Annotated in this window: 106 protein-coding genes (2 of these 106 cut by a window edge); 38 read left to right on the forward strand and 68 right to left on the reverse strand. The window is 75.0% G+C overall.

Features of this window, described 5'->3' with window-relative positions:
* From glnD to A2CP1_RS11380, 12 genes are all read left to right on the forward strand, one after another.
* Nucleotides 1–685, forward strand: partial view of a [protein-PII] uridylyltransferase gene (glnD, locus tag A2CP1_RS11325; protein ID WP_012633428.1) — the final stretch only. It extends 2,108 nt beyond the left edge of the window; the window shows 685 of its 2,793 coding nt (coding positions 2,109–2,793); the start codon falls outside the window, past its left edge; it ends in the stop codon at nucleotides 683–685.
* Nucleotides 686–899: 214 nt separating this feature from the next.
* Complete coding sequence (locus A2CP1_RS11330) at nucleotides 900–1,844, forward strand: ATP-grasp domain-containing protein (protein WP_012633429.1); 945 nt, start codon at nucleotides 900–902, stop codon at nucleotides 1,842–1,844.
* A complete protein-coding gene (locus A2CP1_RS11335) occupies nucleotides 1,837–2,232 on the forward strand; it encodes a general stress protein (protein ID WP_012633430.1) in 396 nt (131 codons plus the stop codon). Before A2CP1_RS11330 ends, A2CP1_RS11335 begins: the two co-directional genes overlap by 8 nt.
* A 24-nt stretch (nucleotides 2,233–2,256) precedes the next feature.
* Nucleotides 2,257–2,451: a hypothetical protein gene (locus A2CP1_RS11340; protein WP_012526194.1), complete on the forward strand. Its 195-nt coding sequence runs from the start codon at nucleotides 2,257–2,259 to the stop codon at nucleotides 2,449–2,451.
* A 114-nt stretch (nucleotides 2,452–2,565) separates the two neighbouring features.
* A complete protein-coding gene (locus A2CP1_RS11345) occupies nucleotides 2,566–3,189 on the forward strand; it encodes an L-threonylcarbamoyladenylate synthase (protein WP_012526195.1) in 624 nt (207 codons plus the stop codon).
* Between the two features lie 55 nt (nucleotides 3,190–3,244).
* A complete protein-coding gene (gene xerD, locus A2CP1_RS11350; RefSeq protein ID WP_012633431.1) occupies nucleotides 3,245–4,141 on the forward strand; it encodes a site-specific tyrosine recombinase XerD in 897 nt (298 codons plus the stop codon).
* A gap of 179 nt (nucleotides 4,142–4,320) precedes the next feature.
* Nucleotides 4,321–4,938 (forward strand): site-2 protease family protein, encoded by a 618-nt coding sequence (locus tag A2CP1_RS11355; protein WP_150106341.1) that lies wholly within the window; start codon nucleotides 4,321–4,323, stop codon nucleotides 4,936–4,938.
* Nucleotides 4,939–4,955: 17 nt separating this feature from the next.
* Nucleotides 4,956–5,948, forward strand: a complete 993-nt coding sequence (gene trpS / locus A2CP1_RS11360) for a tryptophan--tRNA ligase (protein WP_012633433.1) — start codon at nucleotides 4,956–4,958, stop codon at nucleotides 5,946–5,948.
* Nucleotides 5,949–5,976: 28 nt separating this feature from the next.
* On the forward strand, nucleotides 5,977–6,876 hold the full coding sequence (locus A2CP1_RS11365; RefSeq protein ID WP_012526199.1) for a segregation and condensation protein A: 900 nt from the start codon (nucleotides 5,977–5,979) through the stop codon (nucleotides 6,874–6,876).
* Nucleotides 6,873–8,036 carry an SMC-Scp complex subunit ScpB gene (gene scpB, locus A2CP1_RS11370; protein ID WP_012633434.1) on the forward strand — a complete coding sequence of 388 codons (1,164 nt, stop codon included), beginning with the start codon at nucleotides 6,873–6,875 and terminating at the stop codon, nucleotides 8,034–8,036. Before A2CP1_RS11365 ends, scpB begins: the two co-directional genes overlap by 4 nt.
* Before the next feature lie 2 nt (nucleotides 8,037–8,038).
* Nucleotides 8,039–9,013, forward strand: a complete 975-nt coding sequence (locus A2CP1_RS11375) for a pseudouridine synthase (RefSeq protein ID WP_012633435.1) — start codon at nucleotides 8,039–8,041, stop codon at nucleotides 9,011–9,013.
* A gap of 69 nt (nucleotides 9,014–9,082) precedes the next feature.
* A complete protein-coding gene (locus A2CP1_RS11380) occupies nucleotides 9,083–11,104 on the forward strand; it encodes a HEAT repeat domain-containing protein (RefSeq protein WP_081444544.1) in 2,022 nt (673 codons plus the stop codon).
* Nucleotides 11,105–11,111: 7 nt separating this feature from the next.
* Here the strand turns inward: A2CP1_RS11380 and A2CP1_RS11385 are convergent, their stop codons facing one another.
* The 4 genes from A2CP1_RS11385 to A2CP1_RS11400 all read right to left on the reverse strand — a co-directional run bounded on the left by A2CP1_RS11385 (nucleotide 11,112) and on the right by A2CP1_RS11400 (nucleotide 15,486).
* A complete protein-coding gene (locus tag A2CP1_RS11385; RefSeq protein WP_012633437.1) occupies nucleotides 11,112–12,872 on the reverse strand; it encodes an STN domain-containing protein in 1,761 nt (586 codons plus the stop codon).
* Nucleotides 12,873–12,883: 11 nt separating this feature from the next.
* Nucleotides 12,884–13,417: an anti-sigma factor family protein gene (locus tag A2CP1_RS11390; RefSeq protein ID WP_012633438.1), complete on the reverse strand. Its 534-nt coding sequence runs from the start codon at nucleotides 13,415–13,417 to the stop codon at nucleotides 12,884–12,886.
* Nucleotides 13,414–14,004, reverse strand: coding sequence for an RNA polymerase sigma factor (locus A2CP1_RS11395; RefSeq protein WP_012633439.1), 591 nt, complete (start codon nucleotides 14,002–14,004; stop codon nucleotides 13,414–13,416). The genes A2CP1_RS11390 and A2CP1_RS11395 overlap by 4 nt, the downstream gene beginning before the upstream one ends.
* 192 nt (nucleotides 14,005–14,196) lie before the next feature.
* On the reverse strand, nucleotides 14,197–15,486 hold the full coding sequence (locus tag A2CP1_RS11400) for an ArsB/NhaD family transporter (RefSeq protein WP_012633440.1): 1,290 nt from the start codon (nucleotides 15,484–15,486) through the stop codon (nucleotides 14,197–14,199).
* A gap of 42 nt (nucleotides 15,487–15,528) precedes the next feature.
* On the opposite strand from A2CP1_RS11400, the gene rtcA reads away from it, so the two are divergent.
* Nucleotides 15,529–16,644, forward strand: coding sequence for an RNA 3'-terminal phosphate cyclase (rtcA, locus tag A2CP1_RS11405; protein WP_012633441.1), 1,116 nt, complete (start codon nucleotides 15,529–15,531; stop codon nucleotides 16,642–16,644).
* A 4-nt stretch (nucleotides 16,645–16,648) separates the two neighbouring features.
* On the opposite strand, the gene A2CP1_RS11410 is transcribed toward rtcA, so the two are convergent.
* The gene (locus A2CP1_RS11410) at nucleotides 16,649–17,593 is read right to left on the reverse strand and encodes a magnesium transporter CorA family protein (protein WP_012633442.1); all 945 of its coding nucleotides are present in this window, start codon (nucleotides 17,591–17,593) and stop codon (nucleotides 16,649–16,651) included.
* Nucleotides 17,594–17,660: 67 nt separating this feature from the next.
* On the opposite strand from A2CP1_RS11410, the gene A2CP1_RS11415 reads away from it, so the two are divergent.
* The 7 genes from A2CP1_RS11415 to A2CP1_RS11445 all read left to right on the forward strand — a co-directional run bounded on the left by A2CP1_RS11415 (nucleotide 17,661) and on the right by A2CP1_RS11445 (nucleotide 23,222).
* Entirely contained in the window at nucleotides 17,661–18,062 is a 402-nt protein-coding gene (locus tag A2CP1_RS11415; protein ID WP_012633443.1) for a hypothetical protein, read from the forward strand.
* A 53-nt stretch (nucleotides 18,063–18,115) separates the two neighbouring features.
* Complete coding sequence (locus tag A2CP1_RS11420) at nucleotides 18,116–19,201, forward strand: Mrp/NBP35 family ATP-binding protein (protein WP_012633444.1); 1,086 nt, start codon at nucleotides 18,116–18,118, stop codon at nucleotides 19,199–19,201.
* 14 nt (nucleotides 19,202–19,215) lie between these two features.
* Nucleotides 19,216–19,704 (forward strand): hypothetical protein, encoded by a 489-nt coding sequence (locus tag A2CP1_RS11425; RefSeq protein WP_012633445.1) that lies wholly within the window; start codon nucleotides 19,216–19,218, stop codon nucleotides 19,702–19,704.
* Nucleotides 19,701–20,045 carry a hypothetical protein gene (locus A2CP1_RS11430; RefSeq protein WP_012633446.1) on the forward strand — a complete coding sequence of 115 codons (345 nt, stop codon included), beginning with the start codon at nucleotides 19,701–19,703 and terminating at the stop codon, nucleotides 20,043–20,045. Before A2CP1_RS11425 ends, A2CP1_RS11430 begins: the two co-directional genes overlap by 4 nt.
* Before the next feature lie 77 nt (nucleotides 20,046–20,122).
* Complete coding sequence (locus tag A2CP1_RS11435; RefSeq protein ID WP_012633447.1) at nucleotides 20,123–20,692, forward strand: protein-tyrosine phosphatase family protein; 570 nt, start codon at nucleotides 20,123–20,125, stop codon at nucleotides 20,690–20,692.
* Entirely contained in the window at nucleotides 20,689–22,455 is a 1,767-nt protein-coding gene (locus tag A2CP1_RS11440) for a hypothetical protein (protein ID WP_012633448.1), read from the forward strand. Before A2CP1_RS11435 ends, A2CP1_RS11440 begins: the two co-directional genes overlap by 4 nt.
* Nucleotides 22,456–22,658: 203 nt before the next feature.
* Nucleotides 22,659–23,222 (forward strand): outer membrane beta-barrel protein, encoded by a 564-nt coding sequence (locus A2CP1_RS11445; protein ID WP_012633449.1) that lies wholly within the window; start codon nucleotides 22,659–22,661, stop codon nucleotides 23,220–23,222.
* A gap of 105 nt (nucleotides 23,223–23,327) precedes the next feature.
* Here the strand turns inward: A2CP1_RS11445 and A2CP1_RS11450 are convergent, their stop codons facing one another.
* The gene (locus tag A2CP1_RS11450; RefSeq protein ID WP_245529763.1) at nucleotides 23,328–25,448 is read right to left on the reverse strand and encodes a PAS domain-containing sensor histidine kinase; all 2,121 of its coding nucleotides are present in this window, start codon (nucleotides 25,446–25,448) and stop codon (nucleotides 23,328–23,330) included.
* A 207-nt stretch (nucleotides 25,449–25,655) separates the two neighbouring features.
* On the opposite strand from A2CP1_RS11450, the gene A2CP1_RS11455 reads away from it, so the two are divergent.
* From A2CP1_RS11455 to A2CP1_RS11470, 4 genes are all read left to right on the forward strand, one after another.
* On the forward strand, nucleotides 25,656–26,513 hold the full coding sequence (locus tag A2CP1_RS11455) for a 3-hydroxyacyl-CoA dehydrogenase family protein (protein ID WP_012633451.1): 858 nt from the start codon (nucleotides 25,656–25,658) through the stop codon (nucleotides 26,511–26,513).
* 12 nt (nucleotides 26,514–26,525) lie between these two features.
* Nucleotides 26,526–27,308, forward strand: a complete 783-nt coding sequence (locus A2CP1_RS11460; protein WP_012633452.1) for an enoyl-CoA hydratase-related protein — start codon at nucleotides 26,526–26,528, stop codon at nucleotides 27,306–27,308.
* Nucleotides 27,309–27,381: 73 nt separating this feature from the next.
* Entirely contained in the window at nucleotides 27,382–28,524 is a 1,143-nt protein-coding gene (locus tag A2CP1_RS11465) for an acyl-CoA dehydrogenase (RefSeq protein WP_012633453.1), read from the forward strand.
* Nucleotides 28,525–28,607: 83 nt separating this feature from the next.
* The gene (locus A2CP1_RS11470) at nucleotides 28,608–29,777 is read left to right on the forward strand and encodes an acyl-CoA dehydrogenase family protein (RefSeq protein ID WP_012633454.1); all 1,170 of its coding nucleotides are present in this window, start codon (nucleotides 28,608–28,610) and stop codon (nucleotides 29,775–29,777) included.
* 20 nt (nucleotides 29,778–29,797) lie between these two features.
* On the opposite strand, the gene ribA is transcribed toward A2CP1_RS11470, so the two are convergent.
* A complete protein-coding gene (gene ribA, locus A2CP1_RS11475; protein WP_012633455.1) occupies nucleotides 29,798–30,472 on the reverse strand; it encodes a GTP cyclohydrolase II in 675 nt (224 codons plus the stop codon).
* A gap of 168 nt (nucleotides 30,473–30,640) precedes the next feature.
* On the opposite strand from ribA, the gene A2CP1_RS11480 reads away from it, so the two are divergent.
* From A2CP1_RS11480 to A2CP1_RS11500, 4 genes are all read left to right on the forward strand, one after another.
* The gene (locus tag A2CP1_RS11480; RefSeq protein ID WP_012633456.1) at nucleotides 30,641–31,288 is read left to right on the forward strand and encodes a helix-turn-helix domain-containing protein; all 648 of its coding nucleotides are present in this window, start codon (nucleotides 30,641–30,643) and stop codon (nucleotides 31,286–31,288) included.
* 306 nt (nucleotides 31,289–31,594) lie between these two features.
* Entirely contained in the window at nucleotides 31,595–31,831 is a 237-nt protein-coding gene (locus A2CP1_RS11485; protein ID WP_012633457.1) for a hypothetical protein, read from the forward strand.
* 401 nt (nucleotides 31,832–32,232) lie between these two features.
* Nucleotides 32,233–33,639: a cytochrome c3 family protein gene (locus tag A2CP1_RS11495; protein ID WP_012633459.1), complete on the forward strand. Its 1,407-nt coding sequence runs from the start codon at nucleotides 32,233–32,235 to the stop codon at nucleotides 33,637–33,639.
* A 78-nt stretch (nucleotides 33,640–33,717) separates the two neighbouring features.
* Nucleotides 33,718–34,365, forward strand: coding sequence for a hypothetical protein (locus tag A2CP1_RS11500; RefSeq protein ID WP_012633460.1), 648 nt, complete (start codon nucleotides 33,718–33,720; stop codon nucleotides 34,363–34,365).
* A gap of 8 nt (nucleotides 34,366–34,373) precedes the next feature.
* Here A2CP1_RS11500 and A2CP1_RS11505 read toward each other — a convergent pair whose 3' ends face one another.
* From A2CP1_RS11505 to A2CP1_RS11570, 14 genes are all read right to left on the reverse strand, one after another.
* Nucleotides 34,374–34,772 carry a (deoxy)nucleoside triphosphate pyrophosphohydrolase gene (locus tag A2CP1_RS11505; protein WP_012633461.1) on the reverse strand — a complete coding sequence of 133 codons (399 nt, stop codon included), beginning with the start codon at nucleotides 34,770–34,772 and terminating at the stop codon, nucleotides 34,374–34,376.
* Complete coding sequence (locus tag A2CP1_RS11510) at nucleotides 34,769–35,860, reverse strand: outer membrane protein assembly factor BamB family protein (protein ID WP_012633462.1); 1,092 nt, start codon at nucleotides 35,858–35,860, stop codon at nucleotides 34,769–34,771. Before A2CP1_RS11510 ends, A2CP1_RS11505 begins: the two co-directional genes overlap by 4 nt.
* A complete protein-coding gene (locus A2CP1_RS11515) occupies nucleotides 35,857–36,588 on the reverse strand; it encodes a tetratricopeptide repeat protein (protein ID WP_012633463.1) in 732 nt (243 codons plus the stop codon). Before A2CP1_RS11515 ends, A2CP1_RS11510 begins: the two co-directional genes overlap by 4 nt.
* Nucleotides 36,589–36,700: 112 nt before the next feature.
* Complete coding sequence (der, locus tag A2CP1_RS11520; RefSeq protein ID WP_012633464.1) at nucleotides 36,701–38,098, reverse strand: ribosome biogenesis GTPase Der; 1,398 nt, start codon at nucleotides 38,096–38,098, stop codon at nucleotides 36,701–36,703.
* A complete protein-coding gene (gene era, locus A2CP1_RS11525) occupies nucleotides 38,095–39,027 on the reverse strand; it encodes a GTPase Era (protein ID WP_012633465.1) in 933 nt (310 codons plus the stop codon). Before era ends, der begins: the two co-directional genes overlap by 4 nt.
* A gap of 79 nt (nucleotides 39,028–39,106) precedes the next feature.
* Nucleotides 39,107–39,613 (reverse strand): peptidylprolyl isomerase, encoded by a 507-nt coding sequence (locus tag A2CP1_RS11530; RefSeq protein WP_012633466.1) that lies wholly within the window; start codon nucleotides 39,611–39,613, stop codon nucleotides 39,107–39,109.
* A gap of 59 nt (nucleotides 39,614–39,672) precedes the next feature.
* On the reverse strand, nucleotides 39,673–40,365 hold the full coding sequence (locus A2CP1_RS11535) for a peptidylprolyl isomerase (RefSeq protein WP_012633467.1): 693 nt from the start codon (nucleotides 40,363–40,365) through the stop codon (nucleotides 39,673–39,675).
* Between the two features lie 55 nt (nucleotides 40,366–40,420).
* Nucleotides 40,421–41,572 (reverse strand): ribonuclease III, encoded by a 1,152-nt coding sequence (rnc, locus tag A2CP1_RS11540; protein WP_012633468.1) that lies wholly within the window; start codon nucleotides 41,570–41,572, stop codon nucleotides 40,421–40,423.
* 15 nt (nucleotides 41,573–41,587) lie between these two features.
* Complete coding sequence (gene meaB / locus A2CP1_RS11545) at nucleotides 41,588–42,622, reverse strand: methylmalonyl Co-A mutase-associated GTPase MeaB (RefSeq protein ID WP_012633469.1); 1,035 nt, start codon at nucleotides 42,620–42,622, stop codon at nucleotides 41,588–41,590.
* Complete coding sequence (locus A2CP1_RS11550) at nucleotides 42,622–43,932, reverse strand: hypothetical protein (protein ID WP_012633470.1); 1,311 nt, start codon at nucleotides 43,930–43,932, stop codon at nucleotides 42,622–42,624. The genes meaB and A2CP1_RS11550 overlap by 1 nt, the downstream gene beginning before the upstream one ends.
* A 66-nt stretch (nucleotides 43,933–43,998) precedes the next feature.
* A complete protein-coding gene (locus A2CP1_RS11555; RefSeq protein ID WP_012633471.1) occupies nucleotides 43,999–45,138 on the reverse strand; it encodes an acyl-CoA dehydrogenase family protein in 1,140 nt (379 codons plus the stop codon).
* An 8-nt stretch (nucleotides 45,139–45,146) separates the two neighbouring features.
* Nucleotides 45,147–46,721 carry an acyl-CoA carboxylase subunit beta gene (locus tag A2CP1_RS11560; protein WP_049771365.1) on the reverse strand — a complete coding sequence of 525 codons (1,575 nt, stop codon included), beginning with the start codon at nucleotides 46,719–46,721 and terminating at the stop codon, nucleotides 45,147–45,149.
* Between the two features lie 46 nt (nucleotides 46,722–46,767).
* Nucleotides 46,768–47,541, reverse strand: coding sequence for an enoyl-CoA hydratase-related protein (locus A2CP1_RS11565; RefSeq protein WP_012633473.1), 774 nt, complete (start codon nucleotides 47,539–47,541; stop codon nucleotides 46,768–46,770).
* Between the two features lies 1 nt (nucleotide 47,542).
* Nucleotides 47,543–48,478: a hydroxymethylglutaryl-CoA lyase gene (locus A2CP1_RS11570; RefSeq protein WP_012633474.1), complete on the reverse strand. Its 936-nt coding sequence runs from the start codon at nucleotides 48,476–48,478 to the stop codon at nucleotides 47,543–47,545.
* Nucleotides 48,479–48,607: 129 nt separating this feature from the next.
* On the opposite strand from A2CP1_RS11570, the gene A2CP1_RS11575 reads away from it, so the two are divergent.
* On the forward strand, nucleotides 48,608–48,889 hold the full coding sequence (locus A2CP1_RS11575; RefSeq protein ID WP_012633475.1) for a rhodanese-like domain-containing protein: 282 nt from the start codon (nucleotides 48,608–48,610) through the stop codon (nucleotides 48,887–48,889).
* A gap of 151 nt (nucleotides 48,890–49,040) precedes the next feature.
* Here the strand turns inward: A2CP1_RS11575 and thiC are convergent, their stop codons facing one another.
* From thiC to A2CP1_RS11625, 10 genes are all read right to left on the reverse strand, one after another.
* Nucleotides 49,041–50,432, reverse strand: coding sequence for a phosphomethylpyrimidine synthase ThiC (gene thiC / locus A2CP1_RS11580; protein WP_012633476.1), 1,392 nt, complete (start codon nucleotides 50,430–50,432; stop codon nucleotides 49,041–49,043).
* Nucleotides 50,433–50,631: 199 nt separating this feature from the next.
* Nucleotides 50,632–51,921 carry a phosphopyruvate hydratase gene (gene eno / locus A2CP1_RS11585; protein WP_012633477.1) on the reverse strand — a complete coding sequence of 430 codons (1,290 nt, stop codon included), beginning with the start codon at nucleotides 51,919–51,921 and terminating at the stop codon, nucleotides 50,632–50,634.
* A 217-nt stretch (nucleotides 51,922–52,138) separates the two neighbouring features.
* A complete protein-coding gene (locus tag A2CP1_RS11590; RefSeq protein ID WP_012633478.1) occupies nucleotides 52,139–52,324 on the reverse strand; it encodes a hypothetical protein in 186 nt (61 codons plus the stop codon).
* 265 nt (nucleotides 52,325–52,589) lie between these two features.
* A complete protein-coding gene (locus A2CP1_RS11595; RefSeq protein ID WP_012633479.1) occupies nucleotides 52,590–53,033 on the reverse strand; it encodes a type II toxin-antitoxin system RatA family toxin in 444 nt (147 codons plus the stop codon).
* A gap of 16 nt (nucleotides 53,034–53,049) precedes the next feature.
* Nucleotides 53,050–54,015, reverse strand: a complete 966-nt coding sequence (glpX, locus tag A2CP1_RS11600; RefSeq protein ID WP_012633480.1) for a class II fructose-bisphosphatase — start codon at nucleotides 54,013–54,015, stop codon at nucleotides 53,050–53,052.
* 2 nt (nucleotides 54,016–54,017) lie between these two features.
* Nucleotides 54,018–54,440, reverse strand: coding sequence for an acyl-CoA thioesterase (locus A2CP1_RS11605; protein WP_012633481.1), 423 nt, complete (start codon nucleotides 54,438–54,440; stop codon nucleotides 54,018–54,020).
* Between the two features lie 69 nt (nucleotides 54,441–54,509).
* A complete protein-coding gene (locus tag A2CP1_RS11610) occupies nucleotides 54,510–55,835 on the reverse strand; it encodes a homoserine dehydrogenase (RefSeq protein WP_012633482.1) in 1,326 nt (441 codons plus the stop codon).
* Nucleotides 55,835–56,416 carry a hypothetical protein gene (locus tag A2CP1_RS11615; protein WP_012633483.1) on the reverse strand — a complete coding sequence of 194 codons (582 nt, stop codon included), beginning with the start codon at nucleotides 56,414–56,416 and terminating at the stop codon, nucleotides 55,835–55,837. The genes A2CP1_RS11610 and A2CP1_RS11615 overlap by 1 nt, the downstream gene beginning before the upstream one ends.
* Before the next feature lie 52 nt (nucleotides 56,417–56,468).
* Nucleotides 56,469–57,329, reverse strand: a complete 861-nt coding sequence (locus A2CP1_RS11620; RefSeq protein ID WP_012633484.1) for a HEAT repeat domain-containing protein — start codon at nucleotides 57,327–57,329, stop codon at nucleotides 56,469–56,471.
* Nucleotides 57,330–57,375: 46 nt separating this feature from the next.
* Entirely contained in the window at nucleotides 57,376–59,250 is a 1,875-nt protein-coding gene (locus tag A2CP1_RS11625) for an HTH domain-containing protein (protein ID WP_012633485.1), read from the reverse strand.
* A 138-nt stretch (nucleotides 59,251–59,388) separates the two neighbouring features.
* On the opposite strand from A2CP1_RS11625, the gene A2CP1_RS11630 reads away from it, so the two are divergent.
* Nucleotides 59,389–61,623, forward strand: coding sequence for an outer membrane protein assembly factor BamB family protein (locus A2CP1_RS11630; protein ID WP_012633486.1), 2,235 nt, complete (start codon nucleotides 59,389–59,391; stop codon nucleotides 61,621–61,623).
* Between the two features lie 12 nt (nucleotides 61,624–61,635).
* Here A2CP1_RS11630 and A2CP1_RS11635 read toward each other — a convergent pair whose 3' ends face one another.
* The 11 genes from A2CP1_RS11635 to A2CP1_RS11685 form a co-directional block, all read right to left on the reverse strand.
* Nucleotides 61,636–62,370 (reverse strand): metallophosphoesterase family protein, encoded by a 735-nt coding sequence (locus A2CP1_RS11635; RefSeq protein ID WP_012633487.1) that lies wholly within the window; start codon nucleotides 62,368–62,370, stop codon nucleotides 61,636–61,638.
* Between the two features lie 49 nt (nucleotides 62,371–62,419).
* Nucleotides 62,420–63,364, reverse strand: a complete 945-nt coding sequence (locus A2CP1_RS11640) for a PfkB family carbohydrate kinase (protein ID WP_012633488.1) — start codon at nucleotides 63,362–63,364, stop codon at nucleotides 62,420–62,422.
* Nucleotides 63,365–63,411: 47 nt separating this feature from the next.
* Nucleotides 63,412–64,530 carry a dual-specificity RNA methyltransferase RlmN gene (rlmN, locus tag A2CP1_RS11645; RefSeq protein ID WP_012633489.1) on the reverse strand — a complete coding sequence of 373 codons (1,119 nt, stop codon included), beginning with the start codon at nucleotides 64,528–64,530 and terminating at the stop codon, nucleotides 63,412–63,414.
* Nucleotides 64,531–64,542: 12 nt separating this feature from the next.
* A complete protein-coding gene (locus A2CP1_RS11650) occupies nucleotides 64,543–65,901 on the reverse strand; it encodes a hemolysin family protein (RefSeq protein WP_245529764.1) in 1,359 nt (452 codons plus the stop codon).
* A gap of 177 nt (nucleotides 65,902–66,078) precedes the next feature.
* Nucleotides 66,079–66,522: a nucleoside-diphosphate kinase gene (gene ndk / locus A2CP1_RS11655; protein ID WP_012633491.1), complete on the reverse strand. Its 444-nt coding sequence runs from the start codon at nucleotides 66,520–66,522 to the stop codon at nucleotides 66,079–66,081.
* Between the two features lie 106 nt (nucleotides 66,523–66,628).
* The gene (gene sucD / locus A2CP1_RS11660; protein ID WP_012633492.1) at nucleotides 66,629–67,654 is read right to left on the reverse strand and encodes a succinate--CoA ligase subunit alpha; all 1,026 of its coding nucleotides are present in this window, start codon (nucleotides 67,652–67,654) and stop codon (nucleotides 66,629–66,631) included.
* Between the two features lie 42 nt (nucleotides 67,655–67,696).
* Nucleotides 67,697–68,863, reverse strand: coding sequence for an ADP-forming succinate--CoA ligase subunit beta (gene sucC / locus A2CP1_RS11665; protein ID WP_012526259.1), 1,167 nt, complete (start codon nucleotides 68,861–68,863; stop codon nucleotides 67,697–67,699).
* A 75-nt stretch (nucleotides 68,864–68,938) separates the two neighbouring features.
* Nucleotides 68,939–69,877, reverse strand: coding sequence for a malate dehydrogenase (mdh, locus tag A2CP1_RS11670; protein ID WP_012526260.1), 939 nt, complete (start codon nucleotides 69,875–69,877; stop codon nucleotides 68,939–68,941).
* A gap of 31 nt (nucleotides 69,878–69,908) precedes the next feature.
* Nucleotides 69,909–71,222 (reverse strand): NADP-dependent isocitrate dehydrogenase, encoded by a 1,314-nt coding sequence (gene icd / locus A2CP1_RS11675; RefSeq protein ID WP_012526261.1) that lies wholly within the window; start codon nucleotides 71,220–71,222, stop codon nucleotides 69,909–69,911.
* 143 nt (nucleotides 71,223–71,365) lie between these two features.
* The gene (locus A2CP1_RS11680) at nucleotides 71,366–72,040 is read right to left on the reverse strand and encodes a ChbG/HpnK family deacetylase (RefSeq protein ID WP_012633493.1); all 675 of its coding nucleotides are present in this window, start codon (nucleotides 72,038–72,040) and stop codon (nucleotides 71,366–71,368) included.
* 65 nt (nucleotides 72,041–72,105) lie between these two features.
* The gene (locus tag A2CP1_RS11685) at nucleotides 72,106–73,251 is read right to left on the reverse strand and encodes a PAS domain-containing sensor histidine kinase (RefSeq protein WP_012633494.1); all 1,146 of its coding nucleotides are present in this window, start codon (nucleotides 73,249–73,251) and stop codon (nucleotides 72,106–72,108) included.
* Between the two features lie 144 nt (nucleotides 73,252–73,395).
* On the opposite strand from A2CP1_RS11685, the gene A2CP1_RS11690 reads away from it, so the two are divergent.
* Nucleotides 73,396–73,932, forward strand: a complete 537-nt coding sequence (locus tag A2CP1_RS11690) for a bifunctional nuclease family protein (RefSeq protein WP_012526264.1) — start codon at nucleotides 73,396–73,398, stop codon at nucleotides 73,930–73,932.
* 5 nt (nucleotides 73,933–73,937) lie between these two features.
* On the opposite strand, the gene A2CP1_RS11695 is transcribed toward A2CP1_RS11690, so the two are convergent.
* Genes A2CP1_RS11695 through lepA form a run of 8 tightly spaced genes read right to left on the reverse strand, consistent with a single transcriptional unit; the run spans nucleotide 73,938 to nucleotide 81,893 of the window.
* Nucleotides 73,938–74,639, reverse strand: a complete 702-nt coding sequence (locus tag A2CP1_RS11695; protein WP_012526265.1) for a DUF7986 domain-containing protein — start codon at nucleotides 74,637–74,639, stop codon at nucleotides 73,938–73,940.
* Entirely contained in the window at nucleotides 74,636–75,757 is a 1,122-nt protein-coding gene (carA, locus tag A2CP1_RS11700; RefSeq protein WP_012633495.1) for a glutamine-hydrolyzing carbamoyl-phosphate synthase small subunit, read from the reverse strand. The genes A2CP1_RS11695 and carA overlap by 4 nt, the downstream gene beginning before the upstream one ends.
* On the reverse strand, nucleotides 75,754–77,055 hold the full coding sequence (locus A2CP1_RS11705; RefSeq protein ID WP_012633496.1) for a dihydroorotase: 1,302 nt from the start codon (nucleotides 77,053–77,055) through the stop codon (nucleotides 75,754–75,756). Before A2CP1_RS11705 ends, carA begins: the two co-directional genes overlap by 4 nt.
* A gap of 30 nt (nucleotides 77,056–77,085) precedes the next feature.
* Complete coding sequence (locus A2CP1_RS11710) at nucleotides 77,086–78,027, reverse strand: aspartate carbamoyltransferase catalytic subunit (RefSeq protein ID WP_012633497.1); 942 nt, start codon at nucleotides 78,025–78,027, stop codon at nucleotides 77,086–77,088.
* On the reverse strand, nucleotides 78,024–78,560 hold the full coding sequence (gene pyrR / locus A2CP1_RS11715) for a bifunctional pyr operon transcriptional regulator/uracil phosphoribosyltransferase PyrR (RefSeq protein ID WP_012526269.1): 537 nt from the start codon (nucleotides 78,558–78,560) through the stop codon (nucleotides 78,024–78,026). Before pyrR ends, A2CP1_RS11710 begins: the two co-directional genes overlap by 4 nt.
* An 8-nt stretch (nucleotides 78,561–78,568) precedes the next feature.
* Entirely contained in the window at nucleotides 78,569–79,042 is a 474-nt protein-coding gene (locus A2CP1_RS11720) for a hypothetical protein (RefSeq protein ID WP_012633498.1), read from the reverse strand.
* An 18-nt stretch (nucleotides 79,043–79,060) separates the two neighbouring features.
* Entirely contained in the window at nucleotides 79,061–80,080 is a 1,020-nt protein-coding gene (gene lepB / locus A2CP1_RS11725; protein WP_012526271.1) for a signal peptidase I, read from the reverse strand.
* Between the two features lie 7 nt (nucleotides 80,081–80,087).
* On the reverse strand, nucleotides 80,088–81,893 hold the full coding sequence (lepA, locus tag A2CP1_RS11730; protein ID WP_012633499.1) for a translation elongation factor 4: 1,806 nt from the start codon (nucleotides 81,891–81,893) through the stop codon (nucleotides 80,088–80,090).
* A gap of 480 nt (nucleotides 81,894–82,373) precedes the next feature.
* Between lepA and A2CP1_RS11735 the strand changes: the two genes are divergently transcribed.
* Nucleotides 82,374–85,160 (forward strand): vitamin B12-dependent ribonucleotide reductase, encoded by a 2,787-nt coding sequence (locus A2CP1_RS11735; RefSeq protein WP_012633500.1) that lies wholly within the window; start codon nucleotides 82,374–82,376, stop codon nucleotides 85,158–85,160.
* 210 nt (nucleotides 85,161–85,370) lie between these two features.
* Here A2CP1_RS11735 and A2CP1_RS11740 read toward each other — a convergent pair whose 3' ends face one another.
* The 9 genes from A2CP1_RS11740 to A2CP1_RS11780 form a co-directional block, all read right to left on the reverse strand.
* Nucleotides 85,371–88,799 (reverse strand): error-prone DNA polymerase, encoded by a 3,429-nt coding sequence (locus A2CP1_RS11740; RefSeq protein WP_012633501.1) that lies wholly within the window; start codon nucleotides 88,797–88,799, stop codon nucleotides 85,371–85,373.
* A gap of 15 nt (nucleotides 88,800–88,814) precedes the next feature.
* Nucleotides 88,815–90,434, reverse strand: coding sequence for a Y-family DNA polymerase (locus A2CP1_RS11745; protein WP_012633502.1), 1,620 nt, complete (start codon nucleotides 90,432–90,434; stop codon nucleotides 88,815–88,817).
* Nucleotides 90,424–91,110, reverse strand: coding sequence for a hypothetical protein (locus A2CP1_RS11750; RefSeq protein WP_012633503.1), 687 nt, complete (start codon nucleotides 91,108–91,110; stop codon nucleotides 90,424–90,426). The genes A2CP1_RS11745 and A2CP1_RS11750 overlap by 11 nt, the downstream gene beginning before the upstream one ends.
* A gap of 187 nt (nucleotides 91,111–91,297) precedes the next feature.
* A complete protein-coding gene (locus A2CP1_RS11755) occupies nucleotides 91,298–91,615 on the reverse strand; it encodes a hypothetical protein (protein WP_012633504.1) in 318 nt (105 codons plus the stop codon).
* Between the two features lie 12 nt (nucleotides 91,616–91,627).
* Nucleotides 91,628–91,825 carry a hypothetical protein gene (locus tag A2CP1_RS11760; RefSeq protein WP_245529765.1) on the reverse strand — a complete coding sequence of 66 codons (198 nt, stop codon included), beginning with the start codon at nucleotides 91,823–91,825 and terminating at the stop codon, nucleotides 91,628–91,630.
* A gap of 24 nt (nucleotides 91,826–91,849) precedes the next feature.
* On the reverse strand, nucleotides 91,850–92,128 hold the full coding sequence (locus A2CP1_RS11765) for a hypothetical protein (RefSeq protein ID WP_245529766.1): 279 nt from the start codon (nucleotides 92,126–92,128) through the stop codon (nucleotides 91,850–91,852).
* Nucleotides 92,129–92,227: 99 nt separating this feature from the next.
* Nucleotides 92,228–92,626 (reverse strand): thioredoxin, encoded by a 399-nt coding sequence (gene trxA, locus A2CP1_RS11770; RefSeq protein ID WP_012526280.1) that lies wholly within the window; start codon nucleotides 92,624–92,626, stop codon nucleotides 92,228–92,230.
* A 145-nt stretch (nucleotides 92,627–92,771) separates the two neighbouring features.
* Nucleotides 92,772–93,329 (reverse strand): response regulator transcription factor, encoded by a 558-nt coding sequence (locus A2CP1_RS11775; protein ID WP_011420663.1) that lies wholly within the window; start codon nucleotides 93,327–93,329, stop codon nucleotides 92,772–92,774.
* The gene (locus A2CP1_RS11780; RefSeq protein ID WP_012633506.1) at nucleotides 93,326–94,684 is read right to left on the reverse strand and encodes an ATP-binding protein; all 1,359 of its coding nucleotides are present in this window, start codon (nucleotides 94,682–94,684) and stop codon (nucleotides 93,326–93,328) included. Before A2CP1_RS11780 ends, A2CP1_RS11775 begins: the two co-directional genes overlap by 4 nt.
* A gap of 131 nt (nucleotides 94,685–94,815) precedes the next feature.
* On the opposite strand from A2CP1_RS11780, the gene A2CP1_RS11785 reads away from it, so the two are divergent.
* Together A2CP1_RS11785 and A2CP1_RS11790 are read left to right on the forward strand one after the other, a co-directional pair.
* Nucleotides 94,816–95,112 (forward strand): DciA family protein, encoded by a 297-nt coding sequence (locus A2CP1_RS11785; RefSeq protein WP_012633507.1) that lies wholly within the window; start codon nucleotides 94,816–94,818, stop codon nucleotides 95,110–95,112.
* 119 nt (nucleotides 95,113–95,231) lie between these two features.
* Nucleotides 95,232–96,782 carry a CAP domain-containing protein gene (locus A2CP1_RS11790; RefSeq protein WP_245529767.1) on the forward strand — a complete coding sequence of 517 codons (1,551 nt, stop codon included), beginning with the start codon at nucleotides 95,232–95,234 and terminating at the stop codon, nucleotides 96,780–96,782.
* A 4-nt stretch (nucleotides 96,783–96,786) separates the two neighbouring features.
* On the opposite strand, the gene A2CP1_RS11795 is transcribed toward A2CP1_RS11790, so the two are convergent.
* Nucleotides 96,787–97,011 (reverse strand): hypothetical protein, encoded by a 225-nt coding sequence (locus A2CP1_RS11795; protein ID WP_012526284.1) that lies wholly within the window; start codon nucleotides 97,009–97,011, stop codon nucleotides 96,787–96,789.
* 184 nt (nucleotides 97,012–97,195) lie between these two features.
* Here A2CP1_RS11795 and A2CP1_RS11800 point away from each other — a divergent pair, with 184 nt between their 5' ends.
* On the forward strand, nucleotides 97,196–99,487 hold the full coding sequence (locus A2CP1_RS11800) for a lytic transglycosylase domain-containing protein (protein WP_012633509.1): 2,292 nt from the start codon (nucleotides 97,196–97,198) through the stop codon (nucleotides 99,485–99,487).
* A 9-nt stretch (nucleotides 99,488–99,496) separates the two neighbouring features.
* Here the strand turns inward: A2CP1_RS11800 and A2CP1_RS11805 are convergent, their stop codons facing one another.
* The gene (locus A2CP1_RS11805; protein ID WP_012633510.1) at nucleotides 99,497–100,363 is read right to left on the reverse strand and encodes a ribonuclease D; all 867 of its coding nucleotides are present in this window, start codon (nucleotides 100,361–100,363) and stop codon (nucleotides 99,497–99,499) included.
* Nucleotides 100,364–100,443: 80 nt separating this feature from the next.
* The gene (locus A2CP1_RS11810) at nucleotides 100,444–101,376 is read right to left on the reverse strand and encodes a pseudouridine-5'-phosphate glycosidase (RefSeq protein ID WP_012633511.1); all 933 of its coding nucleotides are present in this window, start codon (nucleotides 101,374–101,376) and stop codon (nucleotides 100,444–100,446) included.
* A gap of 96 nt (nucleotides 101,377–101,472) precedes the next feature.
* Here A2CP1_RS11810 and A2CP1_RS11815 point away from each other — a divergent pair, with 96 nt between their 5' ends.
* The 3 genes from A2CP1_RS11815 (at nucleotide 101,473) to A2CP1_RS11825 (ending at nucleotide 103,143) form a co-directional block, all read left to right on the forward strand.
* Entirely contained in the window at nucleotides 101,473–102,237 is a 765-nt protein-coding gene (locus A2CP1_RS11815) for a lysophospholipid acyltransferase family protein (protein ID WP_012633512.1), read from the forward strand.
* 64 nt (nucleotides 102,238–102,301) lie between these two features.
* Nucleotides 102,302–102,775: a hypothetical protein gene (locus A2CP1_RS11820; protein ID WP_012633513.1), complete on the forward strand. Its 474-nt coding sequence runs from the start codon at nucleotides 102,302–102,304 to the stop codon at nucleotides 102,773–102,775.
* Nucleotides 102,776–102,780: 5 nt separating this feature from the next.
* Nucleotides 102,781–103,143, forward strand: a complete 363-nt coding sequence (locus A2CP1_RS11825; protein ID WP_012633514.1) for a response regulator transcription factor — start codon at nucleotides 102,781–102,783, stop codon at nucleotides 103,141–103,143.
* A 10-nt stretch (nucleotides 103,144–103,153) separates the two neighbouring features.
* Here A2CP1_RS11825 and A2CP1_RS11830 read toward each other — a convergent pair whose 3' ends face one another.
* The 6 genes from A2CP1_RS11830 to rpoB form a co-directional block, all read right to left on the reverse strand.
* A complete protein-coding gene (locus A2CP1_RS11830) occupies nucleotides 103,154–103,630 on the reverse strand; it encodes a hypothetical protein (RefSeq protein WP_012633515.1) in 477 nt (158 codons plus the stop codon).
* Nucleotides 103,627–104,934 (reverse strand): FliI/YscN family ATPase, encoded by a 1,308-nt coding sequence (locus A2CP1_RS11835; protein ID WP_012633516.1) that lies wholly within the window; start codon nucleotides 104,932–104,934, stop codon nucleotides 103,627–103,629. The genes A2CP1_RS11830 and A2CP1_RS11835 overlap by 4 nt, the downstream gene beginning before the upstream one ends.
* Nucleotides 104,931–105,533 (reverse strand): FliH/SctL family protein, encoded by a 603-nt coding sequence (locus tag A2CP1_RS11840; protein WP_012633517.1) that lies wholly within the window; start codon nucleotides 105,531–105,533, stop codon nucleotides 104,931–104,933. Before A2CP1_RS11840 ends, A2CP1_RS11835 begins: the two co-directional genes overlap by 4 nt.
* A gap of 191 nt (nucleotides 105,534–105,724) precedes the next feature.
* Nucleotides 105,725–106,450, reverse strand: a complete 726-nt coding sequence (locus tag A2CP1_RS11845; protein ID WP_011420650.1) for a sigma-70 family RNA polymerase sigma factor — start codon at nucleotides 106,448–106,450, stop codon at nucleotides 105,725–105,727.
* A 430-nt stretch (nucleotides 106,451–106,880) separates the two neighbouring features.
* Nucleotides 106,881–111,065, reverse strand: a complete 4,185-nt coding sequence (gene rpoC / locus A2CP1_RS11850; protein WP_012633518.1) for a DNA-directed RNA polymerase subunit beta' — start codon at nucleotides 111,063–111,065, stop codon at nucleotides 106,881–106,883.
* A gap of 100 nt (nucleotides 111,066–111,165) precedes the next feature.
* A protein-coding gene (gene rpoB / locus A2CP1_RS11855; RefSeq protein WP_012526295.1) for a DNA-directed RNA polymerase subunit beta crosses the window boundary here: on the reverse strand, nucleotides 111,166–111,492 show its 3' end. The gene runs 3,942 nt beyond the window's last position; 327 of the gene's 4,269 nt are visible here — the last part of the coding sequence; its start codon lies beyond the right edge, outside the window; the stop codon is at nucleotides 111,166–111,168.

Below are 111,492 nucleotides of genomic sequence, written 5' to 3' on the forward strand. Positions count from 1 at the left end.
CGCGCCCGGGGAGGCGCCGCACCACCTGCGACTGCTCCAGCTCGGGCGCGACCGGGTGCTCGCCGGAGCGCTGCGCCACCGGCGCGACCTGGGGCTGACCGAGCTGGCGCTCACCGCCCGGGACCGCCCCGGCCTGCTCGCCATCGTGGCGGGCGTGCTGGCGGCCCACCGCATCGACATCCAGCACGCCGAGGTGTTCTCCAGCTCGCCCGACCCCGCGGCGGCCGGCTGGCTGGCCGGCCGGGCGCTCGACGTGTTCGAGCTGCGGGGCCCCGACGACGGTCCGGTCGAGCCGGCGCGCTGGCGCGCCGCGCGGCGGGATCTGGTCCGCGTGCTCGCGGGCGAGGAGCCGCTCGCCGCCCTGATGACCCGGCGCCTGCGCGCCTCCTCGGTCGCGGCGAAGCCGCTCCCGCGGGTGCCCACCAAGATCGTGATCGACAACCACAGCGCCCGCGCCCACAGCGTGGTGGACGTCTTCACCGCGGATCGCGTGGGCCTGCTGCACACCGTCGCGCGCACGTTCTTCGAGCTGGGCGTGTCGGTGGACCTGGCGCGCATCGCGACCGAGGGCCACCGGGCGGCCGACGCGTTCTACGTCCGCACGTCGGACGGGCGGCCGCTCGAGGGCGAGCAGGCCGGGCGCGTGGTGGCTGCGCTCGAGGCGGCGCTCGCCCGCGCCGATTGACCGGCGCACTTCACGGTCCGTTCCTCCGTCCCCCGCCGCCCGCGCGCGCGCGACGGCCGCCGACGCACGCCCGGCGGCCGCCCGGGCCGCGCCGCGGGCCGGACCCGGCGGGACCTCCGAGAAAGGTTCGGGATGGCGCGCCCTTGTCCAGCCAGCCGGGCATGGTCACCATGTTGCGCGGCGGTCGGGGTGGGGGAAGGGAAGCAAGCCTCGCATGGAACGCTTCATCCGGATCGGGGTGGTGACCGCCTGGCCGGAGGAGGACTGGCACAGCAAGCGCCTGCTCGCTGCGTGTGCCCGGCGGGGCGAGGCGGTGGTGATCGATCCGTCGGCGATGGCGGCCGGCGTGGGGGCGGAGGGCGTGGGCGTCTCGCTCGGCACCATGCGGATGGAGGAGGTCGATGCGTTCGTGCTCGCGCGCGGCCTCGGCCGGGAGGGCGACCCCGACGCGCAGTTCGAGATCTACCGCGCGATGGAGGGAGCCGGCGCGGTGGTGGTGAACCGGATCGAGCCGCTGCTCGCGGCCCAGGACAAGTTCCGCAGCTCGTGGCTCCTGGTCCGCGCCGGCGTGCCGACCCCGCCGGCGGCGGTGGCCCAGGCGCCGGTCGGCGCCGAGCACGCGCTGGAGCGGCTCGGCGAGTCCGTCGTGAAGCCACTGGCGGGCTCGCTCGGCGAGGGCGTGGAGCGCGTCCGCCCGGATCGGGCGGGGCGAGACCGCGTCCGGGAGCGGGCGGGAAGGGACGGCGCGGTGTACCTGCAGGCGTACGTCCCGCACCCGGGGCGAGACCTGCGCGTGTTCGTGGTCGGGGGCACGACTCGGGCCGCGATGGTGCGGCACGCGCCGCCGGGCGAGTGGCGCACCAACGTGGGCGGCGGCGGGCGCGTGGAGGCGGTGGAGTGCCCCGCCGCGGTGCGCGCGGTGGCGGAGGCGGCGGCGGCGGCGCTCGAGCTGGACTACGCCGGCGTGGACCTCGTGCTGGGCGACGAGGGCCCGACGGTGATCGAGGTGAACGGGAACCCGAGCTGGCAGGGGATCCTCGAGGCCACCGGCCTGGACATGGCGGAGGCCATCGCCGAGCACGTGCTCGCCCGGGCCCTGCGCCGGCGGAAGACCAGCGACCACATTGTGCGTGAACGGACGGGGGCGACACATGGCTGAAGAGAAGAAGGGCGGCAGCAAGGGGGCGATGACGGTCTCGGAGGCCGGTCGCAAGGGCGGGGTGCGGGTCCGTGAGACGCGCGGCCGCAAGTTCTACGAGGAGATCGGCAAGAAGGGCGGCGAGACCGTGAAGGCCGAGCGCGGCCGCAAGTTCTACGAGGAGATCGGCAAGAAGGGCGGCGACACCGTCAAGGCCGAGCGCGGGCCGCGCTTCTACGAGGAGATCGGCAAGAAGGGCGGCGAGACCATCAAGGCCGAGCGCGGGACGCCCTTCTACGAGGAGATCGGCCGGAAGGGCGGGCACAAGGTCCGCGAGCTGATCGAGAAGGGGAAGGCTGGCGCCGAGGAGGAGGCGGGGAAGGGCGAGGGATTGGGGGACGATCGCTAGCACGCGGACGGGAGGGGGACGGGAATGGCGGACAACGAGGAGAAGGTCGGGCGGGGCGAGCCGGACGAGGGCCGGCGCGGGATGACGGTCTCGGAGGCGGGCCGCAAGGGCGGCATCGCGGTGCGCGACGAGCGCGGGCACGCCTTCTACGAGGAGATCGGCAAGAAGGGCGGCCAGAAGGTCCGCGAGCTGATCGAGCGCGGGAAGAGCCGCAGCTGACGGAGGGTCGCCCGCGCCGCGGACGCCCGCCCGGTGTGCCGGGAGGGCGCCCGCGGTGCGCGCCTCCGCCGCGGCGCTTGGGGAGCCGGCGGAAAGCTGCTAGATCGCGGGCTCATGCCGGCCGCGCCCATCGTCGAGATCGACCCCCTCCACCCGCAGCCGCGCGTCGTCGAGCGCGCCGTCTCGGCGCTCTCGTCCGGGGGCGTGATCGCGTACCCGACCGACACGTTCTACGGGATCGGCTGCGACCTGTTCGACAAGCGCGCCATCGAGCGCATCTACCAGCTGAAGCAGCTCCCGCGCACCCACGAGCTGGCGTTCATCTGCCAGGATCTGGCGGAGATCTCGCGCTACGCCATCGTGGACAACGCCGCCTACCGGGTGCTGCGTCGCAAGGTGCCCGGGCCGTTCACGTTCATCCTGCCGGCCACCCGGCTCGTCCCGGAGCTGGTGCTGCGGCGGCAGAAGACGGTCGGCATCCGCATCCCCGACAGCCCCATCGCGCTCGAGCTGGTGCGCCGGCTCGGCCACCCGCTCATCTCCACGTCAGCGGCGAAGCCGGAGGGCGAGATCCTCATCGACGCGCACGACATCAAGGACGAGCTGGGCCACGGGCTCGACCTCATCCTGGACGGCGGGTTCCGCCCGGCCGAGCCGTCGTCGGTCATCGACCTCTCCGGCCCGGAGCCGGTGGTGGTCCGCGCCGGCAAGGGCGACGTCTCCGACCTGCTCGCCTGAGCGGCGCGCCGGCCGCGAACTGGACGGGCGCGGGCCCGGCGCTATCGTCGCCGCGATGTCCGCGCTGGAGCCCGCCCTCGACCTGTTCCTCGCCCACGTGCGCGTGGAGAAGGGGCTCGCCGAGAACAGCGTCGAGGCCTACGGGCGCGACCTGCGCCGCTACCTCGAGCACCTGGACGAGCTGGGGGTGGACGCCTGGGAGCGGGTGGGCCGCGGCGAGATCCAGGCCCACCTCGCCGAGCTGGTGCGCCGCGGTCTCTCGCCGCGCTCGCAGGCGCGGGCGCTCTCCGCCATCCGCTCGCTGCACCGGCTCCTCGCGGCCGAGCGCGTCACTCCCGCCGATCCGTCGGACGAGATCGAGTCGCCGCGGCCCGGGCGCCGCCTCCCGGGGCTGCTCTCGCACGACGAGGTGGACCGCCTGCTGGCCGCGCCGGACGTGCGCAGCGCCGCCGGCATCCGCGACCGCGCCATGCTGGAGCTGCTCTACGCGACCGGGCTGCGCGTCTCGGAGCTGGTCTCGCTGCAGCTCAACGACGTGAACCTCGAGACGCGGGTGCTCGTCGCCCGCGGCAAGGGGAACAAGGAGCGGATCGTGCCGGTGGGCGCGCCCGCCGCCGCGGCGGTGAAGGCGTACCTGGCGGTCGCGCGGGAGCGGCTGCTCCACGGCCGCCGCTCGAAGGACCTGTTCGTCACGCCGCGGGGCGGCCGGATGACGCGGCAGGGGTTCGCGAAGATCCTGGACCGCTGCGCCCGGCGCGCGGGCATCCGCCGGCGCATCTCACCGCACAAGCTGCGCCACTCGTTCGCCACCCACCTGCTGGAGGGGGGCGCCGACCTGCGCGCGGTCCAGGAGATGCTGGGCCACGCCGACGTCTCCACCACGCAGATCTACACCCACGTGGATCGCACCCACGTGAAGCGGCTGTACGACCGCTTCCACCCCCGCGCCTGAGCCGCGCCGCGATCCCGGGCGGAATCGGCGCGCCCCGGCTGTTCGGAGGGGGGAGCGGGCCGCGGTCCCGGCGCGTCCGGCGGCCGCCGAGCGCGTTGACCGCCCGGCCCCACGCTGCTAAAGAACCGCTTTTCCCGACGAGGCTTTAGGCAATGGGGTTCGACCTCCAACGCGGGCTGATGATGCTCATCCCGCTCGTGCTCTCGCTTTCCGTGCACGAGTTCGCGCACGCGTGGAGCGCCTGGAAGCTGGGCGACGACACGGCGTCCCGCATGGGGCGTCTCACGCTCAACCCCATCGCCCACGTGGACCCCATCGGAACGGTGCTGCTGCCGCTGCTCGGCATCCCGTTCGGCTGGGCGCGCCCCGTGCCGGTGAACCCGGCGCGATTCCGGCAAAACGTGAACATGAGCACGGGGATGGCGCTCACCGCGGCGGCCGGGCCCATCTCCAACATCCTGCTCGCGGTGCTCTCGACGGTGGCGCTCGCGCTGTGCTGGCGGTGGGCGCCGACCGCCATCGCGCCGGGGCAGGGCGTGGGCGAGCTCCTGCAGATCATGGTCCTGCTGAACGTGAACCTGGCGCTGTTCAACCTCATCCCCGTGCCGCCGCTCGACGGCAGCCGGGTGGTGGACGGGTTCATGCCGGCGCGGCTGCGGCCGCAGTGGGAGCGCGTCACCGCGCTGTCGCCGTTCCTGCTCCTCGCCGTCTTCGTCTTCGCCGGCCGCATCATCTCGGGCCCGTCGAGCTTCGTGGTCGGCCTGCTCGCCCAGCTCGCCGGCGCCATCACCGCCTGACCCGCACCCGGAGATCCATGTCCTCGAAGCGCCCCATCATCGTCAGCGGCATGCGGCCCACCGGCCGCCTCCACCTCGGCCACCTGCACGGCGCGCTCGCGAACTGGGTCAAGCTCCAGGACGACAACGAGTGCTTCTACTTCAGCGCGGACTGGCACGCGCTCACCACGAACTACCACGACACCTCGGTCATCAAGCAGGCCGAGCGCGAGATGTTCGTGGACTTCATCGCCGCGGGCATCGACCCCTCGCGGTCGACGCTGTTCATCCAGAGCCGGGTGAAGCAGCACGCCGAGCTGAACCTGCTGCTCGGCATGATCACGCCGCTCGGGTGGCTGGAGCGCTCGCCGACGTACAAGGAGCAGCGCGAGAACATCACCGACCGCGACCTCGCCCTGTACGGCTTCCTCGGCTACCCGGTGCTGATGACCGCGGACATCATCCTGTACAAGGCCACCCGCGTGCCGGTGGGCGTCGACCAGGTGCCGCACCTGGAGCTGTCGCGCGAGATCGTCCGCAAGTTCAACTTCCACTACGGCGAGGTGTTCCCCGAGCCGCAGCCGCTGCTCACCGCCGCTCCCAAGATCCTGGGCACCGACGGCCGGAAGATGTCGAAGAGCTACGGCAACACCATCGACCTGGGCGAGAGCGCCGAGTCCACGCAGAAGAAGATCATGGGCATGGTCACCGACCCGGCCCGCAAGCGGCGGCAGGACCCGGGCAACCCGGACGTCTGCGGCGTGTTCTACCTGCACAAGGTGACGAGCGACGCCGAGACCGTCGCCTGGGTGGACCAGAACTGCCGCACCGCCGGGATCGGCTGCGTGGACTGCAAGAAGAAGCTGCTCGAGCGGCTCCTGCCGCAGCAGGAGGAGATGCGCGCGCGGCGCGAGGCGCTGCTCGCGAAGCCGAAGGACCTCGACGACATCGTGCAGCTCGGGAACGAGAAGGCGCGCGCCGCGGCGGAGGCCAACATGGTCCAGGTCCGCGCCGCGATGAAGCTCGAGTAGGACCCACCACGGGGGGCGGTCCGCCGGGATGGCCAGGAACAGCGACACGGACGCCGGGCTCGGCGCGGACTCGCCGCGCGCCGACGACGCCGACGCGCGCGCCGCGGCGGACGCGTTCCGGGTCACGCTCCCCCCGCTCCGCGAGGGCCAGCCGCCGTTCGAGGGGCCGCTCGACCTCATCCTTCACCTGGTGAAGGAGCACGAGGTCGATCTCTTCGACATCCCCATCGCGCGGATCACCGAGAGCTACCTCGCCACGCTCGAGGCGATGCGCGACCTCGACATCGACATCGCCGGCGAGTTCCTGCACATGGCGGCGCAGCTCCTGCTCATGAAGAGCAAGCTGCTGCTCCCGCGCACCGAGGTGGCCGAGGACGCGGCCGGTCCCGAGGACGCCGGGGTGGACCCGCGCGCCGAGCTGGTGCGGCGGCTGCTCGAGTACCAGAAGTACAAGGCCGCCGGCGAGGAGCTGGGCGGGCGCGACATCCTCGACCGCACCGTGTTCACGCGGCGCGTCCGGGCCGAGCGCCCCGCCGCGCCGGACGGGCCGGAGGGGCTCGCCGACGTCTCGGTGTTCAAGCTCATCGAGGCGCTCGATCGCGCCATCGCGCACGCGCGCCCGGAGCACACGCACGACGTGATCACCGACCGGCTCACCATCAGCGACGCCATCTCCCGCGTCGCCGACGTGCTCCGGCTGCGGCGGCGCGCCACGTTCGAGGAGCTGCTCGCCGGCCCGGCCGAGAACCGGAACACCAAGGCGAACGTGATCTCCACGTTCCTCGCCATCCTGGAGATGGCGAAGCTGAAGCTCATCCGCATCTACCAGGCCGCGCTGGACGACGCCGGCCCCGGGGCCGAGATCCTCGTCGAGGCGAAGGACACCCTCGGCGACGACGTCCCCGTCGGACAGGAGGACTACCGATGACCGAGCCCACCGACCGGCCGACCGCCGCGGAGGACGTGCCCGCGCCGGACGGCGCGGGGCCGGAGGGCTCCGCCGCGCAGCCCGAGGCCGCGCCCGCTGCCGCGACGCCGGCTGCCGACGCGCCGGGTACCGAAGCGCCGGGTACCGAAGCGCCGGGTACCGACGCGCCGGCTGCCGACGCGCCGCCCGCGGCGTCGGTGTCCGCGGCCGAGCTGGACGCGCTCCAGGCCGCCGAGGAGGCGAAGCAGGGCGACCCGGCGCTCGACGAGGTGGATCCGGCCGACATCGACGTGGCCGACGACAAGGAGCTCCCGTTCGAGAAGCTGGCCGCGGCGGCCCGGCGGCTCAGCGCCGACCGGGTCCGCACCGTGGTCGAGACGCTGCTGTTCCTGGCCGAGCGCCCGCTGAGCGTGGAGGAGATGCGCGCCGCGAGCGGCGTCGAGGTGGAGCGGCTGGAGAAGGCGCTCGACAAGCTCTCCGGCCACTACCGCGAGGGCCCCTGCGGCATCGTGCTGCACGAGGTGGCCGGCGGCTGGCAGCTCCGCACCTCGCCGGACAACTCCGACTTCGCGCGCCGCTTCCTCAAGGTGAAGCCGCAGCGGCTGACCCGCGCCGCGCTCGAGACGCTCGCCATCATCGCGTACCGGCAGCCGGTGACCCGCCCCGAGATCGAGGACATCCGCGGCGTGGACTGCGGCGCGGTGGTGAAGGCGCTGCTCGAGCGCAAGCTGGTCAAGATCCTCGGCAAGAAGGAGGAGCCGGGGCGGCCCATCCTGTACGGCACCACCCGCGAGTTCCTGGAGTTCTTCGCGCTGAAGGACCTCGCCTCCCTCCCCACGCTGCGCGAGTTCCACGAGCTCTCCGAGGAGCACCGCGACATCGTGGAGAAGGAGGCGCCGGCGGAGCAGGCGCCCGGGATCGAGGGCATCGTGGCCGAGCTCTCCGACGAGAAGCTCCGCGCCGAGCTGGAGGCGAAGCGCGCCGAGAGCGACGCGGCGCTCGACGAGCTCGAGCAGGCGATGGCCGCGGCGGACGAGAAGGCGCGCGCGGCCGAGGCCGCGCTCGCCGACAAGAAGCGGGCCGACGAGGCCGAGGCGCAGGCCGACGCGGAGCCCGGCGCCGGCGCCGGGCCCGGTGGACCGCCGGCGGCGGGGAGCTAGCGATGGCCGAGGAGCGGCTGCAGAAGTTCCTGGCGGGGGCGGGCATCGCCTCGCGGCGCAAGGCGGAGGCGCTCATCAGCGCCGGCCGCGTGCGCGTCAACCAGCGCACGGTGACCGAGCTGGGCACCAAGGTGGACCCGGGGCGCGACCTCGTCACGGTGGACGGCGCGCTCGTCTCGCAGCCGGAGCAGCGCAGCTACTACCTGCTCTACAAGCCGTCCGGCTGCGTCACCACCGCGTCGGATCCGCAGGGTCGCCCCACCGCGATGGAGTACCTGCGCGGCGTGCCGGGGCGGCCGTTCCCGGTGGGCCGGCTCGACTACGACGCGGAGGGCGCGCTGCTGCTCACCGACGATGGCGAGCTGGCGAACCGCCTGGCCCACCCGCGCTACGGCCATCAGCGCGTGTACCTGGTGAAGGTGAAGGGCGATCCGCCGGCGGAGGCGCTGGAGCGGATGAAGGCCGGGGTCCGGCTGGAGGACGGCCCGGCGCGCGCGCTGGAGGTGGCCGTCCACGAGCACGCCGACCGGAACGTGTGGATCCGCGTGGTGGTGGGCGAGGGCCGCTTCCACCTGGTGAAGCGGCTCTGCGAGGCGGTGGGGCTGCAGGTCCAGCGCCTGTTCCGGCCGGAGTTCGGCGGCATCGGCGTCGGCGGGCTGCGGCCCGGCAGGTTCCGCCGGCTGGAGCCGGAGGAGGTGCGCGCGCTGCGGCAGCGGGTCGGGCTCGAGTCCGGCACGCCGGCCCGGGGACCGTCGGTGCGCGAGCTCCCGAAGGCGGCCCGCCGCCACGGCCACGGGCCGCCGGCGGCGCCCGGCGCGGCCCCGCCGCCGGCCGAGCCGGACGCGGACGAGGTCGGGCCGCGGGCTCGCGGCGCGAGCCGCGCCGGTCCGAGGGCCGCCGCCCCCGGCCCCGGCGGCCGCGCGTCCCGGCCGTCGCGCCCGTCGCGCCCGGGCCGCGCCGGCACCCGCCGCCGCTGACCAAGGGCGCTGGCCGCCGCGGGCGCCCGCGCTTGCGCGCGGCGGGGTTCGCGGCGAGCATGGCGGCCCGTGTCCCGCGTTCCCGCAGCCGCCACCTTCGCAGCCCGTCCATGCCGTGCAGGCCTCGCGGCCCTCCTCGCCGCGTGCCTCGCCTGCGGCGGCGGCGACCTCGGGTCGCCGGACCCGGCGCGGCGCGCCGCGGCGGTGCGCGCGGCGGGCGCGCGCGGCGGCGCGGACGCGCTCGCCACGCTGCTGGTCGCGCAGCGCGACGGCAGCGCCGAGGTGCGCCGGGCGGCGGCCGAGGCGTTCGCGGCGCGCGGCGGCGCCGAGGGGGCCGAGGCGCTCGGGGCGCTCCTGGCGGATCCCGACGCGACGGTGGCGGCCGCGGCGGCGCGCGGGCTCGCCGGCATGCCGGACCAGCCGCGCGCGCGCGGCGCGCTGCGCGTCGCCTACGCGGACGCGTCGCCCGAGGGCCGCGCGGCCATCGCCGACGCGCTCGACGCGGTCGGCGTCTCGCTGCGCGAGGCGGTCGAGCAGGAGGCGCGCACGCTGTGGGAGCGCAACCTGGCGGCCCTGGGCGGGCGCGGGCCGGCCCGCGCGGGCGCGGCCGAGGAGCTCGGCGCGAGCGGCCGGGCCGAGGTGGTGGCGCGGCTCGTGCCGCTGCTCGATCCGGCGCGCAACGCGGATCGCGCGCTCGCGGCGGGCGCGGCGCGCGGGCTGGGCGAGGCCGGGGACTGGGCGGCGCGGCCGGCGCTCGAGGGGCTCCTGCGCTCGCCGGATCCGGAGCTGATCGAGGCCGGGGCCGGCGGGCTGGGCCGGCTCGGCGATCCCGGGGCGACCGCCGCGCTCGAGGCCGTCGCGCTCGCGTCCTCCGGCCGGATCGCGGCCGCGGCGGCGGACGCGCTCGCCGCGCTGCCGGAGGCGCTCGAGGTCGGGGCGGCGCTCTGCGAGGTGGCGGTGCGGAGCGCCGATCCCGCCGTGGCGGCGCGGGCCGCGCGCGAGGTCCGGCTGCGCGAGGCGGACTGCCCGGCGCGCCCGTTCCTGGCGCGGCTGGGCCGGCCCGGGGCCGAGGCCGCCCTGGCCGCGCTCGGCGAGCTGGGCCTCACCGGCGCCGCGGCGGAGGCGGCCGCCGCGCGCCTGCTCCCGCTGCTCGACCCTGCGCGCGGCGACCCCGGGCTGCGCGCCGCCGCCGCGCGCGCGCTCGCCAGGCTCGGCGCGCCGGGCTCGGCCGGCCCGCTCCGCGACCGCGCCGCGACGCTCTCCGCGCGCCGGGCGGCCGCGCTCGGGCGGCCGGCGCCGGAGGCGCTGCCCGCAGGGGCGGGGACCGCCGCGGCGCGGGCCGGGGCGCGCCCGCCCACCGGCGACGGCGACGCGCGCGAGCTGGGCGCGCTGCTCGCCGCCGCTGGCGGGCTCCGCGCGCCGGGCGCGGAGCCGCTCCTGCTCGAGGCGGTGCGCGATCCGCACGCGGCGGTGCGCACCGGCGCCATCGCCGGCCTGGCGGGGCTGGGCACCGACGCGGCGCTGCGGGCGGTGGCCGCCGCGCTCGACGACGGCGCGCCCGAGGTGCGCCTCTCGGCCGCCGCGGCGCTGGGCCGGGCCGGGCCGCGAGCGGTGCCGGCGCTGGCGCGCGCGGCGGGGCAGGCGGCGCCCGACGACGGCAGCTGGCGCTCCGCGCTCGCGGTGGCGCTGGGCGACGCCGGCGGCGCGAGCGCGGTGGCGCCGCTCACCGCGCTGCTCGAGGGGGCCTCCGCCCCGGCGGCGGCGTTCGCGCTCGGCAAGACCGGCGCGCCCGCCGCGGTGAAGCCGCTGGTGGACTGGCTGGCGCGCCCGGGCTCGCTCGCGGACGCCGAGGCCATCGAGGCGCTCGCGCAGCTCGCCGCCCGCGACGCCGGGCCGGCCATCGCCGCGCAGCTCACCGCCGATCGCGCCGAGGTGCGGGCGGTGGCGGCGCGCGCCATCGGCCGGCTGCGTCACGAGGCGGCCGCGCCGCGGCTGGAGGCGCTGCGGAGCGACTACCACGGTCGCGTCCGACGCGCGGCGGTGGAGGCGCTCTCGCGCCTGCCGGCGGGCGCGCCGCGGATGCGCCGCTGACCGCGGCCTAGAACGCGGCGGGCGGCGGCACGGGCGTGGTGGGCAGGACCGGCGGCGACTGCTGGCCGAACCGCGAGCGGAGCACCGCGCCGAAGGTGATGAGCCAGGTCGCGATCCAGACCAGCGCCCCGACGAACGGGATGTGCGCGAGCACCACGAAGATCGCCGTCCCGAGCGCGAGCTGCAGGACCACGGTGCGGCGCCGCTCCGGCACCGGCAGCGCGCGCCCCACGTGGAAGGTGAGGGCGGTGACGCCGAGGACCCCGGCCGCGATCATCCCCAGGATCTGCACCGGGATGAGCAGGATGCCGACGACCGTGACGGCGAGCAGCACGAGCAGCACCGGCATGGCCACCGTGCCGAGCGTGCCGGCGAGCAGCGACTTGCCCGGGCTCGCGACCATGTAGCTCGCCACCGCCTCCAGCCGCCGGGGGAACAGCGCCAGCACCAGCAGGCCGAGCACGAACAGCACCGCGAAGGAGATGAGCGCCTCGAGCACGGCGACGATGGGCGAGGCCTCGCGGAAGAAGTTGGAGGCGGTGCGGCCGAACACGCCCGGGAGGCTGGGGAACGGGATGGACTTGGTGTCCCCGCCCACGGTGGCGCTCGGGTCCACGATGACGCGCCCGCCGACGCTCACCACGTCCTGCTCCACCGCGGCGCCGGGGCCGATCTCGACGTCCCCGCCCACCGCCACGACGTTGCGCGTGACCGCGCCGCCGGCCAGCCGGACACCGCCGAACACCGAGGAGACGTCGCGCGCCGCGGCCCCGCGGTCGAGCTGCACCGAGCCGAACACCGACGAGACGTCGCGCGCCGCGGCGCCACCCTGCACCTGCACGCTCCCGCGCACCACGTTCACGTCGCGCACGACCTCGCCGGACCGGACCACCACGTCCTGCCCGGTGGACTGCCGATCGCGCCCGCCGCTCTCGTCCACCTCGCGCCCGGCGCGGCGCAGCTCGCGCTCGGCCTGGCGCAGCGCCTCCTCGGCGGAGCGGCGCGCCTCGTCGGCGATGCCCTGGGGGATCCGCAGGCCGAAGCCGCGGCCGGCGCGGATCGTGATGAGCGAGCCGGCCCGCTCCGCGGAGAGCCCCGCCTGCACCAGCACCGCCTGCAGCGCCTCCTCGACCGGGATGTCCACGAAGTGGCCGCTCACGGTCCCGGCCGCCTCGTCGGGGATGACCACGGAGAGCCCGGCGGACTTGCAGATGACCCGGATGGCCTCGGCCACGGGCGTGTGGTCGAAGTCGCCGGTGAAGCGCTTGCCGCTGGGCTTGTCGAACCCCGAGAGCGCCCCGGGCGCCGCGCCGGTCCGCTCGCCGGTCGGCGCGACCACCACCATGTCGCCGGTGCGGGTGGCGACCAGCTCGGTCCCGGCCAGCGCCGCCTTGAGCGCGTCCTCCACCGGCACGTTCCGGAGCTTCAGCACCAGCAGCTTGTTCCCGGTGCGCCCGGTGTTGAGCACCACGTCCCAGCCGGCGGCGTTCGCGATCTCCTCGAGCGCGTCGTCGAGCGAGGTGGTGTCGTCGATCGTGACCCGCTTCCCGGACGGCGCCGGCCACTCACCCTGCAGCACCGACGGCGGGGCCTGGCGCTGGGGCGGCGCGGGCGGGGCCGGCGGCGCGGGGAGGGCCGCCTCGGGCCGGGCGCGCGGCGCGGGCTTCCGGGGCGGCCGCGGCGCCGGGGCGGTCGCCTGCGCGTTCACGACCGGCGGCGGTTCGGGGCTCTCGAGGGTGAGCGCGGCGAGGAGGAGGGCGAAGAGCATTCTGGCTCCGGTCAGGCGAGCTCTGCGCGCGCCGAGGGGATGAGGCGCGAGAGCGCGAACAGCAGCGGGACGGCGAGGACGGCGCACGCGAGCGCGAGCTGGAAGCGGAGCGCCGACAGCAGCGTGGCGGCCAGGCCGGCGCCGAGCCGCAGCGCCTCGCCGGCCGAGCCGAGGCCGCCGGCGAGCCGGCTGGCGGCGGGCGCCCAGGTGCCGGCCCCGGCGGCCACCACGGTGACGCCGATCGCGACGAGCACGGCGGCGAGGATGGCGACGGCGAAGCGCCGCTCGCGCCGGACCGCGTGCTCGCGGGCGTCGATGCGGGAGAGCACGCCGGCGGTGAAGTCGCGCGGCAGCTCCGGGAGCTCGAGGGCGCCGAGCGCCTCGCCCAGCGCGTCGCCGAGCACGCGGTACGACTCGGTGAGCGCCTGGCACTCCGGGCAGCCGCCGGCGTGCGCCAGGACCTCGTCCGCCTCGGCCTCGAGCAGCATCCCGTCCATCAGGCGCTGCGCCTGCGCGTCGGTGAGGTGTCCGGTGAAGGTCGTCATGGCGTGATCTCCGGGGCGCTCGCGTCGAGGGTCGCCTTGAGCCGCGCGCGGGCGCGGTGCAGCCAGGTCATCACGGTGCCGATGGGGACGTCCATGGCGGCGGCGATCTCCTTGTAGGAGAGGTGCTCCACGTGAAAGAGGTGCACGACCTCGCGGTAGTTCGCCGGCAGGGCCGCGACCGCGGCCTCGATCGTGCGCGCCAGCTCGCGGCGCTCCAGCGCGTCGTCGCCGCGGGGCGCGTCCGGGTCGGCGAGGTCGCGCGGCGCGCCGTCCTCCGGGTCCGCGTCCAGCTCGACCCGCTGCGCCTGCGGCAGGCGCCGGCGGAGCACGTCGAGGCAGTGGTTGCGGGCGATGCGCAGCAGCCAGGGCGCGAACGGCTGCGAGGCATCGAACGCGGCCAGGCTCGCGTAGGCGCGCGCGAACGCCTCCTGGGCGGCGTCCTGCGCCTCGTCCTGGTCCCGCAGCAGCCGGACGCAGAGGGCGAACACCGTGCGCTTGTGCAGGTCCACCAGCCGTGAGAAGGCCTGCCGGTCGCCTCGCGCGGCCGCCCGCGTCCACGCGGCCTCGCCGGACAGTGAGGGACCCAACGAGCGCTCCTCTGCGGGACAGGTGAGCGCGAAAGCTAGATCGGGGAGTGCGGCCACCGCAACCATGCAGAACCCTACGGAGAACGGCGGGTCCTATTTCGGCGGAGCGGCCGATCTCACGCTCCGTCCCGCCCTGCCTGGGGTGCTTCCCGGGAGGCGTCAAAAGCCGCTGTCATCCCAACGAGTTGAAGGCTACCCGATCAGCCCGAGCCGGTGCTCCAGGAGCAGGATCCCGAGCCCGGCGGCCACCGTCGCGGCCGTGATCACCGCGCCCGCGCGGAAGAAGCGCCAGAAGCCGATGCGGCCGCGCGCGCCGGCCAGCTCGAGGACGATGACGTTCGCGACCGAGCCGACGATGGTCAGGTTGCCCGCCAGCGTGGCGCACAGCGCGGTGGCGAGCCAGAGCAGGGTGGGATCGGCGAGCCGGGGGATCCACTCGCCGGCCAGGATCACGAACGGCACGTTCGAGACCACCTGCGACGCCGCGATCGAGAACAGGCCGAACACCGCCGACTGGCGCGCCGGATCCGCCCCGAGCAGCGGGGCCACCGCCTGGTACATCCGCTCGGTCACGCCGGCCCGCCCGATGCCCGCCACCACCACGAACAGCCCGGCGAAGAACACGAGCAGCGGCCAGTCCACCCGCTGCAGCGCCTCCCGCGGCGCGCGCCCGGCCACCGCCATGCAGAGCGCCGCCGCGAACAGCGCGGTCCAGGCGAGCTCGAGGCCGAGCAGGAACCCCGCCACCGCCACCGCCAGCGCGCCGAGCGCCTTCGCGAGCAGCGCCCGGTCCACCTCGGGCGCCGCCGGCCGGCCGCCGGTGAGCGCGCCGCGGGGCAGGACGCGGCGGAACAGCGCGTGGAGCAGCGCGGCCACCAGCAGGAGCGAGGCGAGCGCCGGGAGCGCCAGCGCCGCGGCGAAGCGGCCGTAGCCGATGCCCGAGAGCGTCCCGACGATCATGTTCTGCGGGTTGCCGGTGAGCGTGGCCGCCGAGCCCGCGTTCGACCCGAACGCGACCGCCAGCAGGTACGGCAGCGGCGGCAGGTCCGCGTCGTCCACCATCCGCAGCACGAGCGGGGTCATCATCAGGCAGACGGTGTCGTTCACGAGCAGCGCCGAGAGCGCACCGGCGGTGAACACCACGCCCCAGAGGAGCGTCCGCGGCGTCCCGGCCGCGCGCAGCACCCTCCAGCTGGCCCACCGAAAGAACCCCGCCTCCCCCAGGTAGGCGGTCAGGACCATCATCCCGAGGAGCAGGCCCAGCGTCTCGCCGTTCACCGCCGCGCCGCCCTCCGCCGGCGTGAGCACGCCCAGCGCGACCATCAGGACGGCGCCGAGCAGGGCGGCCGCGGGGCGATCCACCGAGAGATAGGGGAAGCGTCCCGCGGCGACGGCCACGTAGGTGAGGGCGAACACGGCGACGGCGGCGATCACCCGCGCCTTGTAGCACGCCCCGGGGAGGGGGCGGCCGGCCCAGCCCACGCACCGCTTAACGCCGCGGCGTCGCCGGACTACATTGCGCCGATGCCGGCGGATCTCCCCATCGTGCTGGACGGCAGCGCCGGCGAGGGCGGCGGCCAGATCCTGCGCACCGCGCTCGCGCTGTCGGCGGTCACCGGGCGGCCGTTCACCATCGAGCGCATCCGCGAGCACCGGCTCAAGCCGGGGCTGCGCCCGCAGCACCGCGAGGCGGCGCGCGCCACCGCCCGGATCGTGGAGGCGGAGCTCGCGGGCGACGAGGTCGGCTCGAGCGCGCTCGAGTTCCGGCCGCGCCACGCGCCGCGCGCGGGCGACTGGGCCTTCGACATCGGGACCGCCGGCTCGACGCCGCTCCTGTTCCAGACGGTGTGCTGGCCGCTGGCGCTGGCCGGCGCACCCTCCACGCTCACCCTGCGCGGCGGGACGCACCAGGACCACGCGCCCACGTTCCACTACCTGGCGCTGGTGTGGGCGCCGGCGGTGGCGCGGCTCGGGTTCCGGTTCGGGCTGGAGCTGCAGGCGGCCGGGTTCTACCCCGAGGGCGGCGGCGAGATGACCGCCCGCATCGAGCCGGCGCACCCGATGCCGCCGCTCGACGTGCGCCACCGCGGCACGCTGCAGGACGTCGAGGTGGTGTCGATGGTGGGCGGGCTCGGCTTCGAGATCGCCGAGCGGCAGGCGGCGCGCGCGCTGCGCGGCCTGCGCGACGCGGGCATCCCCGCGGAGGCCGAGCGGGTGCCGGTGCCCTCGCGCGCCTCGCGGGGCGGGCACGTGCTCCTGGTCTCCACGTTCGAGCGGACCCGCACCGGGCACGGCGCGGTCAGCGCGCGCGAGCGGTCGCCGGAGGAGGTCGCGGACCTGGCGGTGGAGGGGCTGCGCGACCACCTCCGCGGCGGCGCCGCGGTCGACCTGCACCTCGGCGATCAGCTGCTCCTGCCGGCCGCGCTGGCCGCGGCCGGGATCCTGCCCGCCGCCCCCGGCGTCGTGCCGGTGACGCGCTACAGCGTGGCCACGATCACGCGGCACCTCACCACCAACGCCGAGGTGATCCGCCGGTTCCTCGACGTGGAGATCGCGGTGGACGGCGGCGAGGGTCAGGAGGGCGAGGTGCGGGTCCAGCCGCCCGGCGCCCGGGGCGACGTGGTGCCGATCGGACGCTGAGCGGCTACAGCCAGCGCTTCCGCCGGAACACCCCGTACATCGCGACCGGCATCACCACCATCGACAGGAGCACCAGCGGCACCGCGAGGCGCGGTGGCAGGATGTCGAGGTTCATGCCGAAGAACGTGCCGATGAAGTTGAGGGGCAGGAAGATGGTCGAGATGAGCGTGAGGCGCGTCATCACCGAGGAGAGCCGGTTGTTCGTGGACGAGAGGTAGGCGTCCATCGCGGACGCGAGCAGGTCGCGCCCGGTGTCGATCTCCTCGGTGAGCCGGACGGCGTGGTCCACCACGTCGCGGAAGTAGATGGCGGTCTGGTCGCGCACCAGCGCCTGCCCGGGCCGCGCCAGCGCCGCGAACACCTCGCGCTGCGGGGCGAAGCGCTTGCGGAGCAGCACGTGCTGCCGCCGCGCCGTCAGGATGCGGTCGAGCAGCTCCTGGTCGCTCTCGTCCCGCCGCTCCGCCAGCACCGACTCGGCCAGCTCCTCCACGTCCGCGGTGAGCGCGTCCACCAGCGTGAAGTGGGCGTCGGTGATGGCGTCGTGGACCAGGTACAGCGCGAAGTCCACGCCGCGCGCGAGCAGCTCGGGCTCGGTGGCGCACCGCTCGAACACCCGGTCCACCTCGGCGATGCGGGCGGCGTGCACGGTGACCAGCGCCTCGGCGGTGAGGAACGCGTCCACCTCGTGGGTGAGGAGCTCGGAGTCGTCCGGCGCGGGCGAGATGCGGTGGACCACCGTGAACAGGTTGTCCGTGTACTGCTCCAGCTTGACGCGCTGGTCCTCGTGCGCCGCGTCCTCGAGCGCGAGCGGGTGGAAGCGGAACCGCGCCGCCAGGAACGCCATGTTCTCGGCGGTGGGCGCGAGGTCGATCCACACCGGCGCCCCGGGGCCGGCCAGCTCCTCGCCGCCCGACCGCACCTGCCCGCCCTCGACCCGGAGCACCCGCATCCGCGGAGCGTATCACCGGGCTCGCGCGGCGTGGCGCGCCCGCGGCCGGGGTGATATCGGTCGGCCCGTGCCGTCCCGCTGGCTCCTCCCGCTGTGCGTCGCCGCCGCGCTCTCCTGCGCCGGTCCCGGCGCCCGCGCCCCCGCGCCTCCCCCGGCCGGCCTCGACGAGGCCGCCGCCCGCGAGGTGTTGCGGCGCTTCGCCGACGCGCTCCGCCAGGAGCGCTGGCCGGACGCGCACGCGCTCCTCTCCGCGCGCTGGCAGGGGGCGTACACCCCGGCGCGCCTCGCCACCGACGCCGGCGGCGCCGGGCCGGCCGGGAGGGAGGCGGCCGAGCGGGTGCGCGCGCTGCTCGGCCAGGGGGCGTCGCTCCGCGACGTGGGGGGCGCCCGCGTCCTGGACGTGGGCGGCGGACGGCGCGCGGTGCTGGTCGCCGAGGGCGGGCGCTGGCGCGTGGACGCGCTGGAGTGAGCGGCGCCCCTTGAGATTGAGAAGCCGAGGGCAGACCGCTATAAAGGCCGACCATGCCGCTCGACAACGCCGCCGCGCTCGAAGCCCTGAAGAAGGTCATGGACCCGGAGCTTCACCGGGACCTCGTCTCCCTCGGGATGGTCAAGGATCTCTCGGTGGACGGCGACGCCGTGCGCCTGAAGGTGGAGCTCACCACCCCGGCCTGTCCGCTGAAGGACACCATCGGACGCGACGTGGAGGGGGCGCTCCGGCGCGCCGGCTTCGCGCGGGTCGAGATCCACTGGGGCGCGCAGGTCCGCTCCGCGCCCGGCGTGGCGCAGTCGTCGCTCACCCCCGGGGTGAAGAACATCATCCTGGTGGGCGCCGGGAAGGGCGGCGTGGGCAAGAGCACCGTCGCCATCAACCTCGCGGTGGGCCTCGCCCGCCAGGGCGCCAAGGTCGGCATCCTCGACGCCGACATCTACGGGCCCTCGGTGCCGATCCTCACCGGCCTCGACCAGAAGCCCACCTCGCGCGACGGGCAGAAGCTCGATCCGCTCGAGGCGCACGGCATCAAGGTCATGTCGATCGGCTTCCTCATCGACCCGGAGCAGGCGCTGATCTGGCGCGGCCCGATGGTCACCGGCGCGCTGGTGCAGCTGCTGCGCGACGTGAACTGGGGCGAGCTGGACTACCTCGTGCTCGACCTGCCGCCGGGCACCGGCGACGTCCCGCTCACGCTCGCCCAGAACGTGCGCGCGGCCGGCGTGGTGCTGGTCTCGACGCCGCAGGACGTGGCGCTCGCCGACGTGATCCGCGCCAAGCTCATGTTCGACAAGGTCTCCATCCCGGTGCTCGGCCTGGTGGAGAACATGTCCGCGTTCGTGTGCCCGCACTGCCGCCACGAGACGGCCATCTTCGACAAGGGCGGCGCGCAGGCCGCGGCGGAGAAGATGGGCGTCCGCTTCCTGGGCGCGGTGCCCATCGACCTCGCCATCCGCGAGGGCGGCGACAAGGGCGTCCCGGTGGTCGCGGGCGCGCCCGACAGCCCGCAGGCCGAGGCGTTCCTGAGCGTGGCCCGCAACGTGGCCGGCGCGGTCAGCACGCAGGTGCTGAAGGCGCCGCGCCTGCCGGTGATCGGCGCGCAGCCGCGCGCCTGACCGAGGAGGGCGCCGTGGAGGGGCGGCCGTTCGAGGACGACGAGGTGCCGGCGGGCGAGCCGGACGACGCGCTCGACGCTCCCGGGCTGGAGCCGGACGCGGCGGCCGGTCCCGGCGTTCGCGGGCTCATCCCCGACACGGTCAAGAAGGCGCTGCTCGCCGGCGTGGGCGCGCTCTTCATGACCGAGGAGGGCGCCCGCCGGATGGCGCGGGACTGGAAGCTGCCGAAGGACGTCATCGCGTTCATCGGGCAGCAGGCGCAGGGCGCCAAGGGCGAGGTCCTGCGCGTGTTCTCCGACGAGGTGCGCCGGTTCCTCGAGTCGGAGGCGGTCCGCCGCGAGTTCCTGAAGGCGCTGTCGTCCATGGCCATCGAGGTGAAGGCGGAGATCCGGCTGAAGCCCTCGGCCGAGGGCGGCGCGCTGCGGCCGGAGGTGAAGGCCGAGGTGAAGGCCGGCCGCCCCGGGCCGTCTCGCCGACGTCGGGCCAGGAAGGACCGGGCGTGACCCGGAAGCCGCTCCTGCGGCTCCTGCTCCTCGTCGGCGCCATCGGCGTCGGCGCCCTCCTGTTCCGGGCCGCGCCGCGCGACGTGGAGCTGGTCTACGACCTGCGCGGCATCCCGGGCGCGACCGGCCTCGAGGTGGAGGTGCGGCGCGGCGCCGAGCTGATGCGCCGCGCGGAGCTGCGCGTGCCCGCCGGGCAGGCGCTCGTGCACCACCCGGTCCGGCTGCCCGACGGTGCGTACCGGCTCGACATCCGCGTCGAGTCCCCGGACGGCGCGGTGGCGATCGAGCGGCCGCTCGAGGTCCGCGAGGCCGGCACGGTCGTCCTGCCGCTCGCCCGCTGAGCGCGCGCGCCGGCGGGCGCTGCCGGGCCTCGGGTACCGCGCGTGCCGCGGCGCGGCGGCGGGTGCAACGTTCCGGGGTGATCGACCTGCACTTCGTCGCGCCCGGCCTGGCGGTCGGGGCCTGCTTCCCGGCCGAGGCCGCGCTGCGGCTCGCCCGCGAGCACGGGATCCAGCGGGTGCTGGACGTTCGCGGCGAGGCCTGCGACGACGCCGAGGCGCTGGGCGCGTGCGGGATCCGGCTGCTGCACCTGCCCACCCGCGACACCTGCGCGGTCTCGCAGGAGCGGCTGCGCGAGGGCGTGGCGTTCGCGTGCGAGGCGCTGGAGCGCGGGGAGCGCGTGCTGGTGCACTGCCAGTACGGCATCGGCCGCAGCGCGCTGGTGGCGCTCTGCGTGCTGGTGGCGCGCGGCGTCCCGCCGCTCGAGGCGCTGGCGCAGGCGAAGGACGCGCGGCCGGTGATCTCGCCCAGCCCCGAGCAGCTGGAGGCGTTCGCGGCGTTCGCCGCGCGCGTGCGGGACGAGGCCGGGGCGGCCTGGCCCGTGCCGACGCTCGAGGCGCTCGGGATCATCGCCTGGCGCCACCTGCACGACGGGCGCGGGGCGGGGCCGGCGCCGGACGCGGCGCGGCAGGCGTCCACGCGGGCGTGAGCGTGCGCTGGTTCGGCGACCGGGAGCGCGAGGCGGAGCCCGGCGCGGCGCTCGCCGCGCTGCGGGCGCGGCTGGCGGGCGTGGCGGCCGCCGCCCCCGGGCCCGAGCGCCACGGCCTGCTCGCCGGCGCGCTGGTGGAGGCCTCGGCGCTGGCGCAGGGGCTGGCCGACGCCGAGCGCGCGGCGGCGGGGGCGGACGACGGCGGCCCGGCCGATCGCGCCGCGCTGGACCTGCTGGCGGCGCTGGCGCGCGCGCTCTGGGCCTCGTGGCGCGCCGGCGGGCGGACGGCGCCGCCCGGGCCGGAGCTGCTCGCGCCCCTCGAGCGGCTGCCGCGCCCCGCCGCGATCCGGCTGCGGCGCGCGGAGGGGCACGCGCTGTACGCGGTCTACCCGGAGTGTCACGCCGCCGCGGCGCGCGCGCTGGCGGGCTCCGACGCAGTGGTCATCGGGATCCGGTCGATCGGGGCCGGCCTCGCCGCGGCGGTGGCCGCCGGCGCCGGGCTGGCGCCGCCGCTCGCCACGGTGCGCCCGGTGGGCCCGCCGTTCCGCCGGGAGGTGCACCTCGGGCCGTCGCTCGCGGCGCGCGTCGCGGCCGCTCGCCGCGGCGTGTTCGCGGTGGCGGACGAGGGGCCGGGGCAGTCGGGGAGCAGCCTCGCCGCCGCGGTCGCCGCGCTGGAGGCGCTCGGCGTCCCTGCGGAGCGGGTGCACCTGTTCCCCAGCCACGCCGGCGGGCCCGGTCCCGAGGCGGGCGCGGAGATCCTCGACCGCTGGGCGCGCGCGGCCCGGCACCACGTGCCGTTCGAGGCGCTCCTGCTCGCGGATCACCCGCTGGCGCTGCACCGGTCGGCCGAGGACGTGCTCGGGCGCGCCGAGGCGCCGCCCGCGGATCTCTCCGCCGGCGGGTGGAGGCGGCACGCGTTCGCGCCCGGAGACCAGAGCGCCTGGCCGCCGTCGCAGGGCTGGCGGGAGCGGCGAAAGTACCTGCTGCGCGCGGGCGGGCGCAGCTGGCTGGCGCGCTTCGCCGGGCTGGGGGCCGCCGGCGAGGCCGCGCTCGCGCGCGCCCGGGCGCTGGCGGGCGCGGGGCTCGGGCCCGCGCCCGCGGCGCTGCGCCATGGCTTCCTGTTCGTGCCCTGGCTGGAGGACGCGGTGCCGCTGCCGGCGGCGCCTCCGCCGCCGCGGGCCGTGCTGCTCGACGCGGCGACCCGCCACCTCGCGTTCATCGCGCGCGCGTTCCCCGCCGCGCCGGACGCCGGCGCCGGGCCGGCCGCGCTGCTCGAGGCCGCGCGTGCGAACGCGCTCGAGGCGCTCGGGGGCGACGCGCGGCGCGGCCTGGACGCGGCGGCGGCGCGGCTGCCGGAGGTGGTGCGGTGGGCGCGGCCGGTGGAGGTGGACGGGACCGCCGACGCCTGGGACTGGCTGGTGCGCCGCGACGGCGCGCTGGTGAAGGCGGACGCGCTCGACCACCACGCCGACCACGGCCTGGCCGGCTGCCAGGACGCGCTGTGGGACGTCGCCGGCGCCGAGCTCGCGCTCGGCCTCACGTCGTCCGAGGGCCAGGCGCTGGCGAAGCGGGTGCGGGCCGCTGCGCCGGGCGCGCCGCCGGGGCTGCTGCCGTTCTACCGGCTGTGCCGCGCGGCGCTGGAGCTGGCGCGCTGGTCGCTCGCCCTGGGCGACGGGGCGCTCGACCCCGCCGAGCGGGTGCGGCGGCAGGGCGCGCGCGCCGCCGCCGAGGGCGCGCTCCGGCGCGCGCTCGGCGCCGCCTGATCGCGCGCGCTGCGGCCTGTTCAGCGCGCCGACAGGGCGCTGTCCGTCCCCCGACGCGTCGGGGGACGCGCGCGCGGTAGATCGCGGCATTCTGGCCGGATCCGTTCCGGCGCGACGGATGCAATACGGGAGGACGCGCCGGCACGGCCCCGTCCGCGGAAGCCGAGCCGACCAGCGTCTCCCAAGAAGGAAGGAAGGTCACCATGAAGAAGCTGCTCATCGTCGTCGCCGCCCTCGTCGGCATGGCCGGTACCGCGCAGGCGCAGGAGCCCGCGCGCAAGTTCGAGATCTCGCCGTACGCCGGCGCCTACCTGGGCCTGGGCGACCAGCGCGACACGCTCAAGGACGCGTTCCTGCTCGGCCTGAAGCTCAAGTACGACGTCCACCCGTACGTCGCGGTGGTCGGCTCGTTCGCGTGGTCGCCCACCGAGGCGAAGCAGTACGGCGACGCCAAGCTCGACCTGTTCCAGTACGACGTCGGCCTGCAGGGCCAGTACCCCGTCGCGATCACCGCCGACTGGACGCTCAAGCCGTTCGTGGGCGTCGGCGTGGGCGCGCGCACCTACGAGTTCCGCGACCTCAACGTGGACTCCGAGACCGACTTCGTCTGGTACAGCGAGCTCGGCGCCAACGTCGAGCGCGGGCCGATCGCCTTCGGTGTCACGGCGCGCGACACCATGAGCGCGTACGACGGGCTCGCGGGGGAGCGCGACTCGACCACCCGCGTCGACCTGCAGCTGGCCGGCCACGTCGGCGTGCGCTTCTAGGCACGGCTCAGGCGGCGGCGCCTTCCCCCCTGCGCCGCAGCCCGGCGCCCGCGCGTTCCAGGGAGCGCGCGGGCGCCGTTTTTTTTCCTCGAACGGACGGCGACGCTACGAGGCGTCGGCCTCGCGCCCGCCGGGCGCGGTCGCGGCGGCGGGGAGGGTGAAGCGGAACCGCGTGCCCCAGCCCACGCGCGAGCGGACGCCGATCTCGCCGCCGTGGGCCTCCACGATCCCCTTCGCGATGGAGAGGCCGATCCCCAGCGCGCCGCCCTCGCGGCGCGGGGCGTCGTCCCGGACCTGGTACAGCCGCTCGAAGATCAGCGCCTGGTGCTCCACCGGGATGCCGGGCCCCCGGTCGGTGACCGAGACCGCCACCCGATCCCCGACCGCCGCGGCGGCGAGGTGGATGGCCGAGCCCGCCGGCGCGTAGCGCTCGGCGTTCCCGAGCAGGTTGACGATCACCTGCAGCACGCGCTCGCGCTGGCCCTGGGCCGGGGGCGTGCCGCGCGCCACCCGCGCCCGGACCCGGAGCCCGCGCTCGGCGAAGCGCGGCGCGAGCGCCACCACCGCCTGCGTGATCACGTCCGCGAGCGGGAACGGCGCGAACGGCTCGGCGGGCCGCGCCAGCTCGTGGCGCGACAGCTCCAGCAGCTCCTCGATGAAGGCGCGCAGCCGCCGGCCGCTGCTCGCCACCACTTGCAGCGCGGTGCGCTGCCGGGGCGCGAGCGGGCCCAGCTTGTCGGCCAGCAGCAGGTCGGCGTAGCCGAGCACCGTCACGAGCGGCGTGCGCAGCTCGTGCGAGACGTTGGCGAGGAAGTTGTCCTTGCGCCGGTCCGCCGCCTCGAGGGCCGTCACCGCGCGGCGCAGCTCCGCGGTGCGCCGCTCGACCTCGCTCTCCAGCCGGGCGCGCTCGTCCCGCAGCGCGCCCACCAGCCGCGCCTTGTCGAGCGCGATCGAGGCCTGCAGCGCGAACGCGTCGATGGCCTCCGGATCGCTGCGCCGGACCCGCGGCGCCGCCACCACCAGCGCCGCGGCGGCCCGCCCCTCGCGCAGGAGCGGGGCCAGGATCACCCGCCGGATGGCGACGAGCCGCGCCAGCCGCCGGAGGTCGAGCGGCGACGCCGCGCCGAGGAGCCCGGCGGCGGCGCGGCGCGGCCGGTCGGTGTGCACGGTCCGGCGCTCCGCCAGGCAGCGCCGGAGCAGCGGCGCCTCCATGGGATCGACGCGGACCGCCGCCAGCGGGGTCCCGAGCGCGTGATCGAGCGCGCGCCGGAGCGACGGCGGGAAGGACAGGAACCGCCACGTGAAGGCGGGCGGGCCGTCCGGCGCGGGGGCGAGGACACCGCAGTGGTAGCCGAGCCGCGCCAGCTCGCGCGCCAGCACGCCGTACACCGCCTCCTCGTCGGTCTCGACGCTGAGGTGCGCGCCCGCGAGGTGCAGCGCCGCGAGCAGCTCGCGCGCCTCCCGCTGCTCGGCGAGCGCGCGCCGCTCGCGGCTCACGTCGCGGGCGATGAGGTGGAGCACCGGACGGCCGTCCAGCTCGATCCGGGCGCTGGTGAGCGCCACCGGCACCGGCTCGCCGCGCCGGCGCCGCAGGCGGGCGTCGTCCACCGAGGCCGTCGCGGTCCCCGAGAGCGCCTCCAGCAGCGCCCCCGCGTCGAGCGCCGGATGCTCCACGAGCCGCCCCAGCGTGAGGCGGCGCAGCTCCTGGCGCCCCCAGCCGGTGAGCTGCGACAGGCGCTGGTTCGCCTCGAGCAGCCGCCCGGTCCCGGCGTCGAGCACCAGGATCGGCTCGCCGGCGGCCTCCTGGTAGACGCGGTACGCGGCACGGCGCCCGGCCGCCTCGCGGCGGTAGCTCTCGCCCGCGAGCCGGCCCGCCGCCAGGCGCGCCACCGCGTCGAGCGCGCGCAGCTCGCCCGCGTCGAGCCGCCCGGCGGCCACCATCCGCAGGAGCACCGCCTCGCCGGGGCCGGCCTGGAGGCGGAAGAACACCGAGGTCGCGGCCGGCGGCTGCACGTGGTCCGGCCAGAGCGCGACGGCCAGCGCCGACTCGCACGGCGCGGTCAGCCGGAACACCCGCGGCGCGGCCAGCAGCGGCCCCGCGGGCAGGTGGCCCGGCGCACCGTCGAGGAGGGTGGCGATCCGCCCCCTGAGGGTGCGCGAGGAGAGGGCAGGTCCCTCGACCGCCAGCGTGACCGCCGGCGCGGCCTCACCGGGCACCACGGCCACGAGCTGGGCCAGGGGAACCCCGGCGGCCCGAGCCGCATCCCGCGCGATCTCCCGGTGGATCCTGAGCATGAAAGCGGCGCGCACCCCGGTTGGGATCTCGCGCTCGGCGCCGGATCGTCACACGCTCGAACGTTCGCTGACAAGCCCGGCATGGTCGCGCCGCGACGGCGCACGGCCGCAGGGCCACACCCGAGCGACGGAGGGAGCATGGGCAGCGGGATCGAGCGGCTGGCGGTGGTGGGCGCGGGGCAGATGGGCTCGGGCATCGCGCAGGTGGCGGCCCAGGCCGGGCTCTCGGTGCAGGTGGCGGACGCCACGCCCGAGCTGGCGCGGCGCGCGGTGGAGCGGCTCGGCGCGGCGCTCGCGAAGGGGGTGGAGAAGGGGAAGCTGGCGGCGGCGGAGCGGGAGGCGGTGCTGGGCCGGATCCGTGCGGTGGACCGGATCGAGGACTGCGCGGGCGCCGACCTCGCCATCGAGGCGGTGGTGGAGCAGGAGGCGGTGAAGGCCGACCTGTTCCGCCGGCTCGACGCGGTGCTCGCGCCGGGCGCCATCCTCGCGTCCAACACCAGCTCGATCTCGATCACCAAGCTCGCCGCCGGGACCCGCCGGCCGGACCGGTTCGTGGGGATGCACTTCATGAACCCGCCGCCGGTGATGCAGCTCATCGAGGTCATCCGCGGACTGCAGACCTCCGACGAGACCTACCAGGCGGTGATGGCGCTCGCGAAGCGCTTCGGGAAGACCACCGTCACCTCCAAGGACTCGCCCGGCTTCATCGTGAACCGGATCCTCATCCCGCTGCTGAACGAGGCCTGCTTCGCGCTGCAGGAGGGCCTCGCCTCGCCGGAGGACATCGACACCGCGGTGAAGCTCGGCCTCAACCACCCGATGGGCCCGCTCACGCTGGCCGACTTCATCGGGCTCGACACCTGCCTGTTCATCGCCGAGGTGCTCCACCGCGAGCTGGGCGACGACAAGTACCGGCCCGCGCCGCTGCTGCGGAGCTACGTGGCGGCGGGCTGGAACGGCCGCAAGAGCGGGCGCGGCTTCTACACCTACGGCTAGCGCGAGGACGCCATGGCCTACGAGAACGTGCTCTGGGAGGTCGCCGACGGGATCGGCACCCTCACCGTGAACCGCCCGAAGCAGCTCAACGCGCTCGACCAGCGCACGCTGCAGGAGCTCGGGGCGGCGCTGGAGGAGGCGGCCCGGGATCCTGCGGTCCGCGCGGTGGTGGTGACCGGCGCCGGCGAGAAGGCGTTCGTGGCCGGCGCCGACATCGCGGCCATGGCGGGGATGGGGCCGTCGGAGGCGCGCGAGTTCGCGGCGCTGGGCCACCGGGTGTTCGCGCAGCTCGAGGCGCTGCCGGTGGTGACGGTCGCGGCGGTGAACGGCTTCGCGCTGGGCGGCGGCTGCGAGCTGACGCTGGCGTGCGACCTCGTCTACGCGAGCGAGCGGGCGAAGTTCGGCCAGCCCGAGGTGAACCTGGGGCTCATCCCGGGGTTCGGCGGGACCCAGCGGCTCACGCGGCGGGTGGGCCTGATGCGCGCGAAGGAGCTGGTGCTCACCGGCGAGAGCGTGGACGCCGCCACCGCGAAGGCCATCGGCCTGGCGCTCGACGTGCTGGCGCCGGCGGCGCTGCTCGACCACGCCCGGGCCAAGGCGCGGGCGGTGGCGTCGCGCGGCCCGGTGGCGGTGGCCCAGGCGAAGAAGGTCATGCAGCAGGGCGCCGACCTGGCGCTCTCCGAGGCGAACGCGCTCGAGCGGCAGGGGTTCGCGGCGCTGTTCGGCGGCGAGGACGCGAAGGAGGGCATGCGCGCGTTCCTGGAGAAGCGCGCGGCGCGCTGGAGCGGGCGTTGACGCACCGTTGACGCAGGGCGCGGTGGCCTGAGACGCTGCGCGCCGAGGCTGCACCTTCCAGAAAGGACGTTCCATGGACATCCAGCTCACCGAGGAGCAGCGCCAGGTCCGGGACCTCTGCCGGGAGTTCGCCGATCGCGAGCTCAAGCCGCACGCGCGGCGCTGGGACCGCGACCACGAGTTCCCCGCCGCCGCCGTGAAGCAGCTCGGCGAGATGGGGCTGATGGGCGTGGCCGTGCCGGCGGAGTGGGGCGGCGCCGGGATGGACAACGTGTCGTACGCGCTCGCGATGGAGGAGATCTCGCGCGGCTGCGCCGGCACCGGCGTCATCATGAGCGTGTCGAACTCGCTCTACTGCGACCCGGTGCTGAAGTACGGCAGCGACGCCCAGCGCAAGGAGTTCCTCGAGCCGTACGCGCGCGGCGAGAAGCTCGGCTGCTTCGCGCTCACCGAGCCCATGAGCGGCTCGGACGCGGCCGAGATGCGCACCGTGGCGGTCCGGCGCGGCGACGAGTACGTGCTCGACGGCACCAAGAACTTCATCACCAACGGGCCGCAGGCCGACGCGGTGCTCGTGTTCGCCATGACCGACAAGGCGAAGCGGCACAAGGGCATCAGCGCCTTCCTGGTGCCGACCGACGCGCGCGGGTTCAGCCGCGGCAAGCCGGACGACAAGGTGGGCATCCGGGCCTCCGGCTCCTGCTCCCTGTTCTTCGAGGGCTGCGCCATCCCGGCCCGCCACCGGCTCGGCGAGGAGGGCGACGGGTTCAAGATCGCCATGGGCACGCTCGACGGCGGCCGGATCGGCATCGCCGGCCAGGCGCTCGGCATCGCGGTGGCGGCGTTCGAGGAGGCGGTGGCCTACGCCAAGGAGCGCAAGGCGTTCGGCCAGCCCATCACCCAGTTCCAGGCCATCCAGTTCATGCTCGCCGACATGGCCACCGAGATCGACGCGGCCCGGCTCCTGGTGCTGCGCGCCGCCTCCGCAAAGGACCGCGGCGTGCGCCACAGCGCCGAGAGCGCCATGGCGAAGCTCTTCGCCTCCGAGATGAGCGAGCGCGTCACCTCGAAGGCGATCCAGATCCACGGCGGCTATGGGTACGTGAAGGAGTTCGACGTGGAGCGCCACTGGCGCGACAGCCGCATCACCGAGATCTACGAGGGCACCAGCGAGATCCAGCGCCTCGTGATCTCCGCCTCGGTGCTGAAGGGCTAGCCGCCGGCACCTCGACCGAGCGCTCCACCGGCGACCCCGCCCAGGGCGGCCCCGCGCCGGGCGGAGCCACACCCGGATCCTGCATGGACTTCGAGCTCGACGACACCCAGCGCGCGATCCAGGACACGGCGCGCGCCTTCGCCCGCGAGGAGGTCGCGCCGGCCGCGGCCGAGAACGACCGGCTGCGGCGCTTCCCGGCGGACCTGATCCGCGGCCTGGGGGAGCTGGGACTGCTGGCGGTGAACGTCCCGGCGGCGTACGGCGGCTCGGAGGCCGGCGCGGTGGCGTACGCGCTCGCGATCATGGAGATCGCGGCGGCCGACTGCGCCACCGCGGTGACCATGGCCGTCACCAACATGGTGGGCGAGCTCATCGCGCGGTTCGGCACCGAGGCGCAGAAGCAGCGCCACCTGCCGCGGCTCGCCGCCGCCGAGGTGCTGGCCGGCGCGTTCGCGCTCTCCGAGCCGCAGGCCGGCAGCGACGCGGGCGCCATGCGCACGCGGGCGGTCCGCCGGGGCGATGGCTGGGTGATCGACGGCGCCAAGCAGTGGATCACGAGCGGCGACGTGGCCGGGGTGCTGGTGGTCTGGGCGCGCACCGGGCCGGCGGAGGCGGGCGGGGGCGGCGGGGTGACCGCGTTCCTGGTCGAGCAGGGCACCCCCGGGCTGCTGGTGGGGCGGCACGAGGACAAGCTCGGGATCCGCGCCAGCTCCACCGTGGCCCTCTCGTTCGACGGGTGCGAGGTACCGGACTCGGCGCGCCTCGGCGAGGTGGGCCAGGGGCTGCGGGTGGCGTTCGCGGCGCTGGACGGCGGCCGCGTCGGGATCGCCTCGCAGGCGACCGGCACCATCCGTGCCGCCCTCGACGCGAGCGTCCGCTACGCGCGGGACCGGCAGGCGTTCGGAGTCCCCATCGCCGAGCACCAGGCGGTCGCGTTCATGCTCGCGGACATGGCGGTGGAGCACGACACGGCGCGGCTGCTGGCGCTCCGCGCGGCGGCGCTCAAGGAGGCCGGGCGGCCGTTCACGCGCGAGGCGTCGATGGCGAAGCTGTGGGCCTCGGAGGCCGCGCAGCGGGCGGTGGGCCGCGCGGTGCAGATCCACGGCGGGGTCGGCTACACCGAGGACTTCCCGGTGGCGCGCTACTTCCGCGACGCGCGGGTGCAGACCATCTACGAGGGCACGAGCGAGATCCAGCGCCTCGTGATCGCGCGGGAGCTCCTGAAGGACGGCGGGGCGCCGGCGCGCGGTTAGGCGCGCCGCGCCGCGGGCGGTCAGGCGGTGCGCGCGGTGCCGTCGTCGTCGGTCTGGATGAGGTGCCCGGTCCGCTCGCGCTTCACCCGCAGGTACTCGACGTTGAACGGGTTGGCCGGGGAGGGCAGCTGGATCCGCCCCCGCACCGGGACGCCGGCCTCGGCCAGCCCGGAGAGCTTCTGCGGGTTGTTCGTGATGAGCTCCACCGAGCGCACGCCCAGCAGGCGAAGCATCTCGGCGGCGACGTCGTAGCGCCGCAGGTCGTCGGGGAACCCGAGCAGCCGGTTCGCCTCGTAGGTGTCGTGCCCCTGGGCCTGAAGCGCGTAGGCGCGGATCTTGTTGCCGAGCCCGATGCCGCGGCCTTCCTGGCGCAGGTACAGGAGCGCGCCGCGGCCGCGGGCCGCGATGAGGTCGAGCGCGCGGTCGAGCTGCGCGCGGCAGTCGCACTTCAGCGAGCCGAGCACCTCGCTGGTGAGGCACTCGGAGTGGACGCGCACCGCGACGGACTCGCCGGCCACGTCGCCCATCACCATGGCCACGTGCTCGACGCCGGTGCGGCGCTCCCGGAACACCACCGCGCGGAACAGGCCGCGCTCCGTCGGCAGCGGGGCCTCCGCATACAGGTCGATGGTCGCGGCGCTCGCCTCGTGGGCCCCGCGCCCCTTGCGGCCGGCGACCGCCACCAGGTTGCTCATCTCGGATGCTCCTCAGGGTCGCGCCCGCGAAGCGGTGCGCCAGCGGGCTGCACATAACGGCCGACGGCGACCCCGGTCAAGCCGAACGCTCTCCCGAAATCGGGGTGCGGCAGGTGCGCGGGTGAGCGCATTGACATCGTCGATTCGCGCGGTTAGGTGACTCGCGCCATGAGTGCCGACCTCTCGTCAGGGGACCTCGCCCGAGCGACGGGGAACACCGTCCGGACCATCCGCTTCTACGAGGAAGAGGGCCTGCTGCGCCCGGCGGAGGTCAGCGACGGCGGGCACCGGCGCTACACCGAGGACGAGCTGGAGCGGCTGCGGCTCATCACCGATCTCCGGGAGCTGGGCCTGGCGCTGGGCGAGATCCGCACGCTGCTCGAGCTGCGCAGCGGGTGCGTCACCGCGGCCGAGTTCGCCATCCGGTTCCAGCAGGTCCTGGCCGGCCACCTGGAGCAGGCGCAGCGCCGGCTCGAGCGCATGCGGCGGGTGAAGAAGGAGCTGCTCGACGCGCTCGCCAGCATCCAGGAGCGGCTGTCGTCGGAGGGCGCCGAGCAGTGCCCGTGCGCCGTCGCCGAGGCCGCGCGCGCGCCGCGCATCGTGAAGGTCCTCGCGCGGCAGGAGGGGTGCTGCAAGCACCCGGAGCACCACCACGTGCACGACGCCGCGATCGAGGCCGCCGCGGCGGCGCGGACGCTCGGCGCCGGGGACGCCCAGGTGCCGCTGCCCGGGCTGGCCGTCGCGGTCCCGCAGCACGACGATCCCGCCGCCGATCCGCAGCTCCGTCCCGCCGCCAAGCGCGGCGCCGGGCTCTGACCGCTCCGCGCGCCGCGATCGGCGCCTCCGCGCCGGGCAGGGCGAAGCGAACTCCCGAGCAGCCACGTCCCAGCTGGCGTCCGCGGAGCATCGCGCGAACGCCGTGCCGCGCCGGCCCGGGCCCCGCGTCTAGTTACCATAATCCATATTATCGGACGTCCTGCGGGATCGCGGGATCCGCTGGATTCGCTGGGCTGCAGCCGTCTTGGTGATCCCGAGGGTCCCGTGCGCGGGCCTCTGCGGTTGCCGCTCCAGCGCGCGCGCCGCACCCTTCACCCGACCCGACGCACACGGAGGATGCCCGCCATGGCGATGCTCTCGAGGACCTCGAGGATCCCGCCGCTCGAGCGTCCGCGCCGTCAGCTGGCGCTCGCCCGCATCGGCACCGCGCTCGCGGCGACGAGCATGGGCGCGCTCGCGCTCGGCGCGGTCGCGGTGGGCGCGCTGGTGATCCGGCGGCTCGCGGTGAAGCGCGCGCGGATCCACCGGCTCGAGATCGACGAGCTCTTCGTGAACGGCCGGCCCTTCCAGCCGCAGGCCTGAGCGCGCCCGTCCGCGGCGCGCCTTCAGTCGAGCGACGCCGCCGCGGCCGGCTCGATCCGCCCCAGGCCCGCCGGCCCGTCGGACCCCGAGCGTCCGTCGGGCCCAGCGGCGCCGTTCGGGCCCATCGGGCCGTCGAACCCGCCGGACAGCTGGGCGGATCGGCCGTCCTTCAGGGAAAGCGACGCGCGGCGCCCGCCGGCGCCCCCGTCGCCGCCGTGTCCGCCCATGCCGCCCCGAGGTTGACTGAAAGTGCGGTAGAACCCCGTGAGGGCACTCCGCTGCGTGGCGAACGGCACCCGCGGCCGAGCGACGCAGGGGCGCTCCGGGCGGCACCCCCGCCACCGCCCGGCGCTAGAGTGGCGCGCGCGCAGCGGATTCCGCGCGGCGCAGGAGCGCGCCCCATGCCCTCGTCCCGTTCCGGAGCCGACTGGCTGCGTCACCCGGTGAGCCTCGCCGGGGCGGCGCTGGCCACGGTCTCCGGCGTCCTGGTGGTGGTGCTGTTCGCCGCCAGCCTGCTCGGCCTGGAGGGCGGCCCGTACCTCGGCATCCTCGCGTACCTGCTGCTCCCCGGGCTGCTGGTGGCGGGCCTGATCCTCGTGCCGGTGGGCGCGGCGCTGGAGCGCCGGCGGCTGGTGCGCCTCGCGGCCCGCGGCGCCGCGGAGCCGCCGCTCCCGGTGATGGACCTGAACCACCCGCGCACCCGGCGGCGCCTGCTGGTGTTCCTCGGCCTCACCACGGTGAACCTCCTGCTGCTGGGCATCGCCTCGTACAAGGGGCTCGAGGTGATGGACTCGCCGGCGTTCTGCGGGTCGTGCCACAGCGTGATGGACCCGGAGGCCTCGGCGCACCGGCGCTCCGCGCACGCGCGGGTCGCGTGCGTCGAGTGCCACATCGGCCCGGGCGCGAGCTGGTTCGTGAAGTCGAAGCTCTCCGGCGCCTGGCAGGTGGTGTCGGTCGCGCTCGACCTCTACCCGCGGCCCATCCCCACGCCGGTCCAGAACCTGCGCCCGGCGCGCGACACCTGCGAGCAGTGCCACTGGCCCACCAAGCTGGTGGGCGACCGGCTGAAGGTGATCACCCGCCACGCCGAGGACGCCGGCAGCACGCCGCTGCGGACCGTGCTGGTGGTCCACGTGGGCGGCGCACAGGGGCTCGGGGCGCGGACTCGCGGCATCCACTGGCACGTGGACCCCGGGGTGCGCATCCGCTACCTCGCCGACGAGAAGCGCGAGACCATCGGGACGGTCGAGCTGACCGGCCCGGACGGCGCACGCGCCACGTTCCGCTCGAAGGCGCCCGCCGGCGAGGCGCGCTGGCGCGAGATGGACTGCGTGGACTGCCACAACCGGCCCACGCACGTGTACCGGTCGCCGGAGGACGAGGTGGACGCGGCGGTGGCGGCGGGGCGCATCGACGCGGCGGCGCTCCCGTTCGCGCGCCGCGAGGCGCTGAAGGCGCTCCGCGCCGGGTACCCGTCCCACGAGGCCGCCCGGGCCGGGATCGCGGCGGCGCTCGGCGCGTTCTACGCCGGCCCGGAGGGCGGCGGCGCGCCACGCGAGGCGGTGGAGCGCGCCGCGAGCGAGCTCGGCGACGCGTGGGCGCGCAACGTGTGGCCCTCGATGCGCATCGCCTGGGGGACCTATCCGTCGCTGCTCGGCCACGAGGCCGCGCCCGGGTGCTTCCGCTGCCACGACGGCGACCACGAGACCGAGGACGGCCGGGCCATCCGCGCGGACTGCGATCTGTGCCACGAGATCCTCGCGCAGGAGGAGAAGGATCCGGCCGTCCTGAAGCTGCTCGCCCCGTGAGAACGTTGGCGCCCAAACGGTCTCGCGGCGCGCGCTTCCGCTCCCGCCGCGGCGGCACGCGTGGTACCTTGGGCCGCCATGCCGATGCCCCGAGCCGTGCTCGCCACCGCGCTCGCCGCCCTGCTCTCCGGGGGCTGTGAGCGCTCACCGCAGCCCGCCGCCGGCTCGCCGGCGCAGCCCGCGCCCGCCGCCGCGACCCCCGCGCCCGCGGCGCCGGTCGAGGCCCCGCCGGCGCCCTCCCCCGGCGCAGCCGTCGCGGCCGCGCCCGCGGATGCACCCTCCCCCGCGCAGCCCGGCGCCGCCGCCGACCCCGCCGCCGCGTTCACCGTGCTCCGCGACCCGGTCGCGCTGGAGCCCGGCGGCGCGGCGTTGCCGCTCGCGCTCCAGGCCGAGACGGTGGTGGACGCCGGCGCGCACTTCCGGCTCGACCTCGCGGTCGCCAGCGCCGACGCCCGGCTGGCCCTGCTCGACGCGAACGACGCGGCGGTGGCCGCGGCCGGCACGCACGAGGTGGGCACCACCACGCGCCTGACCCTCTCGCCCTCCGAGCCGCTGCGGCCGGGCAGCCGCTACACGCTGCGCCTCGACGGCGCCGCCACCCGCGAGTTCCACGACGCGGCTGGCAAGGCCTACGCGCCGGCCGGCCTCAGCGTGCTGGTCGCCGGCACGCCGCCGCCGCCCGAGCCGAAGCCGCAGCCCGCGAAGCGCAAGCGCCGGGCGCGGTGACGGGCGCGTCAGGGCGCCGAGCGGCGCTCGAGCTCGCCCAGCACGGCCCGGTCCGCCTCGAGGAAGTCGTAGCCGGCCAGCGTGCCCGCCGGCGCCCAGGCGATCTCGGCCACGCCGAGCGCGCACGGCACCTGGTCCGAGGCGAGCGCGCCGGCGTAGAACGCCAGCTCGACCTCGAGCTCCGGGTAACGGTGCTCGTGCCGGAGCAGGAGCGCGCCCACGGTGAGCTCGCAGCCCAGCTCCTCGCGGATCTCGCGCCGGAGCGCGTCGGGCTCGGACTCGCCGGCCTCGACCTTGCCGCCGGGGAACTCCCACTGGCCGCGCAGGCCGTCGCGGTCGGGACGGCGGGTGACGAGGATGGCGTCGCCCCGCCGGACGACGGCCGCGACGACGCGGATCCGCTTCACCGCAGGTCGAGCGCGAGCAGGTCGCCGCCGTTGGAGAGCACGTACACGCGCTCGCCGCCGACGCCCGGCGTGGAGGAGATGCCGGTGCCGGGGTCGAGCACGCGCAGCGTGCGCCCGCTCGACGCCTCCAGGAACCGGAGCCCGCCCTGGCCGGCGGGCACGAGCACCCACGGCCCGGCGATCACCGGCGCGCCGCCGCCGGGCGCGCCGCCCAGCGGCGCCGTCCAGAGGACGTGGCCGGCGGCCGGATCGAGCGCGTGGACCGAGCTGGAGGTGACCGCGATCACGGCCCCGCGCCCGAGCACGAGCCGCGCCGCGCCGGGGGCGCGGAAGGCCCAGACCGGATCGCCGGTGGCCGCGTCCATCGCCAGCACCGCGCCGGAGAACGCGGTCGCGTACAGGTGCTTCCCGTCGAGCTGGATCGCGTCCACGTCGAGGTAGTCGCCGGCGGGGGCCACGGTACGCTCCCACCGCGTCGCGCCGTTCGCCACGTCGAGCGCCGCGACCCATCCGTCGGAGTAGCCGGCCCACACCGTGCCGCCGCGGGCGACCGGCCAGGCGGCGCCACGGACCGTGAACCCGGCGCGCGCCTCGCGCCGGTGGTGCCACTTCCAGGCGCCGGTCTTCGCGTCCACCGCGAACAGCGTGTCCTGCAGGCTCATCACGAAGACGGTGCCGTCCGCGACGGCAGGGCGCGTGCCCAGCTCCTCCTTCGCGTCGTAGCGCCACAGCTCCTTGCCGGTGGCCGTCGCCAGCGCGTAGAGCCGCCCGTCGGTGCACCCGACGTAGGCGACGCCGTGGTCGATGGCCGGCGGCGCCCAGAAGCTCCCCGCGGTGCGGAGCTCCCAGGCCACCGAGCCGTCCGGCCGGAGCGCGTGGACCCAGCCGTCGCGCGTGCCGAACACGGCGTACCCGGTCTCCGGGTCCACCGCCACGCCGCCCGGCTCGAGCGGGCGCGACTCCATCGCCTGCGGCCCGACCACCGGGCGCATCCAGGCGATGCGGTACAGGTCCAGCGGGCCGGCCGGCAGGCGCGACGACACGCCCGGCGCCGCCGCCAGCGCGAGCGCCAGCGCGAGCGCCGTCACTCCTTGCCACCCAGCCGCGCGAGCCGCTCGGATGCCTCGGGCGTGAGCAGCGAGTCCTTGTGCTTCTCGGCGAAGCCGGCCAGCAGCGCCCTGGCCTCGGACGCCTTCCCCGCAGCCGCGAGCACGCGGGCCCGCTCCAGATCGGCGCGGTCGGCCATCTTCGGCGCCTCGGTGGCGAGCCGCTCGTACGCCTGCGCCGCGCCGGCGAGATCGCCCTTCGCCTCCCGGACCAGGCCGACGCCCTCCAGCGCGCCGAAGCGGAACGAGTCGTCGGCGGGGGCGTCCTTCAGGTAGCGCTCGTAGGACGCGAGCGCGGCGTCCCAGTCGCCCAGCTTGTAGTGCGCGTCGCCGCGGGCCAGCTCGGCCACCAGCGCCGGGCCGGTGCCGCCGTGCGCCGCGATCACCTTGTCGGCCTCGGCGATCACCGCGCGCTGCTTGGCCTCCTGCGTCGGGAAGAACGGCCCGGGCACGCCGGGGAGCGGCACGCTCGAGACCTCGCCGCCCATGGCCGCGAGCAGGGCCGAGGCGGCCGCGCCGGCGGTCTGCTCGCGCTGCGCGCGCAGCGCCGAGACGGCCGCCACGATCACCAGCGCCGCCACCACCGCGCCGCCCGCGATGACGAGGTGCTTCTTCCGGGAGGCGGCCCAGCTCGCGGCCTGCGTGGCCGCCACCTGGAACTTGTCCGGCTCCTTCATGTCCTTCCGGGTGATCACGGTGTCCTTCGACATGGCGCCTCTCGGGTGCGTGCTCGGCGAAAATGTGAGGAAAACCGGGCCAATCTAGGCGGCTACCCGGGGGGCGTCAAGCGAAAGCCCGCCCCGCCGGGCCGGCCCGACCGCCCTACTCGCGGGGCCGCCGCGGGCGGGCGCGGTGCTGGCGCTCCTTGAACACCAGGCGCATCGGCACCTCCAGCCCGAACGCGGCGCGGAACCGGTTCTCGATGTAGCGGCGGTAGTGGTCGGTCAGGCCATCCGGGTGGTTGGCCTGGATGACGAACGTGGGCGGGGCGTAGGCCACCTGGGCGACGTAGTAGAGCTTCACCCGGCGCCCGCGGGCGATGGGGGCCGGGTGCTCGTCCTGCAGCGCCTCGAGCAGCTCGTTGAGCTGCGGCGTGGGGAACCGGGCCCGGTACTGCTCCACCAGGCGCGCGGCCTTCTCCAGCACGCGGTGCACGCCGCGCCGCTCCTTCGCGGAGACGAACAGCATCGGCGCGAAGCCCACGAACGGCAGGCGCTTGGTGAGCTCCTTGCGGTACCAGTCCTGCGTGGCGCCCTCGCGCTCGGCGATGTCCCACTTGTTCACCACGATGACCAGCGCCTTGCCCTTCTCCGCCACCAGGCCGAGGAGCCGAGCGTCCTGCTCGACGCCGGCCTCGGTCGCGTCGAGGAGGCACGCCACCACCTCGGCCTGATCCATCGCCTTCATGGCGCGGACCACCGAGAAGGACTCGACCTTCTGCGCGATCGAGCGCTTGCGCCGGATCCCGGCGGTGTCGGTGACCACGAAGCGCCGGCCCTTGTGCGCGACCAGCGAGTCGATCGCGTCGCGGGTGGTGCCGGGCACGTCGGAGACCACGAAGCGCTCCTCGCCGAGCAGCGCGTTCACGAACGTGCTCTTGCCCACGTTGGGCCGGCCCACGATGGCGAGCCGGATGTCGCCGACCGGCCGCTCCGCCTCCGAGACCTCCTGCGGCTCGTCGGCCTCCTCCGGCGCCGGCGGGAGCGGCGGGAGCGCGAGCTTCTCGACGATCGCGTCCACCAGCCCGGACACGCCGCGCCCGTGCTCGGCCGAGACGGCGTGCACCTCGCCGAACCCGAGCCCGTAGAACTCGGCCAGCGGCACGTCCTCCTCGGTGCGGGCGGTGTCCACCTTGTTCACCGCGACGAACAGCGGCTTGCCGGCGCGCCGGAGCAGGTCCGCCACGTTGCGATCGAGCGCGGTCAGGCCGTCGCGGCCGTCCACCACCAGCACCACCGCCGAGGCCTCGTCCACCGCGAGCTGGGCCTGCTCGCGCACCTGCGACATGAGGCGGTCGCGCGACTCGGGCTCGAAGCCGCCGGTGTCCACCACCGAGACGGCGCGGCCTTCCCAGATCACGTCGGCGTAGTTGCGGTCGCGGGTCACGCCGGGCACGTCCTCCACGATCGCGACGCGCCGGCCGGCCAGCCGGTTGAACAGCGTGGACTTCCCGACGTTCGGGCGGCCCACCAGCGCCACCACGGGGCGGGGGGCCGTCACAGCCCGAACCTCTTCAGCGCGCCCTCGCGCTCGCTCCAGCGCTCGTCCACCTTCACGGTCAGCGACAGGAACACCTTGCACCCGAGCAGCCGCTCCAGCCCCTCGCGCGCGCGCGTGCCGATCTTCTTCAGCATCGCGCCCTGCTTGCCGATCACGATCGCCTTCTGCGAGTCGCGCTCGACCACCACGAGCGCCGAGATGCGGACCAGCCCGCCGCGCTCGCGCCGGCCGGACTCGTCGAACTCCTCCACCTCGACCGCGGCCGCGTACGGGATCTCCTGGCGCGTCTGCAGCATCACCTGCTCGCGCACGTACTCCGCCGCCAGCGCGCGCTCCGCCTGGTCGGTGAGCACGTCGGCCGGGAACAGCGGGGCCTCGGACTCGGGCAGCCGCCGGATGAGCGCCTGCACCAGGGTGTCCACGTTCTCGCCCGTGAGCGCCGAGAACGGGACGATGTCGGCCCAGTCGTGCAGCCCGCGGTAGGCGTCGATGACCGGCAGCAGCGTGGCGCGGGGCGCGCGGTCCATCTTGTTGACGCCCAGCACCGCCGGCTTCCGCGCGCGCCGGACCTCGTCGATCGCCCAGCGGGTGGACTCGCCCACCTCGACGCGACCCTCGGGGCCGGTGCCGGCCTCGATGAGCATGAGCACCGCGTCCACCTCCGACAGCGTGGACAGCGCGGTCTCGACCATGCGCCGGTTGAGCGCGCCCTTGGCCTTGTGCAGGCCGGGGGTGTCGAAGAACGCCACCTGCGCGCCCGGGACGTTGTGGACGCCCAGGATGCGGGTGCGGGTGGTCTGCGGGCGGGGGCTGACGATGGCCACGTGCTCGCCGAGCACGCGGTTCAGCAGCGTGGACTTCCCCACGTTCGGCCGGCCGACGATGGCGACGAAGCCGGCGCGGAACGGGGTCTTCTTCTTGCTGGCCATGGAGGTGATCGCGCCCGCGCCCGTCCGCTCGAGGCGGAGGGGGCGCGGGCGCCCGGGTTCCTTCGTGCGGCGGCGCGCGCTAGGGCTGCGCGCCGCGGGTGATGGTGACCTTCTCGAGCTTGACCTTGGCGTTGCCGGCGCGGGTGATCTTCGGGACGAGCTCCCCGCCCTTGACCACCTCGCCGAAGATGGTGTGCCCCTTGTTCAGCCAGGGCGTCTCCACCTCGGTGATGAAGAACTGCGAGCCGTTCGTGTTCGGGCCGGCGTTCGCCATGGCGAGCAGGCCGGGCTTCGAGAACACGTTGTCCGGGCCGATCTCGTCCTCGAACCGGTACCCGGGGCCGCCGGTGCCGGTGCCGAGCGGATCACCGCCCTGGATCATGAAGTCCGGGATGACGCGGTGGAACACCGTGCCGTCGTAGAGCGGCTTCGTCACCTTCTGACCGGTGCGCGGGTCGGTCCACTCGCGCGCACCCTCGGCCAGGTCCACGAAGTTCTTCACGGTCTTGGGCGCCTTCTCCGGCAGCAGCTTCACCACGATGTCGCCCATCGACGTCTTGAACGTCGCGTACAGCTCCTCGGCCATGGTTCACCTCTCCCGGCGCGCCGCCGGGTGGCGGGCCCGCGCACGGGCCCGGGTTGTCGCTACTTGCAGGTGGGGCGCTCGCCGGTGATGGTGACCTTCACCAGCCGCGTCTGCGAGTTCCCGGCGCGGGCGATGCCGCCGACCAGGTCGCAGCCGCACACGCCCTGCCCGAAGCGCGTGTAGCCGCACACGCCCGACTTCGAGTCGCAGGCCCGCGGCTCGAGCTGCGGCACGCGGTCGCCGGCGCCCTCGGTGATGAAGAACTGCGAGCCGTTCGTGTTCGGGCCCGAGTTCGCCATGGCGAGGACGCAGGGCTTCTCGAACAGGCGGGTCCCGGGCGCCGGCAGCTCGTCCTCGAACTTGTAGCCGGGCCCCGAGACGCCGAACGGGAGGTTCTTCTGCGCCGAGCTGCCGAGCGGCGCGCCGCGCGTGGCCGGATCGCCGCCCTGGATCATGAAGCCGGGGATCACGCGGTGGAACAGCAGGCCGTCGAAGTACGGCGCCTTGCGCTGCTGCCCGGTGAGCGGGTCGGTGAACGCCTTCTTGCCCTCGGCGAGCTGGACGAAGTTCTCGACCGTCTTCGGCGCCTCGGCCGGCAGCAGCTTCACGCCGATCTTGCCGCGCGAGGTCTCGAACACCGCGTACAGGTCCTTGCCCTTGGCCGGGGCGGCCGCGGGCGCCTGCGCGCGGGCGGCGGGCGGGACGGCCAGCGACACGAACAGTGAAATCACCAGAAGGGAGGAGCGCGTCATGCCGCGGGATGCTAGTCGCGGGTGGGAGCCCCGGCAAATGGAAAGACGGCGCCCCTCAGCGCCGGGGGCGCGTCCCCTTGCGGGCTCCCTTGGCGGCGCCCTTCCCGGTCGCCGTCTTCCGCTTCGGCGCAGCCTTGCGGGTGCGCGCCGGGGCGGCGGCCTTCCGGCCGCCGGACGGGGCCGCGCGGCGGCGCCGGGGCGCCGGGGCGTGCGGCGGGTGCGCGGTCGCCGCCGGGTCCTCGACCACCCCGGCCGGCGCGCGGTCGGGGCGGCGGTCCTCCGGTCCCGGCTCGGCGGCGATCGCCTCCGGGGGCGCGAGCGGCGCCGGGGCTGCCGTGAGCGCCTCGTCCGGCGCCGGTGCGGCGGCCGGCGCCTCGGTGACCTCGGCCCGCGGTGCGGCCGCGGGGACCGTGGCCGTGGGCTCCGCCCCGCCGTGTCCTGCCTCCACCGCGAGGCGTCGCCCGAGCGCATCCAGCGCGAGCCGCGCCGCCGCCTGCTCCGCGTCCTTCTTCGACCGTCCGGCGCCGCGCCCCAGCACCTCGCCGCGCAGGTCGGTCTCGACCTCGAACGTCTTCGAGTGGTCCGGGCCGTGCTCGGCGACCACGCGGTACCGCGGGGTGGCGCGCAGCCGGCTCTGCGAGAGCTCCTGGAGCTGGGTCTTGAAGTCGCGGTCCAGGGTGCCGGCCGCCGCGCGCGCGAACGCCTCGCCGAGGAAGCGGTCCACGAAGCAGAGCACCGCCGGGAGCCCCTGCCCCTGGTACACGGCGGCGATCACCGCCTCCATCGCGTCGGCGAGCAGCGACGACTTCTGCCGGCCGCCGGTCAGCTCCTCGCCGCGCCCGAGGCGGAGCAGCGTCCCGAGGTCGAGCGCGCGGGCCATCCCGGCGAGCCCCTGCTCGTCCACCACCGCGGCGCGCATCTTGGAGAGGTCGCCCTCGCGCGCCGAGGGGAAGCGCTCCATGAGCCGGTGCGACACGGCCAGGTCGATGACCGCGTCCCCCAGGAACTCGAGCCGCTCGTTGTCCTGCAGCCCGTCCTCGCGGTGCTCGTTCACGTAGGACTTGTGCGTGAGCGCGGCCAGGGCGGCCTGGCGGTCGGTGACCGCGATGCCGAGCCGCGCCTCCAGCGCGCCCACCGGGTCGAGCGCCGGGTCCGGCTCCGGCGGCGCGCCCGCGGGCTCCTGCGCTGGTCCTCGATCCTCGCCCATCGTCCGCTCTCCCGCTCAGGCCCGCAGCAGCGCAGCCAGCTCTTCCGCGAGCTGGTACGGGTCGGCGCTCCGCGCCGCGATCCGCTCGGCCACCGCGTCCAGCCGCCCCTTCTCCGCCTCTAGGCGCGCCAGCGCCCCGGCCATCAGCCGCTCCCGCAGCACCGCCACGAACGCGGCGCGGGCCCGGGCCACCTCGCGCTCACGGCGACCGCCGGTGGCCTCGAGGTGCGCGCGGTGCGCGTCCACCGCCGCGATCAGCTCCGCCACGCCCTCGTCGCGCACCGCCACGGTGCGCACGATGGGCGGCTCCCAGGGCGCCTGGGCCGGGCCCTGGGGCGGCACCGGGCCGCCGGTGAAGCGGTGCGCCGCGTCGTGGTCGGCCGGCACAGGCCCCAGGCCCATGACCGTGCGGCGCAGCTCCAGCATGGTCTGCAGGTCGCGCACGGTCCGGTCGGCGCCCTCCCGGTCGGCCTTGTTCACCGCGAACACGTCGGCGATCTCGAGCACGCCCGCCTTGATGGCCTGGACGTCGTCGCCCAGCCCCGGCACCGCCACCACCACCACGGTGTGCGCCAGCGTCGCGACCTCGATCTCGTCCTGCCCGACCCCGACCGTCTCCACCAGGATGACGTCCTTGCCCATGGCGTCCATCACCTGGACCAGATCGGAGGTGGAGCGCGAGAGGCCGCCCAGGTGGCCGCGGGTGCCGAGCGAGCGGATGAAGACGCCCTCGTCGAGCGCGTGGTCCTGCATCCGGATGCGGTCGCCCAGGATGGCGCCGCCCGAGAACGGGCTGGTGGGATCGACCGCGATCACGCCGACCGTCTTGCCCAGCCGGCGGTAGTGGCCGATGAGCCGGTCGGTGAGCGAGGACTTGCCGGCGCCGGGCGCGCCGGTGAGCCCCACCACGTACGCCCGGCCGGTCCGCGGGAACAGGGTCCGCAGCGTGGCCTCGGCCTCGGGGAGCCGGTCGTCGAGGTCGCGCATGAGGCGGGCGGCGGCGCGGATCTCGCCCGCGAGCACGCGCTCCGCGATGGATGGGGAGGACATCAGTAGGCCGCCGCCTCGGGGACGAAGTTCGCGACGAGGATCGCGCTGGACATCTTGCGCGGCGCGCCCATGGGCTGCCGCTGGCGATCGAGCTGCCGGTAGATCACGCTGCCGTCCTGCACCTGGTCGATCTGGATGAGCAGGCGCCATCCGCCGCGCTCCTGGGCGAACACCGCCTCGAAGTCCGAGCGCTTCAGGACGCGCGCGGCGCCGTAGGGCCGGCCGTCGATGTCGGTGCCGACGTAGCGGACCTCGTCCGGGCCCGCCTCCTCCACCACCACGCTCATCACCCAGATCTCGCCGGGGTGCGGCATGAGGTGGCTCGGGACCTCGGAGGCCACCGCGACCGGCCCGGGCGGTGGCGCCGGAGCCGCGCCCGGATCCGCCGCGCCCAGCGCGAGCGCCACCACCTTGGCCGTGCCGGGGAAGCTCGCCAGCTCGAAGCGGTCCGACCAGACGTCGCCGTTCGGGCCGATCACCCGCCCCTTGAACCGGGTGCCCATCTCCCTGCTGGCCACGAACCGGTAGCGGGTGTTGCCGTAGGCGAACTCCTTCACCAGCTCGACCATGGCGTTCGGCGCGAGCATGGCGTCGTCGCCGAACACCTGCGCCAGCGCCGCGAGCGTGAGCGCGTTGCGCGGCGCCGGCGTGGCCGCGAGCGTCGGCGCGGAGGTCGGCGGCGGCGTGAGCGCCGGCGCCGGCGCGGCGGGCCGCATCCGCGCCACCGAGCCGACCAGGTAGATCTCCAGGTCGGTGGGGCTGGCGAAGTCGGAGAGGTCGAGCGCGGGGAAGTCCGGCGCGACCTCGAACGGCCGCCCGCCCACCGGCGCGACGCGCGACACCCGCACCGACTCGGGCCCGCCCAGCACCTCGAACGCGTGGGTGGCGGTCTTCACCAGGGCCCGGACCGCCAGGCGCTCCGGATCGAGCGCGGTCTCCAGCCGCAGCGATCGCATGCGCGCGGCCAGGTCCTGGAGCGCCGCGGCGTGCCGCCCGAGCGCCTGCGCCACCGAGACCTCGAGCCCGGTGGCCCGCTCGTGCTCGTAGAAGTTGACCTCGCCCAGGGCGGAGAGCGGCGCGTCGAGGAAGCGGAGGTGGTCGTGGCCGGTGACCACGAAGCGGCCGCGGGCGATGGTCTGGCCGGTGACGGGGTGCTGGACCCGGCCGGCGAACGCGAGCTCGCCCTCGAGCGTCTCGCGGTCGGCGCCGAGGCGGACGGGGATCCCGAGCGCGGACAGCTTGCGCGAGGCGATCTGGTTCAGGCGCTCGCGCGGGATCTTTCCGATGATGGTGTGTTCGCCTTCGCCCATGGTCTCCCACGCGCGCGCGCCACGGGCGTCCCGCCCGTCCGGCGCGCTCCCCTTCCGCGCGAGAGACTACCTCAGAATCTCCCGCGAGATGACCATCCGCTGCACCTCGCTCGTCCCCTCGCCGATCTCGGTCAGCTTGGCGTCGCGAAAATGGCGCTCCACCGGGAAGTCGCGGGTGTAGCCGTAGCCGCCGTGGATCTGGATCGCGCGGGAGGTGGCGCGCATGGCGGCCTCGCTCGCGTAGAGCTTCGCCATCGAGGCCGCCGTGCCGAACGGCTCGCCCGCGTCGCACAGGGCGGCCGCCCGCCGGACCAGCAGCCGCGCCGCGTCGAGCTCGGTGGCCATGTCGGCGAGCATGAAGCCGATCGCCTGGAACTCGGCGATGGGCTTGCCGAACGCCTGGCGCTCCTTCGCGTACGCCCGGGCCTCCTCCAGCGCGCCCCGGCCCAGGCCCACCGCGAGCGCGCCGATGGTGATCCGGCCGCGGTCGAGGATCTGCAGCGTGTCGATGAAGCCGTGGTCGACCTCGCCGAGCCGCTGCGCGTCCGGGACCTCGACCTCGTCCAGGAACAGCTGCGCGGTGTCGGAGCTGCGCATGCCGAGCTTGCCGTGGATGGGGCGCTGCGTGAACCCGCTCATCCCCGGCTCGAGGATGAACGCGGTGATCCCGTGGTGGCGTCGCCCCGGGTCGGTGCGGGCCAGCACCACGAAGCTGCCGCCCACCGTCCCCTGCGTGATGAACGTCTTCGAGCCGGAGAGCGCCCAGGCGTCGCCGCGTCGCACCGCGGTGGTGCGCATGGCCGAGGCGTCCGAGCCGCTCCCCGGCTCGGTGAGCGCCCAGGCGGCCAGGCGCTCGCCCGTCGCCAGCGACGGCAGGTACCGCTCCTTCTGCGCGTCGGTGCCGAACCGCGCGATGTGGCCGGTGCCGAGCCCGTTGTGGCTCGCCACGGTGAGGGCGAGCGAGCCGTCGAAGCGCGCGACCTCCTCCACCACCACCGCCACCGCCAGCGCGCCCATGCCGGCGCCGCCGTAGCGCTCCGGCACGGTGATGCCGAGCAGGCCCATGGCGCCGAGCTTCGCCACCACCTCGCGCGGGAACGTCTCGCTCGCGTCCCACGCGGCGGCGTGCGGCCGCACCTCCGCCTCGCAGAACGCGCGCACGGTCCGCTGGATCTCGACCAGCTCCGCGGGGAGTTCGAAGTCCATGTGGGCTCCTAGACCGGGAGGACGCCGCGCTTGCGCTCGCGGGTCGGCTCGTGGCCGGCCGCGTAGATCCGGAACCGGCGGGAGAGCTCCTCGCGCAGCCGCTCGCCGGGCACCACCGCGTCCACCACCAGCTCGCTCGCCAGCTTGAGCAGGTCGATGTCGGCCCGGTACTCCTCGCGCAGGGCCTGTACGTAGGCGGCCCGCTCGGCCTCGGGTCGCTCCTGGATCTTGTTGAAGAAGACCGCGTTCACCGCCGCCTCCGGCCCCATCACCGCGATCATGGCCTCCGGCAGCGCCAGCGTGGCGGACGGGCCGAACGCCGGGCCGTCCATCGCGTAGAGGCCGGCGCCGTACGCCTTGCGCACCACCACGCAGATGCGCGGGACGGTGGCCTCCGAGACCGCGCTGATCATCTTGGCCCCCGCCCGGATGATCCCGGCCCGCTCGACCTTCGTGCCGATCATGAACCCGGGCACGTCGGCGAGGTAGAGCAGCGGCACGTTGAACGCGTCGCACAGCCAGATGAAGCGGGTGGCCTTGTCGGCGGAGTCCACGAACAGCACCCCGCCCTTCACCTTGGGCTGGTTCGCGACGATCCCCACCACCTGGCCGTCGATGCGGGCGAGCCCGGTGACGAGCTCGCCGGCCCAGAGGCGCTTCACCTCCAGGAACGAGCCCTCGTCCACGATCGCGTCGACGAGCTCGAGCATGTCGAACGGCTTGTTCTGGTCGCGCGGCACCACGTCGGCGGGCGCGCGGGCGCCGGGGCGCGGCGGCCGGGCCGGCGCCTCGGGCGGCAGGCCACGGTGGCTGGAGGGCAGGTACGAGAGCCAGCGGCGCGCCAGCGCGATGGCCTCCTCCTCGGTCTTCACCAGGAAGTCGCCGCAGCCGGACACCGAGCAGTGCATGCGCGCGCCGCCCAGCTCCTCCAGCGTCACCTTCTCGCCGATGACCATCTCGGCCATCCGCGGGGAGCCCAGGTACATGGAGGCGTTCCCCTCCACCATCACGACCACGTCGCAGAACGCCGGGATGTACGCGCCGCCCGCCGCCGACGGACCGAACAGCAGGCAGATCTGGGGGACCACGCCGGAGAGGTGCACCTCGTTGTGGAAGATGCGCCCGGCGCCGCGGCGCCCCGGGAACATCTCCACCTGGTCGGTGATGCGCGCGCCGGCCGAGTCCACCAGGTAGAGCAGCGGCAGGCGCTGCGCCGCCGCGACCTCCTGGATGCGCAGGATCTTCTCGACCGTGCGCGCGCCCCAGCTCCCCGCCTTCACGGTGGAGTCGTTCGCCATGACGCACACCGGGCGGCCGTCCATCCGGCCCATGCCGGTGACGACGCCGTCGGCGGGCAGCTCCGGGTCGAGCGCGTTCGCGAGCGCGCCGTCCTCGACGAAGCTCCCCGGGTCGAGCAGGAGCGCGATCCGCTCCCGCGCGAAGCGCTTGCCCTGCTCGGCGTTCTTGGCGTGGTACTTCGCCGCGCCGCCCTGCTCCACCCGCCGCAGCTCCCGCGCGATGCGCGCGTCCGGCGACTCGTCTCGGGCCACTGCGCCACCTCCGGGCGTTCCGTCCGCGTCCATGGTGCCTTCCCCCGTCGTGTCCTCGCGGCGCGCTGCGCGCCCCGGCTCACTCGCCCGTGAACACCGGCGGGCGCTTCTCGGCGAACGCGGCCAGCGCCTCGCGCCGGTCGCGGGTGCCGAGGCAGTCCTGGTACATCCGGTGCTCCAGCGCGAGCGCCTCCTCGAGCGGCAGGTGGAACCCGCCGTCGATGGCGCGCTTCGCCTGGCGCAGCGACACCGGCGCGTTCCGGGCGATGCGCCCGGCCAGCGCGAGCGCGTCGTCGAGCAGCCGCCCCGGCGGCGCGATCTGCGTGACGAGCCCCATGGCGAGCGCCTCGGCGGCGCCGATCCGGCGCGCGGTGAGGACGAGGTCCTTCGCGCGCGCCACGCCCACCAGCCGCGCCAGCCGCTGCGTGCCGCCGCCGCCCGGGATGATGCCGAGCGCGACCTCCGGCAGCCCGAGCTGCGCCGAGTCGGCGGCGACGCGCAGGTCGCAGGCGAGCGCCAGCTCCAGGCCGCCGCCCAGCGCCGCGCCGTTCAGCGCGGCCACGAACGGCTGCGGCGCCTGCTCGATGCCGCGGAGGGCGTCGCGCAGGCCCTCGTGGAACCGGTGCACGTCGTCGGCGGACATCCCGGCGCGCTCCTTCAGATCGGCGCCGGCGCAGAACGCCTTGTCGCCGTCGCCGGTGATCACCACGCAGCGCAGGGCCCGGTCGCCCCCGGCGCGCGCCAGCTGCGCGCGCAGCGCGCCGAGCAGCCCCACGGTGATCGAGTTCCGGCGCGAGGCGCCGTCGATCGTCCAGACCTCGACCGCGTCTCTGCGCTCCACCCGGAGATCCATGTCAGCCTCCTGCCGGCGCCGCCCGCGCCAGCTCCGCCTGGAGCGCCTTGCCCGGCAAGGTCCGCCCCACCAGCCGCTGCGCCAGCGCGCCGGCGGCCACCAGCTTCCGGAAGTCCACTCCGGTCTCGAGCCCCATCCCGTCGAGCATGTAGACGAGGTCCTCGGTGGCGAGGTTCCCGGAGGCGCCCGGCGCGTACGGGCAGCCGCCCAGGCCGCCGATCGACGCGTCGAACGTCGTGACGCCCTCCTCCAGGCCGGCCAGCACGTTCGCGAGCGCGGTGCCGCGGGTGTCGTGCATGTGCAGCGCGATCTGCTCCGGCCGGGCGCGCGCGCGCAGCAGCCCGAGGATGCGCCGGGTCTGGTTGGGCGTCCCCACGCCGATGGTGTCGCCGAGCGACACCTGGTGGCAGCCGAGCGCGAGCAGCCGCTCGACGATCTCGGCGGCGCGGCCCGGGTCGACCGGGCCCTCGTACGGACAGCCCCACACCGTGGAGACGTACCCGCGCACGCGGAGCCCGCGGGCGAGCGCCGCGGGCACGAGCGCCTCCAGCTCGCCCAGCGTCTCCGCCACCGTTCGGTTCAGGTTCTTGCGGTTGTGCGTCTCGGAGGCCGAGAGGAACACCGCGGCCTCCACCGGCGGATGTCCCTCTCCCGCCCGCGCCAGCGCGACGGCGAGCCGGTCCAGCCCCTTCGCGTTCGGCACCAGCACCACGTACGAGGTCCCGTCCACCGCCGGGAGCGCCGCGGTCACCTCGGCGGCGTCGGCGAGCTGCGGGATCCAGCGCGGCGACACGAAGCTCGAGGCCTCGATGCGCCGCAGGCCCGCGGCCGCGAGCGCCCCGATGAGCGCCAGCTTGTCCGCGGTCGGGACGGTGCGCGCCTCGTTCTGGAGCCCGTCCCGCGGGCCGACCTCGTACACCGTCACCCGGTGGGCCATGTGGCGGATATTAAGGCCCAGGTCCGGGCCGGACCGGTGATCCCGCGTGGGTCCGCGCGGGGCGATGACGGCGCCGGCGCCCCGGGTTAACTCCCCTCCCCGGACCCAACGACCCCACGAGAGGTGAACATGATCCGGTTCCTGCGTCTCACCGTGCTCGCCGCGGCGGCCCTCGCCGCCGGCGCCGGCGCCCGCGCCGAGGACGCGCCGTACCGCGAGGCCTCGGTGGACGAGGTGGCGAGGCTCCTCGGCACGCCGGGCGCGCGCGTCTTCGACGCGAACGGCCCGGAGACCTACGCGAAGGCCCACCTGCCCGGGGCCACGCTCGTCGCGTACCGCACGTACGAGGCCCGCGAGCTGCCGGCGGACAAGGACGCGCCGCTCGTCTTCTACTGCAAGAACACGCGTTGAAGCGCGAGCCACGAGGCCGCCCGGCGGGCGGCCAGCTTCGGGCACCGCAACGTGTACGTGATGCCGGCCGGCATCGACGGCTGGGTGGCCGCCGGCAGGCCGGTGGAGGAGGGACCGCCGGGGCGGTGAAGGCCGAGGCCTCCGGGTGCGCCTACGGGAGGACCTGGAGGCCGCCGGCCGGCTTCTCGGCCTCGCCGTTCGCCGCCGCGTCCTGCGCGGCGGCCGCCTCGGCGAGGTGGCCGTGGATCTTCATCGAGCAGAACTTCGGCCCGCACATCGAGCAGAACTCCGCCGACTTGAACGCCTCGTGCGGCAGCGTCTCGTCGTGCTTCGCGCGCGCGGTGTCCGGGTCGAGCGACAGCTCGAACTGCTTGTTCCAGTCGAACGCGTAGCGGGCGCGGGAGAGCGCGTCGTCGCGGTCGCGGGCGCCCGGCCGGTGGCGCGCCACGTCGGCCGCGTGCGCCGCGATCTTGTAGGCGACGATGCCCTCGCGGACGTCGTCGATGTCCGGCAGCCCGAGGTGCTCGGCGGGCGTGACGTAGCAGAGCATGGCCGCGCCGTGCTGCGCCGCCACCGCCGCGCCGATGGCGCTCGTGATGTGGTCGTAGCCGGGGGCGATGTCGGTGACGAGCGGCCCGAGCACGTAGAACGGGGCCTCGCTGCAGAGCTCCCGCTCCTTCTCCATGTTCATGGGGATCTGGTCGAGCGGGACGTGGCCCGGGCCCTCGACCATCACCTGCACGCCGTGCTCCCACGCCTTGCGCGTCAGGTCGCCGAGCGCCTTCAGCTCCGCGAACTGCGCCGCATCGGACGCGTCGGCGAGGCACCCGGGGCGCAGGCCGTCGCCGAGCGAGAAGGTGACGTCGTAGCGCTTGAAGATCTCGCAGATCTGCTCGAAGTGCGTGAAGAACGGGTTCTCGGCCTTGTTCGCGAGCATCCACTGCGCCATCAGGGCGCCGCCGCGCGAGACGATGCCGGTGATCCGGTGCGCCGCGAGCGGGATGAAGTCCCGCAGCACGCCGGCGTGGATGGTCATGTAGTCCACGCCCTGCGCCGCCTGCGCCTCGATGATCTCGAGCATCAGCTCGGGCGTGAGGTCGGCCACGTCCTTCACGTGCGCCAGGCACTCGTAGATCGGCACCGTGCCCACCGGGATCGGGCTGGCGCGCAGGATCGCCTCGCGGATCTGCGGGATGTCGCCGCCGGTGGAGAGGTCCATCACCGTGTCGGCGCCGTACTTCAGGCACACCCGCAGCTTGGCCAGCTCCTCGTCGATGTTCGAGGTGACCGCGCTGTTGCCGATGTTCGCGTTGATCTTGCAGCAGGCCGTGATGCCGATGGCGAGCGGCTCGAGCTCGGGGTGGCGGACGTTCGCCGGGATCACCATCCGGCCCCGGGCCACCTCGGCGCGGACCAGCTCGGGCTCGAGGCGCTCCCGCGCCGCCACGAACGCCATCTCCTCGGTGACGACGCCGCTGCGGGCGTAGTGCATCTGGCTGACGTTGGCCTGCCCACGACGCTTCGCGATCCAGTCGGCGCGCATGCTCTTCACCTGTGACGGGAGGGTCGATGCAAGGGACGTGAAGCTAGCGAGGGGCCGCGGGCGTGTCAATGCGCCGCGCCCGGAAATCCGCGTGGGCGGGCGCGGGGTTGCGCCCGCACCCGGGGCGCGTGCGGCGGGGCTGCTCGGGGTCGGCGCGGCGGGCCCCGGCGCGAGGTCCGGGGCCCGCTCGCCGGGGGGCTCAGCGGAGCGCCTTGAACGCGCTGCGGCCGGCGTACCGGCCGGATCCACCCAGCTCCTCCTCGATGCGGAGCAGCTGGTTGTACTTGGCGATGCGGTCGGTGCGCGACGCCGAGCCGGTCTTGATCTGCCCGCAGTCGCAGGCGACCGCCAGGTCGGCGATGGTGGTGTCCTCGGTCTCGCCGGAGCGGTGGCTCATCACGGTGGTGTAGCCGGCGCGGTGCGCCATGCGGACCGCCTCCAGCGTCTCGGTGAGCGAGCCGATCTGGTTCACCTTCACGAGGATCGAGTTCGTCACGCCCTGCTCGATGCCGCGCGCGAGGCGGGTCACGTTGGTGACGAACAGATCGTCGCCGACGAGCTGCAGCTTCCCGCCCAGGCGCTCGGTCAGGAGCTTCCAGGTCGCCCAGTCGTCCTCGTCGCAGCCGTCCTCGATCGAGACGATGGGGTACTTGGCGGCGAGCTGGGCGTAGTACTCCACCAGCCCCTTGCCGTCGAAGCGCTTGCCCTCGCCCTCCAGCTCGTACTTGCCGGCCTTCTTGTCGTAGAACTCGCTGGCCGCGCAGTCGAGCGCGAGCGCCACCTGCTTGCCCGGCTCGTAGCCGGCCTGGCCGATGGCCTCCATGATCACCGCGAGCGCCTCCTCGTTCGAGGCGAGGCTCGGCGCGTAGCCGCCCTCGTCGCCCACGCCCGTCGCCGCGCCCTTCCCCTTCAGCACCTTCTTCAGCGCGTGGAAGATCTCGGCGCCGCAGCGGAGCGCCTCGGCGAAGGTGGGCAGGCCGAGCGGCACCACCATGAACTCCTGGATGTCCACGTTGGAGTCGGCGTGCGCGCCGCCGTTCAGGATGTTCATGAGCGGCACCGGGAGCGTGCGCGCCCCGGCCCCGCCGACGTAGCGGTAGAGCGGGAGGCCGTGCGCCGTGGCGGCGGCCTTGGCCGCGGCCAGCGACACGCCCAGGATGGCGTTCGCGCCCAGCTTCGACTTGGTGGGGGTGCCGTCGAGCGCGATCATGCGCGCGTCGAGCGAGGCCTGGTCGGAGGCGTCGAGGCCGACCACCGCGGGCGCGATCTCGTCGATCACGTTCGCGACGGCCTTCCGGACGCCCTTGCCCAGGTACCGGCCCTTGTCGCCGTCGCGGAGCTCGAGCGCCTCGTGCTCGCCGGTGGACGCGCCGGAGGGCACCGCCGCGCGCCCCACGTCGCCGGTCCCGACCGCCACCTCGACCTCGACGGTGGGGTTGCCGCGGGAATCCAGGATCTCCCGCGCGGTCACGTTGATGATCTCGGTCATCGGCTGGTCTCCCCGAGCGCCCGGCGCGGTCGCCGCGCCCAAGGGATCCGCTCGCAGGCCCGCGAATGTGCCCCGCGCGCAGTCGAAGGGTCAATCGGTTTTACCGGCGCTCGGGCGCGCGTGCGGCCGAGAAAACGACGGGCGCGAGACCGGCCGGTCCGCGCCCTCTCGGTCGAGCGCTTCGCCCCTGGCGAACGCCCGGCTCGTCCGGATCATCTCACCCGGAGTAGTCGATGATCACCACGCCGCGGTCGCGGTCGCCAGGGTCACGGTCGCGGTCGTCGTGACCGCGCGGCCCCTCGTCCGGATAGGAGGGCACCGGGAGCTCGATCGACGGGCGGTCCTCGCGGCGCTGCTCGCGCTCACGCCGCTTGATCTCCTCGATGACGTAGGCGTCCAGCATGGCGGGTCTCCGGGCCATCGTCCTCGCTGCAGCTGCAAGTCGCGTTCCTCGCGACCTCGTTCCCCTCCTCCGCGGCGCGGTTCGCACATCTCTAATGACGCATGGGCCCTTCGCGCCAATTCACTTCGCCCCGGGAGGGCCCGGTTCAGTAAAGCATCCGTCGTCCCATCCGGGGGTCAACTGCGCGCGGCAGGATGTGCGCGCGGCGGCGCAGGCTGCGCCTCCCGGTGCAAACGTTGCCGCGGCGACACCACCCTGCCGGATCTCAGCGCAGCGACTCCGCCCGTGCCTTGAAGGCGTGCAGGTTGCGGGGGAGGTTCACCTTGGTGAGCTCGTCGCTGATCCGGTCGATCACGGCCTGCGGGACGAGGGGCGGCTTGGAGATGAGGATCTCGACGGAGTAGTGCGCGCGGGTGCGATCGCCCTCGGGGTGGAGCTCCCAGGAGCCGTTCGAGACCTTCATGAGCTCGCCGGATTGGAGGGACCAGGTCACCTTGCGCGGGCGCTCCTCCTCGTGCCGGAGCACGTACTTGAAGCGCTTGATGCCGAGATCGAGCTCGTACTCCACCCGCTTGCCGGGCCCGCCGGCGAGCACGCGGCAGCCCTTGATGCCGGGCACGAACTCGGGGTAGCGCGCGTAGTCCACGATCACGTCGTAGACGCGGTCGATGGGCGCGTCGATGACGACCTCCTGCGTGACGACCGACATCGGGGCCTCCTGAGGGCTACCAGCCGTAGTCCGGGCTGCGGGTGAAGTGGTGCTCGGTCTCGATGTAGCGGAGCGTCCCGGTCCGCGACCGCATCACGACGGAGTGCGTCCGCGCGCCGTCGCCGGTGAAGCGCACGCCCTTCAGGAAGTCGCCGTGGGTGACGCCGGTCGCGGCGAACATGACGTTGCCGCCGGCCAGCTCCTCCGCGCCCATGATCCGGTCGAGGTCCTTCACGCCGTACCCGCGGGCCCGCTCGCGCTCGGCGTCGTTGCGGAACACGAGCCGGCCCTGCAGATCGCCGCCCACGCAGCGGAGCGCCGCGGCGGCGATCACGCCCTCGGGCGCGCCGCCGACGCCCATCAGCAGGTCCACGCCGGTGTCCGGGAAGCAGGTGTTGAGCGCGCCGGCCACGTCGCCGTCGCCGATGAGCTTGATGCGCGCGCCCGCCTCGCGGACCTCGCGGACCAGCTTCGCGTGGCGGGGCCGGTCGAGGATCACGACGGTGAGGTCCTCGACGTACTTGCCCAGCGCGTCCGCGACCCGGCGCAGGTTCTCGGTGGGCGTGCGCCGCAGATCCACCGCCCCGCGGGCGCGCGGCCCGACCGCGATCTTCTCCATGTACGTGTCGGGCGCGCGCAGCAGCCGCCCCTTCTCGCCCATGGCGATGACGCTGAGCGCGTTGGGGGCCCCGGTGGCGCACAGGTTCGTGCCCTCCAGCGGGTCCACCGCGATCTCCATCTCGGCGTCGCCGTCGCGGCAGCGGCCCACCTTCTCGCCGATGTAAAGCATCGGCGCCTCGTCGCGCTCGCCCTCCCCGATCACCACCTCCCCGCGGATGGCGATGTCGTTGAAGGCCTTGCGCATGGCCTCGACCGCGGCCTGGTCGGCGCCGTTGCGGTCGCCGCGCCCCATCAGCCGGGCGGAGGCCAGCGCGGCGGCCTCGGTGACGCGGACCACCTCGAGCGCGAGGTTCCGATCCATGGTCAGGCTCCCTTCCCCGGGCCGGCGGGCGCCTCGCCGACCGAGAGCCGCGACAGCAGCTCCGGCGGCATGCGGCGCACGCGCCCCTCCAGGTCCACGCAGGCGTGGACGGTGGAGCCGGTGGCGAGCAGCTCGCCGCCCCGGACGATGCGGTACTCGAAGCGGGCCGAGGCGCGGCGCACCTCGGCGAGCGAGGTCTCCACCGCGACGAGGTCGTCGTAGCGGGCCGGACTGCGGTAGCTCACCTGCGCGTCCACCACCGGCAGCCGCAGCGCGTACGCCTCCTCGAAGTCCCGGTAGCGCAGCCCCTTGGCGCGGATGAACTCGTTCCGCCCCGCCTCGAAGAAGCGCAGGTAGTTGCCGTAATAGACGACGCCCATCTGGTCGGTGTCGCCGTAGATGACTCGGAGCTCCGTCTTCACCATGCGTTCACCCTGGGCGCGGCGCGGCGCGGCGGCCGGCGCGGGGCCGGTCGCGGCGGGCGCGCGGCGCGGTCAGACGCTCTCGATGCGGATGAGGCGCGTCGGCGCGAGCGTGGTCGGGTCGCGGTCGATGTCGGCGATGGCGGCGCGCAGGTCCGCCTCGCGGGCCACGTGCGTCACGATCACGAGCGGCACCGGCTGGCCCTGGTCGTTCTGCTCCCGCTGCTGCACCGCCGCGATGGAGATGTGGCGGGCGGCGAGCTGCGAGGCGATGCGGGCGAGCACGCCGGGCGCGTCCTGCACCGAGAAGTTCAGGTAGTACGCGCAGCGCACCTCGGCGTGCGGCCGCACCGAGACGAGCGGCTCGGCCGGCGGCAGCGGCACGCGCCCGGGGCTCCCGGCCAGGATGTTGCGGGTGAGATCGATGATGTCCGACACCACCGCGCTCCCGGTGGGCATCGCGCCGGCGCCCTGCCCGTACAGCATGGACGCGCCCAGCGCCTCCGAGTGCAGCACCACCGCGTTCATGGCCCCGCGCACGCCGGCGAGCAGCGAGCCTGCCGGGATGAAGGCGGGGTGCACGCGGGCCTCGAGCTGGTCCTGCGCGCCGGGCGCGGCGCCCTCGGCCGGGCCGCAGCGCCGGGCCACCGCCAGCAGCTTCAGCGCGTAGCCGAACTCGCGCGCCCACCGGAAGTCCTCCGGCTTCAGCGCCATGATGCCCTCGGTGAGCACGTCCGCGGGCAGGAGCGCCGCCCCGAACGCGAGCTGCGCGAGGACGCAGAGCTTCTGCGCCGCGTCGCCGCCCGACACGTCGAGCGTGGGGTCCGCCTCGGCGTACCCGAGCCGCTGCGCCTCGGCCAGCGCCCGCTCGATGGGCTCGCCCTTCTCGGCCATGGCGGTGAGGATGAAGTTGGTGGTGCCGTTGACGATGCCGTGCAGCGCGGTGATCCGGTCGGAGGCGAGCGCCTCGCGGAGCGTGCGGATGATGGGCACGCCGCCGCAGACCGCGGCCTCGTAGTAGACGTCCACGCCGCGGGCGCGGGCGAGCCGGAAGATCTCGTCGCCGCGCGCGGCCAGCAGCGCCTTGTTGGCGGTGACCACGTGCTTGCCGCGCTGCAGCGCCCCGCACACCAGCTCGAACGCCTGGTCCACGCCGCCGATGAGCTCGACCACCACCTGGATGCCGGGGTCCTCGAGCAGGTCCTCGAGCCGCGTGGTGAGCAGCGCCGGATCGACGTCGATCGAGCGCTCCTTCTCCAGGTCGCGCAGCGCCACGCGCCGGACCACGATCCGCCCGCCCAGCCGCGCCTCGATGTCCCCAGCGTGCTGCCGCAGGATGGACAGCACCCCGCCGCCGACCACGCCGAACCCGGCGATCCCGATCCCGACCTCGCGCATCACTTGCCTCCGACCCGGTACGAGCCGAGCACCGCCCGCACCTGCGGCGCCACGTTCCCCTCCACCACCGCCCACGTCTCGATCCGCACCGGCCCGACGCCCGGCGCGTAGGTGATCTCGAGGACGTTGTCGGTGGTCGGCCCGGCCCGGTTGTGCGCCCGCACGCGCACGCAGCCCTCGAAGCGGCCCGCCGGCGTCTCCGCCGTCTCGCCCACGGCGGCGATCTCGTAGCGCTCGGTGGAGCTGGCCGAGACGACCGAGGTCCACTGCTGGCCCTGCGCCAGCGGCGCGCAGAGCAGCCGGCGCAGCCGGTCGTGCACGCAGGCGCCGTCCGCGCGCAGCTCGCCGCGATCGCTGTCGCGGAAGTAGCCGTCGGCGGTCCGCTCCAGGATCCGCACGGTGCGGAGGGCGCCGCGGCGCTCGGGCGGCAGCGCCGGCGACTCGTCCACGTACGTCCAGCTGTTCCCGACCGCGAGCGGGAAGTACTCGGCCGGCGCGGCGGCGCGGGGCGCGGCCGGCGCCGGGGCGCGCGCGCAGGCGAGCGCGAGCGCGAGGATCGGGACCAGGGTGCGGAGCGTCATGAGGGTCGCATCTTAGCGGAAAGCCGGCGCGAGGTGGCCCCCGCGGCCGCGCCTACTTGCCGGCCACGCGGCCGGCCTCGGCGTCGCGGGCGCGCAGCTCGGCGAGCGCGTCGCGCGCCGCGGCGCGGACCCGCGGCTCGGGGTGGCCGGCCTCGAGCGTGAGCAGGTACCCCTTCGCCTCGGGCCCGCCGATGTCGCCGATGATGCGCACCAGCGCCAGCGCCATGCCGCCGTCGCCGCGCTGCGAGAGGTCGATGAGCGGTCCCACCGCCCGCGGGTCGCGGATCTGGCCGAGCGCGCCCACCGCGAGGTGCGCCACCTCCGGCTCCGGATCGCGCAGCCGCTCCACGAGCGCCGGCACCGCCTCGCGGGCGCGCCGCTCGCCGGCCACCCGCACGGCGTGCCGCCGCACCCGCGCGTCGTCGGCGCCGAGATCGCGCACCACGGCGCCGGTGGGCTTCGCGTCCTCCGCCGTCGCCAGCGCGAGCGCCTCGGCCGCGCCGCGCGCCCCGAGGGCCAGCGCGGACCGCCACGCCTCGGCGGGACCGGCCGCGAGCGTGGCGGCGCCGGCGGCGGTCTCGCGCACGGCGGTGCCGTCGACCCCGTCGGCCGGGACGAGCTCCAGCAGCACCGCGGTCTCCACCCGCGCCACGCCGCCGGGCGGGCCGGGCACGAACCGGATGCCCACCACGTCCACGCGCGCCTGGTGCGGGCGCTTCCCCTCGCCGAGGCGAAACCCGGCGCCGGCGAGCGCGTCGCGCGCGGCGGACTCGAGGGCGGCGGCGTCCAGGCCGGCCTCCACGAGCGGTCCGGCCAGCGCCCCGGGCTCGGCGCGGATCGACACCACGTGCACCGGCGGTGTCCCCGGCCGGCAGGCCGAGGCGAGGAGGAGCGCGCCCGCCGCGATCCCCACCCCCCTCCGCCATCGCGCCGGTCCGGGCATCGCGTTCGGCCGTGCGTCAGGCCTCGGGATCGCCGCGCCCGGGCTCCGGCGGCGGCGGCTCGGGAGCGCGCTCGCGCTCGGGCTCGGCCACCGGGGCCGCGGCCGGAGGCGGCGGCTCAGCGCGCTCCCGCGGCTCGGAAGGCAGAGGCGGAGGCGACGCCTGCGGCGCGGACTCCGGCACCGCGACCGGCCAGGCCGGCTCGCCGGAGGCGGCGGCCCCGGCGGCGGGCGCAGCGCCCTCGACCGGTGCGCCCGCGGGCTGCGGGCCGGCGCCCTCGCGGTTGCGCCCGCGGCCGCCGCGGCGGCGGCGGCGGCGACGACGGCGGCGGCGCTCGCCGGTGCCGGGCTCGCCCGCGGCGCCGTTCGCGGCGACCTCCGCCGGCTCGTCCTCGCCCTCGGGGCCCTCGGCACCCTCCGGCCCCTCGTCCTCGCCGCCCTCCTCGTCGTCCTCGAGCGGTCCGGCGCCGGGCGGGAGCGCGGCGGGGAGCTCCTCCACCGCCAGCTCCGCCGGGACCTCGACCACGCGCGCGGCGGCGGCGCCCGCGAGCTCGGCCACCTCGGGCGCCTCGGGCGACGACGCCTCGACGGCGATGCCCCCCGCCGCGGGGCGCGGACGCTCGTCGCGCCGCGGCTCGCGCCGCTCCTCCCGCCGGCGGTCGCGATCGCCGCGATCCTCGCGCCGGTCGCGCTCCTCGCGCCGCGCCAGGCGGGCGGACTCCTCCGCCGCGGCGGCCGCGGCGGCGGCCTGGAAGAACGCGTCGTCCACCTCCGGCACCACCACCGGCACGCAGCCGACGCCGGCCTCGACCAGGGCCTCGGCGAAGCCCTCGCCGCAGAGCAGGATGACCGGGAGCTGGCCGGCGGCGGACGCCTCGCCGCGCGCGTCGCGCGCCGCGTCGCCCGCGGTGACCACGACGCCGATCTGCGCGCCGTAGTGGACGAGGTCGCGGCGCAGGTCCGTCACGTCGCGGCGGGACGCCTCGGTGCCGGTGCGAACGATCCGGACCGCGTGGCGCAGGTCCGCGAGCCCCATGCGCTTCCGCGCCGTGCAGACCACGTGCTCGCGGCCGCGCTTGGCGACCTTCACCTCGCGGTAGCCGAGCTTCTCGAGCATCCGGATGGCGACGTGCTCGACCGTGGGCGGCTCGCACTCGCGCAGGCGGCGCCGCAGGGCGGCCAGCGCGGCGCGGCGCAGGTCGCCGGGGGCGGCGGCCGCGGGGCGCGGGGCCGGCGCGGCGGGACGCTCGCCGGGCTCGGGCTGGGCGATGAGCGTGACGGCCTCGCCCTCGACCTGGAAGAGCGGGTGGCGGCCGGCCGCCTCGCGCCGGCGGTTGTCCTCGGCGAGCGCGGCGGACAGCGACGCCGTGTCGCGGACGAACGCGTCCGGCATGAGCATCCGCTCGGCGCCCTGCAGCGCGATCTCCGCCAGCGTGAGCGCGCGGCCGGCGCCGGCCAGGATCTCGTAGGCGACCTCGGCGGGCGGCGGGAAGCGCCGCGCGCGGCGATCCTCCTCCTCGCGGCGTCGGCCGCGGCCGGCCTCGCCGCGTCCGGTCGCCCGCGCCATCTCGCGCGAGGGCGCCGGGTGTCGCTCCCGCCCGCGGTAGGGCAGCTCGTTCTCGGGCGGCGGCTCGATCAGGTTGTCGAGGCCGTGGGGATCCTCGTCCAGGGCCCACTCCGACAGGGCGAACGTGCCGGGTTGCACCGGCAGCATGCGGCGATCGGCGTGGGGGAGCCGGCAGTGCGCGGCGAGCTGATCCGCCAGGGTTTCCTCCGGGATCTTGCCGACATGGTCGAGCAGGTTCTCCCGGATGGCGATCTCGGCGATCTTCCTGAAGTGGAGAGGCTTCCCCTCGCGCCGCAGCACCTCGATGGCGGCTTCGGTGAAGGTCATGTACGTCCTTGGACGGAGGTCACGAGCTGTCGGGGCCGCCAGCAGGCGGGCGGCCGCATCGGTACCCTCATCTTCGTGCCGTGGACCGGGCCTGTCAACGTTGAAAGTGCCTGATTCCGCGATGATTCTTCCGGTTCGATGATCCGGATCCGCACGGGTACCAGCTGGCGCCTCGACCCCGACCTGAGCGCCGCGCTTCGCCGCGCCGCCGGGCCGGCGCGGACCGCCGCCACCCGCGCCATCGTGGACGCCCTGGCCATCGAGGTGGACGGCATCGACATCGCCGGGGGCCGGGCCGAGGGCCCGCTCCTCCCCTCCCTGGAGGCGCTGCTGCGCGCGGTGGCGCGGGTGGTCGGGGGCGCCCCGCACGCCGCGGTGGCCTTCCACGAGGGCGCCCTGGAGCTGGTGCTGCGGCGGCGTGGCGCGAGCGCGCTCCTCACGCTCGTCTCGCTGGCCCGGCCGTCCGGTGTCCTCGCGCGGGACGTCGAGGTCGACCTCGATGCGCTCGCCGCCGCGGCCCTCGAGGCCGCCGCCGAGCTGTGCCGGGAGCTGGCCGAGGCCGCCCCCTCGGCTGCCCGGGACGCGAGCCGCCTGCGCGCCGCCGCGCGGGACCTGCGCCGGACCGAGGCGGCGCCGGCCCCCGGGCCGCGGCCGCCGGTGCGTGCCCGCCGGCCGGGTCCCACCCCGCGCCCGGGGCGCGTCGCCTGCACGGTGGAGCTCGCCGACGACGAGGGCGTCCTCCTCGCCTACCCCGGTGGCCGGCCCGACCTCGGCTCGCTGCTCGCGCCGGGGACGGTGCGGGTGCTGGCCGAGGACGGCGCCGAGCTGCTCGCGCTGCACGGATTCCCGTTCCTCGCGCTGCGCGACCTGGTCGCGGCCGCGGGCGCGATCGTGGGGGCGGTCCGGCGCCGCGAGGCCGCGCTCGAGGTCCCGCTCTCCCGGGCCGGCCGCGCGCCGGCGCGCACCCTGGAGCTGGACCTCGCCGGCGGGCGGGTGCGCGCCGGCGGCGTGGCGCGGCCGGCGCCGCCGCTGGCGCTGGCGAGGGCGGTGGCCGAGGCCGCGCTCGACCTCTGCCGCCTGGCGCGCGCGCGCAACCCGCGCCAGTCGGAGAACGCGTACCTGGCCGAGCTGGAGGCGGCCGCGGCGGAGCGGCTGGCGCAGGTGGAGGAGCTGGCCGGCGGCGATCTCTCCGCCGGCGCCTCCGCCGGCGAGGCCCGAGCGCGCGGCCCCGCCGGCGCCGCCGGCGCACCGCTCGGCCCCGGGCGCCTGCGGCGGCTCTCCTTCCGCCGCGCCTGGTCGGTGGACGTGGGCGCGCCGGCCGGCCCCGGTCTGTGGAACGCCGGGGCGCTCACGGTCGCCGCCGGTGCCGAGGCGGTGGTCGCGGTGGACCGCGCCCGCGGCGAGGTGGCGTGGCGCGCCGCCGGCGGCCTCCGGGTGGCGCCGCTGCCCGGCGCGGCGCTGGTGTTCCGGCCCGGGAGGCTGGAGGCGCTCGCGCTCCGCACCGGGCGGCTGCGCTGGGGCCGGACGCCGCCGGGGGCGGATCCGGACGGCGCGGTCGCGCTCGCCGGCGGGCCGGTGGTGCTGGTGGAGCCGGGGGCGCTCACCGGGCTCGAGGCCGCCACCGGGCGCACGCTGTGGCGCCTGGAGCTCCCCGGGCGTCCGCGCCTGCGGGCGGCTGCGTTCGGCGGCGTCGCCGTGGCCGCCTCGGACGCCGGCTTCGTCTACGCGGTGGACGCGGCCGGACGGCTGGCCTGGCGCGTGCGCGCGCCCGGCGCGCCCTGCTGCGCGCCCTCCTCCGGCGCCGGCGCCTGCCTGGTGCTGGCCGAGGCCGGCGCCGGGACGGCGCTCCTCGCGCTCGACCCGTCCACCGGCGCGCGCCGCTGGGAGGCGCCGCTCGACCTCGTCCCCGCCGGCCCGCCCATCGCGTGGGGCCCGCGCCTCGCGGTGGTCGGGACCGTGGGCGGCGATCCGGCCGTCACCGCGCTGCGCGGCGACGGCAGCGCGGACTGGACCGACGCCCCGCCGCTCGCCGGCGCGCCCGCGGCGGCCGCCGCCGGGCCGCTGCTCGCGCTCCGCGACGCCGCCGGCGCGCTGGTGGCGCTCGGGCGCGACGGCGCGGTGCGCTGGAGCCGGGCCGCGCCGCCCGGCCACCTGCCGCCCGGGGCGGCCGCGCCGGCGGTGGCGCGCGGGACGCTGCTCGTGCCGGGCGAGGGGATCGCCTGCCTGTCGCTGCGCAGCGGGGAGCCGGTGGGCGCGATCGCGGCGGTGGCCCCCGCCCGGCTGACGGTGGACGGCGCCCTTCGCGTCGCCGCGATGGACCTCGACGGCCTGACCACCGGGTTCCGGCTCGCCACCCACCTCAGCGTGGTGTGAGCCGCGGTCGGTTCAGACGCCCAGGAACAGCCGCTTACCGAAGTTCAGCGCCAGGTCGGCGTCGAAGACCTTCTGCGCCGAGGTCTCGATGTCGTAGGGCACGCGGTGGAACTCCACCACGCGCTCCTCGGTGTCGTAGGTGACGAAGCAGGCGCGGTTGTCGCAGTCGCGCGGCTGCCCCACCGAGCCCACCGAGATCACGTACTTGTAGCCGCGGCGAAGCCCGAACCGCGTCGCCACCACCTCGTTGACGTCGCCGGAGGGGTGGATCGCGAACGACTTGCACAGGTGGGAGTGGCCCACGAAGTTCACGTCCTCGAGCGCGTCGAGGTGCGGGACGAGGTCCTTCGCCTGCTCCTTCGCGAACACGTACTCGTAGGCCTGCGGCGCGGCCGGGTTGCCGTGGCTCAGCCCGACGCCCGGGAGCCGGTGCGTGTACGGCAGCGCGCGCAGCCACTCGAGGTGGTCCGGGTCGATGCGCGCCGCGGTCCAGTCCAGCGCGTGGCGGGCGGCGTCGTAGTAGAAGCTGTAGTCCATCCGCCCGGCCACCGCGGCGTCGTGGTTGCCGAGCAGCGTCACCTCGGCCACCTTGCGCACCAGCGCGCAGCACTCGTTCACGCTCGCGCCGTAGCCGACCACGTCGCCCAGGCAGTAGATGCGATCCGGGCGCAGGCGCTCCAGCGCGGCCAGCGACTCGGTCAAGGCCTCGAGGTTCGAGTGGATGTCGGAGATGATCCCGATGCGCATGCTCGACCCGTGCCGGGCGGCGCATGGTAGCCGCCACGCGGATCGGAGGTCAACCCGGGGTGGCCGCGCCGTTGAAGAGATCGCTCTCGAGGTCGTCGAAGTGGGCCAGGCCGCGCGCCTCGGCGTAGCGCGCCCGGATCTCCTCCGGGCGGAGCGTGCGGAGCCGGTCGAGCGAGAACTGCTCCACGGCGAAGCTCGCCAGCACGCTCCCGAGCACGATGGCCCGCCGCATGGTGGGGGCGTCCGCGCGGCCGCGGTGCGCGAGGTAGCCCATGAACCCGCCGGCGAAGCTGTCGCCCGCGCCGGTCGGATCGAACACCTCCGGCAGCGGGAACGCCGAGGCGGCGAACACCTCGTCGCCCGAGAAGAACAGCGCCCCGTACTCGCCGCGCTTCACCACCAGCGAGCGCGGCCCCATCGAGAGGATGGCGCGCGCCGCCTTCACCACGTTGTGCTCGCCGGCGAGCTGGCGCGCCTCCGCGTCGTTGACGAACAGCATGTCCACGCGCTTCAGCGTCTCGAGCAGGCTCTGGCGCTTGGACGTGATCCAGTAGTTCATGGTGTCGCAGCCCACGAAGCGGGGCCGCTCCACCTGGTCGAGGACCGCGCGCTGCAGGTCCGGGTCGATGTTGCCGAGGAACACGAACTCCGAGCCCCGGAAGCTGGCCGGGAGCACCGGCCGGAACCCGGCGAACACGTTGAGCTGCGTGTCGAGCGTGTGGGCCGTGTTGAGGTCGAACTCGTAGCGCCCCTTCCAGCGGAACGTCTTGCCCGGCTCGCGCGAGAGGCCGGCCAGGTCCACGCCGCGCCCGGCCAGGAAGCGCACGTGCTCCTCGGGGAAGTCCTCCCCGACCACGGCCACCAGCCGCGTCGGGCCGAAGAAGCTCGAGCAGGCCGAGAAGTAGGACGCGGAGCCGCCCAGCACGTCCTCGCGCCGGCCGAAGGGGGTCTCGAGCGAGTCGAGCGCGACGGAGCCGACGACGAGCAGGGCCATCCGGGATCGAGCCTTTCCGCCCGCCGGGAGCGGCGGGCGACCCGTACCTAGCCCGCCGCGGGCGTCCCGGTCAACGGCGCAGCGGCCCGCCGGCGCGGATCGCCCGGTCCACCCTCCGCGGCGAGCTGGCCGCAGGCGGCGGCGATGTCGGTGCCGCGGTTCTTGCGGACCACCGCGGTCACGTTCCGGGCGACGAGCAGGTCGCGGAACCGCTCCACCGCGGACGGCGCGGGGGCGGCGAACCCGAGGCCCGGGTTCTCGTTGTACGGGATGAGGTTCACCTTGGCCGGGATGCCGCGCAGCAGCCGCGCCAGGCGCTCGGCGTCCTCCGGCGCGTCGTTCACGCCGCCCAGCATCACGTACTCGAACGTGATCCGCCGCCCCTGCTTCATCGGGAACTCGCGGCAGGCGCGGAGCAGCTCGGCGAGCGGGTAGCGCCGGTTGATGGGCATGATCGCGTCGCGCTGCGCGTCGGTGGTGGCGTTCAGCGACACGGCCAGCTTCACCTGCGTCTCCTCGCCCAGCCGGCGCATCACCGGCACCAGCCCGGACGTCGAGACCGTCACGTGGCGGTGCGAGAAGTTGGGACCGTCCTCGGACAGGAGCAGGTCGAGCGCGACCTTCAGGCTGCGGTAGTTCGCGAGCGGCTCGCCCATGCCCATGAACACGAGGTTGGTGAGCGGCCGGGGCCCCTCCCCCTCCCCCAGCTCGATCAGCCGGCGGTTGGCGCGGTGGACCTGATCCACGATCTCGCCCGGCGTGAGGTTGCGCGCGAGGCCCATGGTGCCGGTCATGCAGAAGGTGCAGCCCACCGCGCAGCCCACCTGCGTCGAGACGCACAGCGTCTTGCGATCGGTCTCGGGCATGTAGACGGACTCGATCAGCTTCCCGTCGCCCGTGCGCCAGGTCCACTTGATGGTGCCGTCGGCCGAGCGCTGCTCGGTGGCGCGCTCGAGCGTGGTGAGGCGGGTGCCCTCCGCCAGCCGCTCGCGCAGCGCGCGCGGTACGTCGGTCAGCTCCTCGAGCGAGGCGGCGCCGCGCAGGTGCAGCCAGCGGTAGACCTGGCGGGCGCGGAACGGCTTCTCGCCCAGGCCGGCGATCAGGGCGGCGAGCCGCTCCTGCGGGAGCGACCGGAGGTCGGGCGTGTCGTCGTGCAGGACGTCCATGCGCGCCTGTTCCTAAGACCGGGCCGCGGCCGGCGCGACCTCGGGTGCGGCCACCTCGCCCCGCCGCGCGATCTCGACCCGGGTGACGCGCCGCTCGTCGCCGGCGCGCACGGTGAACGTGAGGCCGTCCCACGCCAGCGTGGCGCCCACCGGCGGGACCCGGCCTGCGGTCGCGGTCACGAAGCCGCCCAGCGTCTCGTAGTCCCCCTGCTCGGGGAAGCGGATCTCGGGCGGCGGCTCGCCGTCCTCGGGCTCGGGCGCGTCGTCGCCGGCGGGACGCGGCGCGGGCTCCTCGCGCTGCTCGTTCAGGAAGGACTGCAGGTCGTGGAGCGGGATGGCAGCGTCGGCCAGCCACACGCCCGGCGCGACCGCCTTCACCGGCGCGGACTCCACGTCGGCCTCGTCCTGGATCTCGCCGACGATCTCCTCGATGACGTCCTCCATGGTGACGAGGCCGCTCGTGCCGCCGAACTCGTCCACCACCACCGCGAGGTGCGTCCGTCGCCGCTGCATCTCCTTCAGCAGCCGCGAGATCTTCATCTGCTCGGGGACGAAGAAGGCCGGCTTCAGGTACCGGTCCAGCGCGATGCGCCGCAGCGGCCCGTGCCGGAGCTCCTGGATGATGTCGCGGACCAGCAGGATGCCCACCACGTTGTCGATCGAGCCCTCGTACACCGGCATGCGGCTGTACGGGTTCTCGGTGACGATCCGCACCAGCTCGTCCGGCTCCACCGCGCGGTCCACGGCGACCATGCGCGTGCGCGGGATCATGACCTCCTTCGCCACGCGGTCGGCGAACTCGAGCACGCTGTTGAGCAGCTCCTCCTTCACCTCGTCGAGCACGCCCTCGCGCGTGCCCATCTCGATGAGGTACTCGATCTCCTCGCTCGTCACCGCGGGCGTGGGCGCCCTGCCGCCGCCGAGCCGCCCCACCACCCACCCGGTGAGCCGGGTCACCGCCGCGGAGAGCGGCCACATCGCCAGGCAGAGGGCCTGGACCATGGGCATGGCCCAGAGCGCGACCGGCGCCGGGTGCCGCTTGCCGATGGTCTTCGGGACGATCTCGCCCGCGAACAGGATCACCACGGTGGTGACGCCGGTGGCGATGGCGACCAGCGTCCCGGGGGCCCAGCCGCCCCCGCCGGCGAGGTCCGCGCCCACCGAGCCGGCCAGCGCGCCCGCGCCCACGTTCACGAGCGTGTTGCCGATGAGCAGCGTCGAGAGGACGCGCTCCGGGTGATCGATCCACAGGCCCAGCAGGCGGGCCCGCCGGCCGCCCGTCTCGCGGAGCTGCCGGGCGCGGGGCTCGCCCAGCGCGGTCAGCGCGGTCTCGGTCCCCGAGCAGAAGGCGGAGGCGGCGAGGAACGCCACCCCCAGCAACCATTTCCATGTCGGTACTGCGTCCAAACTGCGGCTCTCCTCGCCTTCCCCTGAAACGACGAAACCCGTCCCTGGGGCGGGACGGGTTCGTGCATTGTAGCCCGAACCGGGCGCGGCGCGCCCGGCCGAGCGGGGGAACGCCCCCAGGAGTGCAAGGAGATCGGTCGGTTAAGCGAGCTTCTTCCACTCGTAGGCGTGGACCTGCACCTCGGGGAAGAAGTACGAGACCTCGATCTTCGCGTTCTCCACGCTGTCCGAGCCGTGGACGGTGTTCTTCTCGATGTCGGTCGCGAAGTCCTTGCGGATCGTGCCCGCGTCGGCCTTCTTCGGGTCGGTGGCGCCCATGATCTCGCGGTTCCGGGCGACCGCGTTCTCGCCCTCGAGGACCATCAGGACCACCGGGCCGCTGGTCATGAACTTCACCAGATCGCCGAAGAACGGCCGGGCCTTGTGCACCGCGTAGAAGCCCTCGGCCTCCGCCTTCGACAGCTGCGTCAGCCGGATGGCCACCGGCTTCAGGCCCTTCTCCTCGAAGCGGCCGATGATCTTCCCGATGATGCCCTTCTCGACGCCGTCGGGCTTGATGATGGACAGCGTGCGCTCGATCGCCATGTGATGCTCTCCGTTCGTCCGGTGTTCCGGGTGGTTGCGGGAAAGCCGCGCCCCCGGCTCACCGTGAGCACGGGGGCGCGAGCGTCCCTGGATCCTCGGGGGCGCGCTAGTCGCGCTCCCCCTTGGCAGCCTTCTTCAGCGCCTTGCCGCCGCGCTGCGAGGGTGCGGCGCTGCGCGAGGCGGCGCCCTTCTTGCCGGGCGCGGCGGCCGCGGGCCGCTTGCCGGCCGGCGCCTTGGCGGGCTTGGGGCGGGCGCGCCGCGACAGCGCGTCCTTCATCGCCCGGCCGAGCAGGTGGGGACCGTCCACCACCACGATGCCGGCCTCGCGCATGGCCGCCATCTTCGCGTCGGCGGTGCCGGCGCCGCCCGAGATCACCGCGCCGGCGTGGCCCATGCGCTTGCCCGGGGGCGCGGTGCGGCCGGCGATGAACCCGACCACCGGCTTCGTCATGTGGTCGCGGACGAACTCGGCGCCCTTCTCCTCCTCGCCGCCGCCGATCTCGCCGATCATGATGACGGCGTCGGTCTCCGGGTCGTCCTCGAACAGCTGCAGCGCCTGCACGAAGTCCGTGCCGTGGACCGGGTCGCCGCCGATGCCCACCGAGGTGGACTGGCCGAGGCCCAGGTCGCTGAGCTGCTTCACCGCCTCGTAGTTGAGCGTGCCCGAGCGCGAGACCACGCCGATGCGGCCGGGCCGGTGCACGTGCCCGGGCATGATCCCGATCTTGCACTGGCCGGGCGTGATCACGCCGGGGCAGTTCGGCCCGACCAGCCGCGTCTTCGGGCGGCTCTCCACGTAGCGGCGCACGCGGACCATGTCGAGCACCGGGATGCCCTCGGTGATCGCCACGATGAGCTCGATGTCGGACTCGGCCGCCTCGATGATCGCGTCGGCCGCGAACGGGGGCGGCACGAAGATCGCGGCCGCGTTCGCGCCGGTCTCCTTCACCGCCGCCGCGACCGTGTGGAAGATGGGCACCGTCCCCTGGAAGCGGGTGCCGCCGCGGTTGGGCGTCACGCCCGCCACCACGTTCGTGCCGTAGGCGAGCATCTGCTCGGCGTGGAAGCTGCCCGCCGAGCCGGTGATGCCCTGGACGAGGACCCGGGTGTTGCGATCTACGAGGATGCTCAAGGCGTGTGCCTCCCGCCGCTCGTGCGACGAATGGACCTGGATCTAGGCGGCTCGCGCGGCCTGGACGACCTTCCGGGCAGCGTCGCCGAGGTCGTCCGCGGGGATGATCTTCAGCTCGCTGTGGGCGAGGATGTCCTTGCCCAGCTCCACGTTGGTGCCCTCGAGCCGGACCACCAGCGGGATGGAGAGCCCCACCTGCTTGGCGGCGGCGACGATGCCGTTCGCGATCACGTCGCACTTCATGATGCCGCCGAAGATGTTGACCAGCACCGCCTTCACGTGCGGATCGGAGAGGATGATCTTGAACGCCGCGGTGACCTTGTCCTCGTCGGCGCCGCCGCCCACGTCGAGGAAGTTGGCCGGCTGGCCGCCGGACAGCTTGATCACGTCCATGGTGGCCATGGCCAGGCCGGCGCCGTTCACCATGCAGCCGATGTCGCCGTCCAGCGCGATGTACGAGAGGTCGTACTCCTTGGCCTGCGTCTCCTTCGGATCCTCCTCGTCCGGATCGCGCATGGCCGCGATGTCCGGGTGCCGGTAGAGCGCGTTGTCGTCGAAGTTCATCTTCGCGTCGAGCGCGAGCACCTCGCCGCCCACCGTGATGACGAGCGGGTTGATCTCGGCGAGCGACGCGTCGGTGGCGACGTAGGCGTTGTACAGGCCGGTGGCGAAGCGGACGAACGCGGTGACCGAGTCGCCGGTGAGGCCGAGGCCGAACGCGAGCCGGCGGGCCTGGAACGGCATGAGGCCGGTCAGCGGCGAGATCCACTCCCGCAGGATCTTGTCGGGGTGCTTCGCGGCCACCTCCTCGATGTCCACGCCGCCCTCGACCGACGCCATCACCGCCAGGCGCCCGATCTCGCGGTCGAGCGTCATGCCGAGGTACAGCTCGCGGGCGATCCGGCAGCCCTCCTCGACGTAGACCTTCCGGACCTCCTGCCCGTCCGGCCCGGTCTGCGGGGTCTTCAGCATCATGCCGAGCATGGCCTCGGCGTGCTGACGCGCCTCGTCCGGCGAGCGGGCCAGCTTCACGCCGCCGCCCTTGCCGCGGCCGCCCGCGTGGATCTGCGCCTTCACCGCGCTGATGCCGCCGCCGAGCTGGCGCGCCGCGCCCTCCGCCTCGAGCGGCGTGACCGCGAGGTAGCCGCGCGGGACCGCCACGCCGAACTTCCGCAGGATTTCCTTCGCCTGGTACTCGTGGATCTTCAAGCCGAGCTCGCTCTCGTTGGGACGACGAAGGCCGGTCGCCCCCGGATGGGGTGGACGACCGGCCCGAGAAACCTACTACAGCTTGGTCTCTGCGACGGACTTCTTCACGCTGTCCACGGACCGCTGGAGCATGGCGCGCTCGTCGTCGTTCAGCTCGACCTCGAGCACCCGCTCCACGCCCCCGGCGCCGATCACCACCGGGACGCCGACGAAGAGCCCCTTCACCCCGTACTGGCCCTCGAGCAGCGCCGAGCAGGGCAGCACGCGCTTCTTGTCGCGCAGGTACGCCTCCGCCATCGAGATCGCCGCGGCGGCCGGCGCGTAGAACGCCGAGCCGGTGCCGAGCAGCGCGACGATCTCGCCGCCGCCCTTGCGCGTGCGCTCGACGATGGCGTCGAGCCGGGCCTTGTCGAGCAGCCGGGTGAGCGGCACGCCGGCGACCGAGGAGTAGCGGAGCAGCGGGACCATGTCGTCGCCGTGGCCGCCGAGCACCATCGCCTGCACGTCCTGCGGCGAGACCCCGGCCGCGTCGCCCACGAAGTACTGGAACCGCGCGGTGTCGAGCACGCCGGCCATGCCGACCACCCGGTTCTTGGGGAACCCGGTGACCTTGTACATGGCGTACACCATCGAATCGAGCGGGTTCGTGATGACGATGACGAACGCGTTCGGCGCGTACTGCTTGATGCCGTGCGCGACCTTGGTGATCGCGTCGAGGTTCACCTTGAGGAGATCCTCGCGGCTCATGCCCGGCTTCCGCGGCACGCCCGCGGTCACGATGCACACGTCGGCGTCGCGGATCACCGAGTAGTCGGTCGTGCCGCCGCCGGTCACGTCCACGTCCCACTTGCCGACGCCGCGCGTCTCCTGCAGGTCGAGCGCCTTGCCCTTGGCGACGCCCTCCATGATGTCCACCAGGACGACGTCGCCGAGCTCCTTCTGGCCGGCCAGGAGCGCGAGCGTGCCGCCGATCTGTCCCGCGCCGATGAGCGCGATCTTCTTCCGCTGGGCCATGTGGTCTCTCCGGGGTTGGGAAGCCGCTACGCTACATGTGCCTGATGATCTCGTCGCCGAACTCGGAGCACTTCACCTCGACCGCGTCCGTCACCCCCTCTGCCTTCATGAGGCGCGCGAAGTCGTAGGTGACGCGGTGACCCGCGATGGCGCCGTCCACGCCCTTGACGATGAGATCGGCCGCCTCGTTCCAGCCGAGGTGGCGGAACATCATCTCGCCGGAGAGGATCATCGAGCCCGGGTTCACCTTGTCGAGGTCCGCGTACTTCGGCGCGGTGCCGTGGGTGGCCTCGAAGATGGCGTGGCCGGTGACGTAGTTGGCGTTGCCGCCGGGCGCGATGCCGATGCCGCCCACCTGCGCCGCGAGCGCGTCGGACAGGTAGTCGCCGTTCAGGTTCGGCGTCGCGACCACGTCGAAGTCCTCGGGCCGGGTCAGCACCTGCTGCAGCGTGATGTCGGCGATCGCGTCCTTGACCAGGATGCGGCCCTCGGCGACGGCGGCCTGCTTCTCGGCGTTCGCCGCCTCCTCGCCGCGCGACGCCTTGGTGCGCTCCCACTGCTCCCAGGTGTAGACGCGGTCGGCGAACTCCCGCTCGGCGAGCGCGTAGCCCCAGTTCCGGAACGCACCCTCCGTGAACTTCATGATGTTGCCCTTGTGCACGAAGGTGACGCTCCGGCGCCGCTCGCGGACGGCGTACTCGAGCGCCGCGCGGACGAGCCGCTCGGTCCCCTCGCGCGAGACCGGCTTCACGCCCACGCCGGACGTCGCCGGGAAGCGGATCTTCCGGTACTCCTTCGGGAACTCCTGCTCGAGGAACGCGAGCAGCTTCTTCGCCTGCTCGGAGCCCGCCTCCCACTCGATCCCGGCGTAGATGTCCTCCGTGTTCTCCCGGAAGATCACCATGTTCACCTTCTCCGGGCGCTTCACCGGAGAGGGCACGCCGCGGAACCAGCGCACGGGGCGGAGGCAGACGTAGAGATCGAGGAGCTGCCGCAGCGCGACGTTGAGCGATCGGATGCCGCCGCCGATCGGCGTGGTGAGCGGCCCCTTGATGCCGATGAGGTACTCGCGGAACGCCTGGATCGTCTCGTCCGGCAGCCAGTTGTTGAACTTGGTGAACGCCTTCTCGCCGGCGTAGACCTCGGTCCAGGCGATCTTCCGGCGGCCGCGGTAGGCCTTCTCCACCGCCGCGTCGAGCACCCGCACGCTGGCGCGCCAGATGTCGCGGCCCGTGCCGTCGCCCTCGATGAACGGCAGGATGGGCCGGTCGGGAACGTTCAGCTTCCCGTCGACGAGCGAGATCTTCGCTCCATCCTTCGGGACCACCGGCTTCGCGTCCGCCATGACGAGCGTCCTCGCGTTGGGGAGAGGTGGAGCCGGGGTCTTAGCATCGCGCCGCGTGGGGTGTAAAGGCGCCGACCGCTCCAACATTTGGAATTCGCGGCACTTTACACGACTGTCGCGGTCGATGTTGGCCCGTCCACGGGTCACCCCTGAGAAGGGCGTCCCACGGCCGACCAGCCGCAGAGACGGAGGTTTCGCGCCTCCACGCGCGCGCGTGCGCGGGGGCTGCAGAGGGCTGCGAGCTCGATCTCGCGCTCGGCCCCGAATGAGGTGCGGGCGTGGCTCGGGGCGTGACCCGGGTGCGCCATCAGCTCGGTCACGCCCTCCCCCACCGCGTCCAGGGCGGCGAGGAGCGCGTCCTCGGTCCAGGCTGGGCGCCGCGCCGCGTCCCCCAGGAACGCGTCGGCGGTCGCCACCCCCGCCGCGCGGAGCGCCGCGCGCAGGGCGGGGTCGATGGATCGCACCGGCAGCGCTCGAGCGGCCGCCACCGCGCAGAACGCCTCCCGCACCGCCGGCGCGGCGTGCGCGTGCTTGTGGCTGTCGAGGTGCGTCGGTGGAGCGCCGCGCAGCGCCTCGAACCGGTCGAGCTGCCGCCGCAGCGCCGCCTCCGCCCCGGCCCGCCCGGCGCCCGGGTCGACGACGGCGTGCAGCCCGAGCTCGAGCGAGCGCGGCGCGCGGGCGAGCGCCGCGGCCGCGAACGGCGTCTCGACCATGGCGGTGGCGCTCGTGACCAGCCCGCGCGCGTGCGCCTCGAGGATGCCCCGGTCGATCTCCGGGTCGTAGCCGAGGTCGTCGGCGTTCACGATCAGCCAGCGCATGGCGACGCCCGCGACCGTCGCGCGCCCGGTCCAAGGAGTCAAGCGCGGCGCCGCCGCGATCGCGCTCAATGGAGGTCGCCGGGCTGCGGCTCCTTCGCGCCGGCGTCCGGGCGGGCCTCGGGACCGGGCGCCGGCGGCTGGCGCGGCAGGTCCACGGTGAACGTCGCGCCGGCGCCGGGCTCGCTCGTCACGTCGATGGTGCCGCCGTGCGCCTCCACGATCTGCCGCGCGATGTAGAGCCCCAGCCCGAGCCCGCCGAAGTTCTGGGCCGGCACGCCGCGCGCGAAGCGGTCGAACACCCGCGCCTGCTGGTCCTGCGCGATGCCGATGCCCTGGTCGCTGACGCGCAGCCGCGCGGTGCCGTCGTCGCCGGCGACGTGCAGCGCGATGGGCCGCCCCTGCCCGAACTTGGCGGCGTTCACCAGCAGGTTCGCGATCACCTGCTCGAGCCGGGTGCGGTCCCAGGCGCCGGTCACCGGCTGCAGGTCGAGCGCGAGCTTCGACCCGGAGCGCTCCAGATCGCCCACCGCGTGGCCCGCCGCCTCGCGCGCCACCTCGGCCAGATCGAGCGGCTCGCGCCGGAGCTCGATCTTGCCGAGGCGCATGCGCGAGACGTCGAGCAGCTCTCCGACCAGCGCGCCCAGGCGGCGCGTCTGCCGCTCGAGCGTCTCCAGCCGCTCCACCACCACCGCCGGCAGGCCCTCGCCCGAGCGGAGCGCGGCGCGGTGGAGCAGCTGGAGCTGGAGCTGGAGCGCGGTCACCGGGGTGCGCAGCTCGTGCGAGGCCACCGACAGGAACTCGTCGCGCTCGCGCACCTCCTCCTGCGCCCGCCGCCACAGCCGCGCGCGCTCCTCGATCTTCCGCCGCTCGGTCGCGTCGCGCACGGCCGCGATCACGCAGGGGCGCCCGTCCACCAGGATCGGCGACAGGCTGATCTCGGCCGGGAACTCGGCCCCGTCGTGACGCAGCCCGGAGAGATCGAGGCCGAGCCCCATGGGGCGCGTGCGCGGCGCCGCCTGGTACGCCGTCCGGTGCACCTGGTGCATGGTCCGGTAGCGCGCCGGGAGCAGCAGCTCCACCGGCCTGCCCACCAGGTCCTGGCACCGGTAGCCGAAGAGGCGCTCGGCGTGCGCGTTCACGAAGACGATCGCGCCGGCGTCGTCGGCGATGACCATGGCGTCCGGCACCGAGTCGAGCAGGGAGAAGTCCACGCCGCCCTCTGAGATGCGGCGTCCGGCGCGCTCCGTGAAGTCCCGCGCCCTCCCGGTGCGAGCCCTCGCTCGCCCGCCCGCCCCGCCCCCGCGGGCCGGCGGAGCCCACCTTCAAGGTGGTCCCGCGGTGGACCCGGAGCGTCCATGCGAGTCAGCGCCTCCCTCTCCATCCCGTGGTTCGTGCTCATGACGGGCCTGGCCGGGATCTCCGCGCACGCGGCCCCGCCGCCCGCGGCGCGCGTCGAGCTGGAGGTCGCCGGGGTGCTGCCCATGCCGGAGGGCGCCGCGTCGATCCTGGTGCTCCGGGAGAAGGGCGCGAAGAACCTGCTGCCGCTGGTGGTGCCGGGCGCGCAGGAGCACGACCTCGGCCGCCGGGTGCGCAGGGATGCGGCCCCGGGCCTGCTCGCCGAGACCATCCGCGCGCTGGGCGGGCGCGTGCGAGAGGTGGAGATCGCGTCCGCGGACGAGGGCCCGGGCGGCGCGCGGGTGCGGCTGGTGCAGGGGGCGCGGCGGCTCGAGCTCCCGGGCGCGGCCTCCGAGTCGGTCGCGCTCGCGGTCGCGGCGGGGGCGCCGATCTTCACCAGCCGCCGGGTGATGGACGAGTCGGGCCTGTCGCCGGACGAGGTGGACCGGGCGCGCGAGCGGGCCGCGCGGGACGCCCGGGAGCCGCAGCGGATGTAGCGAGGCTACTGCGCGCTCGGCTCGCCGGGCGGTCGCGCCGGGCGCGGAGTCGGCAGGCGCGACTCCGCGGCGAAGTCGTAGATCGACTCGAGCCGGACGTTCCGGTAGCGCTCCAGCTTGAACGCCATCCGCGAGAGCGTCGCCAGGAACTCCTTCACGTCCACCGTGCCGCCCTTGCCCGCCGCCTTGCGCAGGCGCTTCACCTCGGCGTGGATGGCCTTGTGCGCCTCGCGCGGGTGATACAGGAACGCGCCGGAGAAGTAGAGCGCGCCCTGGAACGGGAGCAGCCGCGCCTCCAGCACGTCGCCCTTGTCGAGCCCGGCCACGTGGCGCCGCTCGGTGACGTCGTAGTCACCTGCGGTGAACACGTCCCGGAGCCGAAGCAGGCCGTCGCGGATCTTGCGGACCTCGAACAGCCCGTGGACGTTGCGCGCCAGGTCCTGGTACGCGGCCAGCTCCTCGGGCGAGAGCGACGGCCCCTCCGCCTCGATGAACCGCTCGATGGTGGTGCCGGTGCCGCCCGCGGGGCGGTAGTCGTACAGGTAGAAGTCGAGCATCCCGTTCAGCCGGGGCTCGTAGGTGCGATCCTCCTCGTGCGGCTCGCCGTAGCGGTCGAAGTGGAACCGGCGCGCGGCGAGGAGCTCCTCCTTGCGCGCGCCGTCGGTGGCCCAGGCGAGCAGGCGCTCGTGCAGCAGCTGCAGCGTCATCGAGACCGCTCCATCATCGCCACGAAGCGCGCGAACAGCGGGCGCGCGTCGTGCGGCCCGGGCGACGACTCCGGGTGGTACTGGACGCTGAACGCGGGCGCGTCGAGCACCTCGATGCCCTCCACCGTCCCGTCGTTCAGGTTCACGTGGGTGACGCGGGCGCGCTTGCCCAGGCTGGCGTCGTCCACGGCGAAGCCGTGGTTCTGGGCGGTGATGTCCACCTTGCCGGTGTCCAGCTCCTTCACCGGCTGGTTCGCGCCGCGGTGGCCGAACTTCAGCTTGTAGGTGCGCGCGCCGATGGCGAGCGCGAGGATCTGGTGGCCGAGGCAGATGCCGAACACCGGCACCTTGCCGAGCAGCGCCGCCACGGTCTCGCGCGCGCCGGCCACCGCCGCCGGATCGCCCGGGCCGTTGGTGAGGAACACGCCGTCCGGCCGGAGCGCCAGCGCCTCTGCGGCGCTGGTCCGCGACGGCACCACGGTCACGCGGCAGCCGGCCTCGGCCAGCAGGCGGAGCATGGCGCGCTTCAGGCCCCAGTCGTACGCCACCACGTGGAAGCGCGGCCTCCCGAGCGGCGCGCGCTCCGCGTCGGTCCAGCAGTCGGCGCCCTGCTCGGTCCACTCGTACGGGGCCGCCGTCGAGATGCGGGTGGCGAGGTCCTGCCCCTCCATCCCGGGCAGCGCGCGCGCCCGCTCCACCAGCGCCTTCGCGCTCCCCTCGGTGGCGATGACGCCCATCTGCGCGCCGGCGGTGCGGATGTGGCGGGTGAGCCGCCGGGTGTCGATGCCGGAGATCCCGACGATGCCGTGCGCCGCGAGGTACGCGTGGAGGCTCCGCTCCGCGCGGAAGTTCGACGGCTGCTCCGTGGCGTGGCGCACGATGAAGCCGGTGGCGTGCGGGCGCGCCGACTCCTCGTCGGCGCGGTTCACGCCGTAGTTCCCCTGCTCCGGATACGTCATGCAGATCATCTGATCGACGTACGACGGGTCGGTCAGGATCTCCTGGTACCCGGTCATGGAGGTGTTGAAGACGACCTCCCCCGTGGCCTCGCCGGTCGCGCCGAGCGAGAACCCCTCGAAGGTGGTGCCGTCCGCCAGCGCCAGGATCGCCTGCTTCATCGGTCTGCCTTGTCCTCCTCGTGGACGATCCGGCCACCCACGATCGTGTGCGTGCAACGCCCGGCGAGCCGCCTTCCCTTCCACGGCGTGTTGCGGCCCTTGGAGTGGAGCCGGGCCGGGTCCACCGTCCACTCCGCGGCGGCGTCGAGCACCGCCACGTCCGCGGCCGCGCCGCGCGCCAGCGTGCCGGCGGGCAGCCCGAACACCCTGGCCGGCCCCACGGTGAGCGCCTCGACGAGCCGACGCTCGGTCAGCGCGCCCTCCCGTACCAGGCCCAGGCAGACCGAGAACGCGGTCTCCAGCCCGACGATGCCGTTCGCGGCGGCGTCGAACTCCACGTCCTTCTCGACCGCGGAGTGCGGCGCGTGGTCGGTGGCGATCGCGTCGAGCGTGCCGTCCGCGAGCGCCTCGCGGCAGGCGCGGACGTCCTCCGCCGAGCGCAGCGGGGGGTTCATCTTGAAGTCGGTCGAGTAGCCCGAGGCGCCCACGTCGTCGTCGGTGAGCGCGAGGTGGTGCGGGGTGACCTCGCCGGTGACCGGCAGGCCGCGGCGCTTCGCCTCGCGGATGGCGCGGACCGCGCCGGCGGTGCTGACGTGCGCCACGTGCAGCCGCCCGCCGGTGAGCTCCACCAGCGCGATGTCGCGCAGCACCATCACGTCCTCGGCCTGCGACGGGATGCCCTTCAGGCCGAGCCGCGTTGCGGCGGCGCCCTCGTGCATCACGCCCTTGCCCACCAGGTGCAGGTCCTCCTCGTGCACCGTGAGCGGCAGGCCGAACGCGCGCGCGTACTCCAGCGCGCGGCGCATCAGCGCCGACGACATCACCGGCCGCCCGTCGTCGGAGAGCGCCACGCAGCCCGAGGCCTTCAGCTCGCCGTACTCGGCCAGCTCCTCGCCGTTCGAGCCGCGGGAGATGGCGCCCACCGGGTAGACGCGGGCCAGGCCGGCCGCCGCCGCGCGCGCCAGCACGAGCTCGGTCACCGCGGCGCAGTCGTTCACCGGCTTCGTGTTCGGCATGGCGCACACGGCCGTGAAGCCGCCCGCCACCGCCGCCCGCGCGCCGGTCGCGACCGTCTCCTTGTACTCCTGCCCCGGCTCGCGCAGGTGCACGTGCAGGTCCACGAACCCCGGCGTCACCCACCGGTTCCGCGCGTCGACCGCGCGGGCGTCGCGCGGGCGCTCCACCCGCTCGGCCACCTCCGCCACCTTGCCGTCGCGGATCACCACGGTGCGGACGCCGTCCACGCCGCTCGCCGGGTCGATGACCCGGCCGCCCTCGATGAAGAGCACGTCAGACATCGCGCCTGCCTCCCGTCCCGAGCCGCGCCGTCACGCCCTGGCCTCCTCGCCCGCGCCGCCCGCGAGCAGGTACAGGATCGCCATCCGGACCGCCACCCCGTTCTGCACCTGGTCCAGGATCACCGAGCGGGGCCCGTCCGCCACCTCGGGCGACAGCTCCACGCCGCGGTTGATGGGGCCGGGGTGCAGGATCACGCAGGAGGGCTTCAGCCAGTCCGCCGCCTTCTTCGCGTTCAGGCCCCAGACCTTCGAGTACTCGCGCGTGCCGGGGATGAGCGGGTCGCCGATGCGCTCGTGCTGGATGCGCAGCATGATGACCGCGTCCGCGCCGTCCACCGCCTCGCGCAGATCGGTGTGGACCGTGGCGCCGAGCCGCTCCACCCCGGCCGGCATCATGGTGGGCGGCCCGCACAGCCGGACCTTCGCCCCCAGCTTCGGGAACGCGTGCAGGTCGGAGCGGGCCACGCGCGAGTGGCTGACGTCGCCCACGATGGCGACGGTCTTGCCCTCGAGCGTGCCGAGCTTCTCCCGCAGCGTGAAGCAGTCGAGGAGCCCCTGGCTCGGGTGCTCGTGCGCGCCGTCGCCGGCGGAGACCACCGAGCAGCCCACGTGCTCCGCGACCAGCCGCGGCGCGCCGCCGGCCGAGTGCCGGATCACCAGCACGTCCGGGCGCATCGCCTCGAGGTTCTTCGCCGTGTCCACCAGCGTCTCGCCCTTGGTGACCGACGAGGAGGAGGACGTCCAGTTGAGCGCGTCGGCGGACAGGATCTTGGCGGCGGTCTCGAACGAGCTGCGGGTGCGGGTGGAGGCCTCGAAGAAGAGGTTCACCACCATCTTGCCGCGCAGGCTCGGGACCTTCTTGATCGGCCGCTGCAGGACCTCCTTCATGGAGGCGGCGAGGTCGATGACCTCGAGGATCTCCTCGCGGGAGAAGTCCTCCAGCGCGATGCAGTGCTTGTGTCGACCGATCACGGCGCCCTCCTCGGCTTGACCACCACCGCGTCCTCGGGCGCGCCCGACTCCACCAGGCGCACCTGCACGTCGTCCCGGTCCGAGACCTCCAGCCGCGCGCCGGCGAAGTCGGCGGCGATGGGCAGCTCGCGCCCGCCGCGGTCCACCAGCACCGCCAGCCAGACGCGGCGGGGGCGGCCGAAGTCGACGATCTCGTCGAGCGCCGCGCGCACCGTGCGGCCGGTGTAGAGCACGTCGTCCACCAGCACCAGGGTCTTGCCCTGCACCGGGAAGCGCACGTCGGTCGGGCCGATCACCGGGGCCGCGCCCTGCTCGGCGAGGTCGTCGCGGTAGAGCGCGATGTCCAGCGTCCCGAGCGGCGGCTCGGCGCCGAGCTCCCGGGCCAGCTCGCGGCGGAGCCGCTGGGCGAGGTGCACCCCGCCCCGTCGGATGCCCACGATGGCGACGTCGCCGGCCGCGCCCGCCGCGCGGGCACGCTCCGCGATGTCGCGGCCCAGGCGTCGTACCGCTCGTTCGATCTCCGCAGCGTTCATGCGCCCCCCTACCGCGATGGACCCCAGTCCGGGATGGAGATGTCCTGCGTGAAGTCCACCGTGAACGACTTCTCCACGGTTCGATCCAGGTACGGCAGCTCCACCACGCGAACGTACTCGAAGGCCACGTGGAGCGTGGGCGCCGCGCCGCTCGTGTCGCGCTCCCAGACCAGGTCGCCGGGCGCGAGCGCCACGGCCGGCACCGTGGCCGGCGCGCCGCGCTCGTCCACGATCTGGTCGGTGGCGAGCATCTCCAGGCGGCGGATCATCTCCGTGCGCAGCCGCTCGTCGTCGCGGTCCTTCACGGCGCGGTTCATGAAGTCCCGCACCACCTGCCGCGCCTCGAAGTCCACGACGTAGACGGGGACCCAGACCCAGGCCAGGTAGCCGCCGCCCAGCAGCGCAGCGAGGATCGCGGCCGTGACCCACGTGATCTGCCCGCGCGCGGAGCGCGGCAGGGAGGACGGGGAGAGGCTGGGCATCAGGGGGTGTTTCTAGCGCTAGTCGATGGGTTTGAAAAGCCGGTCGAGCCGGAGGCCTCCTGCGCCCCGCGGCCACAGGCCCCCGTCCCCCCAGCTCCAGAAGACCAGCGCGGCGCGGCCGCGGATGTGGCCCACGGGGACCTGCCACCCGCCCATCCCCCGGCTGTCGGCCGAGAGATCGCGGTTGTCGCCCATCACGAACACGTGCCCGGGGCGGACCACCTCGAACGGCCCCTCGCGCGAGGCGAGGCGCGCCCGCCGGCACTGGAGCACGTCGTAGCTCGCCACCCCGTCGGCGGCGGCCGCCTGCCAGCTCGACTCGGCGTCGCCGGGGAGATCGCCCCGGGGCGGGAGGATGGGCCCCTTGGCGAGCGCCTCGCGGTAGCGGCGGCAGCGCTCCGCCAGCGGCTCCCCGGTGGATGGGCTCCGCTCGGCGTAGGCGTACTCGCCGGCGGCCGCGCGCGGCTGCGGCACGCCGTTGACGTAGAGCACCTGCTCGCGGATCTCGATGACGTCGCCGGCGACGCCCACCACCCGCTTCACGTAGTCGCTGCTCGGGTCGCGCGGGTTCTCGAACACGATGACGTCGCCGCGCCGCGGCGCGCCGGTCTCGACCAGGCGGAGGTGCGTGAACGGGAGCCGCACCGCGTAGGCGACCTTGGAGACGAAGATGTAGTCGCCCACCACCAGCGTCGGGACCATCGAGCCGGACGGGATCCGGAACGCGTCGAGCACGAACGCGCGGACCAGGAGCGCCAGCACCACCGCGAGCGCGATGGACTCCGCGTACTCGCGCCACCAGGGCTTGACCCGCGCCGCGAGGTGCTCCTCCCAGAGCGCGTCCAGCCTGCGGAGCGCGGCGGAGAGCGCGTCCGGCTCCCCGCCCCGCGCCGCGGCGGTCACCTCGGCGGCGGCCGCGTCCACCGCGCCGCGCGCGTCGCCCAGGGCGCGGCGGTGCCGGGCGGCCAGCCGGCGGGCGTCGCGCGCGAAGCGGAGCGCGTCGCGGCGCGCGCGCGCCAGGCGGGCGGCGTCCGCCACGGCGGCGCTACTCCTCCACCTTCAGGACCGCGAGGAACGCCTCCTGCGGGATCTCCACCGAGCCCACCTGCTTCATGCGCTTCTTGCCCTCCTTCTGCTTCTCGAGCAGCTTGCGCTTGCGCGAGATGTCGCCACCGTAGCACTTCGCGAGGACGTTCTTGCGGAACGCCTTCACGGTCTCACGCGCGATCACCTTGGCGCCGATGGCCGCCTGTATGGCCACCTCGTACATCTGCTTCGGGATCACCTCGCGCAGCCGCTGGCAGAGGTCACGCCCGCGCTGGTACGCGCGCTCGCGGTGGACGATCACGGAGAGCGCGTCGACCGGCTCGCCGTTGATGAGGATGTCGAGCTTGACGAGGTCCGCCTCCTCGTAGCCCTTCAGCTCGTAGTCGAGCGAGGCGTAGCCGCGCGACACGCTCTTCAGCTTGTCGAAGAAGTCGAACACCACCTCGGCGAGCGGGATGTCGTAGGTGATCTGGACGCGCTTGGTGCCGAGGTACTTGAGGTCGCGCTGCAGGCCGCGCCGCTCCTGGCACAGCTTCAGGATGGCGCCCACGTCCTCGGTGCGGGCGTGGATGTGGCAGGTGAGGTGCGGCTCCTCCAGCTTCGCGATCTTCTGGACCGGCGGGAGCTTGGCGGGATTGTCGATCTCCTCCACCGCGCCGGAGGTGTCGGTCACCCGGTACACCACCGACGGCGCGGTGGTGATGAGCGCGAGCTGGTACTCGCGCTCCAGCCGCTCCTGCACGATCTCCATGTGCAGCAGGCCGAGGTAGCCGCAGCGGAACCCGAAGCCGAGCGCCTGCGACGTCTCCGGCTCGTAGGTGAAGGCCGAGTCGTTGAGCGAGAGCTTCTCCAGCGCGTCACGGAGCTGCTCGTAGTCCGCCGCCTCGATGGGGAAGACGCCGGAGAACACCATCGGCTTCACGACCTTGAAGCCGGGGAACGGCTCCTCGGTGGGCCGGGTCGCGTCCGTGATGGTGTCGCCCACCTTGGCGTCGTGGACGTCCTTCACGTTCGCCACGACGACGCCCACCTCGCCCGCCTGCAGCTCGACGACCGCCTTCGCGAACGGCGCGAAGACGCCCAGCTCCTGGACCTCGAACTCCTTGCGGTTCGACCAGAGCCGGATCTTCTGCTTCGGGCGGACGGTGCCCTCGAACACCCGCACCAGCATGACCACGCCGCGGTACGAGTCGTACCAGGAGTCGAACACGATCGCCTTCAGCGGCGCGTCGGGATCGCCCTCCGGCGCCGGCACCCGGTGCACGATCTGCTCGAGGATCTCGCCGATGCCGATCCCCTCCTTGGCGGAGGCGGGCACCGCGTCCTTGGCGTCGAGGCCGATGACCTCCTCGATCTCCTGGCGGACCCCCTCGACGTCCGCCGACGGGAGGTCGATCTTGTTGATGACCGGGACGATCTCCAGGTCGTGGTCGAGCGCCTGGTAGACGTTCGCGAGCGTCTGCGCCTCCACGCCCTGCGTCGCGTCCACCACCAGGATGGCGCCCTCGCAGGCCGCCATGGACCGCGAGACCTCGTACGCGAAGTCCACGTGCCCGGGGGTGTCGATCAGGTTCAGCTCGTAGTCGCGGCCGTCCTGCGCCCGGTACTTCATGCGGACGGTCTGGGCCTTGATCGTGATCCCGCGCTCCCGCTCCAGCTCCATGTTGTCGAGGAACTGGGCCTGGGCCTCGCGCTTGGTCACGGTCCCGGTGTGCTCGAGGAGGCGATCGGCGAGCGTGGACTTCCCGTGATCGATGTGGGCGATGATGGAGAAGTTGCGGATGTGTGAGTTCTTTTCGGCCATCGGGGCGGCAGGCTTTTAACACGGCGGCGGCGGGGGGACCACGGCGCCGGTCCCCGCGCCGGAGGCTCCCGCTTCCGGACGATATCGGCGCGCCCCTTCACCCAACGTTCGACACCCTACTGGGACTACGGCTCAGAAATATCCGTATCTTGTGTTGATATACATGTACCCCACCATATGTTGTGGTCAGGCGTTGACTCTCGGCGGGCGCTTGCTAGCATGTCTTCTGGTTCCGCGGGGGCGCGGGACGGGGAGGACGGGCGGGATGGCGGCGGGGTGGGTGCGACGAATGAGTAGTCCTTCTGCCGGCTTGGGGGCGATGCCGGCGTTCATGTCAGACCATCGCGATTAGGTAGACCTCCGGTTCACTGACGCGGGCCGGCCGGAGGAAGAGGGCTGAACGGGTGCCGATATCGGCACCCGTTAGGGGATGCTGTTTGCCTCGGACCGGGGGACGGTCTCGAGCGGAGGTGGAAAGCGATGATGGAGCGCGAAGTGACGGGTCACAGGCCGCGGGCGTCCAAGTCCGCGAAGAAGGTCGTGAAGAAGGGTCTCTCGGTGGAGCGGTACTTCACCACCCCGGGCGTCGATCCGGCCGAGGAGCTCGCGTGGGAGACGCGGACCGCCGCGATCACCGGCGAGGGCGGCGCGACCATCTTCGAGCAGAAGGACGTGGAGGTCCCGAAGAGCTGGTCCCTCCTCGCGACGAACGTGGTCGCCTCCAAGTACTTCCGGGGCCAGCTCGGGACGCCGGCGCGCGAGCGCTCGGTCCGCCAGCTGGTGTCGCGCGTCGTCGAGACCATCGGCGCCTGGGGCCGCAAGGACGGCTACTTCGCGAGCGAGGGCGACGCGGTCGCGTTCGAGGCCGAGCTCGCGCACCTCATCTACCGGCAGAAGATGAGCTTCAACTCGCCGGTCTGGTTCAACGTCGGCGTGGAGGAGCACCCGCAGTGCTCCGCCTGCTTCATCAACGCCGTCGGCGACTCGATGGACTCGATCCTGAAGCTCGCCCACACCGAGGGCATGCTCTTCAAGTACGGGTCCGGCACCGGCTCCAACCTGTCCAAGATCCGCTCCTCCAAGGAGCGGCTGTCCGGCGGCGGCGAGGCGTCCGGCCCGGTCTCGTTCATGCGCGGCTTCGACGCGTTCGCCGGCGTCATCAAGTCGGGCGGCAAGACCCGCCGCGCCGCCAAGATGGTGATCCTCGACGTCGATCACCCGGACGTGGTCGAGTTCGTGAACTGCAAGGCCGACGAGGAGAAGAAGGCCTGGGCGCTCATCGAGGCCGGCTACGACGGCGGCTTCAACGTGCGCGGCGGCGCCTACGACTCGGTCTTCTTCCAGAACGCCAACCACTCGGTCCGCGTCACCGACGCGTTCATGCGCGCGGTGCTCGAGGATCGCGAGTGGAAGCTCACCGCCCGCACCGACGGGCAGGCGCTCGAGACGATCCGCGCCCGCGACCTGATGCGCCAGATCACCGAGGCCGCCTGGCTGTGCGGCGATCCGGGCATGCAGTTCGACACCACCATCAACGCCTGGCACCCCTGCCCGAACACGGACCGCATCAACGCGTCCAACCCGTGCTCGGAGTACATGTTCCTCGACGACTCGGCCTGCAACCTGGCGTCGCTGAACCTGATGCACTTCCGCTCGATCGAGGGCGGCTTCGACGTCGAGTCGTTCAAGCGGGCGGTGGACCTCACCATCCTGGCGCAGGAGATCCTGGTCTCGAACGCCAAGTACCCCACCCCGGCCATCGGCAAGAACAGCGAGGAGTACCGGCCGCTCGGGCTCGGCTACGCGAACCTGGGCGCGCTCCTCATGGCGAGCGGCCTGCCCTACGACTCCGACGCGGGCCGGGCCTGCGCCGCGGCCATCACCTCGCTCATGACCGGCGAGGCGTACGCGATGAGCGCGCGCATCGCGGAGCGCATGGGCCCGTTCGCCGGGTACGAGAAGAACCGCGACCCGTTCCTCGCCGTGATCCGCAAGCACGCGCAGCACGTCGACCTCGTCGACCCGACGCTGGTCGAGGCCGGCCTGCTCGCGGCCGCGCGCGACGCATGGGGCGACGCGCTCCGGCAGGGCATGGAGAGCGGCTACCGCAACGGCCAGGTGACCGTGCTCGCGCCCACCGGCACCATCGGCTTCATGATGGACTGCGACACCACCGGCATCGAGCCGGACATCGCGCTCGTGAAGTACAAGAAGCTGGTGGGCGGCGGCATGCTGAAGATCGTGAACAACACGGTCCCGCTCGCGCTGCAGCGGCTCGGCTACTCGTCCGAGGAGATCACCTCGGTCCTGCAGTTCATCGACGAGGTGGAGACCATCGAGGGCGCCCCCGGGCTCCGCCCCGAGCACGCGGCGGTGTTCGACTGCGCGTTCAAGGCGCGCAACGGCACCCGCTCCATCCACTACATGGGCCACATCCGCATGATGGGCGCGGTCCAGCCGTTCCTGTCCGGCGCGATCTCGAAGACGGTCAACATGCCGACGTCCGCGACGCCGCAGGACATCGAGAACGCGTACCTCGAGTCCTGGAAGCTCGGGCTGAAGGCCGTCGCCATCTACCGCGACGGCTGCAAGCGGAGCCAGCCGCTCAACACCGGCAAGGAGCAGGAGGAGAAGAAGGACGCGGTGGAGCCGCGCCTGGCCCGCCGGCGCCTGCCGGACGAGCGCCGCTCGATCACGCACAAGTTCTCGATCGGCGGCCACGAGGGCTACATGACCGTCGGCATGTACGACGACGGGGCGCCCGGCGAGGTGTTCATCACCATGGCGAAGGAGGGCTCGGTGGTCTCGGGCCTGATGGACAGCTTCGCCACCGGCATCTCGATGGCGCTGCAGTACGGCGTGCCGCTGAAGGTGCTCTGCGACAAGTTCAGCCACACGCGGTACGAGCCGTCCGGCTTCACCGGCAACCCGGACATCCCGATCGCGAAGTCGGTCACCGATTACATCTTCCGCTGGCTGGCGCTGAAGTTCCTGCCCAGCGAGGAGGGCTCGGTGGTGTCGCCGCCGCCGCTGATGACGCCCGGCCAGGCGCCGGCGCGCCACGGCTCGTCGGAGCAGACCGTGGTGGTGAAGTCGCTGCCCGCGACGAACGGCGCGATGAACGGGGCGAACGGCGTGAACGGCGTGAACGGGGCCCACGTCACCGACACCGACGCCCCGCCCTGCCCGACCTGCGGGTCGATCACGGTGCGGAACGGCGCCTGCTACAAGTGCGTGAACTGCGGCTCGACCACGGGCTGCAGCTAGGCCCCACTCCACCGCGCTCATCCCGAGCGTAGCGCCGCGAAGCGGCGCGGAGTCGAGGGACGCTCATTCCGACCCTTCGACTCCGGACGGACCTTCGGTCCGTCCTACGCTCAGGGTGAGCGGCGCGGCCCCAGCCGCGCGGAGTCGAGGGGCGCCCGGGACCTCAGGGTCCCGGGCGCTGCTTTTTTGCGCGTGGCTCGGGACGCGTCGTCAGTGGAAGTCCCGGGCGCGCGCGCCCATGGAGGGGGCGAGCGCGAGCGGGGCCACCGAGTCCACCCGCACGTTCACCACCTTCCCGCTCCGCTCCACCCGCCCGCGCGCCAGCAGGAACGGCGCCCCGCGGACCACCGGCCGGAAGCGCTCGTACACGTCGGGCATCACCACCAGGTTCGCGATCCCGGTCTCGTCCTCCAGGCTCACGAAGACGATGCCGCGGGCCGTCTCCGGCCGCTGCCGGACGATGACCAGCCCCGCCACCTCGACCGGCGCGCGATCCGGGAGCCGCCCCAGCTCGCGGGCGGTGCGGATCCGGTCGCCGCCCAGCCCGGGCCGCACCAGCGCCATGGGGTGGCCGCGCACCGACAGGCCCGTGGTGGCGAAGTCGGCCGAGACCTCGTCGGCGGCCGAGGCCGCGGGGAGCGCCACCTCGGGCTCCGGCGGCGCCAGGCCCGCGAACAGGTCGCCGCCGTCGGCCTCCACCGCCAGGCTGCGCCACACCGCGTCCCGCCGATCGGGCGCGAGCGCGCCGAGCGCGCCCGCCTCCGCCAGCCGCACCAGCCAGGCGCGGGAGAGCCGGGCGCGGCGGACCAGCTCCGCCACCGAGCCGAACGGCCCGGCTGCCCGCGCCTCGAGGATGGCCTCGCCCACCGCGCGCGGGAGGCCGCGGACGGCGTGCAGCCCCACGCGCAGCACCGCCGTCTCCCCCGGCGCGGCCGGCCGCCCGGGCGCCGCGCCCTCCAGGCTGCTCTCCCAGCCGCTGCAGCCGACGTCCACCCCGCGCACCTCCACGCCGTGCCGCTTCGCGTCCTCCACCAGCGTGTGCGGCGCGTAGAACCCCATGGGCTGGCTGTTCAGGAGCGCGCAGGCGAACGCGGCCGGGTGGTAGCGCTTCAGCCAGGCCGAGGCGTAGACCAGCAGCGCGAACGAGGCCGCGTGCGACTCCGGGAAGCCGTACCCGGCGAACCCGAGCAGCTGCTTGAAGATCTCCTCCGCGTCCGCGCCGGAGATGCCCCGCTCCGCCATCCCGGCCACGAGGCGCGCCTTCATGGCGGCGAGCTTCTCGTGCGAGCGGCGGTGCGTCATCACCCGCCGCAGCTCGTCCGCCTCGCCGGGCGTGAACCCCGCCGCGATCACCGCGAGGCGCATGGCCTGCTCCTGGAACAGCGGGACGCCGAGGGTGCGGGCCAGCACCGGCTCGAGCGGCGCGTACGGGTAGCGGACCTGCTCCTTGCCGTCGCGGCGGCGCAGGTAGGGGTGGATCATGCCGCCCTGGATCGGCCCGGGCCGGATGATCGCGACCGAGATGACGAGGTCGTAGAAGTTGCGCGGGCGCAGGCGGGGGGCGAGCGACATCTGCGCCCGCGACTCGACCTGGAACACGCCGATGGAGTCGGCGCGCCCGAGCATCTCGTACACCTCGGGGTCCTCTGCCGGGATGGTGGCGAGCGCGTCGGGGTGCGGCACCGCGGTGGGCGAGGCCGGTGCCGGCCGGTGGCGCGCGAGCAGCGCCAGCGCCCGGGAGAGCGCGGTGAGCATGCCCAGGCCGAGCAGGTCCACCTTGAGCAGGTCCAGCTCGGAGAGGTCGTCCTTGTCCCACTGGACGATGGTGCGGCCGGGCATGGCGGCGGGCTCGATGGGCACCGTCTCGCAGAGCGGCCGCCGCGTGATGACGAAGCCGCCCACGTGGATGGAGAGGTGGCGCGGGAAGCCCTGCAGCTCGCGCGCGAGCGCGAGCGTCATCCGCACCCGCTCCGAGTCCGCCGCGTCGAGGCCGGCCTGGGCGAGGAGCTCGGGCCCCACCTGCCCCAGGTCCTCGTAGGTGCCGATGAGCTTCGCGAGCCGGTCCACCTGGCCGAGCGAGAGCCCGAGCGCCTTCCCCACGTCGCGGAGCGCCGACTTGCCGCGGTAGGTGATCACCTCGCAGACCATGCCGGCGCGGTCGCGGCCGTACCGCTGGTACACGTACTGGAGCACCTCCTCGCGCCGCTCGTGCTCGAAGTCCACGTCGATGTCGGGCGGCTCGCCGCGCTCGGCGGAGATGAACCGCTCGAACAGGAGCCCCATGCGCACCGGATCGATCGAGGTGATGCCGAGCACGTAGCAAACCGCGGAGTTGGCCGCGCTGCCGCGCCCCTGGCAGAGGATGCCGCGCGAGCGAGCGAACCGGACCACGTCCCACACCGTGAGGAAGTAGCTCGCGTACCCGAGCGACTCGACGAGGTCGAGCTCGCGGGCGAGCTGCCGGGCCACGTCCTCCGGCGGCTCGCCGCCGTAGCGCCAGCGCGCGCCCTCGCGCACCAGCTCGCGCAGCAGCGACATCCCGGCGAGCGCGCCGTCCCGGTCCGTGCCCGCGGCAGCGCCCGTGCCACCGCCCGCGCCCGCGAGGCCGGGCTCGCCGGGCTCGGAGCTGGCGGGGCCCTCGGGCGCGGAGGCGGCGGGGCCCTCGGGCTCGGGTGCGGCCGGGCGCTCCGCCGGGAGCGAGGCCCGGAGCGAGAGGCTCGGCGTGGCGGTCCGCGCGCCCTCCCGCGCCGCCTGCGCCGGGCTGGAGGTCGCGACCTCGACGCCGCCGGCGAGCGCGCCGCGCTCCACCACCACCGGCGGCAGCGGGTGCTCGCCGCGGATCTCCTCCATGCGGAAGCGGCACTGGTCGGCGATGTCGGCCGCGGCCGCGAGCCCCTCGGGGAAGTCGCTCCACAGCCGCGCCAGCTCCTCGGGACCCTTCAGCGTCCGCTCGGCGTTCGGGAACAGCCGCCGCCCGGCCCGGTCCACGGTGGTGCCGTGGCGCACGCAGGTGAGCACGTCCTGCAGGACCTGCCGGGCGCGCGCGTGGGTGTGGACGTCGTTCGTCACCGCCACCGGCACCCCGAGCCGCCGCCCCGCGGACCGGGCGGCGAGCACGCGCGCCTCCTCCCCGGCCACCCGGTGCCGCGTCACCGCGAGCGCCGCCCGGCGGCCGAACGCGTCCTTCAGCCGCGCGACCGCGTCGCCGTCGGCGCCCGGGTACAGCGCGAACAGCCCTCGCGCGCCGGCCGCGACCGCCTCGAAGGGCACCGCGACCGCGTCCCGCTCGCGGCGCTCCGGCGCGCCGGTCCAGCCCTCGCCGCAGTGCGCCCGCGTCACCAGCCGGCACAGCCCCGCGTAGCCCTCGCGATCCTGGGCGAGCAGCACCAGCCGCGCCGGCCGCCCCGGCGCGAGGCCGGCGACCACCAGCTCCGCGCCCACGATGAGCGGGAGCCCCTGGCGCTTCGCCTCGGCGTGCGCCCGGACGATGCCGTACAGCCCGTTCACGTCGGCGAGCGCGAGGGCCGACAGCCCGAGCTCGGCCGCGCGCCCCACCAGCTCCTCGGGGTGGCTCGCGCCCTCCAGGAAGGAGAAGCAGGACTTGCAGCGGAGCTCGGCGTAGCGGGGAGCGTGGGACATGGCGCGCCTCGGCGATCAGTCGAAGAACCCGTGCAGCCACAGCCGCCCGTCGGCGCCGTCGCGGTACACCCAGCAGTCGCCGAGCCCGTCCAGCCGGACGCGGTAGTAGTCGCGGTCGAACCCGCCGGCCCACCACTCGCCGCGGAGCCGCTCCGGGCCCTCCAGCGCGAGCACCGCGCGGTCGCGCCCACCCACCCGCAGCGCGGTGAGCCGGCCGCCCTCGCCCTCGGCGACCACCTGCTCCGGCGCGGCGAGCAGCCGGGTGGGCCGGAACGCGGCCTCGCCGTCCTGCCCAGCCCCGCGCGCCTCCGCGCCTGCGGACGGCGCCGCCCGCCCCGGGCCCGCCGGAGGGCGAGCGGGCGCGCGACCGGGGCCGCTCGGCGCCCTGGGCCGGAACGGCACCGGCCGGTAGGCGCCCTCCGGGCGGTAGCGCGCCACCGGCTCGGCCGCGAACAGCGCGCCGTCCCCGAGCCGCACCGCGAGGCGCGCCAGCACGCCCTCCAGCGCGGCGACCGCCTCCGGCCGGTCGCCGAACGCGAGCTGCTCGGCGGCCACCGGCGCCACCTCGGCGGCCACGAGCCGCAGCGCCGTCACGGCGCCGGGCAGCCGGAGCGCGAACAGGTGCTCCTTCACCGGGACGAGCCAGCGCGCCGCAGACGCGCTGGGCTGCGAGAGCGGCACCTGGATCCGCTCTTCGCCGCGCGGGTCGAGCGCGAGCACGAGGCGCAGGCGGGTCGCCCCGAGCCCACGCCCGGCCAGCCGCGCCGCCACCCGATCCGCGAGCCGCTTCAGCCCGAACAGCAGCGGCTCGGCGCTCTCCGCCGGCGCCTCCAGCTCCAGCGACTCCTGGGGGAGCGTCTCCGGCACGTGCGGCACGAGCGGCGACACGTCCTCGCCGCGGGCCAGCCGCGCCGCGCGCACGCCCTCCGGCCCGAACCGGTGCGCGAGCGTGCCCTCCGGCAGCCGCGCCAGCGCGCCCGCGTCCCCCACCCCCACCGCCGCCAGCCGGCCGGCGACCGCCGGCGCCAGCCCGAGCGCCGCGAGCGGGAGGCCCGCCAGCGCGGCCGCCGCCGCGGCGCCCCCGGGCGCGACCCCGTGGACCGCGCCGTCGAAGCGCCCGTGCCGCGCCAGGGCCGTCGCCGGCCCTCGCCCGGTCGCCACCACGGCGCGCGCGGCGTAGCCCATGTCCACGGCGGCCTGCACCGCCCGGCGCGCCAGCCGCTCCTCGCCCGGCCCGAACGCCGCCGACGCTGCGCCCGTGCCGGGGCCGGCCGCGAGCAGGCGCGCGGCGCCCGCATCCAGCAGCAGCGCGTCGGGCGCCGCCACCTCGACGGCGGGGGCGATCCCGAGCAGGACCTCGGCGAGCGCGCGCAGCGCGGCGAGGTCCGCGGCGGCATCCCGCACCACCGTCTCGAGCCGTCCGCAGGCGGCGAGCGCCTCGGCCGCGGACTGGCCGGGACGCACGCCGGCGGCGCGTGCGGCCGGGGTACAGCACACCACCCGCCCTTCCTCGAGGACTGCGACGAGCGCCGCGAGCCCGCGGGCGGCGCGCTCGCGCCCGCGCAGGACGCGCTGGAGCGGGAGATCGGGGAGCTGCAGCGCCACCACCCGCGGGGCGACCGGCTCACGCGGCATGGCCCGCCCTCCCCGCCACCGCGCCGCCCATCGCCCGGCGGGCCACCAGGCGCCCGCCCTCGCACGAGAGCTCGAGCCGGAGCGCCGCGGGCACCCGCAGGGCGGCACGGCGCGGCGCGAGCCACAGCCCCACCGATCCGCCCTTCTCCGCCGCGGCCTGGAGCCGCCGCGCCATCGCGTCCGCGCCGTGCGCCAGCCGCGCCGCCGGCACGTCCACCACCACCGCCGCGAACGCGCCCGAGGCGAGCAGCGCCTCGGCGGCCCACAGCGCCGTGACCGCCGGCGCGCGCGCCGCGTCGCCGTCGCGCGCCTGCGACGGCCCTGCGCCCGGCGCCGAGCCGGTCGCGGGCCGCACCACGAGCAGCCGCGCGAGATCCACCCCGCGCGCCGCCGCGGCGGGCGGGTAGAGGTCCCCCCGGACGTCCACCCACGCGGACAGGTCTTCCGGGCCGAGCCCGGCGACCAGCGAGAGGGCGACCGCCGTCTTGCCGCTGGCCGGCCCGCCCGCGAGCTCGCACAGCGCGCCGCGCGGGAACCCACCGCCCGGCAGCGCCGCGTCCACCTCCGGCAGTCCGCTCGGGACGCAGCCCTCCCGACGCGCCGGGCGGCGCTCGATGCGGCGGATCTCATCGCGCAGGTGCGCGAGGACGAGGTGACGTTCCCTGGGCTGCGACATGGCCGGCGGCTCCTGCCCGCAACTTAGCTGCTCGCGCGTTCAGGTAGCAAGACGGTCTGACACGGGGCCGCGGGCGGCCTGCGGCGCGGGCGAGCGAGGGCCTCCACCCTGCGCAACTGCCCGTGCGCACGGCACTTCCTGCGCCTTTCTCCCCGGGGCGGAACCCTTCCGCACAGGTGCCCCGGCACTACCCTATCGAAAGCCAACACGAGAGCCACGGCAGACGCCGGGCTCCGAACCAGAGCAGAGAGGGAGATCCAATGAGGTATTTCGGATGGGGTACGGTGGCCGGCCTGGGCATGGCCGGGCTGCTCGTCGCGGCGCAGCCGGCGAGCGCGCAGGGAGCCACGGGCGGCTCGACGACGTCGGGCTCGTCGACGACGGATCGGGACGATCGGACCGGCACGAGGACCGGCAGCGGCAGCATGGGGACGGGCAGCTCGAGCACCACCGGCAGCGGCTCGAGCGACACCTCCACCTCGGGCAGCACCGGCTCGGGCAGCACCGGCAGCTCGAGCTACGGCACCGGGTCCTCGAGCGACATGGGCACCGGCTCGTCGGCGTCGAGCACGGGCAGCACGATGCGCACCCACCAGCTCACCGGGACGGTCCAGAAGTTCGACAAGGACACCAAGGAGCTGACGCTCGCGAACTCCGACAGGAAGCTCCGGATCAGCGACGACACCACGGTCACGAAGGACGGCCAGATGGCCACGCTGACCGACATCCAGGAGGGCGATCAGGTCCGCGCCAGCTTCTCGGGATCGGGTGACACCGTCACCGTAAAGACGCTCGAGGTGATGAGCGCCGGGTCATCGGGCCGCAGCGGCTCGGGCAGCACGAGCGGCTCCGGCAGCAGCAGCGGGTCGGGCAGCATGGGCGGATCCGGCTCGAGCACGGACACGGGCAGCACGAGCGGCTCCGGCAGCTCGACCGGCTCGGGCTCGTCGACCGACACCTCCGGCACCGGCGCGGCCGGCTCCGGCGGCGGGACCTCGGGCACCAGCACTCCGAGCACCGGCGGGACGAAGTAGCCCCGCGAGGCCCGGAGACTCGAAGGGCGGGTGGCCTCGCGGCCATCCGCCCTTCCTCTTTGCGCCGGCCGCGGGGGACGGGATCAGGCCGAGGCGCTGCTGCGCTTCGCCGCCTCCGCCTCCTGCGCGGCGACGTCGGCGCGGACCTTGTCCATGTCGAGCGCGCGCACCTGGCGGATGAGGTCCTCCAGCGCGGCCTCGGGCAGCGCGCCGGCCTGCGAGAAGAGCAGCACCTTGTCGCGCAGGATCATCAGCGTGGGGATCGACCGGATGTCGAACGCCGCCGCGAGCTCCTGCTGCTCCTCGGTGTTCACCTTCCCGAAGGTGAGGTCCGGGTGCTTGCCCGCGACCTTCTCGTACGTGGGGCCGAACGACCGGCACGGGCCGCACCAGGTGGCCCACCAGTCGATGAGGACGATGCCGTCCTTCTCGACGACGTCCTTGAAGTTCTGCGAGGTGATCTCGACCGTCGCGTGCGCCATGTCTCCGTGCCTCTCCGCGCCCGCCGTCCATCGGCCTCCGGGGCGCTGACACGGAGTTCGACCCCGCCGCGGGGAAAAGGGTTCGCCGCGCGCCCCCGCCCTGACGGGAGGGCGCGCGGTGGGCCGGCGTCGGCGGGGCGGGGCGCTACCTCGCCGGCGGGTACTTGTGCAGCTTCCGCTGCAGCGAGCGGCGGTGGATGCCGAGCCGCCGCGCCGCCTCGGAGATGTTGCCGCCGCAGTCGGTGAGCACGCGCTGGATGTGCTCCCACTCCGCCCGGGCGAGCGAGGGCGTCTCGATGCCCTTCTCCTTGGCGGTGTTGGTGCCGTTCAGCGCGGCCAGGATCTCGTCCGCGTCGGCGGGCTTGGGCAGGTAGCCCACCGCGCCCTCGCGCACCGCCTCGACCGCCGTCGCGATGCTCCCGTAGCCGGTGAGCATGAGCACGCGGGTGGAGGGATCCTGGCGGCGCAGCTCGCGCAGGATCTCCAGGCCCGAGCCGCCGGGCATGCGCAGGTCGAGCACCGCCATCTCCGGCGAGTCGCGGGTCGCCTCGCGCATCGCCTCCTCGGCGGAGCCGGCGGTCCGGACCTCGTACCCGCGGGCGCGGATGGCGGTGGCGAGCCGCTCGCGCAGCACCTCGTCGTCGTCCACCAGCAGGATGCTCGGCAACGACTCGCGGGTCACTTCGGGCGTCATCGTGTTCATGGACTGCTCCTCTCGCCGGCGGTCGACACCGGCAGCTCGAAACGCGCCTCCGTCCCGTCCCCCGGGGTGGAGGTGATGTTGAACTCGCCGCCGAGCTGCTCGGCGAGCGCCCGGGTGAGGAAGAGGCCCAGCCCCATCCCCTCCCCGGGGACCTTCGTCGTGAAGAACGGCTCACCCACGCGCGACAGCACCTCGGGCGTCATGCCGCGGCCCCGGTCGCGCACCGTGATCTGGATCCGGCCGGGCGGCGCGGTGACGAGCAGCGTGACCTGCGCCTCGGCGGGCGACGCCTGGACCGCGTTCTTGAGCAGGCCCCGCAGCGCCTCGGCGAGCCCGCGCTGAGGCCCCACCAGCGAGGCGGCCTCGGCGCTCGGGTCGATCCGCACCTCCACGCGCTGCGGCCACCGGAACCCGTCCAGCGCGGCGTCCACCCAGTCGCGCGCGCGCATCTGCGCGAACGGCTCGCCCACGTTCTCGCCGGCGTGCGCCGCCATGCGGTCGAGGATCTCGCGGCAGCGCGCCACCTGGTCGCGCACGAGCTGCAGGTCGTCGTGGAGCTCGCTCGAGGCGTCGGCCGGGATGGCGCGCTGCAGCTCCTTCGCGACCACCGCGATGGTGGAGAGCGGGGTGGAGAGCTCGTGCGCCGCACCCGCGGCGAGCGTCGCCAGGGAGGCGAGCTTCTCGCGCCGCTGCGCCTGGGAGCGCGCGGCCTGGAGCTCACCCTCGCGTGCGGAGAGCGCGCGCGTGACCCGCTGGACGAAGAACACCACGAACACCGCGGCCAGCGCGAACGCGACCCACATGCCGCGCAGGTGCGCGGCCATGGTCTGCGCGTGGTCCATGTGGGTGCGGATGTGGTGGCTCACGCCGGCGAAGTGCTCGTGCACGAACAGCGACGCGAAGCCCGCCAGGCTGGCCGCCATGAGCAGCCACGACCAGGCGGACGGCAGCAGCACCGCGGCCAGCGCCACGTTGACGAGGTAGAGCGTGGAGAACGGGTTGGACGCGCCCCCGGTCAGGTCGAGCAGCACCGTCAGGACCGCCGCGTCGATCAGCATCACCAGCGCGATGTCCCGGTCGGTCACCTGCGCGCGGCGCGCCCAGGCGCCCAGCACGACGTTCCCGATGACCTCCAGGACCATCACCGCCACCAGCGTGCCCATGGGCAGGCCGATGTGCGTCCACGACTGCGCGCCCACCACGATGGTGGCCTGGCCGAGGATCGCCCACCAGTGAAGCTGGACGAGCCACGACAGGTTCAGGCGGCCGCGCTCGTCGCCGGCGGCGCTGCGCGCAGGGGACCGGTTCGGGTGCGGCGCCGTCCCGGCCGCCGCCGCCAGGTCCCCCGCTGCCATCTCTCCTTGCGCCACGGCAATCCCCCGAGAACGACGAGAGGTTAGCACAGGGGGGCCCCGCCGGAGCACGGCGCGGCCCGGTGTCGCACCACGGCTTGACGGCGCCCAAGCATCCCCCTAACGTCGCGGCGATGCGTGGCCGCCGCCGCACCGTCGCCGCCGCCCTGGCCGAAGCGCTCGCGCGGCGCCCGGAGGCGCAGTCCGCCGCGCTCGCGGCGGCCTTCGCCGAGGCCTGCGGCCCGCGGCTCTCCCGCGAGGTCTCCATGCGCGGACGTCTCCGCGACGGCCGGCTCCTGGTGCTGGTAAGCTCCCCCGAATGGGCGACCCAGGTGACCGAGCTGGCCCACATGCTGTGCGAGCGCGTGAACGCGCGCATGGGGCGGGCGGTGGCGCTCGGCCTCGAGATCCGGATCGGGCCGGAGCGCTGATCGGGATGCGGCGATCCCGAACCGCCCGCCGGTCCGCCGCGCGTACCGCGATCGCGGCCGCGCTGGCGGCGTTGGTCGGCGCCTGCGCGGGGCCGGCGCGCGCGCCCTCCCCCGGCGCCATGCCGCCGGCCGCGGCGACGAGCGGGTCCCCCCACCCTGCCCCGTCGTCGGCCGCGCCCGCGCCCTCCGCGGCCGAGCCGCCCGGCACGGCCTACGGCCGCGAGCCCGCGGTCCAGGCCACCCGGATCGAGACCGAGGCGCTCGGCGCCGCCGCGGGCCGCCTCTCCGCGCGCGGCGCCCCGCGCACCTCGTCGGTCCTCTCGCTCGCCGCGCGCGAGCTCGCCGCCCTCGCCGCGACCGGCGCGGAGGAGCCGCTCGCCCGCGAGCACCTCCGCGGCGCGCTGGCGCACGCGGGCGCCTACGACCCCGCGCCGGCGGCCTACCTGGTGCGCACCGCGCCAGACCGCGCGGCCGCGGCCCTCGCCGACGTCATCCCGCGCGGCACCGCCACGCACGTGGGCGCCGGCGCGGCGCAGGCGGACGGGTCGGCGTTCGTGGTGATCCTGGCGTCGGACCGCAAGGTCCGCCTCGAGCCGGTCCCCCGCCGCGTGGCCGAGGGCGCCTCGGCGACGATCGCCGGCGCGCTGCTCGGCGGCCTCACGCGCCCGCGCGTCTTCGTCACCTCGCCCGCGGGCGCCGTCCACGAGGAGGCGGTCACGGGCGGCCCGGACGGCTTCCGGGCGCGCGTCGCGTTCGCCGCCGCCGGGCGGCACGTGGTCGAGGTGCTCGCGCACGGCCGCGGCGGGCCCGAGGTCGCGGCCCTGCTCGAGGTGCAGTCCGGCGCGCCCGCGGCCCCCGCGGCGCAGCCGGTGCCCGCGCGGCGGCCCGCGCCGGAGCCCGGGGACGCCTCGGCCGCGGAGGCCGGCGTGGTGCGCGCCATCAACGCGCTCCGCGCCGCGCGCGGGCTCCAGGCCGTGACGGCCGCGCCCCGGCTCACCGAGGCCGCCCGCGCGCACAGCGCGAACATGCTCGCGCAGGGCAAGGTGGCGCACGTGCTCCCGGGCACGGGCGAGCTGGTCGAGCGCCTCGCCCGCGCCCGCATCGCCTACCGGCGCGCCTACGAGAACGTGGCCCGCGCCTCGACCGCGCTCGAGGCGCACCGGGCCGCGGAGGAGAGCCCGGCGCACCTCGGCAACCTGCTCCAGCCCGGCGTGTCGAGCGTGGGCGTCGGGATCGCGCGGGGCCGGCTGTCGTCCGGCGACCCCACCGTCTACCTGACCGAGATCCTGATCGAGCCGCCGGACGACGGCGCCGGCTCGCGGCTCACGCCCGACGCGCGGGTGCGGGAGGCGATCTGGGCCCAGCGCGCGCGCCTGGGGCGGGCGCCGCTCACCGCCGACCTGCGCCTCGACGCGCTCGCGCGCGAGGCCGCGGTGGGCATGCGGGCCCGCGACGAGACCGACCCGGGCGACGTCGAGGTGCGCGCGCTGAAGCTCCGGCGCCGGATCGCCGCGGTGGACGTGTTCGTGGTGAGCGGTCCGGGCGAGGCGGCCCGGTCCGCGAACGTCGGCGACGGACGCTTCGCCCGGGTGGGCGTGGGCGCGGTGCAGGGGGACAGCCGCCGGTTCGGGCCGGGGCGGCTGTTCGTCGCGGTGATCTACACGGACTGACGGATCAGACGAGGCGACGCTGGGTGGCGTAGCTCTCGATGCCGCCCTCGACCTCCGGCTCGGCGGCGTGGAGCTGGCAGCGCGTGCAGGTCCAGCTGTTCCAGCCGCGCTTCACCGCCTCGTCGAGGCAGCTGTCGTAGAAGTTGCAGAACAGGTTCCGGTGGCCTTCGACGCCGCGATCGGGGTTGATGGGTGTGGTGAGCTCGGTGGGACAAGGCTTGGCGAGCACGTGGACTCCTCTGACCGGCCCGGCGGCCGGCCCTCGGCGGCGCGACGGGGCGCCGACGCCGCCGCCCGTCCAGCGCCACGACCCCTCCCCGAGGCATGGCGCGCCGCGTTCCGAAGTTGAAAGACTCGAAGCTCTCGCCCGGCCGACAGGCGGCCAGGCTGCGCGCGCTATATCGCGCTCCCGCATGCAGCCCGTCAAGGCCCCCACATCCCCCCTAGGGGTCCCCCTTCCCACCTGGGCGGAAAGCATCCGTAGGCCCTGGGCTTACCTCGCTCGCGGGCGCGGTCGCCGCGCGCTCCTCGCCTGCACCCTGCTGCTGGCGGCCCGGCCCGCGTGCGCGGCCCGGTCCGTCCCCGAGCCGCTCACCGACTGGCTCGCCGGCCTCGGTGACGCGGCCCAGGCCCTGGCCGGCGGGCAGGCGGACGCGTCCGCCGCGGCGGCGCGCCGCGCGTTCTCCGCGCGGCCGCGGGGGGCGGCAGGCGCGCGCGCGCAGGCGGCGCTGGGCCTCGCGCTCGCGGAGGCCGGCCGGCCCTCGGAGGCGGCCGAGGCGCTGGAGGTGGCGCTCGCCCCGGCGATCGCGCCGGCGCGGCCGCACCTCGCGTTCCTGCGCGGCCAGGCGCTGCTCGCGTCGGGCGAGCCGCACGCGGCGGCGCGGCTGCTGGAGCAGGCGGGCGCCGACCTGCGCCTCGCGGTCGCGCGGCGCGCCCGCTTCCTCGCCGGCGAGGCGCTGGTCGAGGCGGGGCTCCCCGCCGAGGCGGTGGCCACGCTCGACGCGGCGCTGCGCGCCTGGCCCACCGATCCCGCCGCGGCGGCGGCGCGGCTCGCCCTCGGCCGCGCGCTGCGCGCCGCCGGCGACGAGGCGCGGGCGGCGGAGACCTGGCGCGCGCTCTGGCTCGAGGCGGACCTGCCGGAGGCGCGGGGCGCGGGCGAGCTGCTCGCGGCCTGGCGCGCCGCGGGCGGCCCGGTGCCGCTCGCCACCGCCGACGATCACCTGGCGCGGGCCGAGCGGCTGGTCGCGACCGCCCGGCCCGACGACGCGCTCCAGGAGCTCGCCGCGGCGCGCGAGGCCGACCCCGAGGTGCCGGCGGGCCGCGTCGAGGTGCTGCGCGCCGCGGCGCTGGTCGGCCTCGGGCGGCACGCCGAGGCGGCGAGGGTCGCGGCGCCGTTCGCGGACGATCCCGACCCGCGGGTGCAGCGCTCGGCGCGCCTCGCGCTGGCGCGGGCCGCGGCGCGGGCCGGCCGCGTCGACGAGGCCAGCCGGCGCTACCGAGAGGTGGCCGCCTCCGACGCGCCCATCGCCGGGCTGCCCGAGTGGCGCCAGCGCGACCTGGGCGACGAGGCGGCGTACCTCGCGGCCTGGCTCCACTACGACGCGGGCGACTACCGCCGCGCGGCGGCGGAGCTGGACGCGTTCGCGCGCGCCTACCGCCGCACCTCGCGGCGCGTGGACGAGGCGCTCTGGTTCGCGGCCTGGTCGCGCTACCGGCTCGGCCGCACCGCCGACGCCGCGCGCGCCTTCGCCCGCCTGTCGCGCGGGCCGTTCGCAGACGCCGCCGCCTACTGGCAGGGCCGCCTGGCGAAGGACGCGCGCCGCGGCGCCAGGCTCCTGCGCGCCGCCGCGGCCGGCGCCGACCCCTGGTACGCGCTGCTCGCCCGCGCCCGGCTCGAGGCGGCCGGGATCGCCGCGGCGCCGCCTGCGGCGTCGCCCGCGCGGCCGCTGCCCGACGCCGCGCCGGCCGCCGCCGCCGGGCAGCTCGCCGTCGCGGTCGAGCTGATGGGGCTCGGGCTCGAGGACGAGGGGCTGGACGAGCTCCGGCAGCTCGCCCGCGGCGGCGCCGCCCGCGCGGCCGCGCCGCTCGTGGCGCAGCTCGCGGCCCACGCCGGCGACGCGGAGCTGCCCTTCCGCATGGCGCGCGACTTCCTCGGGCAGAGCGCGCGCACGCTGCGCTGGTCCCACCCCGAGCCGTACCCGGAGCTGCTCCCGGCCCGCGCGCGCGCGTTCGGCGTGGACCCGGCGCTGGTGCTGGCGGTGATGCGGCGCGAGTCGAGCTTCCGCCGCGCGGTGCGGAGCGGCGCCGGGGCCGAGGGGCTGCTGCAGCTCCGGCCGGTCACCGCCGAGCGGCTGGCGGCGCTGCTGGGCGTCCCCGGCGGCGTCGGCGACCGGCTCGACCGGCCCGAGGTGAACGTGGCGCTCGGGGCGCACTACCTCGCCCTGCTCGGCGCGCGCTTCGCGGACCCGGCGGTGGTGCTGGCCGCCTACAACGCCGGCCCGGGGCCGGCCTCGGACTGGGCCCGGTCTCGGGCCGGCATGCCGCTCGACGCGTGGGTGGAGTGCATCCCGTACCGCGAGACGCGCCAGTACGTGAAGGTCGTGCTGTCGGACTGGGACGTCTACCGCCGGCTCTCCGGCGGCCCGGCGGCGCCCATCGACCCCGCGCGGCCGGTGGCGGCGCCGGCCCCCGGCGTCGGGTTCTAGGCGACCGACCTACCCGGCCGCCTTCAGGGCGGCGGCGATCGTCTCCCCCATGCGCCCGAGCACCGACGGCGTGACGCCCGGGATGGCGGCGAGCGCCTCGCGCGTGGCCGGGCGCCGGCGCGCGATCTCGAGCATCGCCGGCTCGCCCAGCACCTTGAACGGCGGCCGGTCCGACGCGCGGGCCCGGTCCTCGCGGGCGATCCACAGCGCGCGCAGCACCGCCTTGCCGGGCGCGTCGAGCTCGCGGGACCCCTTGATGCGCCGCCAGCCCTCCGGGTCGAACACGCGCTCGCGCGCCACGACCGAGGCGATGCGCTGCGACTCCTTCCACGCCTCCTCGAGCGCGCCGCGGGTGGCCAGCTCGCCGGTGAGCAGGTCGAACAGCGGCAGCAGGAAGTGCGTGTCGAGCGAGGCGTAGGCGAGCTGATCGGGGGTGAGCGGCCGCCGGCCCCAGTCGGATCGCTGGAACGCCTTCGAGAGCCGCACGCCGAAGTGCGCCTCCACCAGCGCCGAGAGGCCGAGGCCGGGCCGCCCCAGCCGCCGCGCCGCGATCATCGTGTCGAACAGGCGGGGGATGCGCCAGCCGTACTCGCGGTGCAGGCAGCGGACGTCGTAGTCCGCGCCGTGCAGCACCACCTCGCGCCCGTCGCACAGGATCTCCCCGAGCGGGCGGACGTCCACCGAGATGGGGTCCACCACGAAGTCCTGCGCCCGCGTGGAGAGCTGCAGCAGGCACACCCGCTCGCGGTAGACGTGGAAGCTGTTGGACTCGGTGTCGAGCGCGAGCACGCGCTCGCCCGCCAGCGCGTCGAGCAGCCGGGAGAGCGCGTCGGGATCGGAGACGAAGACGGGGCTGGGGCGCGGAGCGGCGGACATCGGACGCGGCATTCTAGAGGAGACCGCGCCGCGCGGCTCGCGATTCGCCCCGGAATCCGCGGCGACGTCGCCCCCGGGGCTCAGGCAGCATCGGCCGCCAGCGCCACCGCCACCTCGCCGGCGACGGAGGCGTTCCGCTCCAGCAGCGCCAGGTTCGCGGTGCGGGCGCGCCCGCGGGTGGCCCGGGAGACCGCCTCCAGCAGGAACGGGGTCACCGCCTTGCCGCGGATCCCGCGCCCGCGCGCGTCCTCCAGCGCCGCGGCGATGGCCGCCTCCACCACCTCGCGCGGCACCGCCTCGGGCGGCGGCACCGCGAGCAGCACGCCCTCGCGCCGGCCCAGCGCGTCCCAGTGCAGCCGCAGCACCCGCGCGGCCGCGGCGGCGTCCTCCACCCGGTGCTCGAGCGCGATGCCGCTCCCGTCCGAGTAGAACGCGGGCAGCTCCGAGGTGCGCCAGCCGAGCACCGGCACGCCGAGCGTCTCCAGCGCCTCGGCGGTGGCGGCCAGGTCCAGGATGGCCTTCGGCCCGGCCGAGACCACGCACACCGGCGCCCGCGCCAGCTCGGCCAGGTCGGCGGACACGTCGGCGGCGCCTGCCGCGGGCTCCCCGGGCGCGAGGCGGTGCACGCCGCCGATGCCGCCGGTGGCGAAGACGCGGATCCCGGCGAGCGCGGCCACGGCGGCGGTCGCGGCCACGGTGGTGCCCGCGTCCCGGCCGGCGGCGCAGAGCGCGGCGAGGTCCCGCGCCGACGCCTTGGCCGGCCGCCGCGCCGGATCCGCCAGGCGCTCCAGCGCCGCGTCGTCGGCGCCGACCACGACCGCTCCCGCGACCACCGCCACCGCCGCCGGCACCGCCCCGGCGGCCCGCACCGCGGCGGCGCAGCGGCGGGCCGCCTCCAGGTTGTGCGGAGGCGGGAGGCCCTGGGCCACCACGCTCGTCTCCAGCGCCACCACCGGACCGCCGGCGGCGAGCGCCGCGCGGACCTCCTCGGCCAGCCTGACGGGAGGGTTCACCGGAACAGTCTAGCGCCCCGGGCGCCGCCCGGGCGCGTGCTATATACGCCCCGCCCCGGGCCGCCCTGCCCGGCCGGCCCGGTCCGAGAGGCACTCATGCTGGCGCGCGCCCGCGGCTTCGTCGTCCTCGTCTACTGCGCCATCTCGATGGCGTTCTTCTTCTTCGTGAGCCTGCCGGTGATGCTCCTCACCGGCTCGGGCGACCTGCCGATCTGGTTCGCGCGGTTCGCCTGGTCGCCCTCGAGCCTGTGGCTCGCCGGCTCCCGCGTGCACCTCGAGCCCATGCCGTCGCTGCCGGACGGGCCGCTCATCTTCGCGTCGAACCACGAGAGCGCGCTCGACATCTGGGTGCTGTTCAAGGTCCTGCCGCGCAGCGTGCGGTTCATCGCCAAGGCCGAGCTGTTCCGCCTCCCGGTGTTCGGCGCGTACATGCGGCTCGGCGGCCACGTGCCGGTGGACCGCAGCAACCACGTCCAGGCGGTCCAGTCGCTGCGGCAGGCCGGCCAGGTGGTGCGCGCCGGGACGTCGCTCATCGTCTTCCCCGAGGGCACGCGCTCGATGGACTGCCGCGTCCACCCGTTCAAGAAGGGCCCGTTCGTGGTCGCGATGGAGGCGGGCGTGCCGGTGGTGCCGGTCGCCATCTCCGGCAGCGGGAAGGTGACGCCCAAGCGGATCATCGCCATCTGGCCCGGCCCGATCCGCGTGGCGGTGGGCGAGCCGGTGAGCCCGGCCGACTTCCCCGACAAGACCGCGCTGCTCACCGAGGTGCGCCGGCGGGTGATCGCGCTGCACCGGCGGATCGGCGGCGCGGGCGGCGACGAGGCCTCGGCGGTCGCCACGGTGGGCATGGAGGGCGTGTGAGACAGGGCGGACGCGGGCCTACCCGCTTGTCCCGCCGCGCCGGCGGGCGGTAGGCTCGGCCGCCATGAAGGAGACGCTCCGTCCCGACGCGGTGGCCGCCGCGCAGCGGGTGACGCACCTCGCGCGCGACCTGGCCCAGGACGTCGCCGACGGCTACCGGAAGTCCACGCGCGGCTTCAGGCTGCGCGCCGCGGTGGTCGGTTCCTGGGCGCTCCTGTCGCTCGGCACGGTGTGGGTGGCGTGCCCGTCCTCCGGCCCGCGGAACGCGCTCGGCGCCGAGGTGCGGATGAGCGACGAGGTCATCGGCACGCAGATCATGGTGTGGAACGCGTCGGACCGGATCTGGACCGACGTGGTGCTCACGCTGGACGGCGGCTGGAGCTTCCGCACGCCGACGGTGCGCGACGGGCAGAAGCTGGTCCTCGCCACCAGCCGGTTCGAGAAGGACGGCGCGCCCGCCCCGGCGCACCTGAAGCCGCGCTCGCTCCGGGTGGAGTGCAGCGAGGGCAGGCTGGACGCCCCGCTGGCGCAGAGGTGACGCGCGTGCCCACGCCCCGCGTCCTGCTCGTCGACGACGACGCCGCCATCTGCGAGTTCCTCGCCACGCTGCTCGACCTGGAGGGGCTCGCGCCGCGCGTCGCGCCGGGTGCGCAGGAGGCGCTCGGCGCGCTGGCCGACGCGGACGCGGTGCTCCTCGACGTGGCCATGCCGGGGATGGACGGGCTGGAGCTGTGTCGGCGCATGCGCGCGGCCGGCTTCGGCGGGCCGATCCTGGTCGTCTCGGCGCGGCCCGGCCCGGACCTGCCGCGCAAGGCGGTCGAGGCGGGCGCGAGCGGCTTCGTCCGCAAGCCGTTCGACAACGCCGAGCTGATCGCCTGCCTGCGCGGCCTGCTCGCCGCCGCCTGAGCCGCGCGCGTCACGGCTCGCGGTCGGGCGGCCCTGCGCGACCGCGGTCGTCCTGCTCCGCCTCCGCGGCCCGGTCCGCCCGGTGCCGGCGCTCGGACTCCCACTCGGCGCGGCGCCGCCCGAGCACCTCGCGCGCGCGCGACGCCGCCCTCAGCGCGGCGAGCGCGCCGTCGAGCGCCTCGCCCCGGGCGGCCACCTCCACCTCCGCCCCGCGGAGCGCGGCCGCGAGCGCCTCCGCCTCGTCCCGCAGCCGCGCGGCGTGGCGGACCGTGGCGGCGAGCGCCGCCGCGGAGGCGCGGGCCGGCAGCTCCCGCCCGCGCGCCGCCGCCTCACCTCGCGCCGCCTGGAGCGCGGCCGCGCGCCGCGCGCGCTCCGCCTGCGCCGCGTCGAGCTCCCGCCGCGCCGCGGCGACCGCCGCGCCCGCCGCGTCCTCCTCGCGGCGGCGCAGCGCCTCCAGCGCGGCGAGCGGGAACGCGTCGCCGCTCACCCAGCCAGCGCCTCGAGCCGCCGGAGCGTCTCCTCGAACGGCGCCGCCTCGCCGAGCGGCTGCCGGAGGAACGCCTCGATCGCCGGCAGCCGGGCCAGGGCCAGGTCCGCCTCGGGATCCGCGCCGGCCCGGTAGGCGCCGAGCGCCACCAGGTCGCGCACCCGGGCGTGCGCCGCGAGCAGCGCCCGCACCCGGCCCGCCGCCGCCAGGTGCGCCGGGGCCGCCACCGCCGGCATGACGCGCGAAAGGCTCTGCAGCGGGTCCACCGCGGGGAAGCGGCCGCCGGACGCCACGGCGCGGTCGAGCACCACGTGGCCGTCGAGGATGCCGCGGACCTCGTCGGCGATCGGCTCCTCGAGGTCGCCGCCCGCCACGAGCACCGTGTACACGGCGGTGATCCCGCCGCGGGCGCGGTTGCCGGCCCGCTCCAGCAACCGCGGGAGCGCCGCGAACACCGAGGGCGGGTAGCCCTGGCGCGCCGGCGGCTCGCCCGCCGCGAGCCCGACCTCGCGGAGCGCGCGGGCGTAGCGGGTCACCGAGTCCACCAGGAGCAGCACCCGGTCGCCGCGCTCCGCGAACCACTCCGCCACCGCGGTGGCCACGTGCGCCGCCTTCAGGCGCACCAGCGCCGGCGCGTCGCTGGTGGCCGCCACCACCACGCTGCGGGCCAGGCCCTCCGCGCCCAGCGGGCCCTCCAGGAACTCGCGCACCTCGCGCCCGCGCTCGCCCACCAGGCACACCACGCACAGGTCGGCGCGCGCGCCGCGGGCGAGCTGGCCGAGGAGCGTGGACTTCCCCACGCCGGAGCCGGCGAACAGCCCGATCCGCTGCCCCTCGCCGGCGGTGAGGAACCCGTCCAGCACCCGGACGCCGAGCGGGAGCGGCGCCGCCACCGGGCGGCGCGCGAGCGGGTTCGGCGCGGGCCGATCCACCGCCCACTCCTCCAGCCCGGCCGGCAGCGGCGCGCCGTCGAGCGGCCGGCCCAGGCCGTCCAGCACCCGCCCCAGCAGCCCAGGCCCGGCGCGGATGGTGTGCGCGCGGCCGGTCGGGACGACCTCCGCGTCGAGGCCGACGCCGCCGAGGTCGCCGAACGGCACCAGCACCGCCCGGTCGTCGCGCAGGCCGACCACCTCCGCCTGCAGCGGCTCGCGCCCGGGCGCGCGGATCTCCACCGCCTCGCCCTGCCGCACGCCGCCCACCGCCGCCTCCAGCACCAGGCCGGTCAGGCGGGTCACCCGCCCGCGCAGCGGCAGCGGCGCGGCCTCCCCGAGCGCGGCGCGCACCCGCCCCAGGTCCACGGTCACGGCGCCTCCTCCAGCGCGCGCTCCAGGGCGGCGAGCTGGGCCTCCACGCGCGCGTCGATGCGCCCGCCCTCGGTCTCGACCACCACCGCGCCGCGCGGGAGCGCCGGGTCCTCGCGCAGCGCCGGCCCCTCCGGGCGCGCCAGGAGCGCGGCGAGCCGCGAGCGGGCCGGCTCGGCGCGCAGCAGCGCCGCGTCCGCCGGGCTCGCCCGCAGGATCACCTCGCGGCGATCCCGCGCGCGCGCCAGCGCCTGCGCCGCGAGGTCGGCCACCGCCTCCGGGGCCGCCGCCAGCTCGCGCCCGAGCAGCTGGCGGGCCACGTCGAGCGCCAGGCGCGCCACCTCGCGCTCCAGCCCGGCGAGCCGCGCGGCGCGGGCCTCCCCCGCGGTCGCGAGCGCCGCCGCGGCCCGGGCCAGCCCCTCCTCGCGGCCGTCCCGAGCCGCCGCGGCGTGGATCGCCTCCCGCTCCGCGGCGGCCGACTCGAGCAGGCGCGCGGCCTCGGCGCGCGCGGCCTCCAGGAGCGCGCGCGCCCGGGCGCCCGCCTCGTAGACCGCGCCCTCGATGCGACGGCTCCCCGGCCCGTCCTTCAGCACCCTGGACATGCGCCCTCCGCGCCGGGCGCGATTCTACTACGGGTAAGGTCCGAACCCGCACGCTCCGCGAAGAGGCTCGGTCGCCCGCGCCATACGGCAGGGCCGCCGCCCCACCCGGATGCGACGAGGCCCGCCTCCGGTGCGGGGGCGGGCCTCGAGGTGCGCCGACCGAGGCGGCGCGGTGCGATGCGTTCGCGCGGCTATGCGGCGTCGCGCTCGACCGGCTGGAGGTACCGGTGCAGGAACTGCTTGGTCTTCAGCTCGACCTGGCGGACGCGCTCGCGCGACACGCCCCAGCGCTTGCCGATCTCCTCCAGCGTGCGCGGCTGGTCCTGCTCGAGCCGGTTGTGGACGATGTCCCAGCCCAGCTCGCCGATCCGCTTGCGCACCTTGCCGAGCGCGTCGCGGACCTCGCGGTCGCCCTCGCCGGAGAGGTAGGTGTCCTCCGGCCCGGGACCGTCGTCCTCGATGCGCTCGAGGTGGGTGGCGTCCCCCTCCTCGTCGATGGCGCTGTCGAGCGACAGGTCCGGCTGCGCGACGGTGCCGCTCTGCGGCCGCACCGTGGAGCGCGCCTCCTTGAGGTACTTCCCGATGTAGGCGCGGATCCACCACACCGCGTACGTCGAGAAGCGCGTCCCGGCGTGCGGGTCGAACTTCTCGACGGCGCGCATCAGGCCGACGTTGCCCTCCTGGATCAGATCGTCGAGCCGGACCGTGCCGCGGCGCTGCTTGCGCGCGATGGCGACCACGAACGCGAGGTTGTGGCGAACCAGTTTCTGCTTCGCCGACACCTCGCCCTTGCGTGCCCGGATGGCCAGCGCGTGCTCATCCTCGCGGGTGAGCGGCGGGAAGTCGCGGACCGCCTTGAGGTAGGGGGCCAGCTCATCGAACTCCTTGCTGCCTCTCTGCGTGCTCGCCGTCCTCATTCCGTTGCCTCTCTACCTGTCCTGTCCTGCGTCAATCCATCTCGGGGAGGTTACGTAACGTCAGGTTAAAATAATGGACCGAACCAGTCAAGTAGCCCGGAACCGACCGACAGGACGGACTTCTTCGCCGTCCACTCCTCTGCCGACCCGCCACCGCCTCCGGACTCCGCCAATATGAACATGAGCCCGGCATCCGCATTCCGGTCCCATGCGAGCGCCCGCCTGCTCCCACGTCAAACCACTGGACTTGCGGTAGATCAAGTCGAAACCGAACTCCGATCGGGGCGGCCGAGGCGCGACACCCCACCACAGCCGATAAGCGGGTGCTTACCGGTCCGGACAACTTCATGCGCCCGATCAAAAAGGAAAGGGCCCGGCCCCTTCTGGGACCGGACCCTTGGTCGCGGCGAGGCGTTCGCCGGGCGGCTCGCTACTCCTCCGCCCCGACGGCCAGGGCCTCCTCCGCCTCCTCGACCGCGTCCACCGGGGTCTCCACCTCGATGTCGAGGTGCTTGTACGCCCCGAGGCCGGTGCCGGCCGGCACCAGGCGGCCCATGATGACGTTCTCCTTGAGGCCGCGGAGGTAGTCGACCTTGCCGCTGATGGCGGCCTCGGTCAGCACCTTCGTGGTCTCCTGGAACGACGAGGCCGAGATGAAGGACTCGGTCGAGAGCGACGCCTTGGTGATGCCGAGCAGCAGCGGCTCGCCCTGGGCGGCGCGGCCGCCGGCCTTCAGCACGCGCTCGTTCTCCTCCTCGAACGCGAACTTCTCGACCTGCTCGTCCGCCAGGAACTCGGTGTCGCCCACGTCCACGATCCGCACGCGGCGCAGCATCTGCCGCACGATCGTCTCGATGTGCTTGTCGTTGATCTTCACACCCTGGAGCCGGTAGACCTCCTGCACCTCGTCCACCAGCCAGCGCGCGAGCTCCTTCTCACCGAGCACCCGCAGGATGTCGTGCGGGTTCGCGGCGCCGTCCATGAGCGCCTCGCCCGCGCGGACGCGGTCGCCGGTGTGGACGGAGATGTGCTTGCCCTTGCCGATCAGGTACTCCTTCGCGAGATCGGGCCGGAGCTTGCTGTCCACCTCGGGCGTGATGACCACCTTGCGCTTGCCCTTGGTGTCCTTGCCGAACGCCACCACGCCGTCGATCTCGGAGATGACCGCGTGCTCCTTGGGCTTGCGGGCCTCGAAGAGCTCGGCGACGCGCGGGAGACCGCCGGTGATGTCCTTGGTCTTGGTGGTCTCGCGGGGCATCTTGGCGATGACGTCGCCGGCGTCGACCTCGTCGCCGTCGTTCACCACCAGGTTCGCGCCCTCCGGCAGCATGTAGCGGGCGTCGGCGTCGGAGTTGGCGAGCTTCTTGGTCCTGCCCTCCTCGTCCTTGATCGAGATGCGCGGGCGGGCGTCGGGGTCCTTGGAGGCGATGACCGCCTTGCGGGCCAGGCCGGTGATCTCGTCCACCTGCTCGCTGATGGTGACGCCGTCGACGAGATCGCCGTACTTCACGCGGCCGGCCACCTCGGTGATGATCGGCATCGAGTAGGGATCCCACTCGGCCAGCAGATGGTTCGCCTCGACCTTCTGGCCCTCGCGGACCAGCAGCTTCGCGCCGTACACCACGCCGTAGCGCTCGCGCTCGCGGCCCTGGTCGTCGGTGACGATGATCTCGCCGTTCCGGTTCATCACGATGAGCGTGCCGTCGCGCTTCTTGGCCACGCTCACGTTGTTGAACTTGATCAGGCCGGCGTTGCGGTTCTCGATGGTGGACTGCTCGGCCCGTCGCGACGCCGCGCCGCCGATGTGGAACGTCCGCATCGTCAGCTGGGTGCCCGGCTCGCCGATCGACTGGGCGGCGATGACGCCGACCGCCTCGCCGATGTTCACCTTGCGGCCGCGGGCGAGATCGCGCCCGTAGCACTCGACGCAGATGCCGCGCCGCGCCTGGCAGGTGAGCACCGAGCGGATCTTCACCTTGTCGATGCCGGCGTTCTCGATGAGCTTGACCTTGCCCTCGTCGATCTCCTCGTTCGCCTTCACGAGCACGTTGCCGGAGAACGGATCGAGCATGTCGTCGAGCGCGACGCGGCCGAGGATGCGCTCGCCCATCGGCTCGATGATCTCGCCGCCCTCGACCAGCGCGCCGAGGGTGATGCCGTCCATCGCGCCGCAGTCGTACTCGGTGATGATCGCGTCCTGGGCCACGTCCACCAGGCGGCGGGTCAGGTAGCCGGAGTTCGCGGTCTTGAGCGCGGTGTCGGCGAGGCCCTTGCGGGCGCCGTGCGTCGAGATGAAGTACTGGAGGACGTTGAGGCCCTCGCGGAAGTTCGCCGTGATCGGGGTCTCGATGATCTCGCCCGACGGCTTGGCCATCAGGCCGCGCATGCCGGCCAGCTGCCGGATCTGCTGCGCGGAGCCGCGGGCGCCCGAGTCGGCCATGATGTAGATCGGGTTGAACGACGGCTGCCGGCGCTCCTCGCGCTTGCCGTCCTTGCCCGTCCCCACCGCGGTCTCGGTCCCGATCTCGCCCATCATCTCCTGCGCCACCTCCTCGGTGACCTGGGCCCAGATGTCGATGACCTTGTTGTACCGCTCGCCGATGGTGATGAGGCCCTCGGTGTACTGGGCCTGGATGTCGTCCACCTCGCGCGTGGCGCGCTCGAGCAGATCGACCTTCTTCCGCGGGATCACCATGTTGTCGAGCGCGATCGAGATGCCGGCCCGGGTGGCGTTCCCGTAGCCCATCGACCGCACGCGGTCGGCGAGGAGGACGGTCTCCTTCTCGCCGCAGAGGCGGTAGGTCAGGTCGATGAGGCCCTGCAGCTGCTTCTTGTCCATCACCTTGTTGATGGAGTCGAAGGACAGCCGGCGCGGGACGATGTCGTAGAGCAGCACGCGGCCGACGGTGGTCTCGACCCGCTTGCCGTCCATGCGGACCCAGACCTTCGCCTGCAGGTCCACCTCGCCCTGGTCGTACGCGGCGCGGACCTCCTCCGGGCTCGCGAACACCTTGCCCTCGCCGCGCGCGAACGCGCGCTCGCGGGTCATGTAGTAGATGCCGAGCACGATGTCCTGCGACGGCACGATGATCGGCTTGCCGTGCGCCGGGGACAGGATGTTGTTCGTGCTCATCATGAGCACGCGGGCCTCCATCTGCGCCTCGATGGAGAGCGGCACGTGCACGGCCATCTGGTCGCCGTCGAAGTCGGCGTTGAAGGCGGTGCAGACCAGCGGGTGGAGCTGGATCGCCTTGCCCTCGATCAGCACCGGCTCGAACGCCTGGATGCCCAGGCGGTGGAGCGTGGGGGCGCGGTTCAGGAGCACCGGGTGCTCGCGGATCACCTCGTCGAGGATGTCCCAGACCTCGGGGCGCTCCTTCTCCACCATCTTCTTCGCGCTCTTGATGGTGGTGACGTACCCCTTCTCCTCGAGCTTGTTGTAGATGAACGGCTTGAACAGCTCGAGCGCCATGATCTTGGGCAGGCCGCACTGGTGGAGCTTGAGCTCCGGGCCGACCACGATCACCGAGCGGCCGGAGTAGTCCACGCGCTTGCCGAGCAGGTTCTGGCGGAACCGGCCCTGCTTGCCCTTCAGCATGTCGGAGAGCGACTTCAGCGGCCGCTTGTTCGGGCCGGTGATGGTCTTGCCGCGCCGGCCGTTGTCGAACAGCGCGTCCACCGCCTCCTGCAGCATCCGCTTCTCGTTGCGGATGATGATGTCGGGGGCGTTCAGCTCCTGGAGCCGCTTCAGGCGGTTGTTGCGGTTGATGACGCGCCGGTAGAGGTCGTTCAGGTCGGAGGTCGCGAAGCGGCCGCCGTCGAGCGGGACCAGCGGGCGGAGGTCCGGCGGGATCACCGGGATGACCTCCAGCATCATCCACTCCGGCTTGTTGCCGGACGCGACGAACGCCTCCACCACCTTCAGGCGCTTGGCGATCTTCTTCCGCTTCGCGTCGCTGGTGGCCTCCTTCATCTCGGCGCGCAGCTCGTTCGCGAGGCCGGGGATGCCCTCGCCGTGCTCCTTGCTCGCCGGGCCGACGCCACGGAGCAGGCCGAGCACCGCCTCGCCGCCCATGCCGGCGGAGAACGCGTCGTCGCCGAACTCGTCGAGCGCCTTCTGGTAGCGGTCCTCGGAGAGGAGCTCGCCGCGCTGGAAGGTGGTCTCCTTCGGGTCGATGACGATGTACGACTCGCAGTAGAGGACCTTCTCCAGGTCCTTCAGCGTGATGTCGAGCAGGTTGCCGATGCGGCTGGGCAGCGACTTGAGGAACCAGATGTGCGCGACCGGCGTGGCCAGCGTGATGTGGCCCAGCCGCTCACGGCGCACCTTGGACTGGATCACCTCGACGCCGCACTTCTCGCAGACCACGCCCCGGTGCTTCATGCGCTTGTACTTGCCGCAGTTGCACTCGTAGTCCTTCACCGGGCCGAAGATCTTCGCGCAGAAGAGGCCGTCCCGCTCCGGCTTGAACGTCCGGTAGTTGATGGTCTCCGGCTTCTTCACCTCGCCGTGCGACCACTGCCGGATCTTGTCCGGGCTCGCGAGCGAGATCCGGATGGCCGAGAACGAGAGCGGGTCCTTCGGCTTCTCGAAGAAATTGAAGATGTCCTTCACGTCGACTCCCTGGAAAGCTGGGAAACCTGATCAGCACCCTCGCGCCGGCCCCCTCCCCGCCCTGGCGGGGAGAGGGAGGGCGCGGCCCCGGACGCGCGCGCTACGCGCTGCTCTTCTCTCCCGACGCGACCGCGCCGCGCGGCGCGCCCAGCGGGCCGCCGCCGAGGTCGCGCTCGGCGGCCTCGCGCGCCGCCTGCGCCTCCGGCGTCTCGAGCAGCTCCACGTCGAGCGCGAGGCTCTGGAGCTCCTTGATCAGCACGTTGAACGACTCGGGCAGCCCGGACTCGAGCGTGTTCTCGCCCTTGACGATCGCCTCGTACATGCGGGTGCGGCCGACCACGTCGTCGGACTTCACCGTGAGGAACTCCTGGAGCGAGTAGGCCGCGCCGTAGGCCTCCATCGCCCAGACCTCCATCTCGCCCAGGCG

Source organism: Anaeromyxobacter dehalogenans 2CP-1 (assembly GCF_000022145.1).
GTDB lineage: Bacteria > Myxococcota > Myxococcia > Myxococcales > Anaeromyxobacteraceae > Anaeromyxobacter > Anaeromyxobacter dehalogenans.

Bases quoted from the DNA above. Each gene is read 5' to 3' on its own strand.
- A2CP1_RS11515 (WP_012633463.1), bottom strand. From the start codon at position 36,588: ATGTCGAAGGACACCGTGATCACCCGGAAGGACATGAAGGAGCCGGAC.
- A2CP1_RS11455 (WP_012633451.1), top strand. From the start codon at position 25,656: ATGGGCAGCGGGATCGAGCGGCTGGCGGTGGTGGGCGCGGGGCAGATG.
- A2CP1_RS11420 (WP_012633444.1), top strand. From the start codon at position 18,116: ATGCCGCTCGACAACGCCGCCGCGCTCGAAGCCCTGAAGAAGGTCATG.
- A2CP1_RS11335 (WP_012633430.1), top strand. From the start codon at position 1,837: ATGGCTGAAGAGAAGAAGGGCGGCAGCAAGGGGGCGATGACGGTCTCG.
- thiC (WP_012633476.1), bottom strand. From the start codon at position 50,432: ATGCGCGCCGACTGGATCGCGAAGCGTCGTGGGCAGGCCAACGTCAGC.
- A2CP1_RS11565 (WP_012633473.1), bottom strand. From the start codon at position 47,541: ATGGATCTCCGGGTGGAGCGCAGAGACGCGGTCGAGGTCTGGACGATC.
- icd (WP_012526261.1), bottom strand. From the start codon at position 71,222: ATGGCGGACGCGAAGCCGGTGGTCCCGAAGGATGGAGCGAAGATCTCG.
- ndk (WP_012633491.1), bottom strand. From the start codon at position 66,522: ATGGCGATCGAGCGCACGCTGTCCATCATCAAGCCCGACGGCGTCGAG.
- A2CP1_RS11780 (WP_012633506.1), bottom strand. From the start codon at position 94,684: ATGGCAGCGGGGGACCTGGCGGCGGCGGCCGGGACGGCGCCGCACCCG.
- A2CP1_RS11630 (WP_012633486.1), top strand. From the start codon at position 59,389: ATGATCCGGATCCGCACGGGTACCAGCTGGCGCCTCGACCCCGACCTG.
- A2CP1_RS11460 (WP_012633452.1), top strand. From the start codon at position 26,526: ATGGCCTACGAGAACGTGCTCTGGGAGGTCGCCGACGGGATCGGCACC.
- A2CP1_RS11840 (WP_012633517.1), bottom strand. From the start codon at position 105,533: ATGTCCAGGGTGCTGAAGGACGGGCCGGGGAGCCGTCGCATCGAGGGC.
- A2CP1_RS11345 (WP_012526195.1), top strand. From the start codon at position 2,566: ATGCCGGCCGCGCCCATCGTCGAGATCGACCCCCTCCACCCGCAGCCG.
- A2CP1_RS11800 (WP_012633509.1), top strand. From the start codon at position 97,196: ATGCAGCCCGTCAAGGCCCCCACATCCCCCCTAGGGGTCCCCCTTCCC.
- lepA (WP_012633499.1), bottom strand. From the start codon at position 81,893: ATGGCCGAAAAGAACTCACACATCCGCAACTTCTCCATCATCGCCCAC.
- A2CP1_RS11550 (WP_012633470.1), bottom strand. From the start codon at position 43,932: ATGGGCGAAGGCGAACACACCATCATCGGAAAGATCCCGCGCGAGCGC.
- A2CP1_RS11555 (WP_012633471.1), bottom strand. From the start codon at position 45,138: ATGGACTTCGAACTCCCCGCGGAGCTGGTCGAGATCCAGCGGACCGTG.
- trxA (WP_012526280.1), bottom strand. From the start codon at position 92,626: ATGGCGCACGCGACGGTCGAGATCACCTCGCAGAACTTCAAGGACGTC.
- A2CP1_RS11690 (WP_012526264.1), top strand. From the start codon at position 73,396: ATGCGAGTCAGCGCCTCCCTCTCCATCCCGTGGTTCGTGCTCATGACG.
- A2CP1_RS11610 (WP_012633482.1), bottom strand. From the start codon at position 55,835: ATGCGCGAGGTCGGGATCGGGATCGCCGGGTTCGGCGTGGTCGGCGGC.
- eno (WP_012633477.1), bottom strand. From the start codon at position 51,921: ATGACCGAGATCATCAACGTGACCGCGCGGGAGATCCTGGATTCCCGC.
- ribA (WP_012633455.1), bottom strand. From the start codon at position 30,472: ATGAGCAACCTGGTGGCGGTCGCCGGCCGCAAGGGGCGCGGGGCCCAC.
- A2CP1_RS11530 (WP_012633466.1), bottom strand. From the start codon at position 39,613: ATGGCCGAGGAGCTGTACGCGACGTTCAAGACGTCGATGGGCGACATC.
- A2CP1_RS11470 (WP_012633454.1), top strand. From the start codon at position 28,608: ATGGACTTCGAGCTCGACGACACCCAGCGCGCGATCCAGGACACGGCG.
- A2CP1_RS11625 (WP_012633485.1), bottom strand. From the start codon at position 59,250: ATGACCTTCACCGAAGCCGCCATCGAGGTGCTGCGGCGCGAGGGGAAG.
- trpS (WP_012633433.1), top strand. From the start codon at position 4,956: ATGTCCTCGAAGCGCCCCATCATCGTCAGCGGCATGCGGCCCACCGGC.
- A2CP1_RS11485 (WP_012633457.1), top strand. From the start codon at position 31,595: ATGGCGATGCTCTCGAGGACCTCGAGGATCCCGCCGCTCGAGCGTCCG.
- meaB (WP_012633469.1), bottom strand. From the start codon at position 42,622: ATGTCCTCCCCATCCATCGCGGAGCGCGTGCTCGCGGGCGAGATCCGC.
- A2CP1_RS11790 (WP_245529767.1), top strand. From the start codon at position 95,232: ATGCCGCCGGCCGCGGCGACGAGCGGGTCCCCCCACCCTGCCCCGTCG.
- A2CP1_RS11480 (WP_012633456.1), top strand. From the start codon at position 30,641: ATGAGTGCCGACCTCTCGTCAGGGGACCTCGCCCGAGCGACGGGGAAC.
- A2CP1_RS11560 (WP_049771365.1), bottom strand. From the start codon at position 46,721: ATGGACGCGGACGGAACGCCCGGAGGTGGCGCAGTGGCCCGAGACGAG.
- A2CP1_RS11745 (WP_012633502.1), bottom strand. From the start codon at position 90,434: ATGCCGCGTGAGCCGGTCGCCCCGCGGGTGGTGGCGCTGCAGCTCCCC.
- A2CP1_RS11410 (WP_012633442.1), bottom strand. From the start codon at position 17,593: ATGCGGGTGCTCCGGGTCGAGGGCGGGCAGGTGCGGTCGGGCGGCGAG.
- A2CP1_RS11385 (WP_012633437.1), bottom strand. From the start codon at position 12,872: ATGCTCTTCGCCCTCCTCCTCGCCGCGCTCACCCTCGAGAGCCCCGAA.
- A2CP1_RS11695 (WP_012526265.1), bottom strand. From the start codon at position 74,639: ATGACGCTGCAGCTGCTGCACGAGCGCCTGCTCGCCTGGGCCACCGAC.
- A2CP1_RS11785 (WP_012633507.1), top strand. From the start codon at position 94,816: ATGCGTGGCCGCCGCCGCACCGTCGCCGCCGCCCTGGCCGAAGCGCTC.
- scpB (WP_012633434.1), top strand. From the start codon at position 6,873: ATGACCGAGCCCACCGACCGGCCGACCGCCGCGGAGGACGTGCCCGCG.
- pyrR (WP_012526269.1), bottom strand. From the start codon at position 78,560: ATGAACGCTGCGGAGATCGAACGAGCGGTACGACGCCTGGGCCGCGAC.
- A2CP1_RS11815 (WP_012633512.1), top strand. From the start codon at position 101,473: ATGCTGGCGCGCGCCCGCGGCTTCGTCGTCCTCGTCTACTGCGCCATC.
- A2CP1_RS11680 (WP_012633493.1), bottom strand. From the start codon at position 72,040: ATGCGCTGGCTGATCGTGAACGCCGACGACCTCGGCTACGACCCGGAG.
- A2CP1_RS11445 (WP_012633449.1), top strand. From the start codon at position 22,659: ATGAAGAAGCTGCTCATCGTCGTCGCCGCCCTCGTCGGCATGGCCGGT.
- xerD (WP_012633431.1), top strand. From the start codon at position 3,245: ATGTCCGCGCTGGAGCCCGCCCTCGACCTGTTCCTCGCCCACGTGCGC.
- A2CP1_RS11535 (WP_012633467.1), bottom strand. From the start codon at position 40,365: ATGACGCGCTCCTCCCTTCTGGTGATTTCACTGTTCGTGTCGCTGGCC.
- A2CP1_RS11820 (WP_012633513.1), top strand. From the start codon at position 102,302: ATGAAGGAGACGCTCCGTCCCGACGCGGTGGCCGCCGCGCAGCGGGTG.
- A2CP1_RS11635 (WP_012633487.1), bottom strand. From the start codon at position 62,370: ATGCGCATCGGGATCATCTCCGACATCCACTCGAACCTCGAGGCCTTG.
- mdh (WP_012526260.1), bottom strand. From the start codon at position 69,877: ATGGCCCAGCGGAAGAAGATCGCGCTCATCGGCGCGGGACAGATCGGC.
- A2CP1_RS11365 (WP_012526199.1), top strand. From the start codon at position 5,977: ATGGCCAGGAACAGCGACACGGACGCCGGGCTCGGCGCGGACTCGCCG.
- A2CP1_RS11615 (WP_012633483.1), bottom strand. From the start codon at position 56,416: ATGACGCTCCGCACCCTGGTCCCGATCCTCGCGCTCGCGCTCGCCTGC.
- A2CP1_RS11845 (WP_011420650.1), bottom strand. From the start codon at position 106,450: ATGAGGACGGCGAGCACGCAGAGAGGCAGCAAGGAGTTCGATGAGCTG.
- A2CP1_RS11390 (WP_012633438.1), bottom strand. From the start codon at position 13,417: ATGACGACCTTCACCGGACACCTCACCGACGCGCAGGCGCAGCGCCTG.
- A2CP1_RS11340 (WP_012526194.1), top strand. From the start codon at position 2,257: ATGGCGGACAACGAGGAGAAGGTCGGGCGGGGCGAGCCGGACGAGGGC.
- A2CP1_RS11720 (WP_012633498.1), bottom strand. From the start codon at position 79,042: ATGCCCAGCCTCTCCCCGTCCTCCCTGCCGCGCTCCGCGCGCGGGCAG.
- A2CP1_RS11355 (WP_150106341.1), top strand. From the start codon at position 4,321: ATGATGCTCATCCCGCTCGTGCTCTCGCTTTCCGTGCACGAGTTCGCG.
- A2CP1_RS11590 (WP_012633478.1), bottom strand. From the start codon at position 52,324: ATGCTGGACGCCTACGTCATCGAGGAGATCAAGCGGCGTGAGCGCGAG.
- A2CP1_RS11605 (WP_012633481.1), bottom strand. From the start codon at position 54,440: ATGGTGAAGACGGAGCTCCGAGTCATCTACGGCGACACCGACCAGATG.
- A2CP1_RS11570 (WP_012633474.1), bottom strand. From the start codon at position 48,478: ATGGCCCACCGGGTGACGGTGTACGAGGTCGGCCCGCGGGACGGGCTC.
- A2CP1_RS11330 (WP_012633429.1), top strand. From the start codon at position 900: ATGGAACGCTTCATCCGGATCGGGGTGGTGACCGCCTGGCCGGAGGAG.
- rtcA (WP_012633441.1), top strand. From the start codon at position 15,529: ATGCCGGCGGATCTCCCCATCGTGCTGGACGGCAGCGCCGGCGAGGGC.
- A2CP1_RS11465 (WP_012633453.1), top strand. From the start codon at position 27,382: ATGGACATCCAGCTCACCGAGGAGCAGCGCCAGGTCCGGGACCTCTGC.
- rnc (WP_012633468.1), bottom strand. From the start codon at position 41,572: ATGGGCGAGGATCGAGGACCAGCGCAGGAGCCCGCGGGCGCGCCGCCG.
- A2CP1_RS11740 (WP_012633501.1), bottom strand. From the start codon at position 88,799: ATGTCCCACGCTCCCCGCTACGCCGAGCTCCGCTGCAAGTCCTGCTTC.
- A2CP1_RS11375 (WP_012633435.1), top strand. From the start codon at position 8,039: ATGGCCGAGGAGCGGCTGCAGAAGTTCCTGGCGGGGGCGGGCATCGCC.
- A2CP1_RS11805 (WP_012633510.1), bottom strand. From the start codon at position 100,363: ATGTCCGCCGCTCCGCGCCCCAGCCCCGTCTTCGTCTCCGATCCCGAC.
- A2CP1_RS11775 (WP_011420663.1), bottom strand. From the start codon at position 93,329: ATGAACACGATGACGCCCGAAGTGACCCGCGAGTCGTTGCCGAGCATC.
- rlmN (WP_012633489.1), bottom strand. From the start codon at position 64,530: ATGGACGTCCTGCACGACGACACGCCCGACCTCCGGTCGCTCCCGCAG.
- A2CP1_RS11750 (WP_012633503.1), bottom strand. From the start codon at position 91,110: ATGTCGCAGCCCAGGGAACGTCACCTCGTCCTCGCGCACCTGCGCGAT.
- A2CP1_RS11575 (WP_012633475.1), top strand. From the start codon at position 48,608: ATGATCCGGTTCCTGCGTCTCACCGTGCTCGCCGCGGCGGCCCTCGCC.
- glpX (WP_012633480.1), bottom strand. From the start codon at position 54,015: ATGGATCGGAACCTCGCGCTCGAGGTGGTCCGCGTCACCGAGGCCGCC.
- A2CP1_RS11640 (WP_012633488.1), bottom strand. From the start codon at position 63,364: ATGGCCCTGCTCGTCGTCGGCTCCGTCGCGCTCGACTCGCTCGAGACC.
- A2CP1_RS11735 (WP_012633500.1), top strand. From the start codon at position 82,374: ATGATGGAGCGCGAAGTGACGGGTCACAGGCCGCGGGCGTCCAAGTCC.
- A2CP1_RS11705 (WP_012633496.1), bottom strand. From the start codon at position 77,055: ATGTCTGACGTGCTCTTCATCGAGGGCGGCCGGGTCATCGACCCGGCG.
- carA (WP_012633495.1), bottom strand. From the start codon at position 75,757: ATGAAGCAGGCGATCCTGGCGCTGGCGGACGGCACCACCTTCGAGGGG.
- era (WP_012633465.1), bottom strand. From the start codon at position 39,027: ATGGCCAGCAAGAAGAAGACCCCGTTCCGCGCCGGCTTCGTCGCCATC.
- A2CP1_RS11595 (WP_012633479.1), bottom strand. From the start codon at position 53,033: ATGTCGGTCGTCACGCAGGAGGTCGTCATCGACGCGCCCATCGACCGC.
- A2CP1_RS11500 (WP_012633460.1), top strand. From the start codon at position 33,718: ATGCCGATGCCCCGAGCCGTGCTCGCCACCGCGCTCGCCGCCCTGCTC.
- A2CP1_RS11495 (WP_012633459.1), top strand. From the start codon at position 32,233: ATGCCCTCGTCCCGTTCCGGAGCCGACTGGCTGCGTCACCCGGTGAGC.